This window comes from Pseudomonas sp. Y24-6 (genome assembly GCF_020295325.1).
In the GTDB taxonomy this organism is placed as follows: Bacteria; Pseudomonadota; Gammaproteobacteria; order Pseudomonadales; family Pseudomonadaceae; genus Aquipseudomonas; species Aquipseudomonas gregormendelii.
Genome location: NZ_JACBXG010000019.1, coordinates 1 through 108,379 on the forward strand (window position 1 = coordinate 1; position 108,379 = coordinate 108,379).

At 60.2% G+C, this 108,379-nt stretch carries 105 protein-coding genes and 2 pseudogenes; 53 read left to right on the plus strand and 54 right to left on the minus strand.

All coding sequences use genetic code 11. From position 1 onward, the window contains the following. Window positions 1–89: 89 nt before the first annotated feature. Window positions 90–1,289, minus strand: coding sequence for a glycosyltransferase family 4 protein (locus HYI44_RS26520; protein ID WP_225570928.1), 1,200 nt, complete (start codon window positions 1,287–1,289; stop codon window positions 90–92). Window positions 1,290–1,328: 39 nt separating this feature from the next. Then, window positions 1,329–2,081 (minus strand): sulfate transporter CysZ, encoded by a 753-nt coding sequence (cysZ, locus tag HYI44_RS26525; protein WP_122837532.1) that lies wholly within the window; start codon window positions 2,079–2,081, stop codon window positions 1,329–1,331. Between the two features lie 312 nt (window positions 2,082–2,393). Between cysZ and trxB the strand changes: the two genes are divergently transcribed. Beyond that, on the plus strand, window positions 2,394–3,356 hold the full coding sequence (trxB, locus tag HYI44_RS26530) for a thioredoxin-disulfide reductase (RefSeq protein ID WP_122837533.1): 963 nt from the start codon (window positions 2,394–2,396) through the stop codon (window positions 3,354–3,356). A 185-nt stretch (window positions 3,357–3,541) separates the two neighbouring features. Here trxB and HYI44_RS26540 read toward each other — a convergent pair whose 3' ends face one another. The 11 genes from HYI44_RS26540 to HYI44_RS26590 all read right to left on the minus strand — a co-directional run bounded on the left by HYI44_RS26540 (window position 3,542) and on the right by HYI44_RS26590 (window position 12,491). Continuing rightward, window positions 3,542–4,825 (minus strand): NAD(P)/FAD-dependent oxidoreductase, encoded by a 1,284-nt coding sequence (locus HYI44_RS26540; protein WP_225570929.1) that lies wholly within the window; start codon window positions 4,823–4,825, stop codon window positions 3,542–3,544. A gap of 161 nt (window positions 4,826–4,986) precedes the next feature. Next, entirely contained in the window at window positions 4,987–5,820 is an 834-nt protein-coding gene (locus tag HYI44_RS26545; RefSeq protein ID WP_225570930.1) for a transporter substrate-binding domain-containing protein, read from the minus strand. A gap of 45 nt (window positions 5,821–5,865) precedes the next feature. After that, window positions 5,866–6,657, minus strand: a complete 792-nt coding sequence (locus HYI44_RS26550; protein ID WP_274610155.1) for an amino acid ABC transporter ATP-binding protein — start codon at window positions 6,655–6,657, stop codon at window positions 5,866–5,868. 6 nt (window positions 6,658–6,663) lie between these two features. Continuing rightward, a complete protein-coding gene (locus HYI44_RS26555; protein WP_122837537.1) occupies window positions 6,664–7,638 on the minus strand; it encodes an amino acid ABC transporter permease in 975 nt (324 codons plus the stop codon). 227 nt (window positions 7,639–7,865) lie between these two features. Further along, entirely contained in the window at window positions 7,866–9,116 is a 1,251-nt protein-coding gene (locus HYI44_RS26560) for an aspartate aminotransferase family protein (protein ID WP_225570931.1), read from the minus strand. A 166-nt stretch (window positions 9,117–9,282) separates the two neighbouring features. Next, window positions 9,283–9,621: a HopJ type III effector protein gene (locus HYI44_RS26565; RefSeq protein ID WP_225570932.1), complete on the minus strand. Its 339-nt coding sequence runs from the start codon at window positions 9,619–9,621 to the stop codon at window positions 9,283–9,285. Further along, the gene (locus HYI44_RS26570; protein ID WP_007944633.1) at window positions 9,614–9,910 is read right to left on the minus strand and encodes a DUF1244 domain-containing protein; all 297 of its coding nucleotides are present in this window, start codon (window positions 9,908–9,910) and stop codon (window positions 9,614–9,616) included. The genes HYI44_RS26565 and HYI44_RS26570 overlap by 8 nt, the downstream gene beginning before the upstream one ends. Before the next feature lie 96 nt (window positions 9,911–10,006). After that, window positions 10,007–10,378, minus strand: coding sequence for a dihydroneopterin triphosphate 2'-epimerase (gene folX / locus HYI44_RS26575; protein WP_045061421.1), 372 nt, complete (start codon window positions 10,376–10,378; stop codon window positions 10,007–10,009). Window positions 10,379–10,380: 2 nt separating this feature from the next. Beyond that, a complete protein-coding gene (gene folE / locus HYI44_RS26580; protein WP_225570933.1) occupies window positions 10,381–10,956 on the minus strand; it encodes a GTP cyclohydrolase I FolE in 576 nt (191 codons plus the stop codon). A 22-nt stretch (window positions 10,957–10,978) separates the two neighbouring features. Further along, window positions 10,979–11,689, minus strand: coding sequence for a dihydromonapterin reductase (folM, locus tag HYI44_RS26585; protein WP_225570934.1), 711 nt, complete (start codon window positions 11,687–11,689; stop codon window positions 10,979–10,981). Window positions 11,690–11,921: 232 nt separating this feature from the next. Further along, window positions 11,922–12,491, minus strand: a complete 570-nt coding sequence (locus HYI44_RS26590) for an antibiotic biosynthesis monooxygenase (RefSeq protein WP_225570935.1) — start codon at window positions 12,489–12,491, stop codon at window positions 11,922–11,924. A 211-nt stretch (window positions 12,492–12,702) separates the two neighbouring features. On the opposite strand from HYI44_RS26590, the gene HYI44_RS26595 reads away from it, so the two are divergent. Further along, complete coding sequence (locus tag HYI44_RS26595; protein ID WP_225570936.1) at window positions 12,703–13,662, plus strand: MerR family transcriptional regulator; 960 nt, start codon at window positions 12,703–12,705, stop codon at window positions 13,660–13,662. 1 nt (window position 13,663) lies between these two features. Here the strand turns inward: HYI44_RS26595 and HYI44_RS26600 are convergent, their stop codons facing one another. Further along, window positions 13,664–14,269 (minus strand): hypothetical protein, encoded by a 606-nt coding sequence (locus HYI44_RS26600; RefSeq protein WP_122837544.1) that lies wholly within the window; start codon window positions 14,267–14,269, stop codon window positions 13,664–13,666. Between the two features lie 72 nt (window positions 14,270–14,341). Next, on the minus strand, window positions 14,342–14,800 hold the full coding sequence (locus tag HYI44_RS26605) for a PAS domain-containing protein (protein ID WP_122837545.1): 459 nt from the start codon (window positions 14,798–14,800) through the stop codon (window positions 14,342–14,344). A gap of 102 nt (window positions 14,801–14,902) precedes the next feature. Between HYI44_RS26605 and HYI44_RS26610 the strand changes: the two genes are divergently transcribed. The 4 genes from HYI44_RS26610 (at window position 14,903) to HYI44_RS26625 (ending at window position 18,232) form a co-directional block, all read left to right on the plus strand. Further along, on the plus strand, window positions 14,903–15,358 hold the full coding sequence (locus HYI44_RS26610; RefSeq protein ID WP_122837546.1) for a flavodoxin: 456 nt from the start codon (window positions 14,903–14,905) through the stop codon (window positions 15,356–15,358). Window positions 15,359–15,460: 102 nt separating this feature from the next. Further along, window positions 15,461–16,243, plus strand: coding sequence for a class II aldolase/adducin family protein (locus HYI44_RS26615; protein WP_122837547.1), 783 nt, complete (start codon window positions 15,461–15,463; stop codon window positions 16,241–16,243). Then, on the plus strand, window positions 16,243–17,145 hold the full coding sequence (locus HYI44_RS26620) for an alpha/beta fold hydrolase (protein ID WP_122837548.1): 903 nt from the start codon (window positions 16,243–16,245) through the stop codon (window positions 17,143–17,145). The genes HYI44_RS26615 and HYI44_RS26620 overlap by 1 nt, the downstream gene beginning before the upstream one ends. Before the next feature lie 175 nt (window positions 17,146–17,320). Next, window positions 17,321–18,232, plus strand: coding sequence for an SDR family oxidoreductase (locus HYI44_RS26625; RefSeq protein ID WP_225570937.1), 912 nt, complete (start codon window positions 17,321–17,323; stop codon window positions 18,230–18,232). Between the two features lie 168 nt (window positions 18,233–18,400). Here HYI44_RS26625 and HYI44_RS26630 read toward each other — a convergent pair whose 3' ends face one another. Further along, window positions 18,401–18,724: a hypothetical protein gene (locus tag HYI44_RS26630; RefSeq protein ID WP_225570938.1), complete on the minus strand. Its 324-nt coding sequence runs from the start codon at window positions 18,722–18,724 to the stop codon at window positions 18,401–18,403. A gap of 57 nt (window positions 18,725–18,781) precedes the next feature. Then, window positions 18,782–19,573, minus strand: coding sequence for an IclR family transcriptional regulator (locus HYI44_RS26635; RefSeq protein ID WP_225570939.1), 792 nt, complete (start codon window positions 19,571–19,573; stop codon window positions 18,782–18,784). 164 nt (window positions 19,574–19,737) lie between these two features. Here HYI44_RS26635 and hmgA point away from each other — a divergent pair, with 164 nt between their 5' ends. The 3 genes from hmgA to maiA are packed head-to-tail and all read left to right on the plus strand — an operon-like array spanning window position 19,738 to window position 23,004. Continuing rightward, entirely contained in the window at window positions 19,738–21,048 is a 1,311-nt protein-coding gene (gene hmgA, locus HYI44_RS26640; RefSeq protein ID WP_122837551.1) for a homogentisate 1,2-dioxygenase, read from the plus strand. A 3-nt stretch (window positions 21,049–21,051) separates the two neighbouring features. After that, on the plus strand, window positions 21,052–22,356 hold the full coding sequence (gene fahA, locus HYI44_RS26645) for a fumarylacetoacetase (RefSeq protein WP_122837552.1): 1,305 nt from the start codon (window positions 21,052–21,054) through the stop codon (window positions 22,354–22,356). Between the two features lie 12 nt (window positions 22,357–22,368). Then, on the plus strand, window positions 22,369–23,004 hold the full coding sequence (gene maiA / locus HYI44_RS26650) for a maleylacetoacetate isomerase (protein ID WP_122837553.1): 636 nt from the start codon (window positions 22,369–22,371) through the stop codon (window positions 23,002–23,004). A gap of 133 nt (window positions 23,005–23,137) precedes the next feature. On the opposite strand, the gene HYI44_RS26655 is transcribed toward maiA, so the two are convergent. Continuing rightward, complete coding sequence (locus HYI44_RS26655; RefSeq protein ID WP_122837554.1) at window positions 23,138–23,941, minus strand: SirB1 family protein; 804 nt, start codon at window positions 23,939–23,941, stop codon at window positions 23,138–23,140. A gap of 175 nt (window positions 23,942–24,116) precedes the next feature. Between HYI44_RS26655 and HYI44_RS26660 the strand changes: the two genes are divergently transcribed. Beyond that, window positions 24,117–25,136 carry a Glu/Leu/Phe/Val dehydrogenase family protein gene (locus HYI44_RS26660; RefSeq protein WP_045061405.1) on the plus strand — a complete coding sequence of 340 codons (1,020 nt, stop codon included), beginning with the start codon at window positions 24,117–24,119 and terminating at the stop codon, window positions 25,134–25,136. Between the two features lie 158 nt (window positions 25,137–25,294). On the opposite strand, the pseudogene HYI44_RS26665 reads toward HYI44_RS26660, so the two are convergent. Continuing rightward, window positions 25,295–25,549 (minus strand): annotated as a pseudogene (locus tag HYI44_RS26665) (YebG family protein); the annotation flags it as partial. A 274-nt stretch (window positions 25,550–25,823) separates the two neighbouring features. Between HYI44_RS26665 and HYI44_RS26670 the strand changes: the two are divergent. After that, a complete protein-coding gene (locus tag HYI44_RS26670; protein ID WP_045061403.1) occupies window positions 25,824–26,324 on the plus strand; it encodes a phosphate-starvation-inducible protein PsiE in 501 nt (166 codons plus the stop codon). On the opposite strand, the gene HYI44_RS26675 is transcribed toward HYI44_RS26670, so the two are convergent. The 3 genes from HYI44_RS26675 to HYI44_RS26685 form a co-directional block, all read right to left on the minus strand. Then, window positions 26,321–26,638, minus strand: coding sequence for a DUF3509 domain-containing protein (locus HYI44_RS26675; protein WP_045061402.1), 318 nt, complete (start codon window positions 26,636–26,638; stop codon window positions 26,321–26,323). The genes HYI44_RS26670 and HYI44_RS26675 overlap by 4 nt on opposite strands. Before the next feature lie 284 nt (window positions 26,639–26,922). Then, window positions 26,923–28,224: a serine/threonine transporter gene (locus HYI44_RS26680; RefSeq protein ID WP_225570940.1), complete on the minus strand. Its 1,302-nt coding sequence runs from the start codon at window positions 28,222–28,224 to the stop codon at window positions 26,923–26,925. Window positions 28,225–28,287: 63 nt separating this feature from the next. Further along, window positions 28,288–29,664 (minus strand): L-serine ammonia-lyase, encoded by a 1,377-nt coding sequence (locus HYI44_RS26685; protein ID WP_225570941.1) that lies wholly within the window; start codon window positions 29,662–29,664, stop codon window positions 28,288–28,290. A 135-nt stretch (window positions 29,665–29,799) separates the two neighbouring features. On the opposite strand from HYI44_RS26685, the gene HYI44_RS26690 reads away from it, so the two are divergent. The 8 genes from HYI44_RS26690 to HYI44_RS26725 all read left to right on the plus strand — a co-directional run bounded on the left by HYI44_RS26690 (window position 29,800) and on the right by HYI44_RS26725 (window position 37,954). After that, window positions 29,800–30,747, plus strand: coding sequence for a LysR substrate-binding domain-containing protein (locus HYI44_RS26690; RefSeq protein WP_045061400.1), 948 nt, complete (start codon window positions 29,800–29,802; stop codon window positions 30,745–30,747). Window positions 30,748–30,961: 214 nt separating this feature from the next. Continuing rightward, entirely contained in the window at window positions 30,962–31,369 is a 408-nt protein-coding gene (locus tag HYI44_RS26695) for an HPF/RaiA family ribosome-associated protein (protein ID WP_045061399.1), read from the plus strand. Window positions 31,370–31,591: 222 nt separating this feature from the next. After that, window positions 31,592–31,897, plus strand: coding sequence for a DUF3649 domain-containing protein (locus HYI44_RS26700; RefSeq protein WP_225570942.1), 306 nt, complete (start codon window positions 31,592–31,594; stop codon window positions 31,895–31,897). Beyond that, on the plus strand, window positions 31,894–33,474 hold the full coding sequence (locus HYI44_RS26705; protein WP_225570943.1) for a PepSY-associated TM helix domain-containing protein: 1,581 nt from the start codon (window positions 31,894–31,896) through the stop codon (window positions 33,472–33,474). The genes HYI44_RS26700 and HYI44_RS26705 overlap by 4 nt, the downstream gene beginning before the upstream one ends. Beyond that, a complete protein-coding gene (locus HYI44_RS26710) occupies window positions 33,475–33,801 on the plus strand; it encodes a DUF3325 domain-containing protein (protein WP_225570944.1) in 327 nt (108 codons plus the stop codon). Window positions 33,802–33,805: 4 nt separating this feature from the next. Then, the gene (locus HYI44_RS26715; protein ID WP_225570945.1) at window positions 33,806–34,372 is read left to right on the plus strand and encodes an RNA polymerase sigma factor; all 567 of its coding nucleotides are present in this window, start codon (window positions 33,806–33,808) and stop codon (window positions 34,370–34,372) included. Continuing rightward, window positions 34,369–35,358, plus strand: coding sequence for a FecR family protein (locus HYI44_RS26720; RefSeq protein ID WP_225570946.1), 990 nt, complete (start codon window positions 34,369–34,371; stop codon window positions 35,356–35,358). The genes HYI44_RS26715 and HYI44_RS26720 overlap by 4 nt, the downstream gene beginning before the upstream one ends. 166 nt (window positions 35,359–35,524) lie before the next feature. Continuing rightward, window positions 35,525–37,954 carry a TonB-dependent siderophore receptor gene (locus tag HYI44_RS26725; RefSeq protein WP_225570947.1) on the plus strand — a complete coding sequence of 810 codons (2,430 nt, stop codon included), beginning with the start codon at window positions 35,525–35,527 and terminating at the stop codon, window positions 37,952–37,954. A 34-nt stretch (window positions 37,955–37,988) separates the two neighbouring features. Here the strand turns inward: HYI44_RS26725 and HYI44_RS26730 are convergent, their stop codons facing one another. After that, window positions 37,989–38,864, minus strand: a complete 876-nt coding sequence (locus tag HYI44_RS26730; protein WP_122837564.1) for an AraC family transcriptional regulator — start codon at window positions 38,862–38,864, stop codon at window positions 37,989–37,991. 135 nt (window positions 38,865–38,999) lie between these two features. Between HYI44_RS26730 and HYI44_RS26735 the strand changes: the two genes are divergently transcribed. Beyond that, window positions 39,000–39,902, plus strand: coding sequence for a DMT family transporter (locus HYI44_RS26735; protein WP_122837565.1), 903 nt, complete (start codon window positions 39,000–39,002; stop codon window positions 39,900–39,902). Between the two features lie 73 nt (window positions 39,903–39,975). On the opposite strand, the gene HYI44_RS26740 is transcribed toward HYI44_RS26735, so the two are convergent. Together HYI44_RS26740 and HYI44_RS26745 are read right to left on the minus strand one after the other, a co-directional pair. After that, on the minus strand, window positions 39,976–40,950 hold the full coding sequence (locus tag HYI44_RS26740; protein ID WP_122837566.1) for a 2-hydroxyacid dehydrogenase: 975 nt from the start codon (window positions 40,948–40,950) through the stop codon (window positions 39,976–39,978). A gap of 76 nt (window positions 40,951–41,026) precedes the next feature. Continuing rightward, complete coding sequence (locus tag HYI44_RS26745) at window positions 41,027–41,995, minus strand: LysR family transcriptional regulator (protein ID WP_122837567.1); 969 nt, start codon at window positions 41,993–41,995, stop codon at window positions 41,027–41,029. A gap of 258 nt (window positions 41,996–42,253) precedes the next feature. Between HYI44_RS26745 and HYI44_RS26750 the strand changes: the two genes are divergently transcribed. From HYI44_RS26750 to HYI44_RS26765, 4 genes are all read left to right on the plus strand, one after another. Beyond that, window positions 42,254–43,765, plus strand: a complete 1,512-nt coding sequence (locus HYI44_RS26750; protein WP_122837569.1) for an efflux transporter outer membrane subunit — start codon at window positions 42,254–42,256, stop codon at window positions 43,763–43,765. 168 nt (window positions 43,766–43,933) lie between these two features. Continuing rightward, window positions 43,934–46,126 carry an FUSC family protein gene (locus HYI44_RS26755; RefSeq protein WP_225570948.1) on the plus strand — a complete coding sequence of 731 codons (2,193 nt, stop codon included), beginning with the start codon at window positions 43,934–43,936 and terminating at the stop codon, window positions 46,124–46,126. Next, on the plus strand, window positions 46,116–46,316 hold the full coding sequence (locus tag HYI44_RS26760) for a DUF1656 domain-containing protein (RefSeq protein WP_045061386.1): 201 nt from the start codon (window positions 46,116–46,118) through the stop codon (window positions 46,314–46,316). The genes HYI44_RS26755 and HYI44_RS26760 overlap by 11 nt, the downstream gene beginning before the upstream one ends. 24 nt (window positions 46,317–46,340) lie before the next feature. Then, window positions 46,341–47,198: an HlyD family secretion protein gene (locus HYI44_RS26765; RefSeq protein WP_045061385.1), complete on the plus strand. Its 858-nt coding sequence runs from the start codon at window positions 46,341–46,343 to the stop codon at window positions 47,196–47,198. Between the two features lie 58 nt (window positions 47,199–47,256). Here HYI44_RS26765 and HYI44_RS26770 read toward each other — a convergent pair whose 3' ends face one another. Together HYI44_RS26770 and HYI44_RS26775 are read right to left on the minus strand one after the other, a co-directional pair. Then, window positions 47,257–47,655, minus strand: a complete 399-nt coding sequence (locus tag HYI44_RS26770; RefSeq protein WP_122837571.1) for a DUF4440 domain-containing protein — start codon at window positions 47,653–47,655, stop codon at window positions 47,257–47,259. After that, entirely contained in the window at window positions 47,652–48,872 is a 1,221-nt protein-coding gene (locus HYI44_RS26775; protein WP_225570949.1) for an MFS transporter, read from the minus strand. The genes HYI44_RS26770 and HYI44_RS26775 overlap by 4 nt, the downstream gene beginning before the upstream one ends. A 110-nt stretch (window positions 48,873–48,982) precedes the next feature. Between HYI44_RS26775 and HYI44_RS26780 the strand changes: the two genes are divergently transcribed. Then, window positions 48,983–49,864 (plus strand): LysR family transcriptional regulator, encoded by an 882-nt coding sequence (locus HYI44_RS26780; RefSeq protein WP_225570950.1) that lies wholly within the window; start codon window positions 48,983–48,985, stop codon window positions 49,862–49,864. Between the two features lie 179 nt (window positions 49,865–50,043). Here HYI44_RS26780 and HYI44_RS26785 read toward each other — a convergent pair whose 3' ends face one another. The 15 genes from HYI44_RS26785 to yaaA form a co-directional block, all read right to left on the minus strand. Then, on the minus strand, window positions 50,044–50,868 hold the full coding sequence (locus HYI44_RS26785) for an SDR family oxidoreductase (protein ID WP_225570951.1): 825 nt from the start codon (window positions 50,866–50,868) through the stop codon (window positions 50,044–50,046). Between the two features lie 33 nt (window positions 50,869–50,901). Then, window positions 50,902–51,366, minus strand: coding sequence for a multidrug transporter (locus tag HYI44_RS26790; protein WP_045061383.1), 465 nt, complete (start codon window positions 51,364–51,366; stop codon window positions 50,902–50,904). A gap of 289 nt (window positions 51,367–51,655) precedes the next feature. After that, entirely contained in the window at window positions 51,656–53,107 is a 1,452-nt protein-coding gene (locus tag HYI44_RS26795) for a mannose-1-phosphate guanylyltransferase/mannose-6-phosphate isomerase (protein WP_045061382.1), read from the minus strand. A 145-nt stretch (window positions 53,108–53,252) separates the two neighbouring features. After that, window positions 53,253–53,909 (minus strand): alginate O-acetyltransferase AlgF, encoded by a 657-nt coding sequence (locus HYI44_RS26800; protein ID WP_045061381.1) that lies wholly within the window; start codon window positions 53,907–53,909, stop codon window positions 53,253–53,255. Between the two features lie 17 nt (window positions 53,910–53,926). After that, the gene (locus HYI44_RS26805; protein WP_122837575.1) at window positions 53,927–55,102 is read right to left on the minus strand and encodes an alginate O-acetyltransferase; all 1,176 of its coding nucleotides are present in this window, start codon (window positions 55,100–55,102) and stop codon (window positions 53,927–53,929) included. 11 nt (window positions 55,103–55,113) lie between these two features. Next, window positions 55,114–56,679, minus strand: coding sequence for an MBOAT family O-acyltransferase (locus tag HYI44_RS26810; protein WP_122837576.1), 1,566 nt, complete (start codon window positions 56,677–56,679; stop codon window positions 55,114–55,116). 211 nt (window positions 56,680–56,890) lie between these two features. Continuing rightward, window positions 56,891–58,021, minus strand: a complete 1,131-nt coding sequence (locus tag HYI44_RS26815) for a mannuronate-specific alginate lyase (protein WP_225570952.1) — start codon at window positions 58,019–58,021, stop codon at window positions 56,891–56,893. Window positions 58,022–58,032: 11 nt separating this feature from the next. Beyond that, window positions 58,033–59,481: an alginate O-acetyltransferase gene (locus tag HYI44_RS26820; protein WP_122837578.1), complete on the minus strand. Its 1,449-nt coding sequence runs from the start codon at window positions 59,479–59,481 to the stop codon at window positions 58,033–58,035. Window positions 59,482–59,491: 10 nt separating this feature from the next. Beyond that, window positions 59,492–61,066: a mannuronan 5-epimerase AlgG gene (gene algG / locus HYI44_RS26825; protein ID WP_225570953.1), complete on the minus strand. Its 1,575-nt coding sequence runs from the start codon at window positions 61,064–61,066 to the stop codon at window positions 59,492–59,494. A gap of 26 nt (window positions 61,067–61,092) precedes the next feature. Beyond that, window positions 61,093–62,580: an alginate export family protein gene (locus HYI44_RS26830; protein WP_122837580.1), complete on the minus strand. Its 1,488-nt coding sequence runs from the start codon at window positions 62,578–62,580 to the stop codon at window positions 61,093–61,095. Continuing rightward, window positions 62,577–64,082: an alginate biosynthesis TPR repeat lipoprotein AlgK gene (gene algK / locus HYI44_RS26835; protein WP_225570954.1), complete on the minus strand. Its 1,506-nt coding sequence runs from the start codon at window positions 64,080–64,082 to the stop codon at window positions 62,577–62,579. Before algK ends, HYI44_RS26830 begins: the two co-directional genes overlap by 4 nt. 15 nt (window positions 64,083–64,097) lie before the next feature. Next, a complete protein-coding gene (locus HYI44_RS26840; protein ID WP_225570955.1) occupies window positions 64,098–65,267 on the minus strand; it encodes an alginate biosynthesis protein Alg44 in 1,170 nt (389 codons plus the stop codon). A gap of 36 nt (window positions 65,268–65,303) precedes the next feature. Next, on the minus strand, window positions 65,304–66,785 hold the full coding sequence (gene alg8, locus HYI44_RS26845) for a mannuronan synthase (protein ID WP_412548515.1): 1,482 nt from the start codon (window positions 66,783–66,785) through the stop codon (window positions 65,304–65,306). A gap of 288 nt (window positions 66,786–67,073) precedes the next feature. Then, on the minus strand, window positions 67,074–68,390 hold the full coding sequence (locus HYI44_RS26850; RefSeq protein WP_225570956.1) for a nucleotide sugar dehydrogenase: 1,317 nt from the start codon (window positions 68,388–68,390) through the stop codon (window positions 67,074–67,076). Window positions 68,391–69,190: 800 nt separating this feature from the next. Beyond that, window positions 69,191–69,970, minus strand: coding sequence for a peroxide stress protein YaaA (gene yaaA / locus HYI44_RS26855; RefSeq protein ID WP_122837584.1), 780 nt, complete (start codon window positions 69,968–69,970; stop codon window positions 69,191–69,193). Between the two features lie 317 nt (window positions 69,971–70,287). On the opposite strand from yaaA, the gene HYI44_RS26860 reads away from it, so the two are divergent. From HYI44_RS26860 to HYI44_RS26920, 13 genes are all read left to right on the plus strand, one after another. After that, the gene (locus HYI44_RS26860; RefSeq protein ID WP_225570957.1) at window positions 70,288–71,412 is read left to right on the plus strand and encodes a polysaccharide deacetylase family protein; all 1,125 of its coding nucleotides are present in this window, start codon (window positions 70,288–70,290) and stop codon (window positions 71,410–71,412) included. Between the two features lie 337 nt (window positions 71,413–71,749). After that, a complete protein-coding gene (locus HYI44_RS26865; RefSeq protein WP_122837586.1) occupies window positions 71,750–73,144 on the plus strand; it encodes a PhoH family protein in 1,395 nt (464 codons plus the stop codon). Between the two features lie 271 nt (window positions 73,145–73,415). Then, complete coding sequence (gene moaC, locus HYI44_RS26870; RefSeq protein ID WP_045062721.1) at window positions 73,416–73,889, plus strand: cyclic pyranopterin monophosphate synthase MoaC; 474 nt, start codon at window positions 73,416–73,418, stop codon at window positions 73,887–73,889. Next, entirely contained in the window at window positions 73,886–74,128 is a 243-nt protein-coding gene (locus HYI44_RS26875) for a MoaD/ThiS family protein (protein WP_225570958.1), read from the plus strand. The genes moaC and HYI44_RS26875 overlap by 4 nt, the downstream gene beginning before the upstream one ends. A 3-nt stretch (window positions 74,129–74,131) precedes the next feature. After that, window positions 74,132–74,584, plus strand: a complete 453-nt coding sequence (gene moaE / locus HYI44_RS26880; protein ID WP_122837588.1) for a molybdopterin synthase catalytic subunit MoaE — start codon at window positions 74,132–74,134, stop codon at window positions 74,582–74,584. Window positions 74,585–74,879: 295 nt separating this feature from the next. Continuing rightward, complete coding sequence (locus tag HYI44_RS26885) at window positions 74,880–75,656, plus strand: ABC transporter substrate-binding protein (RefSeq protein WP_045062714.1); 777 nt, start codon at window positions 74,880–74,882, stop codon at window positions 75,654–75,656. Between the two features lie 547 nt (window positions 75,657–76,203). Further along, window positions 76,204–76,713 (plus strand): disulfide bond formation protein B, encoded by a 510-nt coding sequence (locus HYI44_RS26890; protein ID WP_122837589.1) that lies wholly within the window; start codon window positions 76,204–76,206, stop codon window positions 76,711–76,713. An 825-nt stretch (window positions 76,714–77,538) separates the two neighbouring features. After that, window positions 77,539–78,483 carry a ubiquinol oxidase subunit II gene (gene cyoA, locus HYI44_RS26895; RefSeq protein ID WP_122837590.1) on the plus strand — a complete coding sequence of 315 codons (945 nt, stop codon included), beginning with the start codon at window positions 77,539–77,541 and terminating at the stop codon, window positions 78,481–78,483. Window positions 78,484–78,486: 3 nt separating this feature from the next. After that, window positions 78,487–80,517, plus strand: coding sequence for a cytochrome o ubiquinol oxidase subunit I (cyoB, locus tag HYI44_RS26900; RefSeq protein WP_122837591.1), 2,031 nt, complete (start codon window positions 78,487–78,489; stop codon window positions 80,515–80,517). Between the two features lie 3 nt (window positions 80,518–80,520). Further along, window positions 80,521–81,147: a cytochrome o ubiquinol oxidase subunit III gene (locus HYI44_RS26905; protein WP_045062707.1), complete on the plus strand. Its 627-nt coding sequence runs from the start codon at window positions 80,521–80,523 to the stop codon at window positions 81,145–81,147. Beyond that, window positions 81,148–81,483 (plus strand): cytochrome o ubiquinol oxidase subunit IV, encoded by a 336-nt coding sequence (cyoD, locus tag HYI44_RS26910; protein WP_028623533.1) that lies wholly within the window; start codon window positions 81,148–81,150, stop codon window positions 81,481–81,483. It abuts the gene before it with no gap. 11 nt (window positions 81,484–81,494) lie between these two features. Then, complete coding sequence (cyoE, locus tag HYI44_RS26915; RefSeq protein WP_045062703.1) at window positions 81,495–82,382, plus strand: heme o synthase; 888 nt, start codon at window positions 81,495–81,497, stop codon at window positions 82,380–82,382. Window positions 82,383–82,937: 555 nt separating this feature from the next. Next, window positions 82,938–84,086 (plus strand): hypothetical protein, encoded by a 1,149-nt coding sequence (locus tag HYI44_RS26920; protein ID WP_225570959.1) that lies wholly within the window; start codon window positions 82,938–82,940, stop codon window positions 84,084–84,086. 32 nt (window positions 84,087–84,118) lie between these two features. Here the strand turns inward: HYI44_RS26920 and HYI44_RS26925 are convergent, their stop codons facing one another. Continuing rightward, window positions 84,119–85,537 (minus strand): PLP-dependent aminotransferase family protein, encoded by a 1,419-nt coding sequence (locus HYI44_RS26925; protein ID WP_225570960.1) that lies wholly within the window; start codon window positions 85,535–85,537, stop codon window positions 84,119–84,121. Window positions 85,538–85,686: 149 nt separating this feature from the next. Here HYI44_RS26925 and HYI44_RS26930 point away from each other — a divergent pair, with 149 nt between their 5' ends. From HYI44_RS26930 to HYI44_RS26975, 10 genes are all read left to right on the plus strand, one after another. Then, on the plus strand, window positions 85,687–86,787 hold the full coding sequence (locus HYI44_RS26930) for a hypothetical protein (RefSeq protein ID WP_122837593.1): 1,101 nt from the start codon (window positions 85,687–85,689) through the stop codon (window positions 86,785–86,787). A 42-nt stretch (window positions 86,788–86,829) separates the two neighbouring features. After that, complete coding sequence (locus tag HYI44_RS26935; RefSeq protein WP_225570961.1) at window positions 86,830–88,110, plus strand: biotin carboxylase; 1,281 nt, start codon at window positions 86,830–86,832, stop codon at window positions 88,108–88,110. A 27-nt stretch (window positions 88,111–88,137) separates the two neighbouring features. Beyond that, on the plus strand, window positions 88,138–88,632 hold the full coding sequence (locus tag HYI44_RS26940; protein ID WP_122837595.1) for a RidA family protein: 495 nt from the start codon (window positions 88,138–88,140) through the stop codon (window positions 88,630–88,632). A gap of 82 nt (window positions 88,633–88,714) precedes the next feature. Beyond that, a complete protein-coding gene (locus HYI44_RS26945; protein ID WP_225570962.1) occupies window positions 88,715–89,182 on the plus strand; it encodes a cupin domain-containing protein in 468 nt (155 codons plus the stop codon). A gap of 202 nt (window positions 89,183–89,384) precedes the next feature. Further along, window positions 89,385–90,029: a glutathione transferase gene (yfcF, locus tag HYI44_RS26950; protein WP_122837597.1), complete on the plus strand. Its 645-nt coding sequence runs from the start codon at window positions 89,385–89,387 to the stop codon at window positions 90,027–90,029. A gap of 29 nt (window positions 90,030–90,058) precedes the next feature. Next, entirely contained in the window at window positions 90,059–91,399 is a 1,341-nt protein-coding gene (locus HYI44_RS26955) for a KamA family radical SAM protein (protein ID WP_122837598.1), read from the plus strand. A gap of 24 nt (window positions 91,400–91,423) precedes the next feature. Further along, the gene (locus HYI44_RS26960; protein ID WP_225570963.1) at window positions 91,424–92,299 is read left to right on the plus strand and encodes a branched-chain amino acid aminotransferase; all 876 of its coding nucleotides are present in this window, start codon (window positions 91,424–91,426) and stop codon (window positions 92,297–92,299) included. Window positions 92,300–92,317: 18 nt separating this feature from the next. Beyond that, window positions 92,318–93,073, plus strand: a complete 756-nt coding sequence (locus tag HYI44_RS26965) for a TauD/TfdA family dioxygenase (RefSeq protein WP_225570964.1) — start codon at window positions 92,318–92,320, stop codon at window positions 93,071–93,073. A gap of 67 nt (window positions 93,074–93,140) precedes the next feature. Beyond that, window positions 93,141–94,100, plus strand: a complete 960-nt coding sequence (locus HYI44_RS26970) for a diiron oxygenase (protein ID WP_225570965.1) — start codon at window positions 93,141–93,143, stop codon at window positions 94,098–94,100. Between the two features lie 15 nt (window positions 94,101–94,115). After that, the gene (locus HYI44_RS26975) at window positions 94,116–94,916 is read left to right on the plus strand and encodes an N-acyl homoserine lactonase family protein (protein ID WP_225570966.1); all 801 of its coding nucleotides are present in this window, start codon (window positions 94,116–94,118) and stop codon (window positions 94,914–94,916) included. Between the two features lie 92 nt (window positions 94,917–95,008). Here the strand turns inward: HYI44_RS26975 and HYI44_RS26980 are convergent, their stop codons facing one another. The 5 genes from HYI44_RS26980 to HYI44_RS27000 form a co-directional block, all read right to left on the minus strand. Then, the gene (locus HYI44_RS26980) at window positions 95,009–96,430 is read right to left on the minus strand and encodes a PLP-dependent aminotransferase family protein (RefSeq protein ID WP_225570967.1); all 1,422 of its coding nucleotides are present in this window, start codon (window positions 96,428–96,430) and stop codon (window positions 95,009–95,011) included. 340 nt (window positions 96,431–96,770) lie between these two features. Further along, window positions 96,771–97,475, minus strand: coding sequence for a hypothetical protein (locus tag HYI44_RS26985; RefSeq protein ID WP_225570968.1), 705 nt, complete (start codon window positions 97,473–97,475; stop codon window positions 96,771–96,773). Between the two features lie 231 nt (window positions 97,476–97,706). After that, a complete protein-coding gene (locus HYI44_RS26990) occupies window positions 97,707–98,207 on the minus strand; it encodes a DUF6622 family protein (RefSeq protein WP_225570969.1) in 501 nt (166 codons plus the stop codon). Between the two features lie 161 nt (window positions 98,208–98,368). After that, window positions 98,369–99,883 (minus strand): sensor histidine kinase, encoded by a 1,515-nt coding sequence (locus tag HYI44_RS26995; protein ID WP_225570970.1) that lies wholly within the window; start codon window positions 99,881–99,883, stop codon window positions 98,369–98,371. Further along, window positions 99,880–100,596: a response regulator transcription factor gene (locus HYI44_RS27000; protein WP_122837607.1), complete on the minus strand. Its 717-nt coding sequence runs from the start codon at window positions 100,594–100,596 to the stop codon at window positions 99,880–99,882. The genes HYI44_RS26995 and HYI44_RS27000 overlap by 4 nt, the downstream gene beginning before the upstream one ends. Window positions 100,597–100,747: 151 nt before the next feature. Between HYI44_RS27000 and msrB the strand changes: the two genes are divergently transcribed. Both msrB and msrA read left to right on the plus strand, forming a co-directional pair. Next, on the plus strand, window positions 100,748–101,272 hold the full coding sequence (msrB, locus tag HYI44_RS27005; RefSeq protein ID WP_225570971.1) for a peptide-methionine (R)-S-oxide reductase MsrB: 525 nt from the start codon (window positions 100,748–100,750) through the stop codon (window positions 101,270–101,272). Window positions 101,273–101,296: 24 nt separating this feature from the next. Then, the gene (gene msrA, locus HYI44_RS27010; protein WP_225570972.1) at window positions 101,297–102,001 is read left to right on the plus strand and encodes a peptide-methionine (S)-S-oxide reductase MsrA; all 705 of its coding nucleotides are present in this window, start codon (window positions 101,297–101,299) and stop codon (window positions 101,999–102,001) included. Between the two features lie 2 nt (window positions 102,002–102,003). On the opposite strand, the gene HYI44_RS27015 is transcribed toward msrA, so the two are convergent. From HYI44_RS27015 to HYI44_RS27030, 4 genes are all read right to left on the minus strand, one after another. Further along, window positions 102,004–102,501, minus strand: a complete 498-nt coding sequence (locus tag HYI44_RS27015; RefSeq protein ID WP_225570973.1) for a GNAT family N-acetyltransferase — start codon at window positions 102,499–102,501, stop codon at window positions 102,004–102,006. Between the two features lie 161 nt (window positions 102,502–102,662). Then, on the minus strand, window positions 102,663–102,917 hold the full coding sequence (locus tag HYI44_RS27020) for a Txe/YoeB family addiction module toxin (protein ID WP_122837611.1): 255 nt from the start codon (window positions 102,915–102,917) through the stop codon (window positions 102,663–102,665). Beyond that, window positions 102,914–103,168 (minus strand): type II toxin-antitoxin system prevent-host-death family antitoxin, encoded by a 255-nt coding sequence (locus HYI44_RS27025; RefSeq protein WP_082069261.1) that lies wholly within the window; start codon window positions 103,166–103,168, stop codon window positions 102,914–102,916. Before HYI44_RS27025 ends, HYI44_RS27020 begins: the two co-directional genes overlap by 4 nt. A 274-nt stretch (window positions 103,169–103,442) precedes the next feature. Next, the gene (locus tag HYI44_RS27030; protein WP_225570974.1) at window positions 103,443–105,356 is read right to left on the minus strand and encodes an alkaline phosphatase D family protein; all 1,914 of its coding nucleotides are present in this window, start codon (window positions 105,354–105,356) and stop codon (window positions 103,443–103,445) included. 103 nt (window positions 105,357–105,459) lie between these two features. Here HYI44_RS27030 and HYI44_RS27035 point away from each other — a divergent pair. Together HYI44_RS27035 and HYI44_RS27040 are read left to right on the plus strand one after the other, a co-directional pair. Next, window positions 105,460–105,594, plus strand: a pseudogene (locus HYI44_RS27035) (two pore domain potassium channel family protein); the annotation flags it as partial. Window positions 105,595–105,647: 53 nt separating this feature from the next. Beyond that, complete coding sequence (locus HYI44_RS27040) at window positions 105,648–106,016, plus strand: PH domain-containing protein (protein ID WP_122837613.1); 369 nt, start codon at window positions 105,648–105,650, stop codon at window positions 106,014–106,016. A gap of 210 nt (window positions 106,017–106,226) precedes the next feature. Here the strand turns inward: HYI44_RS27040 and HYI44_RS27045 are convergent, their stop codons facing one another. Further along, the gene (locus HYI44_RS27045; RefSeq protein ID WP_225570975.1) at window positions 106,227–106,508 is read right to left on the minus strand and encodes a DUF3077 domain-containing protein; all 282 of its coding nucleotides are present in this window, start codon (window positions 106,506–106,508) and stop codon (window positions 106,227–106,229) included. Window positions 106,509–107,218: 710 nt separating this feature from the next. On the opposite strand from HYI44_RS27045, the gene HYI44_RS27050 reads away from it, so the two are divergent. Continuing rightward, window positions 107,219–107,722, plus strand: coding sequence for a hypothetical protein (locus HYI44_RS27050; protein WP_225570976.1), 504 nt, complete (start codon window positions 107,219–107,221; stop codon window positions 107,720–107,722). A gap of 241 nt (window positions 107,723–107,963) precedes the next feature. On the opposite strand, the gene HYI44_RS27055 is transcribed toward HYI44_RS27050, so the two are convergent. Beyond that, on the minus strand, window positions 107,964–108,293 hold the full coding sequence (locus tag HYI44_RS27055) for a hypothetical protein (RefSeq protein ID WP_225570977.1): 330 nt from the start codon (window positions 108,291–108,293) through the stop codon (window positions 107,964–107,966). Between the last annotated feature and the right edge of the window lie 86 nt (window positions 108,294–108,379).

Here is a 108,379-nt window from a genome sequence, read left to right on the forward strand (position 1 = left end):
CAAGCTGGCTTTAACAGGTTTTGAGTACACCGCAGACCCCTTGTGGGAGCCAGCCTGCTGGCGATGACTGACTCGATGTCACCCTGGGCTCAGGGTGAGGTTGGTGCATTTGGCACCACGTGCTCCCCCTCACAAGCCCCCCGCAACTGCCCCTCAAACTGCTCGATAATCGCCGGCCAGCCCTGGCGACTGGCATGCTGCCTGGCGTTCAGACGCACGCAGCGCAACGTCTCGCGCTCCTCCAGCAACCATGCCGCCGCATCGCAAAACGCATCTTCATCCCCAGGCATCGCCAGCACCCCGTTGTAGCCATGACGAATATGCTGGGCCGCCGCAGCTTGATCGTACGCCACCACGCCCAGGCCCGAAGCCAGCGCTTCCAGTACTACATTGCCGAAGGTCTCGGTCATGCTCGGAAACAGAAACACATCCCCAGATGCGTAGTGACTGGCCAGCACTTCCCCGCGCTGGGCACCGCAGAAGATCGCCTGTGGCAGTTCCTTCTCGAGCGCAGCCCGTTGCGGGCCGTCACCGATCACGATCAGTTTCAGATTCTTCTGTGGATAACTCGCCTTCAAGGTATCGAAACACCGCTTGAGCAGGCCCAGGTTCTTCTCCGGCGCCAGGCGACCGACATGGATCACCGCGATGTCGCGCTCGGCCAGGCCCCACTGTTCACGCAGCGTCGGCAAGCGCCGGGTCGGATGAAACAACTGGCTGTCGACCCCGCGGGACAGTAACGCCAACCGCTCGAAATGCCGACGCTCCAGCTCCATGCGCTGACTCACACTGGGCACCAGCGTCAGGCTCGAACGGTTGTGAAACCAGCGCAGGTAGTGAGTCAGCAGGCGGGTCAGCAGGCCAAAGCCATACTGGCTGGAGTACTGCTGGAAATTGGTGTGAAACCCGCTGACCACCGCAATGCCCAGGCGGCGTGCAGCGCGCAGCGCGGACAACCCCAGCGGTCCTTCCGTAGCGATGTAGAGCACATCCGGGCGATGGTGCTGCCAGCGCCGCAGCAACTTGTGCATCGACGACTGCCCCCACTGCAACCCTGGATAACCCGGTAGCGGCCAGCCTCGGCACAGCAGCAACTCATCGTCGCCCACCATTTGCCGGTCGCCATTCTGGCGTGGCCGCACCAGCTCCACGCGATGGCCGCGCGCGCGCAAACCGTCGCACAAGCGGCCAAGGGTGTTGGCCACGCCGTTGATTTCGGGAGGGAAGGTTTCGGTGATCAGGGTGATATGCAGAGCTGTCGTCATGACCCCAGTGTCGGCTGGGGCCATGTCGTCGGTGTGACGGAGAAATGATGGATTTGTGAACAGTCAGCGCTGGGTCACCAGGTTTTCCGCGCCACGTTCACGCACCCAGAACAACGTGGCGCCCGCGACGGCCGCCGGCATCATCAGGATATTGACCACCGGAATCAGCAGCATCAGGTAAACACTGCCGCCAAAACTCATGCTCTGCCAGCGCTTTTCGCGCAGCCAGGCAAGCATCTCGTTCCAGCCCAGCTTGTGGTTATCCGCCGGGTAGTCGATGTACTGGATCGCCATCATCCACACCCCGAACAGCAACCACAACGGCGCGGCGATGATGTTGACCACCGGGATGAACGACAGGATGAACAGCCCGAGCGCCCGGGGCAGGAAGTAGCCGAGCTTGCGCATTTCCCGGGCCAGGGTGCGCGGGATCATGGCGATCAGCTCACCCCAGCTGAAAGCGGGGAAGTCGTCGGTGCCGCGCACCACCACTTCGACTTTTTCCGCAAGGAAGCCGTTAAAGGGCGCAGCGATGATGTTGGCCAGCATGGTGAAGGTGAAAAACACCATCAACACCACCAGCACGACAAAAATCGGCCACAGGATATAACTGAGGAAACTCAGCCACTCGGGTAATGATGGCATCAGCGTATCAACCCACAGGCTGAACTGATGGCTGGCCAGGTAGATCAATCCGACGAACAGTATCAGGTTGATCATCAGCGGCAACAGCACGAACAGACGCAGGCCGGGGCTCAGGACCAGCTTGAGGCCTTCACGCAGGTATTGCGGGCCAGAGAGAACGGGGGCGGGCATAAGGGGCTCCGAGCTAGGGGAAACGCGCCGACCTTACCGGCTTTGCCCGGGAGGCGAAAGCGCCGTGGCAGCCACGACATCAGCTTTAACAAATTAGTCTATACAGTCGCGGTACCGGATAGAGACCACCTATGAGCTGGATTGTTATTGCGTATTTCCTTAATCTTCGCCCCCTCGATAAGCTGCACCCATTCTTTTTACAGGACTGTCGAGCCCAAGCCTTCCCCAAGTGCTTTCAACGGTCCTTTTTAATTCCCGCCGACAATCCGGCGTTCCGCGCCAGTTGTTTGGGCCGGTCAACAGGAGCAGGTCATGTCTGAAGTCCGTCATTCGCGAGTGATTATTCTTGGTTCCGGCCCTGCCGGTTACAGCGCAGCGGTCTATGCCGCCCGTGCCAACCTCAAGCCACTGCTGATCACCGGCATGCAGGCTGGCGGTCAGCTGACCACCACCACCGAAGTCGACAACTGGCCGGGCGATGTCCACGGCCTGACCGGCCCGGCGTTGATGGAACGTATGAAAGAACACGCCGAGCGCTTCGAGACCGAGATCGTCTTCGATCACATCAATGCCGTGGACTTTGCTTCCAAGCCTTACAGCCTGACTGGCGACAGTGGGACTTACACCTGCGACGCTCTGATCATCGCCACTGGCGCCAGCGCTCGTTACCTGGGCCTGCCGTCGGAAGAAGCGTTCATGGGCAAGGGCGTTTCGGCCTGCGCTACCTGCGACGGTTTCTTCTACCGCAACAAGCCAGTGGCGGTAGTGGGCGGTGGCAACACTGCGGTGGAAGAAGCGCTGTACCTGGCCAACATCGCCAGCACCGTGACCCTGGTCCACCGTCGCGAAACCTTCCGCGCCGAGAAGATCCTGATCGACAAGCTGAACGCTCGCGTTGCCGAAGGCAAGATCGTGCTGAAGCTGAACTCGACGCTCGACGAAGTGCTGGGCGACAACATGGGCGTGACCGGTGCGCGCCTGAAGAACAACGACGGCAGCTTCGACGAACTGAAAGTCGACGGCGTGTTCATCGCTATCGGCCATACGCCGAACACTTCGCTGTTCGAAGGCCAGTTGACCATGAAAGATGGTTACCTGGTGGTGCAGGGCGGCCGTGAAGGCAACGCTACAGCGACCAACCTCGAAGGTATCTTCGCGGCTGGCGACGTGGCCGACCACGTCTACCGCCAGGCCATCACCTCCGCCGGTGCCGGCTGCATGGCGGCACTGGATGCCGAGCGCTACCTGGACGACCTGCAGAACGCCAAGTTCTGAGAGCGTTGAAATGAAAAAACCGGCTTCGGCCGGTTTTTTTTGTTCTTGGATCCTGTCAACACCCAACTGTAGGAGCGAGCTTGCTCACGAAAAACCTCCATGCGACACGTTTATCCAGCAAGCCCACATCATCGTTGAGGTCCATCGCGAGCAAGCTTGCTCCTACAGTGAGATGCTTTACAGGCTCAACCCTTGATTCGTTCCTGCACGAAATCCATCACCTTCAACGACTGATAAATCGCATTCGCCGCGACCCGCCCAAAAAGCCCGCCGTTCCAGTCCAGCAAGTAGGGTTTGAACAGCTCATACCGCCGGCTTTCCCCGCACACCGCCTCAGCGATGACGCGGCCGCCGATCGAGCCGGTATTCAACCCGTGCCCGCCAAATGAAGTACAGGCCCAGACACCCGGTTCCAGCAACCCGAGGTTGGGCATCTTGTTGGTTGAATAGCCCATCAGCCCGGACCAGGCCAGTTCGATTTTCACCGGGGCCAGCTGTGGGTAGACCGAGACCATGTCTGCCTTGAGCATGGCGGCCAGGGCCTGTTCGTTCTGTTCATTACGGGTGGTGATGCGTCCGCCCCAGAGCAGGCGATCGCCTTCCACTACCCGATAATAATCCGAAGCCCGACGGTCATCGGAGAACGCTGCGCCGGAATCGAGCACCGATTTGATCGAATCGCCCAGGTGCTCTGTCAGTACCACGTAAGTGGCAATTGGCAGGTAGGCGCGACTGAGCTTCTGCAGTTCCGGGCCACCGTAGCCGCCCGCGCAGAACACCAGGTGCTGGCAGCGTACGCTGCCGCGAGCCGTGCGGATCAACTTGTCCGTACCTGCGTGATGCCAGGCCAGCATTTTCGAGTGTTCGTGAATCTTGCCGCCCGCCGCTTCAATCGCCAGTGCCAGGCCCAGGCAGTAATTGAGCGGGTGAAAATGCAGGGCGTTCGGGTCTTCTACGCCCTGGAAGTAACGTTGGGTGTGAGCCCGCTGGCGAATCTGTGCGGTGTCGAGGTAATTGAGCTCGTAGCCGAAGTCGCGGCGCATCGTCTCGATGTGAGACTTGACGCCAGCGCCGTCGTCGTAGCGCTTGACCCGAATCGTGCCGGCGGACGGCTCGCAACCGCCCAGCGCCAATTCGGCGATATTATGACGCACGATCTGTACGCCTTCGACTGACATCTGAAACAGTGCCCTGGCCTGATCCAGCCCGAGCTTTTTGCGAATGGCCCCCGAGCCTTCAGCCCAGCCTGGCGAGACCACCCCACCATTGCGTCCGGATGCGCCCCAGGCCACCTGGTGGGCTTCCAGTACGATCACCCTTTTGCCGCGTCGGGTCAGCTCCAGGGCCGCGGTGAGGCCGGCGATGCCGGCACCGATGATGCACACGTCACAGTTCTCATCGGTATTGAGTTCAGGCCTGGCCGCGCGGGGCAGCGAGGTTTGGGAGTACCAGGTGTTGGGGAAGGACATGGGTCGATCCTTGGAAATAGTTGACTGCACATGCACGCACACATTCAACCCTGTAGGAGCGAGCTTGCTCGCGAGAAACCATGGACACCGCGTTCATTCAGGCTGCCCGCGTTATCGTTGACGCCCATCGCGAGCGAGCTCGCTCCTACAAGGGAAACGGGTTACTTGACGGTCGAGTAATCGACGCCGTACCACTTGGTCGACAATTTCGTCAGCGTGCCGTCCTTGTGCATCTCGTCGATGATGGTGCCCAGCTTGGCCTTCAACTCCGGATCACCCTTGTCGGTAGCCACTGCCAGCGGCTCATAGAAAGCGACGACGTTGTCCACGGCGCGTAGCGGGTAGCCTTTTTTGACCGCCGCATCCAGGGTGCTGCGCTGGGTAAGGATGGCGTCCAGACGAGCGCCATCGCCCAGGCGCAGGTCGTCCAGCGGCCCGACGGAACCGGCGTAGGTCTTCATTTTTTCGGTCTTGACGTCGTACACCACGGGCGGCACATCGCTGGTTTCGATGGCCAATGCCTGGTTGAGGAAGTCCTCGGAAGTGGTGCCCCCTTCAACGCCGATCGTCTTGCCGTTCAAGGCTTTGTGGTCCGTGACCGTGGACTTGTCATGCACGGCAAACACGTAAGGCACGTAGTAATAAGTGCCCGGGAAGTCGAGGATGCGCGCGCGGCTTTTGGTTGCCGTCATCGAGCCCACGGACATGTCCCAGCGTCCGTTCCACTTGCCGGCGGTGATCACGTCCCAATCGGGCGTGATGAACTTGACCTCGACGCCCAGGCGCTTGGCGATTTCTTTCGAGACATCGATATCGAAGCCATCGATTTCATTCTTGTCGTTGATGAAGCCCTGTGGCGGCCAGGTGGCCGACGTGGCAACGGTCATCGTCTTGCTGCTCTGGATCTTGTCCAGCACCGCGCCGGCATGGGCGGCGCCGACAAACAACAGCGACATTGCGGCGGCGAGGGTGAGTACGCGTTTACTTCTGACCATGTCCATCTCCATGTCTCGTTATTGTTATGAAGGGCGAAGCGGTGTTCAGTGACCGATGATCTGCGATAGGAATTTCTGCGCACGTTCGGTCTGCGGGTTATTGAAAAATTCGGCCGGGGTGGCCTGTTCGATAACCTGCCCCTGATCCATGAACAGCACGCGGTCGGCGACCTTGCTGGCAAAGCCCATTTCATGGGTGACGCAGATCATGGTCATGCCGTCGGTGGCCAGTTCGCCCATCACGTCCAGTACTTCATGGACCATTTCCGGGTCCAGGGCCGAGGTCGGTTCATCGAACAGCATCACTTTGGGATTCATGCACAACGCCCTGGCAATCGCCACTCGCTGCTGCTGGCCGCCGGATAGTTGCGACGGGTATTTGTCGGCATGCTCGGCAATGCGCACCCGCTCCAGGTACACCTGCGCGCGCTTCTTCGCCTCCCCAGCCGACACGCCTTGCACCAGTTGCGGCGCCAGGGTCAGGTTGTCCATCACGCTGAGGTGCGGGAACAGGTTGAAGCTCTGGAACACCATGCCGATTTCACTGCGCACGGCGCTGACACTTTCTGCCTCGCTGGTGAGGAGGATGCCGTTGACCTTGATCTGGCCTTTCTGGAAATTTTCCAGATGGTTGATGCAGCGAATCATCGTCGACTTGCCCGAGCCCGAGGGCCCGCACACCACCAGGATTTCACCGGTGGCGACGTTCAGGTCGACATCGCGTAGCGCATGAAAATTGCCGTACCACTTGTTCAGGCCGGTGATGGAAATCATCGAGGGATTGGCTGGCGCAGCAGGGGCCAGGTCGAGACGTTCTGCGGTACTGGTGAGAGTCATCAGCCATCAACCTCTTGCCGTGGATCGGTTCACCCGTTTTTCGATTCGCGCCTGCACCCGCTCGAGAATGAACGACAGCGCCCAGTAGATCATCGCGGCGGTGATCAGCATTTCCAGGTGGCGGAAGTCCGCACGGCCCTGGGTCTTGGCCAGGTACATCAACTCCCACACGCCGATCACCGAAACCAGGGAGCTGTCCTTGAGCATGGCGATGAACTGGTTGCCGGTGGGCGGGATAATCACGCGCAGCGCCTGGGGCATGATCACCCGGCTCAAGGTCTTGAACGGGCTGATATTCAGCGCCCGGGAGGCTTCCCACTGACCCACCGGAATGCTCTGGATGCCGGCGCGGAAAATCTCGGTCATGTAAGCGCCGTAGCACAGCGACAAGGCGAGGATGCCCGCCGGGACTGCGTCGACCACATACCCCAGCTGCGGCAGGCCGAGGTAGATCAGGTAGATCTGGATCAGCAAAGGCACGCCGCGAAAGAACGAGGTGTAGAACGAAGCGAGGGCGTTGGCCAGACCGTTGTTCGACAGCTTGGCGACTGCGCCGATCAACGCCAGCACGAAGGCAATCACGATCGCCACCGCCGAAATGTACAGCGTGGTGGCGGCGCCCTGGACGACCAGGAAACCGACCTTGTCGAGGATGAAGCTGTAGGACAGGTCGAAGGTGTCGAAGAACGCGAGGAACAGGATCAGCAGTTCAATCCAGACCACCGTGGTCTGCACCTTGAACTTGAGGCGTCCGAGGATGTGGAAGTTCAGCGTCCCCAGCGCGGCGATGGCCAGGCCGATGGCGATGTTGCGGGTAGTCAGGCTGTCGGGGGCATTGCCCAGCAGTGGATGCAGAACGTTACCGAGGGCGCTGTTGCCCAGGTTCATCAGGTAGGCGCCGAGGAACAGTACAACGGCTACGCCGAGCAGGAATTGAGGATCGTTGGACTTCTTCTTATAAATTATATTGTCGTGATACATGCATGCCTCGGCGTTTAAATGGTGATGATCTCGCTGATAAAGTGGGGTTGGTCAGGATTTGAACTGTAGGAGCCGGTGTGCCGGTGATGACGATTTCAAGTACGCCATCGCCGGCAATCCGGCGCCTACAGTTCGAAATCAGGTGTCTTCGATGAGTATTGCGACGCAAATTCAGGGACTGCAAGCGACCATAATTCGCTACGTCAGTCCCTGAGCTCATTTTGCCATCAGGTCAGTTGTGCCAGGCAGGACTCGAGGATGTCCAGGCCTTCCTCCAGCACGGCGGCCTCGGTGGTCAACGGCGCCAGCAGCCTGATGATGTGGCGCGACTTGCCACTGGGCATCAGCAACAAGCCGGCATCCCGGGCCAGGGCCAGCAATTGGGTGAGCTGCGCGGCAGCCGGCGTGCCGTCAGGATGAGTCAGCTCGATGCCGCGCATGGCGCCGACACCGGTCAGGCGCCCGAGGAAGGGCGACAGCTGGCGGGTGTGCCAGGACTGATAGCGGCTGACGATGGCTTCTTCCTGCTGCGCACCCCAGCTGTGCAGTCGGGCGTCGGTCATTTCGTCAAGGGTCGCCAGCGCAGCCGCGCAGGCAATGGGGTTGCCGGAATAGGTGCCACCCAGCCCGCCCTTGGGCAGTACGTCCAGCAGCTCCTTGCGCCCGACCACCGCGCCCAGTGGCACTCCGCCGGCGATGCTTTTGCCCAGCAGAATCAGGTCCGGCTCGATGCCAAGGCGCGAAAAGCCGAAGCGCTGGCCGGTACGGCCAAAGCCCGACTGGATCTCGTCGGCGATCAGCACAATACCCTTGTCATCGCACAAACGTCGCAGCGCCTGGGCGAACGCCGGGTCCATCGCGAGAAAGCCCGCTTCGCCCTGCACCGGTTCGAAGATGAAACAGGCGACGTCAGCAATGTCGATTTCCACGCTGAACAGACGGTCCATGGCTTTGAGGGCTTCAGCGCAGGTCACGCCATTGTCGTGGCTCGGATAGGGCAAGTGGTAAACAGGCCCGGGCAGCAGGCCAACTTTTTGTTTGTAGGGCGCGACTTTACCGTTGAGGTTGAGGGTGGCCAGGGTACGGCCGTGAAACGCGCCGTCGAAAGCAATCACGGCGCTACGCCCGGTGGCGCCACGGACGATCTTCAAGGCGTTTTCTGCGGCTTCTGCGCCACTGTTGGTGAGCATTCCGCTGACCGGGTAGTCGACGGGGATGAAGGCGCTGAGGCGCTCCATCAAATCGATGTAGGGCTGGTGTGGGGCGGCGTTGAATGCGTAATGGGTCAGCCGTGCGGCCTGATCGCGAATGGCTTCGACGATGCGCGGGTGGCAATGACCGAGGTTGAGCACGCCGATACCACCGACGAAGTCGATGTAGCGCTTGCCCTCGGTGTCCCAGACCTCGGCATTTTTGCCATGGCTGAGGGTGACGGGATGAACCACGTTGATCGAACGGCTGATGCTTTCGCTGCTCATGGGTGACCGACTCTGAAGAAGGGATGCTTCTTTTTATCTAAGCCGTGAGCGGTGGTGGCGGGCAAACGAAATAAAGTCGCCGGGTCAATCTTAAAAGTCGGGATGTTTTTGAAGATCAAAAGATCGTCCGTTCGGACGATCTTTTGCTTTTGCTTTTGCTGTTAGGTCAACGACGAGTCAGCGGCTGCGCACTGAACTTCACACCCGCCAGCCCGTGGGTAATCAACGCCCGGATATTGCCATGATCGCTGCCCTCGGGCGTCGCCAGCACCGAACGGTAATGTTCACCGAACGCCAGCAGAGCCTCTTCATCGCTCAGGCCTTCCAGCAGCGCCAGGCCCAGGGTCTTGCACGAGCCTTCGTTCTGGCCGGCAGCGTTGTCCACGCCGCCGTTGCTGAAGGCCTGGGGTTGGTAGTCGTAGCCCGCTGCGATAAAGGCCAGGGTGTCGGCAAAAACGTGTTCGCCGCTCTGCAGGCTGGCGCGCAGGGTATTCAAGTCACTCATTGGGTTTTCCTTTGGCGAACGCCGCCTGTTGTTCGGCGCTGGCTTCTTGCTGGTATTGGGCTTTCCACTCGGCGTACGGCATGCCGTACACGACTTCGCGGGCGTCATCGAGGCTGACGTCGATCTGGCGTTCATCGGCGGCCGCTTTGTACCACTTGGACAGGCAGTTACGGCAGAACCCGGAGAGATTCATCAGGTCGATGTTCTGCACATCCTTGCGGCTATCGAGATGCGCCACCAGCCGGCGGAAAGCGGCGGCTTCGAGTTCGAGGCGTTGTTGATCGGTCATAGGGATCTCTGAGACAGCTGCAGGCGGCACGCTTCAAGCTGTAAAAAGTGGATGGCGTTGGCTCGCAGTTTACCGCTTCAAGTCTGCAACTTGCAGCTAGCGGCTGGCTGCAAGCGTTATTGATACCGACTCGGCGAAGCGCAGTGCGTGTGGCTTGTCCACTTCGACCTCGGCGTACAGCACCGATTCGTTGAGCATCACCAGATCGAGGATTTCCTGGGTCAGGCGTTCGAGCAGCGCGAAGCGATTACCCTCCACGTGAGCGATGATCGCCTTGGTGATGGTGCGGTAGTTCAGCGCGTGATCAATGTCGTTGTCGCGCACCGCTTCCTGGGCCGCGTACAGGATCGTCAGGTTGATCAGCACGTCCTGTTTGTTGAGGATCTCGTCCTCGTTGATTCCGATGAAGGTGCGCAGACACAGGTCCTTGACCCGGATGCGTGCCATTCCTGGCTGAAGTTGTGGCATTGCTACTTGCTCCGTCCAATCAATTGCAGGAACTCCTGGCGGGTATTGCTCGACTCGCGAAAGGCACCGAGCATCACCGAAGTGTTCATGGTCGAGTTCTGTTTCTCGACGCCGCGCATCATCATGCACATGTGCCGTGCTTCGATAACGACCGCGACGCCGGCGGCATCGGTCACCGCTTGCACCGCATCGGCGATTTGCCGGGTGAGGTTTTCCTGGATCTGCAGGCGGCGGGCGAACATGTCCACCAGCCGCGCGATCTTCGACAGGCCCAGCACCTTGCCAGTCGGAATATAAGCCACATGGGCCTTGCCGATGAAGGGCAGCAGGTGATGTTCGCACAACGAGTACAGCTCGATGTCGGCAACGATGATCATCTCGTCGGTATCCGAGGAAAACAGCGCGCCGTTGACGATGTCCTCGACACTCTGTTCATAGCCATGGCAGAGGTACTGCATGGCCTTGGCCGCCCGCGCCGGAGTATCGATGAGGCCTTCACGGTCGGGGTTTTCACCAATGCCGATGAGGATCTCGCGATAGCTCTGGGACAGGGCGTTGCGGGGTAGCGTTAGAGTCATGGAACATCCTCGCGGGGGCCGTCTATTTGACGTGCCGTCCGCCGTTGACGGTCAGGGTCGTGCCGGTGACATAAGGGTTGTCGAGCAGGTAGCGCAGGCTTTGATAAACCACTTCGCTACCGGGTTCAATCCCCAGCGCGGACTTGGCCAGGGCCTTGGCGCGGTACGCTGCGTCGTCTTCAGGGTTGAACAGTAGCAGGGCCGGCGCAATGCCGTTGACCTTGATGGCCGGCGCGTACCTCGCGGCGAAGGACAGCGTCAGGCTGTCGAGGCCGGCTTTGCTCGCACAATAGCCGATGTGGCGGCTGCTGCCCTTGCGCGTCACGTCGTCACTGATGTGCACGATGTCTGCCGGGCTCGAGCGTTCAAGCAGGTCGGCGCAATGCAGGTTGATCAGGTAGGGCGCCAGCATGTGTACATTGAACATGCGGGTGAAGGCAAGCGCGTCGGTGTCTGGGGTTTCAGCCAGCCATTCGGAGGCGTTATGCACGATGGCCCGCAGGCTGTCGGTGTGGGTTTTCAGTTCGGCGATGAAGGCGAGAATCCCGGCTTCGCTGGAGAAGTCGGCGAACACCGCCGTGGCGCCCAGATCGCGCAGGGCCTGCACACCGGGGCGTTCGCTGCGATAGCTGAAGATGACCGGCTGACCTTCCTCGAGCAATCGCTGCGCACAGTGCAGGCCGACTCGCTGGCCGGCACCGGTGATGAGGATTGGGGCTGCGCAAGAGGTCATGTCGGGCTCGCTTTGCGGTAAGAGCCAAACTATACCAGCGCCGGGGTGGATCTACCTCCGTCCTGTGGACTCAAGGATTGAGGATTGAGGGATTCAGTACTGCGAACTGAGCACTGTGGGAGCAAAGCTTGCTCGCGATGGTCGGCAGGTCGCGACAGCCACCCTGTTGCCCCGCGTCATCGTTGGCGACCATCGCGAGCGAGCTCGCTCCTACCTCGCAGTGGTGGTGGCTTCAATGATTCTGCGCAGACGCCTTCACCGCCACCCGCCGGGCAGCATTACCACTCAGCCATCCCGCCAGGACTCGCGTCGACAGCGGAATAAAGAAATAAACCATCAACGGCGTCAGGCACAGCGTACTGACCAGCACCCGGGGCAACAGGCTCAGCTCGCCCAGCAACGGTTCCAGCAAAAAGTTGAACAACAACGACACCGGGAAGAACGCCAGCCAGATAGCCACCGCCTGTTTCCAGCGCGGCGGACGTGCGCCTGCGGCGCCGAACCAGCCTTCAATGCCGCTGACCCGATGCTCCTTGGGGTGGGCAAACAGGTCGCTGCCACGCGCCAGCCAGGCTGTACGCGAGGCGGAGTGCTCCCAGGCGTGCATGGTTTGCTCGTCGGCGAAGCGGAAGATGATCTGGAATTCGTTATCGCCGGGCGGCGGAGCAAGCACGCCGGAGCCAAGATAACCCTTGAAGTCGGTGGCCAGCTGTTCGCCTTCGCGCAGCCAGTCCATCAGGTCCTGATAGCGCCCATCGGCGACTCGACGCGCAACCATCAGCGTGACGGGGGAAGTAGACATTGTGTATCTCCGTAAGACAAATGCGTCTCTCCGGGTAGGAGATTCGCCAGGCGCAGCACCGGGGTAATGGACTGCGCGTTGAATCAAGCAAGGATTATTCCTGATTCTGCATAATTCACCAGCGCCTTCGGTCATTCATGAATTTCTTGAGTGGTCGTGGGGCAGGGGAGTTAAGATAAGTACCGATTCATACACGGACGTGGGCCGCGAAATGCCTGTATTGACTGACATCGCTCCTTCTACGCTGCAAGCCCGTTCGCTGGAGCGCGAAGACCTGTTTCCCATTCGGGAGGTCTCGCGCCTGACCGGAATCAATCCGGTGACCCTCCGAGCCTGGGAGCGCCGTTATGGGCTGCTTCAGCCCACGCGCACCGAAAGCGGGCATCGGCTGTACTCCATGGCCGATATCGAAAAGGTCCGCAGTATCCTCGGCTGGATCGAGCGCGGTGTAGCGGTCAGCAAGGTCGGCAAGATCCTGGCCAAGGCCGAGCCCCTCCAGGCCCTGGCGAAAATCATCCCTGACGAACTGGTGCTCGCCGACTATACCCAGTGGCAGCAGCAAGTGCAGGCGGCGGTCGGTGGTTTTGATGAAGTGCTGCTGGAGCAGATCTACGGCCAGATCTTTTCGAGTTATCCACTGGCGGTGGTCTTTCAGGACATCCTCATGCCGCTATGGCAACAGTTGCTGCTGCGCCATGATGGGTTCGGGCAAACCAGCGAATGGCTATTTCTCGACGGTTTCCTGCGCTCCCGGGTGTTGCAGCGCCTGCAACTGATGCGCGTCATGCAACCGCGCCGGGTGATTGTCTGCGCCTTGGGCGACCAGGCCCGTGAGCTTGAGGTACTGGTGACGGCGCTGTATCTCGGCCATGTCGACTCGGCCATTCAGTTCCTGTCGATCGGCCAGCCTTTTGACGAACTCACCCTGGTCTGCGAGCGGGTCAAGCCGCAGGCACTGGTACTGGTGTCCAATCACGCGCCGGCTGCCGACTTTCCTCGACGTTTGAATCGTCTGGCCCTGAGCCTGGATTGTCAGTTATTCCTGGCCGGTGATGCGTCTGACCTGGCGCAAGAAAGCCTGGCCGAGTCGTCGATCGGTTGCCTGGGCAGTGAAGGCGTAGTGATGCGCCAGCGCCTGAAACAGTTTCTGGCGGGCAATCTCGATACGTAGATCAGAGGTGCAGGGCGGGGTGGGTCAGGCGATGTTGCTGAAGGATGAACTGGCGCAGCCGCTCGGTTTCGTCCTTGTCGCTCTGACTTAACTGATAAGCAAAAAAGCCGCTTTCGGTTTCTTTCTCGAATGTTCCGCGCAACGCGATCCGTTCATAGCCGGACGGGCTGAACCACAAGGCGAAGTGTTTCGGCGGTTTGGTCTTGTTGCGCACTTCCAGCAGTACACCTTTGAACGACACCTCATGCACCCACAGGGTACCTGGCTGGCCGTTGGCGTTTTCCAGTGCCACCGGTTCCTCGAGCACCAGGCGCCAAGGCCTGACCATCGGCCCGTCTTCATAGATGCTGGGCACGCCAAGGCGCAGGTGCAGCGCATGGAATTCGTCTTCGACCAGGTGCAACGGAAAAGTCATCTGCTGGTTTTCGAAATTGGCCTGGATGGTGACTTGCTCGTGCGCAGCCAGGCGCGTGAGCAGATCACGGATTTGCGAACCACCATTTACCAACAGGCTCGACGTCGCATCCCGCATGTTCAGTTGCGGGTTGTGTTGCATGGTCTGGATAAAATCCAGCTCATCCTGCGTCAGGAGCGCGTCGCGTTGCATGATCTACTCGAAAGAAATAGTTACAAAGTCATCGGTGATTGTAGTTAATGACAATTAATTCGCCTTTTTGTTTTAACCGTTCGTCGCTTTCAGCGCGGCAAGCTCGGCCTGGAGTTCAGCCAATTGAGCCTCAAGCTGGGCAACTCGCTGCTGCGCCTTGACCTGAGTGCTGACGTCTTTCTGCACGCCAACGAAGTACGTTATACCGTCGCTTGCGTTTTTTACCGTGGAAAGCGACAGCTCGTTCCAGAAGGGCGAGCCATCCTTGCGGTAATTGCGCAGCGTTTCCCGGCATGAGCCACCTTTGCTCAAGGTCTCGCGAATGACCGCCAATGCGTCCTGGTCACGGTCGCCGGACTGCAGGAAGCGGCAATCCTGGTACAGGACTTCCTCGCTGGAATAGCCCGTCATGCGTTCAAATGCCGGGTTTACATAAATCAGGATGCTGTCTCGATCGCCTTCTTTTTCGGCAATCACGATACCGTCGTTGGAGGCGTTGATGACCAGTTGCAGCAGCTGGGCGTTGATCATTGAGAATCCTTTCCTGTCTGATTGACCTTCGCATTCTAAAAGAAACCATTGGGGGCCTGCTGGTAATATCCTCCTTATTTACTCAGCATTAGGATCAGATTGATGAAAGTCGCCATTTTTTCCGGCTCGGTTTACGGTTCTGCCGAAGAAGTCGCTCGTCACGCGGCAGGCATTTTGAAGGAGGCCGGTTTCGACACCTGGCACAACCCTCGGGCAACGCTTGCAGACGTTCAGGATTTCGGCCCCGAAGCCTTGCTCGCAGTGACCTCGACCACCGGCATGGGCGAGCTGCCAGACAACCTGCAGCCACTGTATTTCGCCATTCGCGACCAGTTGCCTGCGGCCTGGCGCGGTCTGCCGGGTGCGGTCATCGGCCTTGGCGATGCGAGCTACGGCGATACTTTTTGCGGCGGCGGTGAGCTGATGCGTGAACTGTTCGGCGAGCTGGGCGTTCGAGAAGTACTGCCGATGCTACGCCTGGACGCCAGCGAGAGCGTGACCCCGGAAACCGATGCCGAGCCCTGGCTGGCAGAACTGGTGGAGGCGTTACGTAACTGACTCGCTCGGCCATCAAGCTGGCTGCCAATGCAACTACGCGAATCCCGGAGGCTGACTAGACTGCTGTCACGTGCAAAACAATAAGAACAGGAGTTCCTTGTCGTGAGCGTAGCCCCCGTCTCGTCACCGCCTGACGTCAAAGATCAGGTCAGCGCCGCCGAATGGCAGGCTCGCGTTGATCTGGCCGCCTGTTATCGGCTGGTCGCCCAGCATGGCTGGGATGACCTGATCTTCACGCACATTTCTGCCAAAGTGCCTGGTACTGAAGATTTTCTAATCAACCCTTACGGGCTGATGTTTCACGAGATCACTGCATCGAGCCTGGTCAAGGTCGATCAGGCCGGCAACAAGTTGATGGACAGCCCCTACGAGATCAATCCGGCGGGTTACACCATCCACAGCGCCGTGCATGAAGTGCGTCACGACGTGGTGTGCGTGCTGCACACCCATACGGCGGCCGGTGTCGCGGTGTCGGCGCAGAAGCAGGGCGTTTTGCCGATCAGCCAGCAGTCGCTGTTCGTCTTGTCCAGCCTGGGCTATCACGCTTACGAAGGTGTCGCGCTCAACCATGAGGAGAAAGCGCGACTGCAAGCCGACCTGGGCCAGAACAATTTCCTGGTGCTGCACAACCATGGGCTGCTGACCTGTGGCAGCAGCATCGCCGATACCTTCCTGATGATGTTCATTTTCCAGCGCGCCTGCGATATCCAGGTGCTGGCGCAAAACGGTGGTGCCGAGTTGATCGCCATCGAGCCGCAGATTCTGGCCGGGGCCAAGGCGATGATTGCGGGTGTGACCAAAAGTGCTCAAGGGATGGGTGGCGCACTGGCCTGGCCAGCGTTGCTGCGCAAACTCGATCAATTCGACCCGGGTTATAAACTCTGATGGCACTCGCCGAGATTCCGCTGTGCGTTTGGCGCAAACGCGGCCAGACTTTCATTTTCCGTGGCCAGCACATCCGTTACTGGACGGCGGGGCAGGGTGAGCCGTTGCTGCTCATCCATGGTTTCCCCACCGCCAGTTGGGACTGGCATTGCCTGTGGCAGCCACTGGCCCAGCGTTACCGGGTGATTGCCTGCGACATGCTCGGCTTCGGTGATTCTGCCAAGCCCGCCCAGCATGACTACAGCCTGCTGGAGCAAGCCGACTTGCAGCAAGCGCTGCTCGCGCACCTGCAAGTCGCAGACCCGGTGCATGTGCTTGCCCACGATTACGGTGACAGCGTTGCCCAGGAACTGTTGGCGCGGCACCACGAGACGCGCATCGAGCTGGCCAGCTGCGTATTTCTCAATGGCGGCCTGTTTCCTGAAACCCATCGTGCCTTGCTGGTACAGAAACTGCTGCTCAGCCCCTTGGGCTGGATGATCGGGCGGGCCTTTAACCGAGACGCGCTGGTGAAGAGCTTCCGGCATGTCTTCGGCCCTCACAGTGGCCCGAGCGAGAGCGAGATGGACGACTTCTGGAGTCTGGTGGAAAGCAACCGTGGCCCGCGCATCATGCACAAACTCATTGGCTACATTCCCGAGCGCCGCGCGCAGCGTGATCGCTGGGTCGCCGCCATGCAACGCAACGAAGTGCCCATGCGGGTGATCGATGGCGAGGCCGATCCCATTTCCGGGGGCCACATGGTCGAACGCTATCGCCAGCTGATACCCAACCCCGATACGGTCGTGCTGCCCGGTATTGGTCACTATCCACAAATCGAAGCGCCTGCGCAGGTGCTCAAGCACTACCTGGCGTTCCGCGACAATTGCGTGTTACTGCCGCGCAAGGTCGCCTGTTCGTAAATCTGCGGTAAATATCGCTGACTGCGTTTCTGCAGGAACTGCCGAAGGCTGCGAGCTTTAACGCATCATCCCCCTGCCTTATCGAGCACTATTCAGCCCCAGCCGTTTTCATTGTGACCCGCAGCCCCGTGCCTGACACTCGGGCCCATGTCCCTTTGGCCTGGAGTTGTCCCCCATGAGTGAGTCTGTGCGCTTCGAAGATAAAGTCGTGATCATTACCGGTGCCGGCGGCGGCCTCGGTCGCGCCCACGCGTTGCTGTTCGCCAGTCAGGGCGCGAAGGTTCTGGTTAACGACCTGGGAGGTTCGGCCCAGGGGGAGGGCGCCAACGCTTCGGCGGCTGATCGAGTGGTCGCGCAAATTCGCGAAGCGGGCGGCATCGCCGAAGCCAACCACGACTCCGTCACTGACGGCGACAAAATCGTCCAGCACGCCATGGACGCCTTCGGCCGGGTCGATGTAGTCGTCAATAACGCCGGGATCCTGCGCGACAAAACCTTCCACAAAATGGAAGACGCCGATTGGGACCTGGTCTACCGCGTCCACGTCGAGGGCGCCTACAAGGTGACCCGCGCGGCCTGGCCGCATATGCGCGAGCTAAACTACGGCCGGGTGATCTTCACTGCGTCGACTTCCGGCATTTACGGCAACTTCGGCCAGTCCAACTACGGCATGGCCAAACTCGGCCTCTACGGCCTGACCCGCACATTGGCCATTGAAGGTCGCAAGAACAATATTCTGGTCAACGCCATCGCCCCCACCGGCGGCACCCGCATGACCGAAGGCCTTATCCCGCCGCAAGTGTTCGAACAACTCAAGCCCGAGCTGGTCAGCCCGCTGGTGGTGTACCTCGCCAGTGAAAACTGCCAGGAAACTTCAGGGCTGTTCGAGGTAGGGGGTGGCTGGATGGGCAAAGTTCGCTGGGAACGCAGCCTGGGCGTCGGGTTTGATCCGCGGGCGGGATTCTCGCCGGAAGATGTGGCGGCGAATTGGCAGCAGATTTGTGATTTCGAGGGGGCCGCGCATCCCAAGGATAATATCGACGCGCTGAAGGAGATGATGGGGAATTTGCAGAAGTACTCGTTGTAAACGCAGGTTTTTTCTCTGTGGCCACACCTGGGGGAGCAAAGCGTTGCTCCCACAAAAACGCCCATAAAAAAGGCCGCTGCAAACGCAGCGGCCAAAGTAAGACGTTCGATTAAGGAGCTACAAATCAACGTCTGTGTACAGGGTGCAACGAACCGAAAAAACTTCGATTCATCTGAATCTGGTCAACGATGCCGTGGACAACAACACACCGCCATCGATCCGCGCCTCCAGCCTGTTCCCCTGAAAGCCCGCCCAGAATAAAGCCTTGTTCCCAAAGGAAAAATAGCGATTACCGACATGCACTGTTGCAGCATCGGCAACAGTGCATGCGCGGCGCATCCACGCCCCTGATACCGCCCCATCCACCTCGCGCATACCCCGCGCGAAGTCCTGGGCGCTCAGGCTGCCATCTTTTTTGGCGGATGACGCCCAGGCGTTCGTGCTGCTGCGCGATGCGGAGCGCTTGATGCAGCAACGGCAGATCGCCGACACCGTTTACCTTGGCGTGCGGTTTCAGGTCAGCAGTCAGTCTGTTGCCTCATCCTGAGGTCACTGGGCAGGGGCGGGCTCAAAGCCCATGCGCCAGCTGACGGCGCGGGTAGCGGCCAGCAATCGCTGCGCTGCGGGGCCGTCTTCATCGGCGTGGAACAACGACGCCGGGCCGACAATGGTCATTACCGCCACCACCTGGCCCACGGCGTTGAACACCGGCGCCGACAATGCATCCACGCCGGGCATCAATAACCCGTGCACGTGATGCAGGCCGCGGTCGCGGATGCGTTCACACAGCGTCGCGTAGGCCTGGTCGTCCGCCAGCGGGTGGGGCTTGCCTGCCTGTAGCTCTATCTCGCGCAGATCCACGGTTTCGCGCTTGGGCAAGTAGGCACCAAATACCAGGCCGGTGGACGAACTGAGCAGTGGCAGCACCGATCCCAGTTGAGTCACCACCGTGACGGCACGAATCGCGGGTTCAATGTGCACAACCGTCGCGCCCTGGTTGCCCCACACCGCCAGGAAACAGGTTTCGTTCAGTTCGTCGCGCAAGTCGGCCAGGGGCAGCGCGCCGACTTTCAGCACGTCCATACTGTTCAGGGCTGCCAGGCCCACGCGAAGGGCTTCACGGCCCAGGCCGTAATGGTTGGTCGCGGAGTTCTGTTCGGCAAAACCACTGGCGATCAACGCCTGCAGGTAGCGATGCACTTTGCTCGCCGGCATCTGCACATGTTCGGCCAGGCGTGACAGCGAAGTCGAAGGCGACAACTCGGCGAGCGCCTTGAGGATGTCGGTGCCGACCTCGGCCGAGCGGACTTTCTGCTTGTCGTTGCTACGCGGCGTTTCCATGAAGGCGATCTGATCCTGTTACGAATGGGCGTCTTTATAGCTTGACGGTAGAAACCAATCAAATTACGTTATGCGTAATCGAATTACGATAAAAATAACCCGGGCGTGCCGAGATTTCTGCAAAGCAGGACTGGCCACGGCCTGCTCCCTGTTCAGGAGGCTCCATGAACCTCGATTCAACCGCGTCCGCAGCCGGGCCTGCCTACCAGTCCGGTTTCGGTAACCAATTCAGCAGCGAAGCCCTGCCTGGCGCCTTGCCGATCGGGCAGAACTCTCCGCAGAAAGCCCCGTACGGGCTGTACACCGAACTGCTGTCTGGCACGGCCTTCACCATGGCCCGCGCCGAGTCGCGGCGCACGTGGATGTATCGCATCCAGCCCTCGGCCAATCATCCCGCGTTCGTCAAGCTTGAACGCCAACTGGCGGGCGGCCCGCTGGGTGAGGTGACCCCTAATCGCCTGCGCTGGAACCCGCTGGACATGCCGGATGAGCCGACCGACTTCGTCGACGGGCTGGTCAGCATGGTGGCCAACTCAGCGGCGGAAAAACCGTCCGGCATCAGCATCTACAGCTACCGTGCAAACCGCTCCATGGAGCGCGTGTTTTTCAATGCTGACGGTGAGTTGCTGCTGGTCCCCGAGAGGGGTCGCCTGCGCATCGCCACCGAGCTGGGGGTGCTGGAGCTGGAGCCGCTGGAGATCGCCGTGCTGCCCCGGGGCATGAAATTTCGCGTCGAATTGCTGGACCCGCAGGCCCGTGGCTACATTGCCGAAAACCATGGGGCGCCGCTGCGCCTTCCGGACCTCGGGCCTATTGGCAGCAACGGCCTGGCCAACCCTCGCGACTTCCTGGCGCCGGTCGCGCATTATGAAAACCTCCAGCAGCCGACCACGCTGGTGCAGAAATTCCTCGGCCAGCTGTGGGGCTGCGAGCTCGATCATTCGCCGCTTAACGTGGTCGCCTGGCACGGCAACAACGTGCCGTACAAATATGATCTGCGCCGGTTCAACACCATCGGCACCGTCAGTTTCGATCATCCGGACCCCTCCATCTTTACCGTCCTGACATCGCCCACCAGCACCCACGGCCTGGCCAATCTCGACTTCGTGATCTTTCCGCCACGCTGGATGGTGGCCGAGAACACCTTCCGTCCGCCCTGGTTCCACCGCAACCTGATGAATGAATTCATGGGGCTGATCAAGGGCGAGTACGACGCCAAGGCCGAAGGTTTCGTGCCGGGCGGTGCGTCCCTGCACAGCTGTATGAGCGCCCATGGGCCCGACGGCGAAACCTGCACCCGGGCAATCAACGCTGAACTGGCGCCGGCGAAAATCGATAACACCATGGCCTTCATGTTCGAAACCTGCCAGGTCCTGCGCCCGAGCCGGTTCGCCCTGGAGTGCCCGCAATTACAGAAAAACTACGACACTTGCTGGGCCACGCTGCCCGCCACTTTCGACCCGACCCGGAGATAACCCATGACTCAGACTTCCACTACTCGCAGCTGGGTTGCTTCGGCCAACGGCCATGTCGATTTTCCGTTGCAGAACTTGCCACTGGGCGTGTTCAGCATCGACGGCGGGGCACCGCGCAGTGGCGTGGCCATCGGCGATCACATCTTCGATCTGGAAGCGGCGCTGGATGCCGGCCTGTTCGAAGGCGATGCCAAAGCGGCGGCCGAGGCCACCTGCGGCGGGCAACTGAATACTTTTTTCCAGGCCGGTACGCCAGCGCGCAAGGCGTTGCGTGAGCGGCTGCTGCAGTTGCTGGCAGAAGGCAGCACCCTGCACGGCAAAATCGAAGCCCAGGGCGCCAGGTTGCTGCCGCTGGCGGCAAACTGCGTGATGCACCTGCCGGCGAAAATCAGCGATTACACCGACTTCTACGTGGGCATCGAGCATGCGCAAAACGTCGGCAAACTGTTCCGCCCGGACAACCCGCTGCTGCCGAACTACAAGTACGTGCCAATCGGCTACCACGGTCGCGCCTCGACCATTCGCCCCTCCGGTACCGACGTTCGCCGCCCCAAAGGCCAGACCCTGCCGGCCGGCCAGGCCGAGCCGGTGTTCGGTCCGTGCGCACGGCTGGACTACGAGTTGGAACTGGGCATCTGGATCGGCCAGGGCAACGAAATGGGCGACTCGATCGCCATCGCTGACGCCGCCGATCACATCGCCGGTTTCTGCCTGCTCAACGATTGGTCGGCGCGGGACATCCAGGCGTGGGAGTACCAGCCACTGGGGCCATTCCTGTCGAAAAGTTTCATCACCAGCATCTCGCCCTGGGTGGTGACGGCTGAAGCACTGGAGCCGTTCCGCCGTGCCCAGCCCGCACGTCCCCAAGGCGATCCGCAACCGCTGCAGTATCTGTACGACCCGCGTGACCAGGCCGCCGGGGCTTTCGACATTGAACTGGAAGTCCTGCTGCTCACCGAAACAATGCGCGAGCAGAATCTGCCGGCCCATCGCCTGACCCTGAGCAACACCCGGCACATGTACTGGACCGTGGCGCAGATGGTGGCGCATCACAGTGTCAACGGCTGTCAGTTGCAGGCGGGCGACCTGTTCGGTTCGGGCACTTTGTCCGGCCCGAAGAACGGTCAGTTCGGCAGCCTGCTGGAAATCACCGAAGGCGGGAAAAAGCCGATTGAACTGGCGAGTGGTGAGGTGCGTAAATTCCTCGAGGACGGTGACGAGATCATCCTGCGCGCCCGTTGCAGCCGGGACGGGTTTGCCTCCATCGGATTTGGCGAGTGCCGCGGCAAAGTGCTGCCGGCGCGTTAAGAGGATCGGCCGATGGAACTCTTTACCTATTACCGTTCGACATCGTCCTTCCGGGTGCGGATTGCCCTGGCACTCAAGGGCCTGGACTATCAGGCGCTGCCGGTCAATCTGATCGCGCCGGCGGGGGGCGAGCACCGCCAGGCGCCGTATCTGGGCATCAACCCGCAAGGCCGCGTGCCGGCCTTGCGCACGGATGAAGGCGATCTGTTGATCCAGTCGCCCGCGATCATTGAGTACCTCGAGGAACGTTATCCACAGGTGCCGCTGTTGGCCACCGATCTGGTCGCTCGCGCCCATGAGCGCGGAGTCGCGGCGCTGATCGGCTGCGATGTGCACCCGCTGCATAATGTCAGCGTGCTCAATAGGCTTCGGCAGTTGGGTCACGATGAACAGCAGGTAGTCGAGTGGATCGGGCACTGGATCAGTCAGGGGCTTGGGGCCGTGGAACAGTTGATTGGTGACCAGGGGTACTGTTTCGGATCGCAACCTGGGGTGGCGGATGTTTATCTGATACCGCAGCTGTATGCGGCTGAGCGCTTCAACATCTCCCCGCAGGCCTGGCCGCGGATTCGTCGAGTGGCGGCGCTGGCAGCGGCTCACCCGGCATTCATCAAGGCACACCCGGCCAATCAGCCGGACACTCCCTGACTGCACACGCCAATATAAACATCCGGCAACCTGTGGGAGCACAGCTTGCTCGCGATGGCGTTGTGTCATTCAACATCAATGTCTACTGACACACCGCCCTCGCGAGCAAGCTTTACTTCCACAGGATTGGGTATCAGTGGACGATGGTGTTTGGCGGCAAGTGCCCCAGCCGTTCGGTCAGGCGAATCCGCTGGATCGGATCTTCGCTGAGCATCAATGCATGCTCCAGGTCGAAGCGTTCGGCATTGGGACAGTCCAGTCTTTGATACAGGCTCGCCCGGGCCAGGTAGTCGGCGGCGCTGGCGTTGCCCAGTTCCAGTACCCGCTCGGCATCGATCAGGGCACCGATATAATCATCGTGAGCCAGATGCAGTTGGCGCAGGTTGCGGGACAGACGTTGCAGCATCTGCAGCGGTTCGGCGGTGACCAGATGCTCGGCGCTCAGCTTCATGTTCGGACCGTATTGGCGATGCAGCAACTCCCGGCAATCATTCGGGTACAGACGCCGCCCGCCGCAAGGATCAAGCAGGTGGTCGGCGCCCGGAACCCGCAGTAGAAAATGCCCCGGGAAATTGACCCCGACCATCGGTATTTCCAGGCGCCGGGCCAGCTCAAGCGCGATCAAGCCCAGCGCCAGGGGTTGTCCGCGTCGGCGTGTCAGCACCTTGTCCAGCAATGCCGCCTGCGGACGCAGCGGCGTAAAGTCGTCCTGGGCAAACCCCAGGTCATTCATGCGGCGCAGCAACGGTTGCGCCAACTCGCTCACAGGCAACATGGGCAAACCATGGCTAACCCGCTGCTGCAGATCCCTGAACCCAGCCAGTAGGGATTCGACGTTCAGCTCCTGGTCATGCTCGACACAGATCCACAGCGCCGCCTCGAACAGCGCGGGCGGTGATCGTTGCAGGCACTCAAAGAAGCATTGGCGGGGCGTCATCAAAATCTCCCGGGACATGCCTCGTTTTAGCCCCGTCTCCCTCATTCGTCCAGTGCCCCGAAAGGTTATGTCCGAATCCCTTAACCCGAGCGCTGCTTATTCCGGCGTGCTTCAGCAAAATTCAGGCGCGAGCCTATACTGGCGACTACAAGAAGTGATTTTCGGGAGCCTTACGATGTTCGCTCTCATGCAAAGCAATCGCCTTGAATCGCTGCATCTGAGCGTCGACCCGGTCACCGGGTTGAAGGCGGTCATTGCCATTCATGACAGCCGTCTGGGCCCGGCCCTTGGCGGATGTCGATACCTTGCCTATCCTGACGACGAATCCGCCGTCGAGGACGCTGTGCGCCTGGCCCGGGGCATGAGCTACAAAGCGGCGCTTGCCGGCCTGGCCCAAGGTGGCGGAGTTGCCGTGATCATCCGGCCGATGCACGTGGAAAGCCGCGCCGCGCTGTTTGAAGCGTTCGGTCGTTGCGTCGACCAACTCGACGGGCGCTACATCACCGCTATCGACAGCGGCACTTCGGTAGCCGACATGGACTGCATCGCCCAACAGACCCAGCATGTCACCAGCACCACCTCGGCCGGTGATCCTGCCCCACATGCCGCAATGGGGGTGTTTGCCGGTATTCGCAGCACGGCAATGGCACGCCTGGGCAGCGATAACCTTGAAGGCCTGCGCGTGGCAATCCAGGGGTTGGGCAATGTGGGTTACGCGTTGGCGGAACAGCTGCATGCGGCCGGCGCTGAACTGCTGGTGAGCGACATTGACCACGGCAAGGTCCAGCTTGCGATGGAGCAACTGGGCGCTCATCCAATCGCCAACGATGCATTGCTCAGCACGCCCTGCGATATCCTCGCGCCATGCGGCCTGGGCGGAGTCCTTAACAGCAACAGCGTGTCGCAATTGCGCTGCTCGGCGGTGGCGGGCTCGGCGAACAATCAGTTGACCCATGTCGAAGTCGCCGACTTGCTTGAGCGGCGGGGGATTTTGTACGCCCCCGATTATGTGATCAATGCCGGCGGGTTGATCTATGTCTCGCTCAAGCACCGTGGTGAAGAGCTGACCACCATTACCGCGCACCTGTCGAAAATCAGCTCCCGTCTCACCGAGGTGTTCGCCCATGCCCAGGCGGAAAAGCGTTCCCCTGCGCGGGTGGCAGATGAGCTGGCGGAGCGGGTGTTGTATCGCTGATGCCCAGGCACGAAAAAGGCCCTGAGTCGCTGGACTCAGGGCCTGTTCAATTCGGGCGCTGATTACTTTGGTGCTTTTGCCGCCTTTGCAGGTTTGGCGGGGGCAGCGGGTTCAACCGCTTCAGGTTCTTGCGCCACTTCAGCGGGGGCAACCACTTCGGCAGGCGCGCTCAACAGTTCGGACAAGGCGTCTGGTTGACTCTTGAAAGCCTTGGCGAACACGTCGCGGTTTTTCGCCATGTAGATCCCGGCTTCTTCCACTTGCTGTTCGGTCAGGGACGGAACGGCTTTTTGCAACACTTCAGCCAGCAATTCGGCGAGTTCGAGCATTTTGTCATGACGGTCAGCTTCGGCTTTATCCATGAACAAGCGCTCCAGATCTCGGCTGCTGCGGTATACCACTTCGACGGCCATTCACCACCTCACATGCCTTCACATTAAGTTGTCGTATTCGACCACTGTATCTATATACAGCTAAAAGGATAAGCGAATCCTGCCGCTTTGGGTAGTGGCATTTCACTGTAGCCGTATTTTGACTGGGGAGTGGCGGGTTGTTGGTGTCCCCAAAGTGCCTCCCATCACCCGGCCGCCATCTCACCTTCCAACCCCTGGCCTTTTTTCTGCATGCCAAACAACCGTCACGTCAAAACCGCATCATCCGGTCAAACCGACCTAAGGAAGAACCACCGTGAAAATCAACTGGGCCGAGAAACTGCGGCAGAACGTGCACCAACTGGCCGAATCCCTGGGTAACCTGTTCGTCGAAAGCTTCCACTACCTGGCACTGTTCGCCATCGGAGCAGTAACCGCCTGGGCGGCGGTGATGGAATTTTTGGGAATGCTGGACAAGGGACACATCAAGATCGATGACATCCTGCTGCTGTTCATCTACCTGGAATTGGGCGCCATGGTCGGAATCTACTTCAAGACCAACCACATGCCGGTACGCTTCCTGATCTACGTGGCCATCACCGCACTGACTCGCCTGCTTATTTCCAACGTGTCGCATCACAACCCACCGGATATCGGCATCATCTACCTGTGCGGCGGCATCCTGCTGCTGGCGTTCGCGATTCTGGTGGTGCGGTATGCCTCCTCGCAATTCCCTTCGGTGAAGATCGAGCACCCGCAGCGCAAGGTCGGCGCGGGTTCCAGCGAACATCCCGAAGTGGAAAAGGGCGAGCTTTAAAGCCCGATCGCCGGACGCGGCAAGCCCTTGGCTGGCGGCGGTGGCAGCGTCCGGTTGTCGCCGTCGGTCATCGCTTCGAGAATGGCCACGGCACTGTGGCCCTGCTCGATGGCGATGCCGAACTGAATGCTTTGCACCAGGCGCTTGAGCCGCTTGGGATCATTGCGCTGTTCGGCACTGATCATCCGTTTGGCCACCACGCGACCGCTGTTGGACAACGTCAGCATGATGCTGCCGTCGAGTCCCTGAATGCTCAGGTTGATCTGGTAATCCGGCGCGAAGGCATCGGTAATGAGCTGAAAAGGATTGTCCATGATGCGTCACCGCCTGATTGAACGTGCAGTTGTTGACCGACCATGATCGGGTTGGTTCGCATGACCGGACCATCGGCTGGCCGCTCGCGATCTCTCCCGGGGAACGTAGCAAGCGGCATGCCGGAAAGATTGTCGAACAAAAGCACAACCCTGCAGGACCGAGCTTGCTCGCGAAAAACCCGAGAACGGCGCGGGCTGCAAGCTTTCCCCCCGCGTTGACGATCATCCTTGATCGCCGCCCGGAGCTAGCGCACACCTGCAGCGCCTGGCGATTTCCGCCCGTTTCAGGGCAGGAATGAAAAGATGATCGCAGACAGTGCAATCAAGCCGATCAACACCACGAACACATTCGAAGCCTGGCCTGAGTACTGGCGTAATGCCGGTACGCGGCGGATGGCGTACATTGGCATCAGGAACAGCAGGCACGCGATGATGGGGCCGCCGAGTGTCTCGATCATGCCCAGGATGCTCGGATTGAACGTCGCCACTGCCCAGCAGCTGAGGATCATGAACACCGCCGTCGCGCGGTTCAGCCAGCTGGCGGACATGACCTTGCCACGGCCGCGCAGGCTCTTGACGATCAGGCCCTGGAAACCTTCGCTGGCGCCGATGTAATGGCCAAGGAAGGATTTGGTGATCGCCACCAAGGCAATCAAGGGCGCCGCGTAAGCGATCACTGGTGTCTGGAAGTGATTGGCCAGGTAAGACAGGATCGAGATGTTCTGTGCCTTCGCCGCCGCCAGGTCAGCCGGGGACAGCGCCAGCACGCAGCTGAAGCAAAAGAACATCACTGTCACGACCATCATTGCGTGAGCAATGGCGAGAATGCCGCTGCTCTTGGCTTCGGCCTGTTCGCCGTAGCGCTGTTTCTGATCCACCGCGAAAGCCGAGATGATCGGCGAATGGTTGAACGAGAACACCATTACCGGGATTGCCAGCCACAGGGTCTTGAAGAACAGCGGCATCGGCATGCCTTCACTGGCGGTGGCGAAGAACGCGCCGTTCCAGTTCGGAATCAGGCTGATACCGAGCAGCAGCAATGCGGCGACGAAAGGGTAGACCAGCACGCTCATGCATTTGACGATCACGCCCTGGCCGCAGCGAACGATGGCCATCAGGCCAAGGATCAACCCCAGCGACAGGATGGCGCGCGGCGGCGGGGAGATGTGCAGCTGGTGTTCCATGAAGCTGCTCAGGGTGTTGGTCAGCGCGACGCTGTACACCAGCAGAATCGGGAAAATCGCGAAGAAGTACAGCAAGGTGATCAGCTTGCCGGCCCCAATGCCGAAGTGTTCTTCCACCACTTCGGTGATGTCACCAGAGCGACCGGACAGCACGAAGCGGGTCAGGCCACGGTGTGCGAAGAAGGTCATCGGGAACGCCAGCACTGCAAGGATCAGCAGGGGCCAGAAACCACCGACTCCGGCGTTGATCGGCAGGAACAGGGTGCCAGCGCCGATCGCCGTGCCGTAGAGGCCGAGCATCCAGGTGGTGTCGTGTTTGCTCCAGCCTTTGCTGACGGTCGCGGTGTCGCGTGTTACTTCTACAGCAGGATTTTCGGCAGCAGGTGTACGTACATCGGTCATCGTATTGGCCTCGTTATTGTTCTTGCTCGGGCTCACGTGGTACGGGCGGTCAGGGAATGCTCCTCAGCACTCCACCCAGCTCACGGCCAGGCCGCCCCGTGAAGTCTCTTTGTATTTGTCGTGCATGTCGGCGCCGGTATCGCGCATGGTGCGGATGACCCGGTCGAGGGAAATGAAGTGCTTGCCATCACCGCGCAGCGCCATTTGCGTGGCATTGATCGCCTTCACGGCGGCGATCGCGTTGCGTTCGATGCAGGGCACCTGAACCAGTCCGCCCACCGGGTCGCAGGTGAGGCCAAGGTTGTGTTCCAGACCGATTTCGGCCGCGTTCTCCAGTTGCTCCGGCGTCGCGCCCAGCACGTCCGCCAAGCCGGCAGCCGCCATGGCGCAGGCGGATCCGACCTCTCCCTGACAGCCGACTTCGGCACCCGAGATGGACGCATTTTTCTTGCACAGAATGCCTACCGCCGCCGCACCGAGGAAAAAGGCGACCACGTCGTCATCGGACGCATCCGGATTGAATTTCATGTAGTAGTGCAGCACCGCCGGGATGATCCCCGCCGCGCCATTGGTCGGCGCCGTGACCATGCGCCCGCCGGCAGCGTTCTCTTCGTTGACGGCGAGGGCGAACAGGTTGACCCACTCCATGGCGGACAGCGTGGAGGTGATGACATTGGGCTTGCCGATTTCCAGCAGGGCACGGTGCAATTTCGCCGCCCGACGTGGCACGTTCAGGCCGCCCGGCAGGATGCCCTCGTGACGCAGGCCCTGCTCGACGCATTCGCGCATCACCGACCAGATATGCAGCAGGCCCTGGCGAATCTCGGTTTCGCTGCGCCAGGCCAGTTCGTTGGCCATCATCAGCTCGGAAACCCGCAGGCCGTTCTGGTTACACAGCTTGAGCAATTCGGCGGCGCTGGAGAAATCGTAAGGCAATACGACGTCGCTGGACGGTGCGATGCCCGACTCGGCCTCGGCCGCCTCGATGATGAAACCGCCGCCTATTGAGTAATACGTCTGCTCGGCCAGTTCGCCGGTTTCGCCGAAGGCGGTCAGGGACATCGCGTTGGGGTGGTAAGGCAGGCTCTCGTCGAGCAGCAGCAGGTCGGTTTGCCAGTCGAACGCTATGGTGGTTTTCCCGGCCAGCTTCAGCTCGCGGGTTTTCAACAGTGTGTTGATCCGGTCTTCGATGCAGGTCGGGTCGATGCTGTCTGGCCACTCGCCCATCAGCCCCATCACGCACGCGCGGTCGGTGGCATGGCCGACGCCGGTGGCCGACAGGGAGCCATAGAGGCGAATTTGCACACGACGAACGGCGTCGAGCAGATTCTGCTCCTGCAGGCTCTGGGCGAAGGTTGCCGCAGCGCGCATGGGACCGACGGTGTGGGAACTGGACGGGCCGATGCCGACTTTGAAGAGATCAAATACACTGATAGCCATGCTAAAGCCTATACAAGCAATGGAAGAAAAATCGCTGCCATTTTTGTAGGACAAGCGCAATGTCGGCGATACTGCCCACCTCGGTCCTACAAGACCAACGAAATTTCCTACTCAAGCCTTTAGCAGGACTAAACGATGAGTCGTCAATTGCATGCCCAGACTTACGTCTGGTTGCACGTTTTTTCCTGTGCCGCGCGGCACCTGTCGTTTACCCGATGTGCTGAAGAGCTGCATATCACGCCGGGTGCAGTCAGCCAGCAGATTCGGCAACTGGAAGAGCGCCTCGGATTCCGGCTGTTTCATCGACGTGCCCGGGGCGTTGAATTGAGCGCAGAAGGCCAGCGATTGGCCATTACCGTGAACGAAGCGTACGGCAGCATCGATGCGGAATTGCGACGACTGGACGCCGGAATGATCAGTGGCATCCTGCGGGTGCGCTCGATTCCATCGTTCCTCAGCAAATGGCTGACGCCTCGGCTGCCGCGTTTGCAGCAGCGCTTTCCGGATATTCAGCTGCGGCTGGTGGCCGAGGACAGCAGCGTGCCGTTGCACGAAGGCGACTTCGACCTGGCGATCGACCTTAACGACGGCAGCTACCCAGGGTTGTTATCCACAACTCTGCTGGACGAGCAGATTTTCCCGGTCTGTGCCCCGGGCCTGTTGCGCGGCCGCCCGCCGCTGCACGGCCCGGCGGACCTGCTGCACTTTCCGTTGCTGCACGACATCACCGCCTGGCGCGGCAGCTATGAATACGCGGAATGGGAGTTTTACCTCAACGCCATCGGCTTTGAAGGCGCAGACGTGCGGCGCGGGCATACCTTCAACCGCAACCACCTGACCATCGAAGCGGCGATTGCCGGCATGGGCGTGGCGATCGCGCGGCGTACCTTGCTCAATGACGAACTGGAACGCGGCACCTTGATCGTGCCGTTTGGCCTGGCGGTGCCCAACCATAAACGCTACGTGCTGCTGTATGCGCCTGGGGCGCTGAGTCACCCGGGCGTGCGGGCGGTACATGACTGGCTGGTGGAAGAGGCGGGGGTCTTTCGAAGCCTGCACCCGCTGGGCGAGCGGCAGATGTGAGCGGCCTGGGGGGCTGGACCCTGGCTACCCAACTCCCGACCTTAACAGTGCTTTTGGCGGTTGTCCGGCTTTTTTTGCGAATAGATATTTATCTTTTTTTAGGGGTTGAAATGTTCTTCCGCCAGCCTGATTGTGTAAGTAAGAGGTCACGGTGATGACGCCCAAGGGCTAGCCTGAAGGCCTCTCGCGAGCTAGCTGAAATAAGGGATGAACTATGCAAATCCAAGTCAACAGTGATAACCATATTCAAAGCAGCATCCGACTGGAGGAGTGGGTACGTACTACCATTGAGAGCACGCTCGAACGTTATGAAGAGGACCTGACCCGTGTCGAGGTTCATCTGCGGGACGAGAACGGCGACAAGCCCGGTCCCCACGATATGCGCTGCCAGCTGGAAGCGCGGCCAAAAGGCCATCAACCGATTTCCGTAACCCACAAAGCCGACACCCTGGAGCAAGCCATCGATGGTGCGGCGGAAAAACTCGAACATGCGCTTGAGCACCTGTTCGGCAAACTGCGGGGCAAACCACGCGCCGCGATCGTGCCGTTCGAAAGGGTTCAGGCTGATGCACTGCTCGAAGACGAGTTTCTCGAGAACGAACAGGCTGCGCAAAACGGCTGACGCCTGATGTGATCTTTTCCAGCCAACGACAAACGGGCCTGCATATGCAGGCCCGTTTTTATTTGGGTGGGGCGCGAACCCTTTTGAGAGCGAGCTTGCTGCGGGCGGCGGTCTGACTCAAGTCTCGTCGAACTCTTTTGCGTATGAGAATATTTATCATTATTATTGGCGCCTGCTTAGCCGCGTGATGATCGCGCAGCTCCACTGTTTCAAGGCCGAAACATGAAAGTCAAAACCAGAGCGCTCCCCGTTTCTTATCGACTGGCGGTCACCTCGCGGGTGCTTGCCGCCGTGGTGGGTGGCTATGTGGTCGCCGCATTGGCCAGTGTCAGCGTGACCCTTTGGCTGCCGATGCCGCGCGCCGAAGCGGTGGTGACCGGGATGATGATCTCGTTTCTGGTGTACCTGTGCGCCGTGCTGTGGTGCTTTGCCTGCCGCAGTGCGTGGCAGGCCTGGTACGGCTTGATTGTTCCAGCCCTGGTGCTGGCGGCAGTTTCCGGTGTGGCTGACTGGATGGGGCAGGCATGAAGGAGGGTTTTCGTCAGGCCATGGCCTGGGTCCATACGTGGACCGGGTTGGTCTTCGGCTGGCTGCTGTTCGCGATTTTCCTGACCGGCACACTCGCTTACTTCAACGACGAGATCAGTCACTGGATGCAGCCGGAGATTCCGGCGCGGTCGGTCTCCTCGGAACACAGCCTCGATCTTGCCCAGCACTACCTGCAGGAGCACGCACCGGGAGCTTCGCGCTGGCTGATCGACCTGCCGAGCGCTCGTCAACCGGCACTGACGGTGCGCTGGCAACAGTCGCCCGCCAAGCGCGGTGAGCGTGGCCAGTTCAGTGAAAAAAGCCTCGACCCCCAAACCGGTACTGAAGTGCAGGAGCGGGAGACCCGTGGCGGCGACTTCTTCTATCGCTTCCATTTCCAGCTGCAGATGCCCCATCCGTGGGGCCGCTGGTTGTCGACGATCGCGGCCATGGTGATGTTCATCGGTTTGATCACCGGGATCATCACCCACAAGAAAATCTTCAAGGACTTCTTCACCTTCCGCCCGCGCAAGGGCCAGCGTTCGTGGCTGGATGGCCACAACGCCGTGGGTGTGCTGGTGCTGCCTTTTCACCTGATGATCAGCTATAGCAGCCTGGTGATTTTCATGGCGATGGTCATGCCGGCGAGCATCCTCGCTTCCTACAAAGGCGATGTGCGGGCGTTCTACGATGAGGTCTTCCCTGCCTCCAGCACGCCGGAACTCGCCGGTACCCCGGGTCAGTTGGCGCCGATGGCGCCGCTGCTGGAGCGGGCGCGGGAGCAGTGGGCCGGGGGGCGTGTGGCGCGCTTGACGGTGAATAATCCGGCAGATGCCAATGCCTCGGTCGTGCTGGTGCGCGACGGTGCCGATCGGGTAGTGCACGATGCGAGCAGTGCCGTGACCTTCAATGGCGTCACCGGCCAACTGCTCAGTGCCACGCCCGAGCAACCGGCAGCGATGGCTGTCGCCGGCAGTTTCTACGGCTTGCATATGGGCCGTTTTGCCGGCCCGGTGTTGCGTTGGCTGTACTTTATCTGCGGCCTGGCGAGCACGGCGGTGATAGGCACCGGGCTAGTGATCTGGCTGGGCAAGCGCCAACTCAAGCATGCAAAGAGTGGCGTGATGCCGTTCGAGTTACGGCTGGTGGAAGTCCTGAACATTGCCAGCATGGCCGGGCTGACGGTCGCGGTGGCGGCGTTCTTCTGGGCCAACCGCCTGCTGCCGGTGCACATGACTGGCCGAGCGGACTGGGAGATCAACAGCTTCTTTATCCTGTGGGGCCTGAGTGTGATTCATGCCGGGATCCGCCCTGGGCGCAGCGCCTGGGTTGAGCAACTGATCCTGGCTGCGCTGCTGTTCTGCGGCATTCCATTGCTCAATGCGCTGACCACCTCGCATCACCTGGTAGCGGCCCTGACCCAAGGTGATTGGGCGATGGCCGGATTTGACCTGGCTTGCCTGGGTAGCGGCCTGTTCCTGGCCTGGGCCGCATGGAAAATGCGCCGCAGCGGCCGGGTTGCAACCACCACCCGCCAACGTGCACCGGCCGTCAGCCTAGAGCGAGAGGTGAACTGAATGCTGCTGGCCCTGTTGCTCTGCTACAGCGGTTTTACCGTGTTGTGTCTGTCGATGGACCGGCATCACGCCGAACTGCTCGGTCACAAGACCACAGCGGGTCGCCGCAAGCTCCTGAAGCTGGCCGGTTGGTCGCTGCTGGCTGTTTCGCCATGGACTCTGGTGAGTCGGATCGGTTGGGGCCTGGGCCTGGTCGAATGGTTTGCGGTACTGATGCTCAGTGCCTTGTTGCTGGTGCTGTTGTTGCCCTATCGCCCGCGCCTGGTGCTGGCGCTCGCAGGCCTGAGTCTGCTCGCCAGCCCTGTTGCCGTGCTCGCGCAGTCATGACTCGATGATCGGCCTCCCGCCCGAATCCAGTGAAGACGAACAACAAGGCGGGGGACGCGCGCATTTCCTGCAAGTGTTCCTGTCCCAGCGCTCGCAAATGGAGGCATTGGTCAGCCGGCGGGTGGGCTGTCGGGCGACGGCCGCCGATCTGGTGCAGGACTTGTTCCTGCGTTTCTGGCGGCGGCCATTGGTGCAGGTCGAGGAACTGAGTACCTACCTGCTGCGTTGTGCCGGCAACATTGCCATCGACCATTTGCGCAGCGAAGGCGCACGGGTGCGCAGCAACGAGGGGTGGTTGCCGGACCAGCCGGACAGCCATGGCAGCGAGCCCGAGGCGGCGCTGGAAGCCGGCAATGATCTGCGCCACGTCGAGGCGGCGTTGCGCGCATTGCCCGAGCGCACGCGGCAGATTTTTCTGCTCAATCGCCTCCATGGGCGCAAATATGCGCAGATCGCCAAGGCCATGGGCCTGTCCCAGAGTGCCGTGGAAAAACATATGATGCGCGCACTCGAAGCCTGCAAGGCAAGCTTGCGGGACACCGAATTGCGCACGCCAGGGAAAGCACCGTGAACCACGCTGAACGTATCATTCCCACGCCGGCTCAGGAGCAGGCCGCGTATGCCTGGCTGAGCCTGCTGCATGACCATCCCAGCAGCGGCGACCAAGTGACCTTCAGTCACTGGCTGCAAGCCGATCCCGCCCACGCTGAGGCCTATGCCCAGGCCCAGGTGGTGTGGGAACTGAGCGAAGCTCCGGCGCGCACCCTGGCCGCCGAAGATGCGCTTGCCTTGCAGGGTTACCTCGATGCGATGAATCGTTCCGGCCAGTACCCTGTGCGGCGCTGGGCCGGTGGATTGGCAGTGGCGGCTTGTCTGTTGTTGATGGTCGGCATGAGCGTCGGTTGGCAGCCGATGCGCTGGCTGGATGACCTGGGGGCGGACTATGTGTCGGCTCCGGGGGAGATCCGCACGGTGACGCTGGCTGATCAGTCCCAGGTGACGCTCGATGCGGACAGCGCCATCGCTGTGGATTTCACTGGCGGTGAACGGCACGTGCATTTGCGTCGCGGCGCCGGTTTTTTCAGTGTCGTTCATACCGGCGAGCCTTTTGTCGTCGACGCCGAACAAGGTCAGGCGCGGGTATTGGGCACGCAGTTCGAGGTACGCCTGCAACCTGTTGGCGCTCAGGTGACGGTGCTGTCGGGGCGCGTCGGTGTCACGGCGCACAGGCAGGCTGCGCAGCAGATTGTCGGCGCGGGCCAGCAGGTGACTTACGGCGCCGGCTCTGCGGAGCAACTCCAGAGTGTGGACAGTGAAGCGCAACTGGCCTGGCGCCAGGGCTGGCTCAATTACTACAGGGCGCCGCTGGCGGATGTGGTGAATGACCTTGGACGCTATTACCCGGGGCGGATCCTGTTGCTGAACGATGAACTGGCGGCACGCCGGGTCAGCGGCAGTTTCCCGAGCAAGGATCCCCGGGCGGTGTTGAGTTCATTGCAGGGGGTGTTGGGGTTTGAGCAGACCGAGGTGTTCGGGCATCTGATTATTTTGCGGTAGAGCAAGATCAAAAGATCGTCCGAACGCGGCCCGAGCCTTCGGACGATCTTTTGATCTTCTACAAATATTTCAAAAATCAAGGTGAGGTAAAACCCCGCGCCATCCGTGTAGTGACTGAAACTGCGAGTCATTCGCATCCGTTGCGGTTCTACACAGGTCATGAGCAATGAAGTCCAGGGCAAAATTGGTTTCGGTCAAACATTGGTTGGGTGCATCTGCACTGGGCTTGACGGCGTCGGCCTTGCTGCCGTCGGGCGTTGCCCTGGGCGCTGACGCCGGGGCAACCCAGCAACATTCCCAGTTCACTTTCGCCCTGCCCGCCAAACCGTTGCCCCAGGCCCTGGCCGACTTCAGCCGGATCACCGGCCTGAGCGTGGTCTACACCGACGAAGCGCCCTACGGTATCAGCGCCCCGGCGGTCAGCGGGCAGATGAGTGCCGAGCAGGCATTGCAGCGTTTGCTGGGCGGCTCGGGCTTCACCTTCCGCCGAACGGATGCTCATACCCTCGCGCTGGAGCCGCTGCCCACCCAGGGCGCTGTGAACCTCGGCGCGACGACCATTACCTCGGTGCTGGATCAATCCACCAGCTATCAGCCGCCGCCCACCAGTTCGGTGATGCGCTCGCAGGCGTTGCTCCAGGAAATCCCGCAGACCGTCAACGTGATCCCGGCCCAGGTCATCCGCGATCAGGCACCGCGCAATCTGGATGATGCACTCGCCAACGTCAGCGGCATCACCCAAGGCAACACGCTGGGCAGCACCCAGGACTCGGTGATGACCCGCGGTTTCGGTGATAACCGCAATGGCTCGATCATGCGCGATGGCATGCCGGTGATACAGGGCAGGGGCCTTAACGCCACGGTGGACCGGGTCGAAGTGCTCAAGGGCCCGGCTTCGCTGCTGTACGGGATTCAAGACCCCGGCGGTGTCGTCAACATGGTCAGCAAAAAGCCCGAGCTTGAGCAATACAACGCCTTGAACCTGCGCGGCTCGACCTACGGCAACGGCAAGAACGGCAGCGGCGGCGGCCTTGACAGCACCGGTGCCCTGGGTGATTCCGGGTTCGCGTACCGCATGGTGCTGGACCACGATGACGAGGATTACTGGCGCAATTACGGAGTGCAGCGCGAGACCCTGGTAGCGCCGTCGCTGGCCTGGTTCGGTGACAACACGAAGTTGTTGTTCGCCTATGAACACCGGGAATTTCTCACCCCGTTCGACCGCGGCACGGTGATCGATCCCCGGGACAATCATCCGCTGGACATCTCCCGCGGGCGTCGCCTGGACGAGCCGTTCAACGACATGGAAGGCCGTTCGGACCTCTATCATTTCGAGGCCGATCACCAGCTCAATGACAACTGGAGCGCGCACTTGGGCTACAGCTGGAACCGCGAAACCTACGACGCCAGCCAGGTCCGCGTCACGGCTATCGATACCACTAACGGCACGCTGACCCGCAGCATGGACGGCACGCACAACGCGATCAGCACCGATCGCTTCGCCACGGCCAGCGTGGAGGGCCGCGTCGATGTCGCGGGCATGCAGCATGACCTGGTGTTCGGGATCGATGACGAGTACCGCAAGATCTACCGTGCCGACCTGATCCGCCAGAAAAGTCTCAGCACCTTCAGCTACATTAATCCGGTGTACGGCCGCGAAGTGGAAGGCACCACAGTCAGCCCGGCGGACAGCGCACAGACCGACCTGCTGCGCAGCGATTCGATGTTCCTGCAGGACTCGATTCACTTGAACGAGCAGTGGATTCTGGTCGGTGGCGCGCGATTCCAGGCGTACGACCAGTACGCCGGCAAAGGCGTGCCGTTCCAGGCCAACACCGACAGCAACGGCCAGAAATGGGTGCCCCGCGCCGGCCTGGTGTATCGCTACACCGATGCCCTGTCGTTTTATGGCAGCTATACCGAATCGTTCAAGCCCAACTCGACCATTGCGCCGCTGAGCGGCAGCAGCACGGTGCTCGATGGCAGCATCGCCCCCGAGGAGGCCAAGTCATGGGAGGTCGGCGCCAAGCTGGACCTGCCAGGGCGTGTCACCGGTAACATCGCGTTGTTCGACATCAAGAAGCGCAATGTTCTGGTCGCCAATTCCGAAGGGCCGGTGACCCTCTACAGCGCCGCTGGCGAAGTACGATCCCGTGGCCTGGAAATGGATCTGAGCGGCCAGCTCAGTGACCGCTGGAGCATGATTGGCAGCTACGCGTATACCGACGCCGAGGTCACTGAAGATCCGACCTACAAGGGCAAGAAACTGCAGAATGTGGCGAAGAACAGCGGCTCGCTGTCGGCGGTGTATGACTTCGGCAATATAGTCGGAGGTGACCAGTTGCGGGTGGGCGCCGGCGCACGCTACGTCGGCGAGAGGGCGGGCAACGCCGTAAATGATTTTGACCTGCCCAGCTACACGGTGGCGGATGCGTTTGCCACCTATGACACCAAGGTCGAGGGGCAGACGGTCAAGTTTCAGCTCAACGTGAAGAACCTGTTTGATCGCACGTACTACACCTCGGCGGCGAGCCGGTTCTTCGTGTCGATGGGGGATTCGCGACAGGTGATGCTATCGAGTACGTTGGAGTTCTGACGAAGGCGGCAGCACAGGCGCCAACCCCCCAAGCCTAGCGTAAAAAAGCCTGCCGATACTCCCCAGGCGTCCCACCCAACGCCTGGCGAAACCGGTTGGTGAAATGGCTGGCACTGGAAAACCCGCACGCCAGTGCAATCTCCCCCAGGGGCTGTGCGCTTGTGCGCAACAGGTCCTGCGCCCGACGCAAGCGCCGCGCCAGCACATACTGGTGCGGCGGCAAGCCAAAGCTCTGGCGAAACATCCGCGCAAAGTGATACTCCGACAACGCGCACAATCCGGCCAGTTGCCCCAGGCTGATGGGCTCGGCCAGCTGACTGTCGATGAATTCGACCAGTTGCCGCCGCTGATGCGCCGCCAGTCCGCCCTTGAGCCGCAATCCTTCGCGCTTGCCCACCTGGCCAAGCAATACGTGACTGAGCATCTCGTGGGCCAGGCTGCTGGTGAGCAGGCGTTCGCCAGGCTCATCCCAGTTGAGCGCGATCAATTGGCGAAAGCGCCGGGCCTGGATCGGGTCGTCGAGAAAGGTGTGCTCACGCAGGAGCAACTCGCGAGGTTCGCGGTCGAGCAGGGTGACGCAACCGAGGGCAAACTGCTCAGGGCTGAAATACACATGGGCCAGGCGGATATCGCCATTGATCACCCAGGCCGAGGGATGTTCGGCGGGCAGGATGCACAGCTTGTCCGGGCCGCCCATGATGCCGGGCTGATCACGGCGAAAGGTGCCGGTACCGCCGCCGATGTAGCAGGACAAAGTGTGGTGGCTGGGCGCCTCGTAATCCTGAGCGTCGTGATGATTGTTCCACAGGGCTGCCGCCATGCCGTCACCGAGTTCGGCGCTGTGCTCAAGGCGAGCATGGGCCGAACGGTTAAGAGCTTGAAAGACTTGCAGGGATTCCAGTGCGGGCATTATCGATTCTCCAACGCCTTGCATCCTACTCCGTAGCGCGTGACCTGCCAGCCCGTGGCGGACAAAAGCGCAAGTTTATGCAAGTGCGCCGAAACCCGACGCAGGACACTGAGCTCCTATTCAGGAGTTTTGATCATGAACCTTTCGTTGTATTTGCTGACCGTGCTGATCTGGGGCACCACCTGGATTGCCTTGAAATGGCAGTTGGGCGTGGTCGCTATCCCGGTGTCGATCGTCTATCGCTTCGGCCTCGCCGCGCTGGTGCTGTTCGTGATGTTGCTGCTCACCCGACGCCTGCAGGTGATGAATCGCCGCGGCCATCTGATTTGCCTGGCGCAGGGCCTGTGCCTGTTCTGCGTCAACTTCATGTGTTTCCTCACCGCCAGCCAGTGGATCCCCAGCGGTCTGGTGGCGGTGGTGTTTTCCACGGCCACCTTGTGGAACGCCTTGAATGCCCGGGTGTTCTTCGGTCAGAAAATCGCTCGTAATGTCTTGATGGGGGGCGCTTTGGGCCTGATGGGGCTCGGTTTACTGTTCTGGCCAGAGCTTGCGGGCCACACCGCCTCCCCGCAAACCCTGCTGGGCCTGGGGTTGGCGCTATGCGGCACGCTGTGTTTTTCCGCCGGCAACATGTTGTCGAGCCTGCAGCAGAAAGCTGGCCTCAAGCCGCTGACGACCAATGCCTGGGGCATGGCTTATGGCGCAGCAATGTTGTCGGCCTGGTGTCTGGTCAGGGGCATCCCCTTCGACATGGAGTGGAATGGCCGTTACATCGGCTCATTGCTCTATCTGGTGATTCCAGGTTCGGTGATTGGCTTCACCGCCTACCTGACATTGGTCGGCCGCATGGGGCCGGAACGAGCCGCTTACTGCACCGTATTGTTCCCGGTGGTTGCGCTTAATGTGTCGGCATTTGCCGAAGGTTATCAGTGGACCGCTCCGGCACTCGTCGGGCTGGTTTTGGTCATGCTGGGCAACGTGCTGGTGTTTCGTAAGCCTCGCGCGACGTCCAGACCCATGGCCGGCAAATTGGCATAAGGAGCAGGGCCTTCACGAGTCTTTCACTGCTGTCAGATACCTGGCACGCCGGTGAAGGCGTGCCAGGTCACCATCAGCCTTTCCAGGTCTGCGGATTGACCAGGTCTTGTGGGCGTTCGCCCTGCAGGGCGCTGCGCAGGTTGATAATGGCGCGATTGGCCATCGCTTCACGGGTTTCATGGGTGGCCGAGCCGATATGCGGCAGGGTGACGGCGTTCTTCAACTGGAACAACGGCGACTCGCTCAGCGGCTCTTTCTCGTAGACGTCCAGGCCCGCGCCACGAATGCGGTTGTTCTGCAGCGCTTCAATCAGTGCGGGTTCATCCACCACGGGCCCGCGCGAAATGTTCACCAGGATTGCGCCTGGCTTCATCAGTCCCAGTTCACGATGGCTGATCAGGTGTTTGGTCTTCTCGCTGAGCGGCACCACCAGGCAGACGAAATCGGCTTCGGCCAGCACCTGGTCGAGGCTGCGAAATTGCGCGCCAAGTTCCTGTTCCAGGTCGCTCTTGCGGCTGTTGCCGCTGTAGATGATTGGCATGTTGAAGCCCAGGCGGCCGCGTCGCGCGATCGCTGCGCCGATATTGCCCATGCCGACGATGCCCAGGGTCTTGCCATGCACATCGCTGCCGAACAGCGCCGCGCCGACGCTGGCCTGCCATTGCCCGGCCTTGGTCCAGGCATCCAGTTCAGCCACCCGGCGGGCGCTGCTCATGATCAGGGCAAACGCCAGGTCCGCCGTGCTCTCGGTCAGGACGTCAGGGGTATTGGTGAGCATGATGCCGCGCTCGTTGAAATACGCCACATCGTAGTTGTCGTAGCCCACCGAGACGCTGGACACCACCTGCAGCTTGGCTGCGGTCTCCAGCTGCGCACGCCCGAGCTTGCGTCCGACACCAATCAAGCCATGGGCGTGGGGCAAGGCCTCATTGAATTGGGCGTTGATATCGCCGTTTTTCGGGTTGGGCACGATGACGTCGAAATCCTGCTTCAGGTCTTCGATCATCTGCGGTGTGATGCGGCTGAACGCGAGTACGGTCTTTTTCATGGGTGGAGGGCTCGTCGGGCGGTGAGAATGCCAAGCACGCTAACATTCTTTTCCGGTGCCGGGCGAGCCTGGCCAGTCAATTAGCCAGCCGGACACCGGCCAGGCTGCCGCTCAATTCATAAGCCGCCAGTTCCGCCTGATGCGCCGCCAGTATTTCCGGTAACGACCCACGCAGGTACTCGACCCAGGTCTTGATTTTCGCGTCCAGATATTGCCGCGAAGGATAGATCGCATACAGGTTCAGTTCCTGTGAGCGGTAATTGGGCATGACCCGCACCAGCGTGCCGTTGCGCAGACCTTCAATGGCCGCGTAAACCGGCAGGACGCCCACGCCCATGCCGCTGGTGATTGCCGTTTTCATGGCGTCCGCTGAATTCACCAGGAACGGCGAGGTATTGATGGTGACCATTTCCTGGCCCTCCGGACCATCGAACGTCCATTTCTCAAGCGGTATCACCGGGCTCACCAGGCGCAGGCAGGCGTGGTTCAGCAGGTCGCTGGGTTTATGCGCACAGCCATTGGCTTTCACATAGGCCGGCGAGGCGCAGACGATGCTGTAGGTGATGCCCAGGCGCTGCGAGACGAAGCCGGAGTCTGGCAATTCGCTGGCCAGCACGATGGACACGTCGTAGCCCTCGTCGAGCAGGTCTGGCACGCGGTTGGCCAGGGTCAGGTCGAAGGTCACGTCGGGGTGGGTTTTGCGGTAGCGGGCGATGGCGTCGATCACGAAGTGCTGACCGATACCGGTCATGGTGTGCACCTTGAGCTGGCCGGCAGGGCGGGCGTGCGCGTCGCTGGCTTCGGCCTCGGCTTCTTCGACGTAGGCCAGGATCTGTTCGCAGCGCAGCAGGTAGCGCTTACCGGCCTCGGTGAGCGCGATGCGGCGGGTGGTGCGGTTGAGCAGTCGGGTTTGCAGGTGGGCCTCCAGGTTGGAGACCGCGCGCGAGACGTTGGCCGTCGTGGTGTCGAGTTGCACGGCGGCGGCGGTGAAGCTGCCAGCCTCGGCCACGTAACTGAAGGCGCGCATGTTTTGCAAAGTGTCCATGGGGTGCTCTCTGGGCGAATGACAAATTGTGACACAACGTTTCAGAGTCCGAGACCCCGACCAAGGGATTATCGCGTTAACGGTAACAAAGATTCACAAGAATCCCAGCTTATCGCCAACAAAACCCGCCCCTAGAATTGCGCCCACCTTGGCAGGAGCTGCCGCAGCTGCGTTCTTTCGATCTTGAGAATCAGGATCAAACGATCGCACCCTGCGGCAGCTCCTACGGGGATCTCCCTTATTGCAGGAATATCCGCAGTGCCCCGTCGCATCAGCAGAGCGCTTCAGACGTTCAGTGTTTTCGCCCTTTCCCTGGTCATCAGCGGCTGCATCGGCACCGCAGGCATCGCCCCGCAGGGCGAGGCACTGGAGGCCAATGCCCTGGCCACCGACGAAGCTATCCAACACGCTGCAAAGGACGCCAACTGGCCAGTCGCTCAATGGTGGCAGGCCTACCGCGACCCTCAGTTGAATCACTGGATCGACCTGGCCCTGCAGGGCAGCCCGACCCTGGCCATCGCAGCCGCACGGGTACGCCAGGCCAGGGCCATGGCGGGTATCGCCGAATCCGCCGAGTCACTGCAGATCAACGCCGAGTCGACCCTCAAGCGCCACAACTGGCCTTCCGATCAGTTCTACGGGCCGGGCGAACTGGCCGATACCACGACCTGGGACAATAACGCCGCGCTGGGCTTGAGCTACGCCCTCGACCTCTGGGGCCGCGAGCGCAATGCCAGCGAGCGCGCCGTGGACCTGGCGCACATGAGCGCCGCCGAAGCCCGGCAGGCCCAGCTCGAATTGCAGAACAACATCGTGCGCGCTTATATCGAACTGTCGCTGCATTACGCCCAGCGCGACATCGTGGCCGCGACGCTGCAGCAGCAACAGCAGATTCTTGAACTGGCGCAAAAGCGCCTGGACGCCGGCATCGGTACGCACTTTGAAGTCAGCCAGGCCGAAACCCCGCTGCCCGAAACCCACCGCCAACTCGACGCGCTGGACGAGGAGATCGCCCTCAGCCGCAATCAGCTGGCGGCGTTGGCAGGTTTTGGGCCCGGTAACGGGGCACAGTTGCAGCGCCCCACCTTGTCCTTGGGCGCGGCGTTGAAGCTGCCATCGGTGCTGCCGGCGCAGTTGCTCGGACAACGTCCAGACGTGGTTGCCAGTCGCTGGCAAGTGGCGGCGCAGGCGCGGGGCATTGATGTCGCCCATGCGGGTTTCTATCCGAACGTCGATCTGGTCGGCAGTCTCGGCTACATGGCCACTGGCGGCGGGGCGCTTGAGTTCCTGACTGGCAAGAAACTCAACTACAGCGTTGGTCCGGCGATCTCGTTGCCGATCTTCGACGGTGGTCGGTTGCGGGCGCAGTTGGGTGAAGCATCGGCCGGCTATGACATCGCCGTGGCCCGCTACAACCAGACCCTGGTCAACGCCCTGAAGAACATCTCGGACCAGTTGATCCGTCGCGAGTCCATGGACAAGCAGCAGACGTTCGCCGCCGAGTCCGTGGCCGCCGCGCAGAAGACCTACGACATCGCCATGATCGCCTACCAGCGCGGGCTCACCGATTACCTCAATGTGCTCAACGCCCAGACGTTGCTGTTCAAACAGCAGCAAGTGCAGCAGCAGGTCCAGGCCGCGCGCCTGAGTGCCCACGCAGAGCTGGTGACAGCACTGGGTGGCGGGTTAGGGGCGGGCGCGGATGTGCCGCAAGACAGCCAGACCCAGGCGCCGAAAACCCCGGCCCTGCTCAGGAGCCTCTCCCATTGATCACCAGACCTGCGGCAGACCCTGTGGGAGTGAGCCTGCTCGCGATGAGGGCATATCAGGCAATGAGTGTGTTGCCTGACACCACCCCATCGCGAGCAGGCTCGCTCCCACAGGTTCCAAGTCGCCTGCAGGGCTTGTGCCCGGCAAAATTTCATTGAGCAGGACACCATGACACCCTTGCCCGCACCGCTGCGCTGGCTGTACTCCCTCGAATGGCGCCGGGGCTTTTTTGACTGGGCGCGCAGCGATGGCGTGACCTGGGTCTACATCTTTAAAGTGCTGTTCGCCGCCTTCCTGACCCTGTGGCTGGCGATGCGCCTGGAACTGCCGCAGCCGCGCACGGCGATGATTACCGTGTTCATCGTCATGCAGCCGCAAAGTGGTCAGGTGTTCGCCAAGAGCTTCTACCGCTTCCTCGGTACGCTGACGGGTTCGGCGGTGATGGTCGCGCTGATTGCCCTGTTCGCGCAGAACACCGAACTGTTCCTGGGTTCGCTGGCGATCTGGGTCGGCATCTGTTCGGCGGGGGCGGCGCGTTACCGCAATTTTCGCGCGTACGGGTTTGTGCTGGCCGGCTACACCGCCGCGATGGTCGGCCTGCCGGCGCTGGCCCATCCGGACGGCGCCTTCATGGCGGCCGTCTGGCGGGTGCTGGAAATCTCCCTGGGGATTCTCTGCGCCACCCTGGTCAGCGCCGCGATCTTGCCGCAAACCGCCAGTGCGGCAATGCGCAATGCCCTGTATCAACGCTTTGGCGTGTTTGCCCTGTTCGTCACCGATGGCTTGCGCGGCCGCAGCCAGCGGGACGCGTTTGAAGCCAGCAACGTGCGGTTTATTGCTGAAGCGGTCGGCCTGGAAGGCCTGCGCAGTGTCACCGTATTCGAGGACCCGCACATGCGCCGGCGCAATGGTCGCCTCAATCGCCTGAACAGCGAGTTCATGGGCATCACCACCCGATTTAATGCCCTGCATCAGTTGCTGGAACGGCTGCGCAGCAGTGGTACCCATCACGTGGTGGCAGCCATCACCCCGGGCCTGCAGGACCTGGCCGAAGTGCTCGACACCTTCAGCGGTCGCGCCCTGACCTGCCCCGATGCCGCACGCCTGGCGTTGGCTTTGGCGACCTACAAGGAGCATCTGCCAGCCCGGGTGCGCAGCTTGCGGGCAACATTCCAGGAGAGTGAACCGAGCGATGCCGAGCAGCTGGATTTTCATACTGCGTATGAGCTGCTGTATCGCTTCGTCGACGACCTGCACGGGTACGCCCAGACACACGCCTCGCTGGCCGAGCATCGTCATGCGCGGGAGCAGTGGGACGAGCCGTTCACCCCGCAGACCAACTGGCTGGCGGCGGCCGCATCAGGCATTCGCGCGGCGTTTGTGCTGGTGGTGCTGGGCAGTTACTGGGTGGCTACGGCCTGGCCGAGCGGGGCGACCATGACCCTGATTGCCGCCGCGACCATCGGCCTGTCCGCCGCCACTGCGAACCCCAAGCGCATGGCGTTTCAAATGGCCTGCGGGACCCTCCTCGGCGCGCTGATCGGTTTCATCGAGATGTTTTTCATCTTCCCCTGGATCGACGGTTTCCCGTTGCTGTGCGTGATGCTCGCGCCAGTAATCGTGCTGGGTTCGTTCCTGTCGTCGCGGCCGCAATATGCCGGCGTGGGCCTGGGCCTGCTGATCTTCTTCAGCACCGGATCTGTCCCCGATAACCTCACGGTCTACAACCCCTACGCCTTCATCAACGACTACATCGCCATGGTGTTGGGCATGCTGGTGTGCGCGGCCGCCGGGGCGATCATTTTGCCGCCCAACAGCCGCTGGCTGTGGCGCCGGCTGGAGCAGGACCTGCGCGGCCAGGTGGTGTTCGCCATCAGCGGCAAGCTCAAGGGCCTGGCCTCGGGTTTCGAAAGCCGCACCCGTGACCTGCTGCACCAGGCCTACGGACTCGCGGCGGGTCAGCCGCAGGTGCAACGGGACTTGTTGCGCTGGATGTTCGTGGTGCTGGAAGTCGGCCACGCGATCATCGAGTTGCGCAAGGAGCAGGCGATCCTGCCGGTGCATCCGGCCTATGCCGGATCCCAGCCATGGCGCCAGGCGATTCGCGTGATGGGTCGCTCCCTGGTGCGCCTGTTCCTGCAGCCGAGCCAGAGCAATCTGGAGCGTGGCCTGATCGCCGTCGACCACGCCATCAGTCGCGTACAGGCCACCGACGAACCTTTCGCGCCACACTTTGATACCTCGGCGCTACGTCGGGTCAAGAGCTACCTGCACTTCATCCGGACCTCGCTGCTGGACCCGCAATCGCCATTGGCCGCGTATGCCGCTACCCGGCCTCAAGGACTTGATCATGCCTCGTGAAATTGCCTTCCACGGCGTGTACATGCCGACCATGACGCTGATGTTCTTCCTCGCCGTCGCGTTGGCCTGGGCCCTGGACCGGTTCCTGTCCGGGTTCGACCTCTACCGTTTTTTCTGGCACCCGGCGTTGCTGCGCCTGAGCCTGTTTACCTGTCTGTTTGGCGCCTTGGCGCTGACTGTCTACCACTGACTCTCTGCCTTAGAGAATGCCTTGATGAAAAAGCTTTTCAGCCTGCTCGCCACGTTGCTGGTGCTGGCGCTTGCAATATGGATCGGCCGGACCCTGTGGGTGCATTACATGGACACACCCTGGACGCGAGATGGCCGGGTGCGCGCGGACATCATCAACGTTGCCGCCGATGTCACCGGGGAGGTGGTGGATGTGCCAGTGCGCGATAACCAGTTGGTTCGCAAAGGCGATCTGTTGATGCAGATCGATCCCGAGCACTACCGCATCGCGGTCAAACAGGCCCAGGCGCTGGTGGCCTCACGCAAGTCGACCTGGGAAATGCGCAAGGTCAACGCCCATCGTCGCGCCGACATGGACGCGCTGGTGATCTCCAAAGAGAACCGCGACGACGCCAGCAACATCGCCGACTCGGCCCTGGCTGATTACCAGCACGCCCAGGCGCAACTGGAAGCAGCGCAACTGAATCTCAAGCGCACCGAAGTACGTGCTGCGGTCGACGGTTATGTCACCAATCTCAACGTGCATCGTGGCGACTATGCGCGCATCGGCGAAGCAAAAATGGCCGTGGTGGATATGAACTCGTTCTGGGTCTACGGCTTCTTCGAAGAAACCAAGCTGCCCCACGTAAGGGTGGGCGACAAGGCGGACATGCAGTTGATGAGCGGCGAAGTGCTCAAGGGGCATGTCGAGAGTATTTCCCGCGGCATCTACGATCGGGACAACCCGCAGAGCCGCGAGCTGATCGCCGATGTGAACCCGACCTTCAACTGGGTACGTCTGGCCCAGCGGGTGCCGGTACGGATTCACATCGACGAGGTACCGGAGGGGGTGCTGTTGGCGGCGGGGATTACCTGTACGGTGATCGTCAACAACGGACTCTGAAACGCTACGTATTGCCGGTAGAAACCCGATCATTATGGGCGCTCGGTCGTTTATGAAATCAGGCCGGGCAAAAGGTCTCATGCAAATGCCGCCAAACCACCTGCCCTGATTCCAGCTTTTCAAACACCACAGTCGAACGCCGATCCGTCTGCAGCCCTGTCGCATCGGTCTGCAGCTCGCGATAGCTCAGGGTCGCCCCGCGCTCGTGCAGGTCAATCCCGTGCATCTCGCCAAGCTCAATGCGCAGCCCGAGTCGGGCCCCGCCGGCCTTGCGGAACAATTCGCCCAACTGCTCGAAATCCAGGACCCTGCCAGCCGGCGTGATCATCGAAAACTGCGGCGAAAAACGCATCAGCAGGTTTTCCACTACGGCAGGGGGCTGAGGGTCGGCAAACCATTGTTCAATCTGGCGATGAGCTTCAATGACTTCATCAAAATACTCGCGGTAATCATTCATGCAGTTGTTTCCTTGAGGGTAGAGGGACGAACCAGCGCTTGCACCTGCGCGGCATTAAATCTCAGCACGGCAATCAGGGGCAGCAATGTCAGGACGGCGGCAACCAGGAAACAGTGCTCAAAAGCCCGAAGTGAATCTGCACCCAGGGCACCCAGCAACGCGCTCAACACCGCCGTGCCGAGGCAAAAGCTCAGCTGACGATTGATGTTCCACAAAGCGCTGGCATGGTTCATACGCTGTGGATGCACTTCGAGAAATGCCAGGGTCTGCGCGCTGCTGCTGCAAAAACTGCCGCCCAGGCCCATCAGGGCGTAGGCGGCGATCGGCAGCCAGACTTGCGATTGATCAATCAACACCAGCGACGCGATGCCCAGGCTTTGCATGAGCATGCCGGCGATCAGCAACGGCCTTGGGCCAAAGCGATTGAACCCGCGTTTGCCCAGGACTATCGCCACCGCCGAGCCCAAGGCCCAGGGCAACATCAGGGCGCCGATTCGTGTGGTGGCGAAGCCAAGCAGGTGCAGGTACAGCACCGCGATCAGGCTGGTGCCGATGAATACCCCGGGCACGAACAGGTACACCCCCATGGCCAGTCGCAGCGACGGGCTCTTGAGCAACTGCAAATCCAGCAGGGGGCCGCGCTGCTGTTTGCCGTCGGGTACGCCATCTGCCTGTAGCCACAGCGCCGCCAGCAGCAGGGTCAACAGCGTCAGCGGCAGGTTGAGAAGGAACACCCAGCGCCAGGACAACGTCTCGACGATCCACCCGCCCGCTGCCGGGGACAGCGCCGGCACCAACAGGGCTACGGACAATACCCAGGCGGTCAGGCGACTGCGTAAAGGCACGGGGCAGTGCCGGAAGGCCATGGCCTGGCCGACAGGAATCAGCAAGCCACCGCCCAGGCCCTGGAGCAGGCGCCAGCCGATCAGTGCTTCTATCGAATTCGCCCCGGCCACCAGTGACGAGGCGAGGCCGAACAGCGCCAGCGAACCGAGAATCAGCCGTCGCTCGCCGACCTTTGCGGCGAGCCACACACTCAACGGAATAATCAGTGTCAGGCCCAGCATGTAGGCGTTGCTGATCCACGCCAGTTCGCTGACAGACGCCTGCAGCTCCCGGGCGATGTCGGGGTAGGCGATACTGGCGCTGAACATGTTCAGCAGGTCGAGTGCAAAGCCCAACAAATACACCAATGCAACTTTCGAGCGATAAGCCATGGCGACTTCCCTGTAGTGAGACGTGCAGGGTAAGGCGGCTAAAGCCCTAGGGAAACGCGGTTTTGACTGCTAGTTTGTCAAAATTATTTTGACAAGGAGCGCTGACAAGCATGGTTAGCCTGGACCGTTTTGACACCTTCAAGGCGGTGGTCGAAGCCGGATCACTGACCGCCGCAGCGAATCTGCTGGGGCAGACCCGTGCAGTGGTCAGCTTCAATCTCAAGCGTCTGGAGGCCGAGCTTGGGGTCACGCTGCTGACCCGAAGCACACGCAAGCTCGCCCTGACTGACGCCGGCGAGCGTTTTTACCAACGCTGTGTGCGCACCCTGTATGAGGCGCGCATGGCGGTCGAAGATGCGCGCTCCGAGCACACGCAACTGCGCGGCACCTTGCGCCTTACCACCACGGTGGAGTTTGCACTGGCGCAAGTGGTGCCAGCGTTGAAGGTGTTTCGCGCGCAGCATCCACAGTTGAACGTGCACCTGTCGACGTCCTCGACCCACGCCGACCTGATCTCCGAGCGCTTCGACCTGGCGATCCGGCTGGGGCGCATGCACGACTCCAATCTGCGCGCGGTGCAGTTGTCCACCTTCGAGATTTTTGCGGTGGCTTCACCGGCCCTGATCGACGCCTTCGACCCGGCATCGACCCTGGCCGCGCTGGCGCAGTGGCCGGCGCTGGGGCATGGGCGGGTAGGGGAGCTGGCGGTGAAGGACCCTGAGGGAGTCGAGCACCTGTATCAGCCAGCGCCGGGGAAGACGACGATCGTCGCCGACAACTCGATCACCCTGCGGGCGTTGGCGATGAGCGGGCAGGGCGTGGCGATTTTGCCGCAGTGGCTGGTTGAGGAGGATTTGCAGGCGGGGCGGTTGGTGCGCTTGCTGGCGGATCATGCCTTCAGCCAGCAGGGGGTGTATGCGCTGTATCCGGATACGCGGCATCTGCCGCTGAAGGTGCGGGCGTTTATTGATTTCATGAAGGAGTGGCGGTGAGGTCGGGGATCGTGAAGGGTGCCGAACGGTAGGAGCTGCCGAAGGCTGCGATCTTTTGCTCTTCGGCGACTGTTGTGCCGCCAAAAGGCAAGATCAAAAGATCGCAGCCTTCGGCAGCTCCTACGGTGCGAGGCAGGTCGATTCGGTATCAGGTACGGTGCAAGATAGTCGACTCGGTGTTAGAGCTGCCCGCGCAACCCGAACCGCTTCATCAACCCCGACTCCAGCAACCCCTTGGGCAACAACCCCGCCAGCAACGGCAACGCCCGGCTGCCATTGCCCAACCGCAGCAGTCGCGGTGGTCTGTCTTGTTGCACAGCCTTGAGCAGCCCCGCCGCAAATTCAGTGGCCGGGGTCGGGTTGTCTTGCGAGGCCTTGGCCCGCGCACGAATGCCTTCACGCAGCGGCCACCACGGTGATTGCTCGGTGATCAATTGTTCGGCTTCATGGCCGGCATTCTTCGCGAAGCTGGACTCGATGGCACCCGGCTGAACTTCCATGACGCGGATACCAAACGGCGCCAGTTCCATGCGCAGCGCATCGCTCAAGGCATGTACCGCGGCCTTCGACGCACAGTAGGCGCCGGCGAATGGTGTCACCAGCACCCCGGATACGCTGCCGATATTCACCACCAGGCCTTTGGTGTGACGCAGCACCGGGAACATTGCACGGGTGACACCGACAATCGCGAACACATTGGTTTCGAACTGGCGCTGCATCGCCGCCACACCGCCATCGAGCACCGGCCCCATGGCGCCATACCCGGCATTGTTGATCAGCACATCGAGGCCGCCGCGCTCCTGGTTGATCCGCGTACTCAATACCTCCAGCGCCGCAGCGTCGTTGACGTCCAGCTGCACGGCGGTAAAGCCGGCAGCGCTCAACGCGGCCACGTCTTCGGGTTTGCGGGCACTGGCCCAGACTTCATAACCGGCCGCCTTGAAGGCGTCGGCCAGGGCACGGCCAATGCCGCTGGAACAACCGGTAATCAACGCAATCGGCATGGCGCAGTCCTTGTGCAGGAGAAAGTGGAGAGGTCAGTCGGAGAAACTGCCTTGCAAACGCTCGGCGCGAAACTCCAGGGTTTCCGGGCGATAACCTGGACGCAACGGCGGCATGGGCAAACAGTCTTCCCAGTTGCCACCGGCCTGCAATTCGCCAGGGCCACGGTAGCGCGGTGCGGTGTATTGATTGTCGGCGAGGTTGACCGTGTCGCCCGGCGCATAGGCGCCGACGCGCCAGCGCAGTTCGGTCAGCGGTACGTCGTTGGCGTTGTTCATGGTCAGGTGCAAAGGCCGGTCTGCGGGGCAGCTCTGTGGTGCATAGCTGATACGTAGCTCCAGGCGTTCCAGTTGCTTGAGCTCGCGATGGTCCATCCAGATGACCCAGGTGGCCACGAGGCCCAGCCCAACGGCAGCCGCCAGGGACACCGGCAAGGCTTTGGCGGGGTAGCGCAGGAGCAGGACCAGCCAGGTAATGACCAGCAGGACGCCGATAAACATGACGCGAAACCTCGGGGAGAGAGGAGGTCATCCTACCTAAGCGCCGGTGAGGTGGCGATGGGCTTGATTAGTGTGGTGAATCAAATAGCCTCTTCGCGGGCAAGCCCGCTCCCACAGTGATCGGAGTTGGACACAAAGTTAAGGGTCAAACCAAAACCCTGTGGGAGCGGGCTTGTCCGCGAAGAGGCCGGCCGAGGCACCCATAATGCCCAAAAAAAGCCCCCGACCAACCCGCTGCGGATGGGGATTCGCAGCGGTCTGGGCGGGGGCTTCCTGTTTTGCTGAACGCTTACTGCGCGATGGTTTTCACCGACACGCCACGCTCGATCGGGGTGGAGCGACCGTAGATATCTTCAAACCGCTCGATATCATCTTCGCCCAGGTAGCTGCCCGATTGCACTTCGATGATCTCGAGTGGAATCTTGCCCGGGTTGCGCAGGCGGTGAACCGAAGCGATCGGAATGTAGGTCGACTGGTTCTCGCACAGCAGGAACACGTTGTCGTCGCAGGTCACTTCCGCGGTGCCGCTGACCACGATCCAGTGTTCGGCGCGGTGGTGGTGCATCTGCAGCGACAGGCAGGCGCCCGGCTTGACCGAGATGTGCTTGACCTGGAAGCGTCCGCCCATGTCGACCGAGTCGTAGGAACCCCACGGACGATAGACCTCGCAGTGGTTCTGGGTTTCGCTGCGACCCTGCTCGTTGAGGGTGTTGACCATCTGTTTCACGCCCTGGACCGAGTCCTTGTGCGCGATCATCATGGCGTCCTTGGTCTCGACCACCACGATGTTTTCCAGGCCGATCACCGACACCAGTTTGCCGTTGCCGTGGATCATGCAGTTCTTGCTGTCCTGGATCACCACGTCGCCTTTGGTGACGTTGCCGTTGGCGTCCTTCTCGTTGACTTCCCACAGCGACGACCAGCAGCCGACGTCGCTCCAGCCGGCCGTGAGTGGCACGACGCAGGCGCGTTGGGTTTTTTCCATCACCGAGTAGTCGATGGAATTGTCCGGGCAGCAGGCGAAGGTGGCTTCGTCAAAGGTGATGGTGTCGGCGTCCTGTTCGCTGCGCTCAAGGGTCAGCAGGCAGGTGTCGTAGATGTCCGGATCGTGCTTCTTCAGCTCTTCGAGGAAACGGCTGGCGCGGAACAGGAACATGCCGCTGTTCCAGAAATAACCGCCGGACTGGACGAACTCGGTGGCGCGCTTCACGTCCGGTTTCTCGACGAATTGCGAGACGCGGCTGACGCCTTCTGGCAGCAGCGAATCATTGGTCGACTTGATGTAGCCGTAGCCGGTTTCCGGTTTGGTGGCCGGCACGCCGAACAGCACCATTTCGCCGTTTTCCGCAGCAACTGTCGCCAGGGCCAGGGCTCGCTGCAGGGCTTTCTGGTCTTCGAGCACGTGGTCGGCCGGCAGCACCAGCATCAACTCATCGCGACCTTCGTTGATCAGCATCATCGCGGTCAAGGCTACCGCAGGCGCGGTATTGCGACCGAATGGCTCCATGAGGATGCGCTGGGTCTCCAGCTTGCGGGCACTGAGCTGTTCGTTGACGATGAAGCGGTGGTCCTTGTTGCAGACCACGATCGGGGTGTCCATGCCATCGAACACCAGGCGTTCCAGGGTTTGCTGGAACAGCGTGTGCTCGCCGGTCAGGGCCAGGAACTGCTTGGGGAATTGCTTACGCGAAAGCGGCCAAAGACGTGAGCCGCTACCACCTGACAAGATCACCGGAATCATGTTGTTACTCCTTGAAAATCGTTTGGTTAGAGCTACGAACGCTGTGTCGTTTCACTCTTGTTTTTGTTCCGTGTCAGAAGGTCGACGCTGACCCTGTAGGGCCCGTTTCAAGGCCCCGGTGGGTGTCAGCCTTCCGAAAAAATGATTAGCGCGTCGAAACCGGGCGTTTTACCCAGACTGGCGACAGGCTGCTGCCTTTGCCGGTGACGTACAGCACGGCGGCTTCACCGCGTTCCAGGGCAACCGGTTTCACGTCGCCGACTTTGGTGGCGCCGTCATACAGGGCCAGGCTGACTTTGACCGGGTTGATTTCACGCTCGCCACGGCCCTTGGCCGCCACGGACGGCACAACTTCGGTCTTGCCGTCGGCCGTTTTCAGGGTCAGGGCCTTGTCGCTCAGGTTCTGCACGCGCACCAGGGATTTCTGCTTGTTCTTGAACGGCGGTTCTTCGATCAGTTGCGGGGCGCCGCTGGCGTTGTTGACCAGGGTGTAATAGTGGTCACCGGCCAGTTTCACCGGCAGCGACTGGCTGCCGACCTTGGCGCTGTAGTCGCCACCCGGCATGAAGCTGAAGTCAGTGCTGGACAGCGGCGCGACTTCGGCCAGGTTGGTGCTGCCGACGGTGGCGCTGACTTCAGCATTACCCGCGTTGTAGACACGCACGAAGCTCGAGCCTTTCGGTGCGGTGGGGCCGTAGAGCGCGGAGTCGCCACCGGCGAATGCGTTCATCGACAGGACGCTGAAGGTCGCGGCCAGTGCAAAGGTCTTGGCGAGACGACGAGGAGTTGTAGTGAAAGTCATGGTAGTACCTCTCTCTTTCAGTTTTGCGCCCGGTCGGGCGTCTCGGATTTAGTGGTTGCGGCTACGTTTTGTTGGCGGGCGCCGGCTTGTTTAAGCTCTGCGACCCACTGCGGGTCGGCGTCACCGATTTCGTTGTTCACAGGCAGATAACGTTCAGGAAACTCCCAGATCAGCACCTGTGGCGGGCTGTTCTTGAAAGCGTCGCTTTTGAGGTAGGTGAGCATCGGCAGAATCGGGCCATGGCCGTCTTCGGCGTAATTGACCACGTCGCTGTTGAGCGCCTGTTTCAGCGCGCCGACGAAGTTCCAGTTCGGGTTGGCGCTGTAGCTGGTGCCAATCAGCGCCACGGGAACTTCGGTGTTGGCGAACAGGGCGTCATCACCGGCAGGCTGTTCGCCAGTGGCGACCGTGTTGCGCTTCTGCAACGGCTCTTGTGCCGGCATCAGGTTTTCGAACAGCGGGTCCAGCGGCAGGAACAGGCGCAGGTCGCCCTTGTGGGTGACTTTCTCCCCAGGCTGGGTAACGAAGTGTTGCGGTTCGCCGCTGAGCGGGAACTTGGCGGTAATGGTTTTGGCCAGGGTTTCGGCAGCCACTTGCGCGCCTTCCGGCGTCCAGTGAGTGTCGGTGCGCAGGAACACTTGCTCACCCTTGAGCTTGGCCTGGTTGAACGGGCCGAGCAGGTCCGGGGCGAGGATCTTGTTGGCTGCCACGCGGGCATGGAAGTCCTGGTACAGGTTGCCGTGAATGCTCGAAGGCTTCACGTCACCCAGGTGCTCCGGATACAGGCGCGCCTTGGCCGGCACGATCGCCATCACCAGTTTCACGCCTTTGTCTTTCAAGGTCTGGCGCACGCCTTCGACCAGCGCGTAGTTGCCTTGCAGGTTCAACTCTTCGTTGACGATCGGGTTGAACTCTTCATCGCTGTACAGCCATTGGTCGCGACCGAGCACCACGCCCGGACGACCTTCGTTGAACAGTTTGAAGTCCAGCGCAGCCCACAGGTTGGTGCCCAGGCGCTTGATCGGGAACTCTTCGTCGTAGTGCGTCTCGACCGCTTTGGCCCAGCGCCCGTTGAGTACCGTGGTTTCGGCATTGGTGCTGAAGCCCAGGAAGCTGCGCGTGGACCACAGCCCCAGGACCACCAGGATCACCATGAACAGGGCGATGTAGAACAGACGTAATGAGCGGGTCATGGTCGGATCCCTCAGAACTGGAAGTAAAGGAACGGCGAGAAGCTTTGCGCCGACAGTTTGAAGATCGAGGCGATGAACAGCAGCAGTACCAGGGTGCGCATCACATAGCGCGACCAGTCAGCACTCCAGTAGGCCGGTTGCACGGTGGCTTCAACGCCAACGGTGTAGCCCGGTTCGTGGATGCTGGCCGGGTTGTCGCCCGGTACGGCCTTGATCATTCCAGGGGTGGCAGTCGCCGGGCCTTCGGTCGTAGCGTCCACCGCAGGTTTGGACTTTTCAGGCGGCAGGTTGCTGTAGAAATCACGAATGCCGAAGAACGCCAGGGTGGCGTAGGCCACGAACAGGGTCGCCACTTGCAGGCCGGTGAGGCTGGCCTGGTTGAGTTCCGACAGCGACCACTCGCCGAAGCTGAACATCGCGCCGTACATGCGACCGGCGACGTGCAGGTTTTCCGAGCGGAAGATGACCCAGCCCATGACCACCAGCAGGAACGTCAGGGCCCAGCGGATCGGGTTGATGCTGCGTGGCGAGGTATTCAGGCCCAGGGCCTTTTCGATCGCCAGCCACATGCCGTGCCATGCACCCCAGATGATGTAGGTGATGTTCGCACCGTGCCACAGGCCACCGAGCAGCATGGTCAGGAACAGGTTGCGATAGGTCGTCAGCGTGCCTTTGCGGTTGCCGCCCAGAGTGATGTACAGGTAGTCACGCAGCCAGGTGGACAGGCTGATGTGCCAGCGCCGCCAGAACTCGGTGATCGACTGGCTGATGTACGGCTGCTTGAAGTTTTCCATGAAGCGGAAACCCATCATCAAGCCCAGGCCGATGGCCATGTCGCTGTAGCCGGAGAAGTCGAAATACAGTTGCGCGGTGTAGGCCAGGGCGCCGAGCCAGGCGTCGCCGGTGGTCGGGTTCTGCAAGGCAAAGCAGTGGTCGGCGACCACCGCCAGGGTATCGGCGATGAAGACTTTCTTGATGAAACCCTGCATGAACCGCGTGCAGCCCTCGGAAAACTTGTCGAGGGTGTGGGTGCGGTTGTTGAACTGATCGGCGAGGTCGCGAAAACGCAGGACCGGGCCGGCAATCAGGTGCGGGAAGATCGCCACGAAAGCGGCAAAGTCGATCAGGTTGCGTGTCGCCGGGGTATCACCGCGATAGACGTCGATGATGTAGCTGATGGACTCGAAAATGTAGAACGAGATACCGATCGGCAGCAGCACGTGGGTCAGGATGAAGGGCGACAGGCCGACCGAGGTCATCATCGCGTTGATGCTGTCGACGCCAAAGTTGGCGTACTTGAAGTAGCCCAGAATGCACAGGTCGACGGCCACGCCTAGCAGCAGCCAGCGCTGTGCCGGTTTGGTACGCACGCCGGCGGCGCCGACTTTGAGGCCGATCCAGTAGTTCCACAGCGTGACGGCTGCGAACAGTGCAAGGAAGTCCACGCGCCACCAGGCATAGAACACGTAACTGGCGAGCAGCAGCAGCAGGTTGCGATAGCGTATTCCGCTCAGATAGTACATGCCGAGAAAGATCGGCAAGAACAGAAACAGGAACACATTGGATGAAAATACCATCCCGATCTCTCCGTGTTTAACCAACATTCAAGGGCCAACGGCCCCCCCAAACCCCCCACAGAAATCTGGAGGGCAACACACAAAACTGAAACCTGACGCTGACCCTGTGGGAGCGGGCTTGCCCGCGATAGCGTTGGGTCAGTCGACATCAATGTTGAATGTCAGACCGCCATCGCGGGCAAGCCCGCTCCCACAGGGTTTAATAATGTTCCTAAGAACCTTTGCCTTTTTCGCTGGCCGGGTCATAGACCCTGGTCAGGTCACCCCCCAGCCGGAACGTCTTGAACGGCTGCATCTCGTGCTTCTTCTCAAGCACATCAGGGGAGCAGGTGTAGAGCGTGCAGAACGGTTCCAGCCAGGCAAACTTCGAGTCGACCTTGAGGTCGGTCATGTCCTGTTCCTTGCCGTTCTTCTTCTCAAATGCCTCAGGGTCTTCAACCCCGGCGAGCACTCGATCACCCAGGCGTTTGAGCGCGCCGTTGTTTTCCTGACGCACGTCCACACCGTTGACCAGCGCAAAACTGGCGATCATCGACAGCGGCGGCAGGGCGTAGTTGTGATAGGCGAGGGCGCGTTGCTGACGCTTCATTTCGTTAGGGAGGAAGCCATCGGCATCGACCTGATTGGCACCGACCTTGTATTCCTTCACCGCCCAGTCGAACAGGTCGCGGCGGTTGGTGGCGATGGAAGTTGCCATCACCGACCAGGCGGACCAGTAGGAGTGGTTGTTGGTTTTTTCCAGCGGCAGGTTGTCCCAGTCGCTCACCACCTGATCAGCCATCTTGCTGAACCAGGCCTCGATCAACTGCGATTCCTGCTGATGGTTCGCCAGCGGATGCGAGTCGGAGAATTTCAGGTGGATGTACGAAGACGCCATGCTGCCCAGCGCCCATTTGCGCATGGACTTGCCGGTGTGGTTGAAGTCCTTGGACATCAATGCATCGGCCTTGGCCCACGCGGTCAACCAGTTGAGCGTGCATTCGAGCTGTTCCGGGCGACCGTCGCGCATGAATTGCATCACGCGCTTGCTGGTACCGCGCTCGATCTTGGTGATATCCGCAGTAGTGTCGCGGAAGGCCTTTTCCGATGCTTTGTTCAGGGTCGAACGGGCCTTGTCGGAGCCTTCGTACTTGCTGCGAAATTGCAGCGAGCCGGTGTAAGGCGTTGGCATGGCATCACAGCCATCCTTGAAGTCGCCGGTCTTCACTTTCTCGATCGGCGCGAAGTAACCCTGGGGTGGCCGCAGTGGGGCGGCGGCCTGGGTGGCGCCGGCGAACATCGCCAGCGTCAGCACAGAAGGTGCGAGCAACTTCTTCAGCGTTCGCGATTGCATGCATGTCATAAGAGGTAACCTCATTGCCCGGCTTGAGCGGTACGCTGCCCAGCGCCAGGGAACACGTTGCGTTTGCAGATTTTCGCTTCGACTTTCTGCGGCGCGGCACCTGCTTCAGGGCCCTGGACTTCGACGGCCAGCAAATTCTGCGAGGCCCAGTCTTCGTCCGTGCGCAACTCGAAGGCGAAACGCCCGTCGGTGTCGGATGTTTCCGGTTTGTCGATCTTGATGTCCTCGTGGCGACCGTTCATGTACCAGAGGGTGGCTTGCAGGGTTTTCACCGATGGATCGGCGAACCGGATGTCAACCTGGTGACTGCTGTTTTGCAGGTTCAGGTTCTTGCTGTTGACCATCAATTCGTTCTTGCCCGGCTTCAATGTGGTGCTGCCGGTCATCTGTGCTTCCTTGCCTTCGCAACCGTTGTCCAGCAGCGCCATCATCTGGCGGTAGATGGTTTCCTGGTCGAGGCGATAGAGCGGCGAGAATTCCCAGATCAGGATCTTCGGTGGCTTGGTCTGGAATTCTTCGCTGCCCAGGTACTGCAGCATCGAACCTTCCAGGCCACCGCCAGGGAACGCTACGTTGAGGATGTCAGCGCCGATGGCCTCCTGGAGGAAACCAGCGAAGTTGTAGTTCTTGCCACTGTGACTGGTACCGACCAGGGTGATCTCCGGATTGCCGGAGTCGCTGAACAGATCGCCATCGGCCGCTTCGCCTTTGGGTTCCGTGGTGAATTGATCCATGTACTGGATGGCGTAACTGGTGCCGCAGAGTTGACCGGCCATATTGTGTAATGTTCCGGTCTTGCCCATGCGACCCGACTTATGGGTCTCGAATTCACGCTTGGGAATGTCGGCAAAGGCAGGAATCTGCTTGACCTTCTCGGCCACGATTTTTGCCGTGCGCTGGGCGCCATACGGGGTCCAGTGCTGGTCGCCGCGGAAGTAGAAATCGTGGGCGGGCAGGGTGTCGGGCAGCGATTCGTTGGTCAGCGGCGACAGGTCGGGCACTACGTAGCCCATCTGCGCGAAACGCCCGAGCATGGTCTTGTAGTTCTTCAGCGCCTTGTCGAAATCGAACTGGGCTTTATCCTGCGGATTGAGTTTGTTGCGGTTCACCAGGCCACGGGTAGGCTGGTACACGACCACCAGCTCGACGCCTTTGCTCTTGAACGCATCGTGCAGTTGCTGCATGCGCTTGTAGCCGGCTGGCGTGGTGTCGAACTCGGTGCGCAAGTCTTCCTGCGTACGGAACAGCCAGTCGCCCTGGGCCTGCACCAGCGTGGTGAAGTTCTGCTGGTAACGCGTGGTGTAGTTCTTCGCGTCATGGGCTTCGGGGCACAGGTTGCAGCAAGGTTCAGCGGCGAATTCCGGGGCCTTGAGCTCGTCGGCGCGCACGCCGTTGCTGGCAGCGAGAATCCCCAGGGTCAGGCCCGACAGGCTGAGTAATTTGATCAAGTGTGGGTGCATAAAATTATCCTCAGTCCTGCAGTTCGGTCTGGCGTTCGACAGGGTCGATCAGCACGGCTTTCTGCTGGCGTACCAGCAGGTCGAGAATTTCATCCTGGCGCTCGCCAAGAATCCCGTTGAAGCTGATGCCGCTGGATTTGGTCGGGGCGAGCATCGATACCCGATACAGCTCGACGCTCAAGGGCGAGTCGATGGACAGCGGGCCGCTGCCGTTGCCGGCCAGTTCGCCGCCAACGATGATCAGTGAGACCTGGGCGTCGAACGGGTCGAGCTTGATGTCGCGATCGGTATCGCTCAGGTCCTTGATGTGGCCGTATACGCCGGTGAGGCCGTTGGCCATGGCCAGGTTTTCGTAGAGGCGGATGTTCACGCTGTTACGAATCCGGATGCCGTGGCGACGGTTGCTGATCACCTTGTTGCCATACAGCAGGTTGTCGGCACTCTCGTAGAGGGTGATGCCGTCGGTGTGGTTCTTGTAGATCTCGTTGTAGGCGACCAGGTTGTTGACGCTGTTTCGGTCAATCACCAGGCCCGACAGCTTGTTGTCGTAGCTGCGGTTGTTGAAGATGAAGCTGTCGTTGACCTCACGGGAAATGATGATCCCGTGCTTCTTCTTGGTGCCGTAAACGGTGTTGTCGGCGATGATCAGGCCGTGGGAGCGGTCATGCGGGTCAATGCCATAGACGATGTTGTCCTTGTAGGTATTGCCCTTGACCACGAAGCCTTCGGTTTCGTAGCAGTAGAAGCCGTACCACATGTCCGAGAACTCGGAGTCGACGATCCAGCCGGTCGGTTCAGGGCGCTTGAGCATCTTGGCCATGTTCGGCGTGTATTGGGAAATACTCACGCCGTAGGACTTGCTGTTGGCGTAGCCGAAACTGGCGAGCTTGCTGTTGGCGATGTAGGTTTCGGTGCCGCCCCAGGACAACAGGAACGGACGAAATTCCTTGGGCGACTTGAAAGTCGCCGGGCCATTTTCCTTTTCGCGCCAGCCGGTGATTTTGGTATCACGCACGAACAGTTGGCCGTCGTTGACCAGGAACGAGCCGGCCTCCTGGGACAGGCGCAGTTCCTGGGTCTGCTGGTCGATTTCGAGGATGCCTTTTTCACCGACCACGATCGGCAACTTCGCCAGGTAAACACCCGGCGAGGTTTCGCTGAAGTACTGCTTGGGCAGTTTCTTCGCCAGGTCCTTGAGGTTCATGTAGCCGTCGTCGATGAAGATCGCCTGGGGGATGCCGTGCTGGCGCACTACCCATTCAGCCATCTTGTTATCGCCGCCGATGAAGTCCTTCAGGGCGTTTTCCTGCATCATCCGGCGCACGCTGACTTTGCCGGCCTTGGTGCGAACGATCTTGGCGGCAATGGCTTCGGCGGTGTAGCCGGAGGTGTCCGGCAGCTCGGGTTTTGCCAGCTCCAGCGGCGCAGTCGGCGCACTGGTAACGGTGTAGGTCTTGGCCTGTTGCAGTTCCTTGCCCATGGTCACCGGCTTGCTCGCCGGTTCCACGTTGGCGAAGGCGGCCGCGCTTGCCAGCAGCATCGCGCCGGCCAGCAAGGTGATTGAACCTCGCTTCGGATTGTTCATGTCGGGCACTCCCTTCGCAGTTGGCATCAGAAGCGCCAGATCACGTCGATGAACGCACGGTGCATGTACGAGTCGACGTCCTTGCCATACGCATCACCCGGCTTGAACACGCCGCCACGAAAACGCACGAGGGCCGAAGGCTCGTCGATGGACTGGCTCAGGGACGCTGGCAGCAAGCCTTGCTTGAAGTACTTGGTGACCACCAGGTCCATCTCTTGTCCGAGGTCCTTGTTGCCGTCTTCCAGTGGCAGGGAAGTACTGGAGAGCACCGCACCGGTGACGTCGTCGGTGTCGTTCTGTACGGCATTGATGCCGTTGCTGCCGACCGGCTTGTTGCCGTCGACGCGCCAGAACTTGTGGTAGATCAGGCTGGCGTCGTATTCGTCGTTGAGCATCCACGAACCGAACAAGGTGGCGGTCTGCATGTTGTTCATTTCGCCGCGGAACGCTTCGCCGAAACGGTGCACGCGCGAACGGGTGCCGGTGTAGTTCGAGCGGTTGCTTTCCAGGCCGTTCTGTTCGTAATCGGCGCTGGCGCGGGCGTAGGCGGCACCGACTTGCCATTGCTGATCGAGGCGCAGGCGCACGCCGATGTCGGTGGCCCAGCCGTTGAGGTCTTCACCACGCTTGGCTTCGGCGGGGCGTGTGCCGTCGGCATTCAGCGCGTTGACCGTGTCGGTGTCGCCGCTCATGCCGGTGATGCTGCCCCAGTAATTGAGGGTATTGGTGTTGCGGTAGTTGTAGGCGTCGCTGTCGGCGGTGAGGCCCAGCCAGCTGATGTCGCCGTTTTGCTTCTTGTCCAGCGAATCGCCCGCTACACCCGGTTCCGGGTAGTCGAGCTTGCCGTCGTCGTGGGTGTGGTGACCGCGAACGCCGACCCAGTTGCCCGGTGTCCACTGATAGGCCGCGTCGGCATAGGCATGCAGGCGATCCTTGTCCTTGGGCGCGAGTTCCTTGAGGTCGGTGCGGTATTCGCTGAAGCGTTCGGCAACGCCGACGTTGGCGCGCAACAAGGTGGTATCGAAGGTCCAGTTCAGCGCTTCGATGTTGGTGTCGCGCCATTGACCGTCATCGTTGCGCAGGCGCTGGCGCCCCAGCTTCAACTGCTCGCCCGGGTAAGGCGTGAGGCCGCTGTAGCCGACCCAGAACTCGCGCATGGCCAGGTAGTTCTTCTTGGTCTTGCGATCACTGTTGTCGGTGGTCTGGGAGCCGTCGCTGTCGGACTGCTGCAGGGTGTCGGTTTCGATGATGTCGGTGGACGTCACCGCCTGACCCATGGCGTAGGCGCTCCACGCGCCGCTTTCGCCGTAGATCCAGGGGCGCAGGTCCAGGCCCACACCGCTGACGTCGCCGCCGCTGGCGGTACCCAGGTCACGGTCGTCCTCGGACTGGCCGGTGATTTTCACGTCCAGGCCGTAGTTCTGGGTTTCAGTCAGTGCCGCCAGGGTCGGGCACGACCACAGCAAGGCGAACGTCAGGCCAATGCCGGCCTGCACAAAGGGATTCAACTTCATAGGGATTCCTCGCCGTCTTCTTCTTGCAGGGCGTGCAGTTGCAGCGTGTTCTGGCTCAAGGCACCACGAACGGCCTGTTCCTGTTTCAACAGGCGTTGGGCCTCGGCGAGCTGGGCAGGCGGCAGTTGGGCTTCGAGTGTTTGCGCAAGCTCGGTGGCTTGAGGGGTGTCTTGGACCTTGGCCAGCTGGCTGAAGACATAGGCATTGAGCGGGTTAGGCTTGGTGCCCTTGCCTTGGGAGAACAGCTGGGCGATGGCGAAGTCGGCGCTGTTCTGGCCATTGCGCGCAGCGGTCAGCAGGTGGTCCAGGGCCTTTTGCGAATAGACTTTGCCCAGGTAGCCACGGCGATAAATCTGGCCGAGGTAGTAATCGGCGGCGACTTCGCGGCCGACGGCTTTCTGGAAGTGTTCTTCGGCTGCCTTGGCGTCGGCCGGCACCATCTTGCCTTCGTAGTAGAGCTTGCCCAGCAACAGTTCGGCGCGCGGCTGATCGGCGGCGCGGCCGTTGTCCAGGTACTTCATCATCGTGTCGACGTCGCCCAGTTCCGGGAAGTCGTAGAGCAGCTGCGCCAGGCTGACCCAGGAAGCGGGGTAGCCGGGGGCGATGCCTTCGAGCAGCGACTGGGCGGTTTTCTCGTCGGTGGTCCCAAGGGTTGCATCGCCGAGGACGCGGGCGACGCTGTCGACTCGCTGGGCGGAAACGGTGCCGCGGGCATGGGCGGCTTGCATCTGCTTGATCAGCTCGGCCTGTTGCTCGGGCTTGGCCTGTTTCTGATAGACCGTGGCCAGCTCGACGTAGCAGATGTCGGTGGTATTGAGCGCGGCTTTGCAGATGGTCTCGACTTCGTCCAGGTGCTGGTCGTAAGTGCCTTGGGTGCGATACAGCAGCACCTGGGCCAGACCGGCTTCAGGCTTGCCTTCGGCGCGCCATTGGCTGATCTGCTGTTGCGCGTTGACGTCCGGGAAGCTGTGGGGGTATTGCAGGTACAGCATGGCCAGTGGAATCAGGGTATTGCCCTGGCCATTGGCCGAGGCTTTCTTCAACAGGCCTTCGGCTTCATGCTGTTCGGCTTCGGTGGAACCGGGCTTGGCCACCAGCAGGCGGCCCAGGCGCGCCTGGGCCCGCGGCGAGACATCAACGGCCGCGCGATAAGTCGCCTCGGCCTGCCGGATCTGCGCCGGGTCACGGCTGTCGACCTGGATATCGGCGAGGCCTACCTGGGCTTCGCTGTAGCCGAGGTCGGCCAGTTGCTTGTAATTCTGCTGGGCCAGGGCGGTGTCGCCGCGCTTGAGGGCTTCGTTGGCCAGGCGCTGGTCGGGCAGGCCGGCGCAGCCGGCGAGGCTGACTGCCAATGCCAGTGAGCACACCAGATGACCCCTGTGGGAGCTGGCTTGCCAGCGATTCAGGCCGCTCGGTGTTTCAGGAATACCAGGGTGATCCAATCGCTGGCAAGCCAGCTCCCACAGGGATTTCGGTGTTCTCAGAAGACTGATGATCGTCACGGGCATGTCCTCCGGTTACAGACCAGCAGCCATGGCTTTGTCGATCAGCCAGTTCAGGTTGGGGCCACGGTCGCTGTTCACTTCAACCGGGCGACCGGCGAACTTGCTGTCCAGCGGCTCGTCCGGCTGGATCAGGACCCGGATGTCGGAGGACAGGTCGGCGCTTTTCAGGCTGGAGCTGCTGACGATCTTGCCGGTGCGAGTCTTGTCTTCGCCGGCGATCTGGAAGCTGACCTGGGTACCCGGGCGCACGTCGCTGAACTGGCGATACGAAAAGCGCGCTTCGACGTTGGCTTCGCTGTTGCGCGGCACCAGCTGGAAGATCACGTCGCCCTTGCTGGCGTACTGACCGTCGGCAACCAGTTGCTGCGACACGGTGCAGTCGCACGGCGAGGTCAGGGTGCCGGTCATTTGCTTGCCGAACAGCTCTTCAACCTTGGCCGGCTGCAGCTGGTCTTCTTCCAGATGGCCCTTGAGCACATCGAGCATGCTGGTGCTGAAAGTCGCCAGCGGGGCACCTTTGGCGGCGATGCCGTCGGCCTTGACCAGGCTCTGAACGGTGCCGTCGCGGGGCATGGTGATGTTCATGCCCGGCACGCTGACCAGACCCGCCTGGGCGTGGCTGACGAAGTACATGCCGTACACCGACTTGAAGATGAAACCGAACGCCGTGAGGCCGACGAGGAAAATCGCCAGGCTGAACGTCACCGCACGCAAACGCCCGAACGGGGTCATGCCGTGGCCGCCGTCCTTCATTTTGCGCGCCTTGGTGAAGTTGTCGCGCTGCAGGGTCGCCAGTACTTCACCCATGCTGACGATGTCGCCGGACAGGTGCGAAGTGATCAGGTGACGCAGAGTCGAGATGTCCTGCGGTTCCAGGTTCTGGAACTGGCAACCGGCGCGACCGGTCTGGCGATCGAACGAGCGCACTTGCAGTTCCACGTCCATGGCCAGGCCGAGGTTGTCGATCACGAATTGCAGGCGAGCCTTGTGCACGTCGCCGATCTTCAGCGGCAGCTGGCCGGCGTTGAAGGCCAGGCCGCCGGCGGAAAGGTCGATGACCCGGGCTTCGACCGGGGTCCGGTCGGGACCGAAGAAACGCAGCTTGGCCGGGATTTTCACGCGGGCGTGTTGGCGCTGGGCTTCAGATTCGTGCACTACGTTGGCGTTGACGGCGGTATTCATATAGGCGATTTCCTGGTTAATTCAATAAGGGGGCGGTCAGACCATCATCAGCAGCACGGCGACAAAAATGCTGCCGGCGGAGAAGGTCATGGTCCGAGACGACCAGGTGTTGAACCAACGTTGAAAGCTGGCGAGATCACGGGTCAGTTTGGTGTCCTGGCGGGTCCAGGATTGTTGGTCGAGGCGGAAGAACACGTAGATCTTCACCAGCGCGCCGACGATCTGGTTGTAATAGAGGATCGCCGGGTAGGCCGGACCGATCTTGTGACCCGAGCACGACAGCAGCAGGGTCAGGATCAGGCGGGTGATGCCGATCCACAGCAGGTAGACCAGGATGAACGCGGTGCCGTACTTGAAGCTGGCGATGATGGCCACGGTCAGGCCCAGCAGCGAGGTCCACATCGATACGCGTTGATCAAACAGCACCACCGAAGTGAACAGGCCGAGGCGCTTGACCCCCAGGCCCAGGGCGCGAGCGTTCTGGCGCAAGTTGTTGCCGTACCAGCGGAACATCAGTTTGCGGCTGGCCTTGATGAAGCTCTTTTCCGGCGGGTGTTCCACGGTGTGGATCGCCGCGTCCGGCACGTAAAACGTGTCGTAGCCCAGGCGCATCAGGCTGAACCAGCTCGACTTGTCGTCACCGGTGAGGAACTTGAAGCGGCCCAGGCGCCAGTGTTGCAGCGAGTCGCTTTCCACGTCGGCGATGAAGTCCGGGTCGGTCACCACGGTGGCGCGGAATACGGACATCCGGCCGGTCATGGTCAGGACGCGCTTGGACAGGGCCATCGAGCACATGTTGATGTGGCGCTGGGCGAAGCGCAGTTTGTGCCACTCGCTCATGATGTAGCCGCCGCGCACTTCGCAGAACTCGTTGGTGGTCAGGCCGCCGACGTTGCCAAACAGCTGGAACCACGGCACGGTCTTGAGCACCACGCCCTCGGCGAGGACGGTGTCGCCATCGACCACGGCGACAACCGCACGGTCGTCCGGCATGTGCCGGGAGATCGCACGGAAACCGTAGGCCAGGCCATCACGTTTGCCGGTACCGGGAATGCGCACGAAGTCGAGCTTGACCCGCTCGGGCGGGTTCATCCGCAACCAGAGGCTTTTGACCAGCAGCTCATCGGACATTTCCACGATGGAGCAGACCACGGTGGTCGGCAGGCCGCAGTCGATGGCCTCGCGAATCACCGAGCTGTAGACCTGGGCGGTGGTCAGCGCGTCGATTCGGAAACTGGTGACCATCAGGAAGACGTGGGACGGGTCCGCCGCCTTGCCCAGCTTGCGCACTTTGCGGCGCAGGTGCGGGTAGACCACGTACAGAAACAGCATGCCGCGCAGGAAGTGCGTGGCACCCATCGAGTAGCGCCAGATACCGACGATACCGATCAGGAAGATGAAGTCCTTCGACTCGGAGTCGAACGTGGACACAGGCAGCGCCATGGCGATGCCCATCAAAATAGTGAGGTAAAACAGCCAGCCGGCGGCCTGAAGTAGGCCGTGCTTTAGCCTGTGCATAATCTGCATCCGTCTCGATCTCGGGCGAGCCTGTGGGGTGGCCCGATGGGGTTAAGGCAGGCTTACAAAAAACTTGCAAGGTTACGGGTGACACCGATCTTTTCGGGTTCACTCGAAACCCGGGTGAACCTGTGTAGGCGCTGGCGAAGGCTGCGATCTTTGATCTTGATCTTTCAGGGTTCGCTCAGAACTCAAGTGACCCTGAAAAGATCGCAGCCTCGTTTCACTCGTCAGCTCCTACCGCGGGTTCGCACAGTTGTTGCGCGGCGCCGAAGAGATGCCTTGCGGTTACCAGCAGATGCCTTCGGTGCGATCTTTGACGCTGGTGGCCTGGGACATGAAGCCAACCAGGTCGACCACTTGCTTGCCGTGCGGAGCGTTCTGCGCCAGGGCGCGGAATTTCTCGTCACGGTTGCCGAGGATGATCACGTCGGAGTTGTTGATCACATCGTCGAAGTCGGAGTTGAGCAGGGACGAGACGTGAGGGATCTTCGACTCGATGTAGTCCTTGTTCGCACCGTGGACACGGGCGTACTCGACGTTGCTGTCGTAGATGCTCAGGTCGTAACCCTTGCCGATCAGCATTTCAGCCAGGTCGACCAGCGGGCTTTCGCGCAGGTCGTCGGTGCCGGCTTTGAAGCTCAGGCCCAGCAGGGCGACTTTGCGTTTGTCGTGGCTGGAAACGATGTCGAAGGCGTTCTGTACCTGCGACACGTTGCTGCGCATCAGCGAGTTCAGCAGCGGCGCTTCCACGTCCAGGGAACCGGCGCGGAAGGTCAGGGCGCGCACGTCCTTGGGCAGGCAGGAACCGCCGAAGGCGAAGCCAGGGCGCATGTAGTACTGGGACAGGTTCAGTGTCTTGTCCTGGCAGACCACTTCCATCACTTCACGACCATCGACACCGACGGCCTTGGCAATGTTGCCGATCTCGTTGGAGAAGGTCACCTTGGTGGCGTGCCAGACGTTGCAGGTGTACTTGATCATCTCGGCAACGGCGATGTCCTTGCGGATGATCGGCGCGTCGAGCTCTTCGTACAGCGATTGCAGGACGTCGCCCGAGGCTTTGTCGAATTCGCCGATGACCGTCATTGGCGGCAGGTCGTAGTCGGCGATCGCGGTGCTTTCACGCAGGAACTCAGGGTTCACTGCAACGCCGAAGTCGACGCCGGCTTTCTTGCCGGAGCAGTCCTCGAGGATCGGGATGACAACGTTCGCGACAGTGCCCGGCAGTACGGTGCTGCGAACCACGATGGTGTGGCGGGTGGTCTTGTCACGCAGGACAAAACCGATCTCGCGGCACACAGCCTCGATGTAGTTCAGTTCCAGGTCGCCGTTTTTCTTGCTCGGCGTGCCGACGCAGATCATCGACAGGTCGGTGTCGCGAATCGCTTCGGCGAAGTTGGTCGTGCCGCGCAGTTTGCCGGTATCGATGCCCTTGCGCAGTAGTTCGCCCAGACCCGGTTCAACGATCGGCGATTTGCCGGCGTTGATCATATCGATCTTGTCTTTGGCAACATCGACGCCAACCACGTCGTGGCCCCGTGCAGACAGGCAACCGGCACAGACAGCGCCCACGTAACCCAAACCAAATATGCTGATGCGCATCGCAAATTACCTCAGTGTTTTATCAAGCCATTACATGGCCGGAGTTAATGGTGTTCAGCGGTCAAAGTGCACTCGGAAGTACGGCATACAAGCGCCGCAGTGCCGCGTACAGGCATATAAGTTCCGAGTGTCTAAATAAGTGCACTCAAGGTGTGCGTAACTAGGCTTTATTGTTATGGCTTGCCCTGTCATGCAGCGGATCCTCGGTTCAGAGGACCTTCGTGCAAAGGTCTTGCGCGCTCGATGCCAGGCGAAAGGCCCGTAGATCAAGCGGTTGGGTGCTCAGGTGAGCACGTTTATAGGGGCGCAGCCTTGGCCTGTCAGGGGATAGCAGTGTGGCTTATCTCCAGTCCTTTCAGTGTTGCCCAAATGAGCGATTAGTTAGCGCTAGTTCATGTGACAACTTCGCTGCATGAATCCCTTATCTGCGTAAGTTATCTCGTACAACCTCACGGATAATCGTTACCGGTGGTATGAGCGACGCATTTGGACATAGTTCCTGTCCACCCATCGCGAAATCTGAAATTTCTTGAAATATTGAGAAAGATGGCACTGCTCTCATATTGATAGCACTTGCCGTCTCGCCCTTTATATATAGGCGTATAATTGCCGGGGATAGTTTTGTGCCACTACAGAGAAAAATTTTCGGTGCCACTACTGAAAAAAAACGTCGACGTCGAGTGAAACAAAAGTTACGGGAGGGTGCGCTGTATTTTTGACGCCAGAATGTCGTCGATTCGAAGGGGGATTGTCAGACGATCAAACGTCGGCGCACGGAGATCGTGCGCCGAGCCGGTGCATCACTCGGGAGCGTGATCGCGAAGGAATACCAGGTTGTCCGGTTTAGACTGCTCGGCACTGAACCGATAGCCCTGGACGTCGAACTGCTTGAGCGCCTGCGGATCGTTGATGCGTTCTTCAATGACGAAGCGGCTCATCATTCCGCGGGCTTTTTTCGCGTAAAAACTGATGATCTTGTACTGGCCGTTTTTCAGGTCCTTGAACTCGGTATTGATGATGCGTGCGTTCAAGGCGCTGCGTTTGACGGCCGAAAAATACTCGTTGGAGGCCAGGTTCAGCAGCACATCATCGCCCTGGTCGGCCAAGGCTTCGTTCAACCATTCGCTGATGCGCGTGCCCCAGAAGGCATACAGGTCCTTGCCACGGGCGTTGGCCAGTTTGGTGCCCATCTCCAGCCGGTACGGTTGCATCAGGTCCAGGGGGCGGAGCAGGCCGTATAGGCCCGAGAGCATGCGCAAGTGTTCCTGGGCGTAATCGAAATCGGCTTCGCTGAAGGTTTGCGCGTTCAGCCCGGTGTAGACATCACCCTTGAAGGCCAGCAAGGCCTGTTTGGCGTTTTCCGGGGTGAATGCAGGCGTCCAGCTGCCAAAACGCGCGGCATTGAGGCCGCCGATCTTGTCGGAGACGTGCATCAGCTCACTGATCTGCGCGGGCGTGAGGTCGCGCAATTGCTGGATCAGTTCCTGGGAATGGTCGAGGTACTGCGGCTGGGTGAAGCGCTGGGTGGCCGGCGGTGTTTCGTAGTCGAGGGTCTTGGCGGGGGAAATCACCATCAGCATGAAGTCTTCTCCTTTAATCGTGGGGGCGATTCTAGGGGGTTGTCTGCGTTGACTCCAGCTATGGGTGTGATAGGTGATCGGTGGTGTCATGGAAAAAGATCGCAGCCTCGTTTCACTTGGCAGCTCCTATGGATCGGGTTCACCGGCACTGGGGTGCGGCATCCGGGGCAAGATCGCAGCCTCGTTTCACTTGGCAGCTCCTATGGATCGGGTTCACCGGGGGATTGGGTGTGCTCCTGTAGGAGCTGCCGAAGGCTGCGATCTTTTGATCTTCCCGATATATAGTGCCGCGCGGGTTTTGTTATGGAGACATCCCATTGCGTATCGTATTTCTGGCCCTCGCCTGCCTCTTAAGCCTCGGCGCCACAGCGGCACCCGGCGAGGTGGCGACGCTCGAGCGTAGCACCTGGCCCGAACAGCTCGGCAACCCGACCCTGTTCGACGTCGCGTCGCGCGCCGAGATCCTCATGTTCGCGCGGGTGCTGCTGGCCAGTGAGTCCATGGACGATGCCAGCCTGACCCAACGCCTGGGCCTGCGCACGATCAATTCGGACGCCGTCCATCAGCTGCGCGAGCGCCTGTGGCAGCGCCTGCTGACCAACTACAACTTCGCCCAGCAAAGCTGCGATCAGGACGCCTCGTTCTGCTTTCTGGTAGAGGACATGGCGACGCTGCGCGAACAGGCCGCCAAGTTTCAGGTCAGCGATGACAGCTACTACATCAAATGGGCCGAACCGAGTCGCCTGTTCCACGCTCAGTACCTCGACGAACTGTTGCGCAAGGCTGCGCTGTTCCCGCAAACCACCAGCGAAGTCGATCGTTTTGGCGACTATGAGCGCAACGGCGAAAGCATGCACGACCGGTTGTTTCTGCTGACCTTCGACAGCGCCGCCAATGCTGTCCCGGACAATACCGCCTGGGTGACCGAGTACCTGCGCAAGGCGAACATCAGCGGCACGTTCTTCGTGCTGGGCAAGGACATTCAGGCGCGACTCGCCGAGCGTTCAGTGTCCAGCCTGCAAGCGACTTACTCGCAACAGTGCATCGGCGTGCAGGGTTGGGAATTTCGCTCCCACAGCCACTGGCAGGACTGGCAGGACTCGGTAAGGCGCAGCGCCGACCTGGTCAAAAGCAAGCTGCCGGAAAACTACGTGCCGCTGTTTCGCCCGCCGGACGGCCAGCGTCGCGCGGACGCGGCGGCCTTCTTCAAGGCGCAGGGCCTGCAGGTGGCGCTGTGGGACATCGACGCCCAGGACGGCGCGGGCAAGCTCAAGGCCAATCAGGCCGCACAACGGGTGCTGACGCTGATGCTGCTGTGGCGCCACGGGGTGATCAATTTCAATGTGAAACAGGATGCAGTGAAAACCGCGCTGCCCTGGCTGATCACGCAAACGGCGGCCAGCGGGATCGGTTGGGACGACTGTCAGGACGGTTTTCGCTGAACAGGACAAAAGCCCGTAAACATTGGGCGAGGGGCGAAATCTTGAGAGATTTCGATGCAGGCGGACTTCCGACTTTAACGGCACATTGCCTGCACGCCAAGGGCTTTTCGTCACTCTGAAAAATAAACTTCAAAAAAGCGTCAAAGTACTTTTTCCTGTCACCTGTTTTGGAGTATTACGAAGACAGACCGCCGAAACCTGCAACACAGGTGGCGTCTCCCAAGACCCAATTGTGTGTGCAGTTCACTTGATCCCTCGCAGGTGAATTCGGTGGCTACTTCGAGGCGCAGCACTGTCATGGTATTGCGTCGATTGGCTCCCACAAAGGTGACCGAGTATGGATGATCACGGACGTAGTTCTTCCTCCAACCAGCCTATCCTTTATGTACTCGATACCAACGTATTGATTCACGATCCAAACGCACTGCTCAACTTCGAAGAACACCACGTCGCCATCCCAATGACCGTGCTTGAGGAGCTGGACAAGCTCAAGAGCGGGCATCACAGCGTGGCCGCGGAATGTCGCCAGGCGATTCGCCTGATCGACAAGACACTGGGTGAAGCCAGCCCTGAAGACGTCGAACTGGGAGTACCGATCCAGCGGGGCAAAAGTGGGCCTAAGGGTCTGCTGTCAATTCTGATGAGCAAGCGGGCTGAGCCAAACATCATCCTGCCTGAACACCTGAACGACAACATCATCATCAACCAGCTGATCGACCTGCATGCGCGCGAGCCCAATCTGCCGGTGGTGCTGGTCACCAAAGACATCAACATGCGCCTCAAGGCGCGAGCCTGCGGGATCGCATCCGAGGACTACAGCACTGACCAACTGGTCGACGATGTTTCGCTGCTGCCCAACGGTTACCACAACATGACCGGCTCCTTCTGGGATCTGGTGAAAAATGTCGAAACCCGCCAGGACCATGGCCGCACGTGGCATCAGGTGCGGATGATCGACAACCTGCCTGCGGTCCACATCAACGAGTTCATCATCGACGAGCAGGGCTTTGTAGGCTGGATCAAGGAGATCGACGAAGACAAGCTGCTGATTCTCGACCTGCATCAGGAACCCCTGTTGCATCAGGAAGCCTGGGGACTGAAACCGCGCGACATCTACCAGAGCCTGGCCCTGTATGCCTTGCTCGATCCGGACATCCACCTGGTCAACCTGTCCGGCGCCGCTGGTTCCGGCAAGACCATTCTGGCGTTGGCCGCTGCGATCGAGCAGACCATGGTCAGTAAACGCTATCGCCGCATCATCGCCACCCGCAGTGTGCAGGGCCTGGACCAGGAGATCGGTTTCCTGCCTGGCACCGAAGCGGAAAAAATGGAACCGTGGCTCGGCGCAATCACCGACAACCTCGAAGCCTTGCACATGGATGACGAAAACACCCATGGCAGCGTCGACTACATCCTCAGCAAAGTGCCGTTGCAGTTCAAATCCCTCAACTACATCCGGGGTCGCAGCTTCCAGCAGAGCCTGATTCTGATTGACGAATGCCAGAACCTCACGCCGCATCAGATGAAGACCATCATCACCCGTGCCGGCGCCGGTTCCAAAGTGGTGTGCCTGGGCAACCTGGCACAGATCGACACCCCTTACCTTTCCGCGACCAGCTCCGGGCTGACGTACCTGACCGAACGCTTCAAAGACTTCCCCAATGGCGTGCATATCACCCTGCAAGGGGTGCCCCGTTCGATTCTGGCTGAATACGCAGAGACGCATTTGTAACCCCTCACCCAAACCGGGCGGCCCCAAGCCGCCCGTTTTTTTGCCCATATTTCGCGCCTGCCGCCCCGTAGGAGCTGCCGAAGGCTGCGATCTTTTGATCTTGGTAGGAGCTGCCGAAGGCTGCGATCTTTTGATCTTGATTTTCAGTTTGAAGATCAAAAGATCGCAGCCTGCGGCAGCTCCTACGGTGTTTGGCGGCAGCCTTGCAATCTTGCGTGCGAAAAATTGACTCGCAGGTTTACAATCGCCACTCCTGATCAGGAGTAACCCCGTGCTGACTCATCTCGATTCCCAAGGTCGCGCCAACATGGTCGACGTCACTGAAAAAGCCGTGACCTTCCGTGAAGCGACCGCCCAGGCGCTGGTGCGCATGCTGCCCGAAACCCTGCAGATGATCGTCAGCGGCGGTCACCCCAAGGGTGATGTGTTTGCCGTGGCACGCATTGCCGGTATTCAGGCAGCGAAGAAAACCAGCGATCTGATTCCGCTGTGCCATCCGCTGATGCTCACCGGCGTCAAGGTGGAGCTCAGTGCAGAAGGCGACGACGCCGTGCGCATCGTCGCGCGCTGCAAGTTGTCCGGGCAGACCGGTGTCGAGATGGAGGCCCTGACGGCAGCCAGCGTCGCGGCACTGACGATCTATGACATGTGCAAGGCGGTTGACCGTGGCATGACCATCGAAAGCGTTCGGCTGCTGGAAAAAGTCGGCGGCAAGAGCGGGCATTTCCAGGCGGAGCCGACATGAACATCACCGTGAAGTTTTTTGCCCGTTATCGTGAGGCGATGGGGGGCGATTCTCTGCAGGTCTCAGGGGATTTCGCCACTGTCGATGACGTGCGTGAATGTGTCGCCCGGCGCGACGGCGCCGTTGTGCTGACAGAGCAGAACCTGATGTGCGCCCGCAACGAAGACCTCTGCCAGCTCGATGAGCCGGTGGTCGATGGCGATGAAGTGGCGTTCTTTCCGACCGTGACCGGAGGCTGAGCCATGGCCATTCGCGTGCAGTGCGCGGCGTTCGATCCGGGTGCTGAAGTCAATGAAATGCAGGCTGCCAACGTGGGCGTGGGCGCAGTGGTGAGCTTTGTCGGCTACGTGCGCGACTTCAATGACGGGCTCGACGTGTCCGGGATGTTTCTTGAACACTACCCGGGCATGACCGAAAAGGCCTTGGGCAAGATTGCCCTGGAGGCTGAACAGCGCTGGCCGCTGCTCAAGCTGGAAGTGCTGCACCGTATCGGCGCGCTGGAACCGGGGGAGCCGATCGTCTTCGTCGGGGCCGCCAGTGCGCATCGCCAGGCGGCGTTCGACGCCTGCGCCTTTGTCATGGACTACCTCAAGACCCGTGCACCGTTCTGGAAGAAGGAAAACACCAGCGACGGGCCGCGGTGGGTGGAAGGGCGGGACAGTGATCATGCGGCGGCGGATCGCTGGAAGCGATAGATCCTCGTCGTCCTCAGATACGCCTTCGCGGGCAAGCCCGCTCCCACAGGTCTTGTGTTGTTCCCATAATGTGTGAGCCACATCCGTCCATGTGGGAGCAGGCTTGCCCGCCAAGAGGCCATCAGCTTCACCATTGAATTCAGCTTGGTACTCCTCCCGACCACTGGCCAATCCCCCAATTGACGATCAGTACACAAAAGTCCAGTATGGAATTATAAGTACAAAAAAGGCCGTCCCCAGTTCCAGCTTTTTCTTCTGTCTTGCCAAACCAACAACAACCCGCGAGAGAACGAATATGAAGCAATTCCCCCTCATCACCGGTCTGGCCCTGAGCCTGTTGGCGTGCAGCTCTGTGTTCGCCGCCGAGAAAACCCTGCGCATCGGCATTGAAGCCGCCTACCCGCCGTTTGCCTCCAAGACCGACAAGGGCGAGATCGTCGGTTTCGACTACGACATCGGCAATGCCCTCTGCGCGCAGATGAAGGCCAAGTGCGTGTGGGTCGAAGGTGAGTTCGATGGCCTGATTCCTTCGCTGAAAGTGAAGAAAATCGACATGGCCCTGTCGTCGATGACCATCAACGAAGATCGCAAGAAGTCGGTGGATTTCACCCACAAGTACTACTTCACCTCATCGCGGCTGGTGATGAAGGATGGCGCAGTCGTGGATGATCAGTACGCCAGCCTCAAAGGCAAGAACGTCGGCGTGCAGCGCGCCACTACCACTGACCGTTACGCCACCGAGGTGTTTGAACCCAAGGGCGTCAACGTCAAGCGTTACAGCAACAACGAAGAGATCTACATGGACCTGGCAGCCGGTCGCCTCGATGCGATCTTTGCCGACACCATCCCGCTCAGTGACTTCCTCTCGATGCCTCGCGGCAAGGGTTATGCGTTCGTCGGGCCTGAACTCAAGGACCCGAAATACGTAGGCGAGGGCGCCGGGATTGCCGTGCGCAAGGGCAACACCGAACTGGTCAGCGAGCTCAACAGCGCCATCGACGGCATTCGCGCCAATGGCGAATACCTGAAGATTTCCGAGAAGTACTTCAAGTCGGACATTTACGGCGACTGAGCAAAAGCATCGCCAGCAGGCTGGCTCCCACAGTTTTGAATGCATTCCAGAGCGGGACAGCAGTCCGAGGCTCCCACAGAGCGTATTTCGCTGTGGGAGCCAGCAGGTTGGCTCTCACAGTTCTGAATGCATCCCAGAGCGGAACAGCGGTCCGAGGCTCCCACAGTTGAGCGCATTTCGCTGTGGGAGCCAGCAGGTTGGCTCTCACAGTTCTGAATGCATCCCAGAGCGGGACAGCGGTCCGAGGCTCTCACAGTTGAGCGCATTTTGATGTGGGAGCCAGCAGGTTGGCTCTCACAGTTCTGAATGCATCCCAGAGCGGGACAGCAGTCCGAGGCTCTCACAGTTGAGCGCATTTCAATGTGGGAGCCAGCCTGCTGGCGATTCGGTCGCAAGCACATGCACATCTGTGTCAGTAGCCCACGTTAATCCCTTCTTAACCGCCCTGTCGTTTATTCCCCGACATCTATTCCATGCGCCCCGGGGCTCTCCAAGCCAGGGGCCAGCGTGTAGACTTCCGGTCAATCGAATTCAGAAGGGAAACGCAATGAGCGAGGAAACGATGCGGTTGGGCCGTGAGCGGCGCTACCTGGTATTGCTGGGCATCATCTGCCTGGCGCTGATCGGCGGCGCGCTGTACATGCAAATCGTCCTGGGCGAGGCGCCTTGCCCGCTGTGCATCCTGCAACGTTACGCATTGCTGCTGGTCGCGGTGTTTGCCTTCATTGGCGCGGCAATGAGCACCCGGCGCAGTATTACCATCCTTGAAACCCTGGTAGTGATCTGCGCGCTGGCCGGTGTGGCAGTGGCCGGGCATCACGTCTACACCCAGTTCTACCCGGCGGTCAGCTGCGGTATCGACGTACTGCAGCCGATTGTCGACGGGCTGCCGCTGGCGAAGGTCTTCCCGCTGGGGTTCCAGGTCGACGGCTTCTGTTCCACCCCGTATCCACCGATCCTCGGGCTGTCCCTGGCCCAGTGGGCGCTGGTGGCTTTCGTGCTGATCGTGGTACTGGTGCCGTTGCTGACGGTGCGTAACCGCAGGGCGCTGCGCTAACCCGCTGCTGTTCCCAGGATTACCGAGACGCCCCGGCCTTCGTTGAGCAGGCCGGGGCATTTTTTTGTGGGTAAAAAGCCTGTTTCGGCCCTGAAGTAAAAAGAGCGTGATGTGCGACAGTCGAGGGTGCGACAGGTGTGCGACATGTTGTCACAGCGCAAGTGTCGCAGGGCGTTTCAAAGTGGCTGATTGGCGCAGTTCTGCGCGACGAAATTGGCCCTGGTTTCAGGTGCGCGCCGTACAACCGAAAAACCTCGAACAGGCAGTTTTAACAGGCCCTGGCGATTTGCCGGAGCCCTTGTCATATAGGGGCTACGGCGGGGTAGGCCGAGGCTGAAAAGCCTTAGACACTGTCTAAACTGCGCCCGGTAGACCTACTATTTTTGGTGTTTTTGTTGAGAATTATTTTCGATACCATGGCGCACTTTTGCGAAAACCGTGAATGATTGTTGCCGGAACGGATAAAAATTATTTCGGGATAAGACATGGTTTATAAAACGTTACATATCTACAATCGCCACCACTGAATTCCCGGCACTGCTCACCCCAGAGCAGAACAGGGCGTCGAGAAGCTCCAGAGCTTCGTGCGACTCCCCAGGTGTCGGTGCCTTCCAATTATCCGCACCAAATGGAATTGGTCTGTAACAAGGCCTTTGACCACGAATTCGAATAAGAACTCACCGCTGGCCCAGGATTTGTCGAATAGCGTCTGACGCGCGACGGGCAGCCCTTATTCAATCCAAGAAAAATGCCAACCCTTGGCAGGGTGAAGTGTTGGCGATCAAAACCCAACTGCATTGCGCAAGCTGCTTTAGAGGTCGTGAGATGAGTAAAAACAGGTACCCCAGACTACTAGGCTTATTGCCGCTGATCGGCACGTTGTTGCTGTCAGGCTGCAACATGACCTTGCTCAATCCAACGGGCCAGGTGGGCCTGGAGCAGCGAAACCTGATCATCACCGCAACGTTGCTGATGCTGTTGGTCGTGGTCCCGGTCATCGTCATGACCTTCCTGTTCGCCTGGAAATACCGCGCGACCAACACTGACGCCGTGTACACGCCCAAGTGGTCGCACTCCACCAAGATCGAAATCGCGGTGTGGGCTGTTCCAGTCCTGATCATCATTGCCCTGGGTTACGTCACCTACGTGTCGACCCACGAACTTGACCCGTACCGTCCGCTGGAATCCGACGTCAAGCCGATCACTATCGAAGTGGTCGCACTGGACTGGAAGTGGGTATTCATCTACCCGGAGCAGGGCATCGCAACGGTTAACAAGATCGTGTTCCCGACCAATACCCCGGTCAATTTCAAGGTCACGTCGGACTCGGTGATGAACTCGTTCTTCATTCCGGGCCTGGGCGGCCAGATCTACGCGATGGCCGGCATGCAGACCAAGCTGCACCTGATTGCCAACCGCGACGCTGAAATGGAAGGCATCTCTGCCAACTACAGCGGCGCAGGTTTCACCGGCATGAAATTCAAAGCGATCTCGACTTCTCAGGAAAATTTTGACGCCTGGGTAAGTGAAGTCAAAAAGGCACCTAAACAGCTGGAAAAAGCTGAATACGCAGCCCTTTCCAAGCCAAGCCAGAACAACCCAGTCGAGCTCTACTCTTCGGTCACGCCGAACCTGTTCCAGATCATCGTCGACAAGTACGAAGGCATGAAACCAGGTCCGAAAGTGAACCACGAGAAGAAAGAGAAGGAAGTGGCCGCAACGCAAGGAATGGACATGAACGCGCATTCAGCTGCCGGGGCAGAGGAGTAAACGATGTTTGGTAAATTAAGTTGGGAAGCGGTCCCGTTCCACGAACCGATCGTGATGATTACCATCGCCATGATCGCACTCGGTGGCCTGGCGCTGTTCGCTGCAATCACCTACTTCAAGAAGTGGACCTACTTGTGGACCGAGTGGTTGACCTCGGTTGACCACAAGAAGATCGGCGTGATGTACATCATCGTCGCCATGGTCATGCTGCTGCGCGGCTTTGCCGACGCCATCATGATGCGTACCCAGCTGGCCATGGCCACCGAGGGTTCGCCTGGCTACCTGCCGCCTGAACACTATGACCAGATCTTCACCGCCCACGGTGTGATCATGATCATCTTCATGGCGATGCCATTCTTCACCGGCCTGATGAACCTTGCAGTGCCGCTGCAGATCGGCGCGCGTGACGTTGCCTACCCGTTCCTGAACTCCTTGAGCTTCTGGCTGCTGGTATCGGGCGTCGTACTGATCAACCTGTCCCTGGGCGTCGGCGAATTCGCCAAGACCGGCTGGGTTGCCTATCCACCGCTGTCGGGCTTGCAATACAGTCCTGGCGTAGGGATGGACTACTACATCTGGGCGCTACAGCTATCCGGGTTAGGTACGACGCTAACGGGGGTCAACTTCCTGGCCACCGTGCTGAAAATGCGTACCCCTGGCATGAAACTGATGGACATGCCGATCTTCACCTGGACCTGCACCTGGGCCAACGTCCTGATCGTGGCTTCGTTCCCGATCCTGACCGCTACCCTGGCACTGCTGACGCTTGACCGCTACATGGATTTCCACATTTTCACCAATGAACTTGGTGGCAATCCGATGATGTACGTCAACCTGTTCTGGGCCTGGGGTCACCCCGAGGTTTACATCCTGATTCTGCCGGCGTTCGGGATCTTCTCCGAAGTCATTTCGACCTTCACCGGCAAGCGTCTGTTCGGCCACCACTCGATGGTCTACGCCTCTGGCGCGATCTCGATCCTGGGCTTCATGGTCTGGCTGCACCACTTCTTCACCATGGGTTCGGGTGCGAGCGTCAACGCCTTCTTCGGGCTGGCGACCATGCTGATTTCGATCCCGACGGGGGTGAAGCTATTCAACTGGCTGTTCACCATCTACCAGGGTCGTCTGCGTTTCACCAGCCAGGTTCTGTGGACCCTGGGCTTCATGGTGACCTTCGCCATTGGCGGCATGACCGGCGTACTGCTGGCCATTCCAGGTGCTGACTTCGTCCTGCACAACAGCCTGTTCGTGATCGCTCACTTCCACAACGTGATCATCGGCGGCGCGGTATTCGGCTACATCGCAGGCTTCGCGTTCTACTTCCCGAAAGCATTCGGCTTCAAGCTGCACGAAGGTTGGGGCAAGGCTGCATTCTGGTTCTGGATCACCGGCTTCTTCGTTGCCTTCATGCCGCTCTACGTACTGGGCTTCATGGGCATGACCCGTCGCCTGAACGCCACCACCAACCCTGAGTGGGTGCCGTACCTGTACGTCGCCATGTTCGGTGCGGTGATGATCGCTGTCGGCATTGCCTGCCAGCTGATCCAGCTGTACGTCAGTGTGCGTGACCGCAACAAGCCGGAAAACATGTGCGAACACGGTGACCCGTGGAATGCCCATACCCTGGAATGGTCGACCTCGTCGCCACCTCCGTTCTACAACTTCGCCGTGCTGCCGAAAGCGCAAACCATCGACCCGTTCACCGAAGCCAAGGAAAACGGCACCGCGTACCAGGCTCCGGCCAAGTACGAGCCGATCCACATGCCAAACAACACCGCTACCGGTGTGGTCATGGGTGCTCTGCTGACCGTGTTCGGTTTCGCGATGATCTGGCACATCTGGTGGCTGGCAATCGTGGGTCTGGTTGGCACCGTGGTGTATTTCACTATCCATGCCGCCCGTGACGATCAGGGCTACATGGTGCCGGTGGATGTCATCGAGCGCATCGAAGCCGAGCAGCACAAACGTCTGGTAGCGGCCGGGAAAATCCCAGCCAACGCCACCCGTGTTGAAACCTCGTTGGAACAGGCTTAAACCATGTCGAACTTAGTGACCAATGCTGGACACACCCATGTCGATGGACATGGGCACGATGACCATCACCACGACTCGGGCGAGATGACCGTATTCGGTTTCTGGCTCTACCTGATGACCGACTGCATCCTGTTTGCGTCGATCTTCGCGGTGTACGCGGTACTGGTTAACAACGTAGCCGGTGGCCCGTCGGGCGCCGACATTTTCGAGCTGCCGTACGTACTGGGCGAAACCGCCCTGCTGCTGTTCAGCTCGATCACCTACGGCTTCGCCATGCTGGCGTTGTTCAAGGGCAAGAAGACTCAGGTCCTGGGCTGGCTGGCCATGACCTTCCTGCTGGGCGCCGGCTTTATCGCCATGGAGATCAACGAGTTCCACCTGCTGATCTCCGAAGGCTACGGCCCTAGCCGTTCCGGTTTCCTGTCCGGGTTCTTCACCCTGGTCGGCACCCACGGTCTGCACGTGACCAGCGGTCTGATCTGGATGGCGATCATGATGTACCAGGTGCAGAAAAACGGCCTGACGGCGACCAACAAGACTCGTCTGAGCTGCCTGAGCCTGTTCTGGCACTTCCTGGACGTGGTGTGGATCTGCGTATTCACCGTTGTTTATCTGATGGGGACTATGTAAATGGCTAACGCTCATTCCCACGATAGCCACGACGCCGGCCACGGCAGCGTCAAGTCCTACGCTATCGGTTTCATTCTGTCGGTGATCCTGACCGTCATTCCATTCGGCCTGGTGATGTACCCGACTCTGCCGAAAGCCATGACCCTGTGGATCGTACTGATCTTCGCAGTCGTCCAGGTGCTGGTGCACCTGGTGTACTTCCTCCATCTGGACCGCTCGGCCGCCCAGCGTAACAACGTCATTGCGTTTGTTTTCGCCGCGATCGTTATTGTCCTGCTGGTTGGCCTGTCGCTGTGGATCATGTTCAGCATCCACACCAACATGATGGCGCACTGAGGTAAATCCGGATGTCCTTGAAGCACTTTATCCAAATCACCAAACCGGGGATCATTTTCGGTAACGTGCTTTCAGTGGCAGGCGGATTTTTCCTGGCCTCCAAAGGGCATGTCGATCTGGCCATCTTCCTGGCCGCCATGATCGGCACGTCCCTTGTCGTCGCTTCCGGTTGCGTGTTCAACAACTGCATTGACCGCGACATTGACGTGAAGATGGAGCGCACCAAGAACCGGGTGCTGGTGCAGGGCTTGATCTCCCTGAAACTGGCCCTGATCTACGCGACCGTCCTGGGTGTCGCCGGCGTTGCCTTGTTGTACAAGGTGGCCAACCCGCTCGCGGCGCTGTTCGCGGTGATCGGCTTTGTCATCTACGTCGGTTTCTACAGCCTGTACCTCAAGCGCAAGTCGGTTCACGGCACGCTGGTGGGCAGTCTGTCGGGGGCGATGCCGCCGGTGATCGGCTACGTGGCCGTCAGCAACAGCTTCGACATGGCAGCGCTGACGCTGCTGGTGATGTTCAGCCTGTGGCAGATGCCGCATTCCTACGCCATCGCGATCTTCCGCTTCAACGATTACCTGGCCGCATCGATTCCGGTGTTGCCAGTGAAGCGCGGCATCAAAGTGGCCAAGAAGCACATCCTGCTCTACATCCTGGCCTTCCTCGTGGCGACCTTGATGCTGACCTTCAGCGGCTACGCCGGCATGAGCTACCTCGCCGTCGCCGCGGCCATGGGCATGTACTGGTTGTACATGGCCTGGACCGGCTACAAGGCAGTGGATGACACGGTCTGGGCACGCAAGCTGTTCGTGTTCTCGATCTTCACCATTACCGCGTTGAGCGTGATGATGTCCCTGGACTTCAAAGTGCCGAGCGAGTTGTTGCTGACGTACGCGCCTTAAGCGTCGACTGCCGTAAAGAAAAACCCCGCCTTCGAGAGAAGCGCGGGGTTTTTTATGGGCGACAGTTCACGCGCTGCCACCAATGTTTACAACGCCGAACCCCTGTAGGAGCTGCCGTAGGCTGCGATCCTTTGATTTTGATCTTTGGCAGGAACAGACATTGCTGAAGATCAAAAGATCGCAGCCTGCGGCAGCTCCTACAGAGACCTTATGCTCGACGCTGATATTTTTGAGGATGAGCCTGTGGGTACTGCGTTAAACACTCTTAGCGATCCGCTGGCAGGGGAGCACGACGGTTTGATGACCTGTACCGGTATTTGATGCGTGTTACGAGAACTCAAAAAAGGTGCACGGTGGTGGCAGACGTTGACCGGCTATGGTGTTTTTCGCTCATGGCGCATGTTGATGAGTACGTAGGAAGTCTCTGAAGGAGTGTTCTGAAAATCTGCAAAGCAGTGTTCGCATGGTTGTGAGCGCTCAACTTCTGTCGTTAGATTTCCTTGTCGGGTGGTTTTTAAGAGCCCTGAAGTCAACTGTCGTTAGAGGGCTGTTAGCGTGAATGCATCAAAAAAATACCTGACCGATGCGGCGGTCCACCAGGCTCTGTTACTGGTCGATCTCACCGAAAAAAGCGCTCCCGAGCATGCCGTCCGACTATTGCTCAATAAAATCCTTCAACGACTGGCTGCAAGCGGCTGGCCCCAGGCTCAACTGCAGACAGGCCCACGCGTTGTGTCTGCCGAGGAAAACTACGGGTTGCTCGGCTATGACCCCGCTGAAATCACATTGGGCAGCGAACATACCCGTTGGGTCGATGAGCACTCTCTGTTGCGTACGCAAACCACCAGTCAGATTCCTTCTGCGCTGCAGCGTGCGGCTCGTAGTCGGCAGCCGGGGGAGACGATATTGCTGGCCGCGCCCGGTATCACCTTTCGCCGAGACAGTCGTGACCGCTGGCATTGCGCGGAGCCGCATCAGATGGATATCTGGGTCCTCGGTGATCCGCAGCTGTCGACGCACGAGCATTTGCTGCGCCTGGTCGGCGATATTCTGCAGGCCGCCGTGCCTGACAAAGCATGGGTCTACAGCGACAGCCCGCATCACTACACCGAAGGTGGAATCGAAGTGAATGTGATAAATGACGGCGCTCCCGTCGAGGTCCTGGAGTGCGGTCGTATTGCGCAATCGTTGTTGGAACGGTTGCAGATAGATCCATCGCGCCATGGTGGGTTGGCGCTCGGGATGGGGCTGGATCGCCTGACGATGCTGCACAAGGGCATTCCGGATATTCGCTTGCTGCGGGATCAGAATGAACGGGTGCAGGCGCAGATGCATGATTTGAATCCATGGCGTGCGGTTTCGCGTTTGCCGTCGATTGCTCGTGATATTTCGCTGGCGGTCACACCGGGGTTGAGCGAAGAAGTGTTGACCGAAAAAATGTTACTCGCGGCCGGTGACTGCGCCGAATGGATTGAGGAAATGCAGGTCAAGGGACGTTGGGGATTCGCTGACTTGCCTGTGCAGGCCATCGAGCGCCTCGGGCTGTTGCCGGGGCAGGAGAATGTACTGCTCCGGGTGGTGCTTCGAGATTGTTCGCGATCGATCACGACGGCTGAGGCAAATGCCTTGTACGCGGATATCCAGTGCGCGTTGCACGAGGGCGCACCCGGGGCGGGGTACAGGATGGACGTTTCGAAGGTTTGACGCCGAGTAGGCAAACCGAGGGCGGTGGTCGGCTATTTTTGTGGTTTATCCAGCAACCGGAAAAAGCGCTCGCGCACCTGGCTGCTGTCGCTGTGGGCGACGTTGAAGCGCAGGTGCTGGCCGGCGTCCGGGGCTTTGCTGAGCAGGGTGCCGGGGGCCAGGACCAAATCGATTTCCAGGCCTTTCCTGGCCAGGGTCTCGGCATGGTACCCATCAGGTAATCGGGTCCAGATGAACAACCCCTCATGGGGCAACGATGACACCGAGCAACCGGCTTCTTCCAGCCAGCGGGTCACCCGGTTGCTCGAGTCGTAGAGCCGGTCCACGGTGCGGCGGGTGTGTTTGGCGTAGCTGCCGTCGCTGAGCATGTTGCAGACGATCTGCTCGGCCAGCTCCGAGGTCATGCCGCCGGCGGCCATCTTGAGCCCGATCATGCGTGCGGCCAGTGGCGGCGCAAGCACCGCGTAGCTGACGCGACTGTTGGCGGTCAGGGTCTTGGAGAAGCCGGACACATAGCTGACGTTGTCCAGCCCGCCTGCCGCCAGGCGCGGGGTACCTCGTTGTTGCAGGTCGCAATACAAATCGTCTTCGACAATGTGGAAGCCGTAGCGGTGACTCAACTCCAGCAAGCGATAGACCTGCGCCGGCGAGAACGAGTGTCCGGTGGGGTTATGCAGACTGTTGTTGGTCATGTAGAGCACAGGCCGATGGGCAATGACTGTTCGCTCGAACGCTTCCAGGTCCATGCCCTCGACACCCCGGTGGACGGTGACGACCTTGGCACCGTGCAAGGCCAGGTTGGTGTGCATGGTGAAGTAGCACGGGTCGTCGAGCAGCACGGTGTCGCCGGGTTTGATCAGCAGGCGCATCAGCATATCGATGGCCTGCACGGTATTGGCGGTGGTGACGATCTGCTCCACCGGCACCTCGATGCCGATGGGTGTCAGCTTGACTCGCAAGGCTTCGCGCAACGGCGGATAACCGGCGGCCACGCCGTATTCACCCATGCGCAGGGAGGCGTCGCGCAGGGTCCCGCGCACGGCTTTGAGCAACTCATCGGCCGGTAGCCATGAGGAAGGCAGAAAACCTGCGCCGGGACGTAGTGCGCCGTTGTCCTGCAGCACAGCGCGGCGGACCACGCTGAGCGTGTCCTGAGGCAGCAGGTCGGGGCCGGCATCCAGTTTGGGCATGGCGCTGGAGCGGTGTACGAAATGCCCCGAGCCCTGGCGGGAAACCACCAGGCCCTTGGCACGCAGCCGATCCAGGGCGTCGACCACCGTGGACTTGCCCACATTCATCAGGTCCGAAAGCTCGCGAATGGGCGGCAGGCGGGAGCCGTGGGGCAGGCCGCCCTGGTTGATCGCCACCGACAGCTGATCGACGATCTGCTGCACCAGCGGTACGCCGGGCTGGAATTCGATGGCCGCGATGACTGCGCGTTGAACCTGCATTTTACTGGTCTCTCCGGCAGTAAAGTTCGTTCGATTCTATACGAACTTGCTCTGATCAAGACAAGTGTCTCTCTCTACCATCACCTTACAGTCTTTCCTGATTGTCGGCGTTTTTTGCTCGCACAATCATTTGGTTCCAGAGGTGTTGCATGAGTATCGAGACAACGGCCGCCATCGCCAAACCGGTGATCAACATCCGTCTGTTCACGATCCGGATCATTACCGCCGTGTCGTTGTTTGCCGTGCTGGGCAAGGCCAACGTCTGGCTCGACACCGCCACCAACAGCATCCTTGCCCTGGGTTATCGGGCGTTGTTATTGCTGCTGCCGTTGACGTTGCTGGTGCTGGGCCGTCGTTCCCTGAGCGTCACCCTGCTGTGCGCCGCCCTGGGGTTGGTGCTGCTGGCCGTCACCAGCAACCAGGGCATGGTGATGTTCGCTGCGGCGCTGTTTGCCTATGGCATCGCGATTGCCGGTTACCTGATCAAAAGCGAAGCGGCCCAGACCAAGGAGGGCGCAGCCTACAACCGGGTGGCGATGAACATGGGCAGCCTGCTGGCCGGGCTGATCCTGCTGTCGCCACTGCTGACCCCGCCCCTGTTTTTCCTCGGTGCCGCCAGCTTTGTCCTGCTGTGCGTGCCCATCGCCATGGGCGCGACCTTCACCACCCAGTCAGCGGCAGCCAGTCCGGTGACACAGGACGGCAGTGGCTGGCGCAACAAACTGCCGTGGGCGATCGCCGGCATCATCATGGGCATCAAGCTGTTTGGTGTGTTCTCGATTCTTCCGCAAGCGATCCTGCTCGAAACCGGTGAGTTGCCAGCGTGGTACGGCCTGATGCTGATCCTCAACAGCGCGGTCGTGGTGTTCGCCCAGGTGCCGGTGATGAAACTCATCGAGCGCACGGGTCGCTTCAAGGTACTCGCGGTGATCGGAATCATCGTCGCAGGCTTTGTGGTGCTCTCATCTCCCGCGGCCTTTCATGTGGAAACTGTGATCGGCGCGTTGATCTGGGTGGCCTTGCTGTCCATCGCCGAGTGCGCCTTCAGCTACCTCGATTACTTCTCGGTCAAGCAGAACAACATGTTCGTCAAGGAAGTGTCCCTGGGCGTCGGCGCCGGGCTAACGGTGCTGATCATGCGGGTGGTGCCGGCGCCCTACAACGCCTTGTTGCTGGCCGCCATCGGCGCGGGCGGGATTCTGGCGTGGTACTGGCTCAACCGCACATCCAACGCGGCGCTGCACGACTGAGCCATTGCGGTTGCTTTTTTTGCTTCACAGTCAGGAGGTTTCATGAAGACGACGTCATGCGTAGTAGTGGTCGGGTACAACGGCAACCGGGTTCACGATATCCAGAAGCTGCGCGACCTCTGCAAGACGCTCTACAACGCAAGGCTGATCCTGGTGGTCGAGCGCATTGCCCCTGATGACGACCAGGTGGCGGACCACGTCTGCAGCGCTTCACTGGCGCCCGAGGATGTAACCGATTCCCTGGAACTGGTGGTGGGCTGCCTGGCGGTCGATCGCTGGAAACTGATCGGCGTGCTGCCGTTTTCCGACCGCGGGGTGTTGCTCGGCGCGGCCCTGGCCAGTCATTTCGGACTCCCGGGTATCACGCCCAACGAAGCACGGGCGGGGCTGGACAAGCAGATTTTCCGCAAGCTCGAAGCCACCTCCAGCAAGGCTCCCGAAGATTACCGGCCAGTATTTTCAACCCGTGTCGAGAGCCTGGCAGAACTGCGCCAGCGGGTCGTCGAACTGGGTGGCAGGGCGTTCATCAAGCCCGCCTGTGAAGGTGCCAGTCGCGGCTGCCGGGTGATCCATCACCCGTCCGAATGCGACGAGGCATGGCAGGCACTCAAGCCTTATCGCAGTGGCGGCATCGTGCTTGAAGAATTGGTTCGCGATGCTCGGGAATACAGCTGGGACTATGTGGCCGGCAGCACCTGGATCACCGAGAAAACCACGACCGAAGGCGCCTTCCGGGCCGAGATCCAGCAGGTGGTGCCTGCGCCGTTGCAGGGTGATGCCCAGGCCCGCCTGGCAGCGGCGGGGCGGCACATGTCGGGGCTGGTCTCCTTGGACAACGGTGCCTACCACAACGAAATCTTCCTGCGCGCTGACCAGCTCACTTCGGCGGTGGAAACCAACATGCGCCCTGGCGGCATGCACATCTGGGACCTGGCGCGCATTGCCTTTGTCGACTTCGACCCATGGGAGCGCTGGGTAAGGTGGGCCGTGGAGGGCCAGTGCGAGCGACAGGATCCGGTCGCGCGGGGTTACTGCGGCATTCGCCTGCTCAGGGCGCCGGGCGGTGGCCTGTTGCGTGACCTGCCAGACATTGACGCCGTGGCGCGGATGCTCGGCATCGAGTTGGTGGCGGCCGTGTATGAGCGGCGCATCGGCGACTCGGTGTCGGCGCTGGTCAAGGACAACACTTCATTTATCGGCCACATCGTCCTGTTCAACAAGGACTACGAGCAGCTCACCAGTGACTTGTTGCGCCTGGCCGAGGCGGTTGAAGTGCGCATGGAAGTCGCCTGCCTGGCGCCGCCCGCCAGAGCGATGGGCTGAACACGATTTGATTGAGAGGTAATACCCATGTTTGAACAGACAACCTGTGATGAGCGCTTCCTCACCCTCGCCAAGGAGTTGGGTTACGACATCTACGGTGAAAACACCGCCGGCGGCCACTACGCGCCGTTGGTACGGCACCATGATGAGCTGTATATCAGCGGCATGGTGCCGCGCATGAATGGCAAGATCCAATACCCCGGACGGGTTGGCCTGGAGCTCAGCCTCAGTGATGCCCAGGCAGCCGCCAGCATCAGTGCCATGCGCGGGCTGGCGTTGATAGTGGATGCCATCGGTTCGCTGGATAAAATCAAGTCGCTGGTGCGGGTCACTGTGTACGTGAAATCCACCGCGGACTTTGTCGACCTCAGTGAAGTGGCCAATGGCGCATCGGACGTCTTCAGTCATGTGCTGGGGGATGCGGGTAAACATACAAGAACCACAGTTGGGGTTTATCAGTTGCCAAAGAACGCGGCGGTGGAAGTGGACATGATCGCAGCCTTGCGGCCTTCTGCGTTATAAGCTCGGCGTGTTGGGTTTACAGTGTCGATGGCTTCACCTACTGTTCGGTGAATTGACGTCGACATCAAGTTGGAAGGCGCGAATGGATAATGTTCAAGGTGCTTTTTTTTCATATGACGAGTTTCGCCAGAGTTTGCATCAGCCGCCCCAGAGTGCGCGGGTATGGACGAGCGATAAACTTGCCACAATGCGCGAAAGTCTTGCGGCCAGCGAAGTCGACATCGTCGCATTGGCCCACGACAACAGCCTTGAAGGCTGCAAGTTGACACCGGGTGTGGCGGTGTCCATGCAATGGTTGAAACCCGGCGCTGTGTTGAATGGCCACGCCCATGGCTGGTGGCATCTGTTTGTCATACAGGCCGGCAGCGGCCTGCTGACCATGGGCGAGGGTGACGAGGTGCGAGCCAGCACCGGCGACGTCCTGCTGGTGCCCGCCTGGACCCGACATGGCTTCGTCAACACCAGCGCCACCGAGTCGATGGCCATGCTCAACATGAGCAACATGCCGCAATTGGCGTTGCTTTCCAGTATGGCCAACGCAGTGAGCTGAGCCTCGACAACCCCCATATTCTGTTTGCTGTCCTTACGGGAGTCCGCATTAGCCGACTCCCTTTTTTTGTTTTTGGATTGCCCGTCGCGCGTCTCTGTATCCGTATAAACAGATAATTTCTGTATCTGTTCAGTGCATGAGCAACTATCTAGCATCGACTCCAGTGCAACGGATTAATAGTCTTGATGCAAGGGAGTGGTCCATGGAAAGTGCAAAGATAAAGTTGTACGTAGGGGCGGATTTTGTCAGTGCTTTTGCCATGTCGGCATTTGTGGCGCTGAAAGAAAAACAACTTCCGTTTGAATGTGTAACCCTTGATTTGAAAAGTAGAGAGAACTATCAGGCGAGTTATCGAGACCTGTCGATGACTTGCAAGATACCTACCCTGGTCCATGAAGACTTCGCGCTTTCAGAGTCTTCGGCCATTGCCGAGTACCTGGACGAAATAGCGCCCGAGGGCCGAAAACTGTTCCCTGCAGACACCCGGCTGCGCGCCCGGGCCCGTCAGCTTCAGGCCTGGTTACGCAGCGACCTGCTGATCATTCGCCGGGAGCGTCCGGCGGATCTCATCTACTTCGGAACAAAAGACACGCCCCTGTCCGAGGAGGCCCTGGTGGCCGTGGACCGATTGTTCTTCGTGGCCGATCGCCTGCTCAAAGGCGGCGCCGATCACCTGTTCGGTGACTGGAGCATCGCTGATACCGACCTGGCAATCATGCTCAACCGCCTGCTTGCCAATGGCGATCATGTGCCGGCGCGACTTGCCGCCTATGTTCGCCGGCAGTGGGACCGCGACAGTGTGCGGGCGTGGATGGACATCGAGCGCACAGCGCCGGCTGCCCAGTAACTCGCCAGGAATTCATCGGGAGCGCTGCCATGCAGGGAATGTCGGAGCTGCACAGATACAAGCCCTATAACGCCCGGACCATCCGCGAGACGCCGTACTGGCACAGGCTCACGCCAGCGTTACAGGAAGCCATGGACGTGGTCGCGCGGGTGATGCCGTTTCGCACCAACGAATACGTGCTGGAAACATTGATCGACTGGGACAACATTCCCGACGATCCGATTTTCCGCATGACTTTCCCCCACCCGGACATGCTGTTGCCGAAGGAGTATGCGTCGCTCAAGCAACTGATCGAGCAGGACGACGCTGCGGCCATCAAGCGCCGAATCGAAGCAATCTGGCTGCGCATGAACCCCCATCCGGCCGGCCAACTGACCCATAACAGCGCAAGCCTGGACGGTAAAGTCCTGCCGGGCATTCAGCACAAGTACCGGGAAACCGTGCTGTTCTTCCCTGGCGCCGGCCAGACCTGTCACGCGTACTGCACCTTCTGTTTTCGCTGGGCGCAGTTTATCGGTGAAGAAGAACTCAAGTTCAACGCCCGTGAGTCCCAGGAACTGGTGAGTTACCTGCGGGTGCACACCGAAGTCACTGACGTGCTGATCACCGGCGGTGACCCGATGATCATGAACACTCGCTCGCTGGCCGGTTACATCGAGCCGCTGCTGGAGTTGCCGCACCTGCGCAGTATCCGCATCGGTACCAAGTCGGTGGCTTACTGGCCGCAGCGGTTCGTCAGCGACAAGGATGCCCCCGAGCTGCTGGCACTGTTCCGGCGAATCGTCGCGGCAGGCAAGCACTTGTCAGTGATGGGGCACTACAACCACCCGGTCGAGCTGCGCCAGGACATCGCCCGCCAGGCCGTCGAACGCATTCGCTCCACCGGCGCCGTGTTGCGCATGCAGGCGCCGGTGATCCGCCATATCAACGAAAACCCCGCCGATTGGGCCGAGCTCTGGACCGAAGGCGTGCGACTTGGCGCGGTGCCCTATTACATGTTCGTCGAGCGCGACACCGGCCCTCGTCATTACTTTGCAATGCCGCTGGCCCGGGCCTTCGAGATTTTCCAGGCGGCCTATCGCAGCGTGTCCGGGCTCGCCCGCACGGTGCGCGGCCCCTCGATGAGCACCTTCTACGGCAAGGTTCTGATCAACGGGATTGAAACCGTGGCCGGAGAAAAAGTCTTCGTGTTGCAGTTTCTCCAGGCCCGGGATCCGCAATGGGTGCTGCGCACCTTTCATGCGCAATTCGATCCCCACGCCAGCTGGTTCGATGACCTGCGCCCAGCTTTTGGCGAGCGGCGATTCTTCTTTCAGGACGAGCCGCTGGCTGCACCCGAATTGATACCGGTCCTGCTGGAAACGGCATAGGACGATTCATCAGGAGACATGGACATGAGTGGCATCCCGTTTGATCAGCGCGAAGGGGTTATCTGGCTCGACGGCGAGTTCGTCGAATGGTCCCAGGCGCGCTTGCATGTGTTGACCCATGGTTTGCATTACGCGAGCACCGTGTACGAAGGCGAGCGTGTGTACAACGGCAGAATCTTCAAGCTGCGCGAACACAGCGAGCGGTTGTATCGCTCGGCACAATTGATGGATTTCGTGATTCCCTATGAGCTGGCCGAACTGGAATCGGCCAGCCATGAACTGCTGCAGCGCAATCACGTGGTCGACGGATACGTGCGGCCGGTGGCATGGCGTGGCAGCGAAATGATCTCGACTTCGGCCCGCTTCAATCGCGTGCACCTGGCGATCGCCTGCTGGCAATGGCCGAGTTACTTCGACCCGGCAGGGCACATGGGCGGCATTCGCCTGAAGACCGCCGACTGGCGCCGGCCGCCCCCCAGCAGTAGCCCGTTCGAAGCCAAGGCTTCGGGGCATTACCAGATCGCCACCCTGAGCAAGCACGATGCAGAAAACAACGGCTTTCACGATGCGCTGATGCTCGACTGGCGCGGCCATGTCGCCGAGGCCACCAGCGCCAACGTGTTCTTCGTCAAGGACCGGACGCTGCACACGCCGCTGCCCGACTGCTTCCTCAACGGCATCACCCGCCAGACCGTAATCGAATTGGCCGGGGCACTGGATTACCAGGTGGTCGAGCGCACGATTCTTCCTACTGAGCTCAGCGACTTCGAGGAGTGTTTTCTGACGGGCACCGCTGCCGAAATCACCCCCGTGCGCAGCATTGACGAGCAGCGCTATCGCCCGGGCAACGCCTGTCGCGAATTCATTGCCGCCTACACCGCCACCGTCAACGCCGGATAAACCGCCAGGAATCTCACCATGTCCGATCAAGGGATTGCATTCAAAACTGATGTTTCACTGGGCCACCGCCACGAAGAATTGGCAGCACGGGGCTGGACAGTACTGACCGCCGACGAATTTGCCGATGACGTGGTCGGCACCCTGCAGCAGTTCGGTCCGATCATTCCGCAGTTCAACGGCCAGACAGCGTTCGCGATTACGCGCAAGCCGGGCTACGAAGACCTGCCGTACTCCCAGAGCATGAACGGTATCGGCCCGCACACCGAGGCACCGGTCTATGCTCCGCCGCCACGTTACCTGGCGTTGCATTGTCATCAACAGGCGACCTGCGGCGGCGGCCACACGGGCCTGGTCGACGGCTACCGGTTCCTGGCATTGCTGGAACGCACCGAGCCGCAGTTGCACCAGTGGCTCGTCGAGACGCCCGTGGAGTTCGTGGCCACGGCCAAGCCCGGGGAAGCCGCGCAACGGCGGGTTCAGGAATACATCCTGACGCCGACGCCAGACGGCGACATCTTCCGTTTCAGCTACAACCAGTTTCACTACGGCGACGTCAATCCCTCCAAAGAAGATCTGCAGCAGTCGCTGGTGGCCAACAGCACCTCGCCGCTGGCGCGGTTCGCGGTGCTGGGGGAAGCGTATTTCCTGGAGCACAACACCCCGGTGTTGATCCCGAACGGCTGCCTGCTGATTTGGGACAACTGGCGGATGATCCACGCCCGCAGTCGTTACACTGACCCGGCGCGCAACCTGACCCGCTACTGGCTGGCCTGATTTTTCCGGTGCCGTTCATTTTATTTGCGTACCCCTGGGTGGGTACGCGTCCTACAGGTAATGCGTTATGCAAACAGCCATCGAGATCGCCAAAGTCGATCATCAATTGATCGTGCGGCTCAACCAGGCATGGACCAAACGAGCCACGGTGTGTGCGCCGGACAAGTGGCAGGCCGGCGAAGCCTTCGACCCTGCGCGTCCGGATTACCCGGAGTGCATGGTGCCGTTTTTTCATCACCCGAAATTCCAGGCCCTGAGCGAGGAGCTCAAGAGCAGCGTGCTGACTTGGGGCTGGATCGGCTACAACCTGCGCACGGTCACGGCCGAAGAACATGTGGTAAACCCCGCATTGAGCGTCATCGCCAATCAATACCTGGGGCAGCATGACTGGCATTTTCGCGAGGCGATGCAGCAGACGCTGATCGACGAGCACTACCACACCCTGATGCACCTGCGCGCGATCGAGCGCACCCGGGTCGACCGCGCGCTGGACCAGACGCTGGACTTGCCGCCGTCGGTGACTTATCTGCGGCTGCTGGCCCTGCGCGAAGCATTGCCCGAACAGTGGCAGCGGGACCTGGCCTCGATCACTTTTGCAGTGGTGGCCGAAATCAGCGTCAATGCCTACCTGGATCTATTGGCGGACGACCAGAGCATCCAGCCGCAAAACCGTCGCGTGGCCGAGCTGCACAATCGTGACGAGTATGCCCACAGCAAGGTCCTGGCCGAGGTGGCCAAGGTCATGTACGGGAACATGCAGCCGCCGCAGCGGGAATTTTTCGCCCGTACGTTGTCCGTGGCCCTGAGTGCGTTTGTCGCCCAGGACTACTCGATGTGGGAAGCGATCCTGACTCAACTGGGGGTTGAGGACGCGGCGCTGATCATCGCCGACACCCGTGAGAGCAACCGTAATGCGACCATCATGCGCGACTACAGCGGGCTCCTGCGTCTGGCCGAGGACCTGGGTATCACCGGGCAAATCGATTTCGACTTCCGGCCGACGCTCAAGACCGCATCGGTGGCCTGAATCAGGAGTTGCGCCATGTCCGTTCCCGAGTACGAAGTGTTCGCCATCCGTGTCGGTGCCAATGCCCAGCGCACGGCACGGGAGAATTTTCTGTACGACGCCTGTTGTGGTGATCCTGACGCGCCGATGCCGCTGGATTATTACTTCTGGGTGATTCGCCATGAGCAACGCGTGATCGTGGTGGATACCTGTTTCCAGCCGGCCACCGCAGATCGGCGCAACCGTCAGATGTATCGCCTGCCGGAAGAGTCACTACGCCAGCTGGGGGTTGATCCGGCGCAGGTCGACAACCTGGTCCTGACTCATCTGCACTGGGACCATGCCGGAAACCTGGGTTTGTTTCCCAAGGCCACCGTGCACCTGCAGGAGGCGGAACTGCGCTTCTGCACAGGGCCGAAAATGGCCCATCGCACGGTGAACAAAACCTACGAAGTCGACGACGTGATGTCGGCGCTGCCGCCGCTGTTCGAGGGGCGCATGCGTTTGCACACTGGCACCGTCGAGGTCGCCGCCGGCGTGACCCTGCATCCAGTGGGCGGGCACACGCCGGGCAGCCAGGTGGTGCGGGTCAATACCCGGCGCGGTTGGATTGTGCTGGCTTCGGACGCTGCGCATTTGTGGGTGAACATTCGCCAGCGCAGTCCGTTTCCGATTATCGATGACCTGGCGCAAACGCTGGAAGCCTTCAACGAGATCGAGCGCCTGGCGGACGGCGAGGAGCACGTCATCCCTGGCCACGACCCCCTGATCGCCGAGCGTTTTGCGCATTGGAATGATGACCCGCACATCATCTGCCTGCACGAAAACCCCAGCTGAAAAACGCATTGGGGCCTGCACCTGAACCCGACCTGCAACACAGCCCTCGTACGGGTTACGTATACACCCCAGGTATCTCCATCAAACCGGCTTCACCTCTGGTTTTTCAGGAGTAGTCCCAGGGTCGCCACCGCCTCCTCGATCCTCGGCGTGAACGGCGCGCCACACGCGATTCTCAGGCAGTGCCCAAACCCCGGCCCATTGGAAAAGATATCCCCAGGCAAAATCTGAATACCCACCTTCAACCCCTCATGAAACAAACGCATCGAGGCATACCCAGGCGGCAATTCCACCCATAACAGGGTGCCGCCCTGCGGCTCGGTCACGCGGGTGTCTTGGGGAAAATGCCGCAGGATCGCGGTGTGCATCTGCTGGCGCTGCTGGGTCAGGGTGTTCCTCAGTCGGCGCAGGTAACGTTCGTAGGACGGCGTCTTCATGAACGCACTCACCGCCAATTGCGACAGCGCCTCACACCCCCTCGACTGGCTGTGCTTGAGCATCTCCACCCGGTCGTGCCAGCGCCCGGCACTGATCCAGCCCAGGCGCATCCCCGGCGCGAGGGTCTTGTTCAGCGAGGCGCAGTAGATCAGGTTGTCGCTGCGGTCCCAGTGTTTCAGCGTGGACAACGGTTGCTCGGTGTCCACCAGGTCGCCGTAGGTGTCGTCCTCGATCAGCACCGTGGCGTGCTCGGCGCACAGTTGCACCAGTCGGGCCTTGTGCGAGTCGGGCATGATGCTGCCCAGGGGGTTTTGCAGATTGGGTATCACGATCACGGCGCAGATCCGTTCAGCACCTCGTAGTAATTGTTCCAGGGCAAACAGATTGATCCCGCAGTGCGCCGTTGCCGGCACCTCGCGCACCCGCAGATTAAGGCTTTCGAGAATCTGCAGCAGGCCGTGGAAGGTTGGCGACTCGACGGCAACCGTATCACCGGGCTGGGTGACGGCGCGCAGGGCCAGGTTAAGCGCCTCGGTGGCGCCGTTGGTGATCACGATCTGCTCGGCGCTCAGGTGGGTTTTGCTGGTCAGGGCGCGGCGAGCGAGGATGTTGCGCAGGGCGAGGTTGCCGCTGGTGGGCGCGGTGGTGCCCAGCAGCTGTTGATTCTGACGCAACGCCTTGACCATGTGGTCCTGCAGGGTCTTCAGCGGGTAGAGCTGCGGCGCGCAATAAGGGTTGGCGAAATTGACCTTGATCGTCGCTCGCTGGCTCGCCTTGAGTACCGACGACACCTGTTGGTGAATGCCGACGTATGCATCGGCAGCCAGCGGCGGCGGTGGCAGGGGGTGGGGCAGGGGTTCCGGCTGGCGAATATAGTTGCCCGAGCGCGGACGCGCCTCCAGCACCCCCTGGCCCTCCAGCTCCCGGCACACCTGCACCGCAGTCGACAGGCTGACCGCGTGCTTCTCCATCATCAGGCGGATCGACGGAAAGCGTTCGCCGGTTTTCAAGGTGCCGCTGCGGATCGCGTCGAGGTAGTGATTGGCTAACTGACGGTACAGGGGAAGTGTGTTCATGCAGGCCTCAGCAGTTGCACCACTGAGGTCGGGGCTGAACAGTGAGTAGACGCTCCCCGCAGGCGGACCCATGGTGCTCGAGGGTTAAGGGAAGTGTTAGTGCTGATTCGATACTGGAACAGTAGTCGCGGACTTGCCTGAATCGCAGGCAATAAAAAGCCCCGCACAGGGGCGGGGCTTGGGAGAAACACGAGCTGGCGAAAAAGCCTGCAGCTTGCTCGCGCTTGAGTGGGCAGCACTCAAAAAAGAAGCCGTGCTGCCACTATTACGCGGCCGCTACGCAATCCAGGGGGCGCGAGCTCCCGCGCCACGGGGAGGGCGCTGCGCTGCGGGAGGTGTGTTACTGGGCAGCGATGCTGAAGCCATCGAACGCTGTCTGTTGCTGCAGCGCAGTGATGATGTTCTTGCGGTTGACCGCCTGTTCAGTCCCGGCGTTGTCGAGGAAGGTTTCGCTTTCCAGCTCCGCTTCATCGCCTTCACCGACGAACGCAAAACCGAGGAACTCCAGCGCTTGGCGATCAACGTTCAGGCGCGAACGCGGCGTGCGCAGCGGCAAGGTGACGCTCACGCCGTCCTTGCTGATGGTGAACACTTCGACTTCTTTCTTAGCCCGCACGGTCTTGCCCTTGCTGCTACCCGGATTGCTGATGGCCTGATGAGTCTGGTTCAGCACTTTCAGCGCCAGGCCGTAGACGATTTCCTGGAACGCAGGGTCGTCCTTGAAGCTGGACAGAATGCGGCTGATCGGGAACTTGCTGCTGAGGTCTTCCAGTGCCGCGATATCAGCGGCCTCGGCGTCCTTGAGCTGCTTGAGTTCGCCCATCAGTTCGTAGGCCTTGTCATCGTCAAAGCTGTCGTGAGCCTGGCGGATCGCGGCACGCAGTTCGCGGATCTGGTCGCTTTCACGGGTCGACTGGAACGAGTCCAGGACCATCTCGGCGATAGTCTTGGCCTGTGGCAGGTGTTGTGAAAGATTGATGGAGTTTTCGTATTCCGCTTTGGACGACAAGGTGACTACGGATTCAGCGGTATTGGAATCGGACATTGAAATTTCACTACTTCTTTTAACTTGGGATGAGGCGAGAAAGCCCGGGGCCTTTTCAGGCCGCCTAATCTATTGGACCGGCGTCGTGTTGTCACGGACGAACAGGCCAGCGGCCAAAACATCCACCTCGGTACCCTGTAGGAGCGAGCTTGCTCGCGATGGACGTGAACGAAAAAGCGGGGAGCCTGACGCCCCGCAGCGCTCTCGGGTTTTTCGCGAGCAAGCTCGCTCCTACACGTGTGCCGCCTTGAGGCCGCGAAACACCTGATAAAACCTGATCGAACGCCCGCAGAACAGACCGCTGGCAATCCCGGACGCGCAGGCCTTGAGCAACATGAATGGCAGCGTGTTGGATTGTTGCGGGTGAACCTCGGCCTCATAGCCGAAGTAGTAATTGACCGCAAACAACAGCAGATAGAGTACCAAGGTCTTGCTGGTACCGGGCAGGATCAGCCCGGCTCCCGAGGCATCCAGCCTGACGTCCTGGCTGGAAAAAATCAGCAGGGCAGCGGCGCTGCCCACCAGTACGGCGACCAGCCAGAAGCCCAGCGATAACACCGGATGCAGCACCAGATTGAGCGAATACAGGGACCAGGCGAGCAGGATCGGCGGCGTGATCAGCAGCGAGATTTTGCTTTCCCGGGTGGGGGAGAGGGCCTTGATCCCGAAATAGCAAAGCAGTACGAAGAGCGCGTAGACCCACGGCGGGGTATTTTGCAGGGCGTTGAGCATCTTGACGTGTCCGTGTCGAAAAGCGAGCGTGGATATTAGCCCTGTCGGGTTCTGTGCATTGGCCTATTTTCACGCGGGGCGGTGAACTATCCGAACGTGTCTTGCCCGCCTGAGAGCCCTGTGGGAGCAAGGCTTGCCCGCGATGCAGGCACCGCGTTCCGTCAGACCTTTCCCGGCGTATTCAGATTCATCGACCGCACCGCCAATTGCGTGGCAACTTCCTCATCCACTGGCAACGAAAACACCAACGTCGCCCCTTGGCCCGGCACATCCAGCAAACGAATCTCGCGGCCATGCAACTGCAGAATCCGCTGCACAATTCGCAACCCCAATCCGCCATCCCGCCGCGCGCCGCCAATGTTGAACGGCCGCAGAAACAACCCCTCACGCAACTGCGCAGCAATCCCCGGGCCGCTGTCACTGACCGTGATCTCGACGAACCCGCCCTGCGGGACCAGGCTGATGCTGATGATTCCACCCACCGGCGTATGGCGCAGGGCGTTATCGAACAGGTTGGTCAGCACCCGCTCGATCAGCCCCAGGTCGGCAAACACCCCGGACACCGTTGGCGCAAAGTTGGCCTTGAGTTGCACCTGGCGCGCTTCGGCGGTCAGTTCGAACTTCTGGAAAATGTCCTGCACCAGGTCGGTCAGGGAAAACCGCTCCAGCACGGGCTGCACAAATCCATGCTCCAGCCGCACCAGCTCCAGCAGCGACTGTGCCAGCCCGCCAACCTTGCGGCTCTGATCCAGGGCGATGCCCAGGTAACGGCGGCGGTCGGCCACCGACAAGGTCGCGTCCTTGAGCGACAAGGTTTCCAGATAACCATGCAACGACGCCAGGGGCGTGCGCAGGTCGTGGGAGATGTTCGCCACCAGCTCGCGCCGCTCCTGGTCCTGGCGAGTCAACGAGCGCCATTGCTCGCTCAGGCGCGCCTGCATCTGGCGGAAGGCGGCGTCGAGTACGGCGATTTCGTCATGGCTGGCGGCTTTTTCCACTGGTGCCGGGGGTGTTTGCGGCATGCCATCGATATCGAACTGGCTGACGTTCGCGGTCAGGCGCCTCAAGGGCCGGGTGATCAGCGAGAAGGCCGCGAGACCGGCGATCAGGCATAGCAACGCCACCAGCCCGATTGACCACAGGGCTGTGTTCAGCGCCGCGCTGGTGGCGCCTTGTTCGGCTAAGCGGTCATGTTCCTCGCCGAGCAGCACCACATAGAGGTAGCCAACCGGCTTGCCATCGACCTTCAACGGCGCGGCACTGAACACCTTGCGTGCATCGGCGCTGCGCGGGTCGTCGCCCAGTATCGGCAGGGCATCGCCAGCGAGCAGGCGCTGGATGGGCGCCAGGCCCACCTGCTCGCGGCGAATCCGCCCCTCCGGTGCAGCGCTGCCGACGACCCGACCTGCAGGGTCCAGCAGGTACACCTCGACGCTGGGGTTCACCAGCATCAACTGGCTGAACAGGTTGCGCACCGCATCGGGCATCAGGCCCTGGCTGTTCATCAGCACCGTGTCATTGGCAATGTGTTGCGCCAGATTCCTCGACAACCCCTGTACCACTTCCTGCTCATGCATCTGGTTGGCGCGCACCTGCATCCACGCCGACGTGCCGCAGCACACCAGCAGGAGCACGGCGAACACCAGTGACAGGCGTTGTGTCAGGGTCAGCTTCATGGCTGGTCCTCTTGCGCCGCGAACTTGTAGCCACGCCCCCACACCGTGAGGATGCGCACGGGCTGCGCCGGGTCGGCCTCGATCTTGGCCCGCAGGCGATTGATGTGAGTGTTCACCGTGTGCTCGTAACCCTCGTGGCTGTAGCCCCACACCGCATTGAGCAAGTCCATGCGCGAGAACACCTTGCCGGGTTGGCGGGCGAAGAAGTACAGCAAGTCGAACTCCCTGGGCGTGAGGTCCAGGCGCCGGCCATCGAGGGCGACGTCGCGGGTGATCGGGTCAATGGAAAGGCCATCAAGGCTCAGGCTGCCGGCGTCCATTTTCAGGTTGCGCGCCATCGCATCCACTCGCCGCAACAGCGCCTTGACCCGCGCCACCAGTTCGAGCATGGAAAAGGGCTTGGCCAGGTAATCGTCGGCACCCAGCTCCAGGCCCAGGATCCGGTGCATTTCACTGGAGCGGGCGCTGGTGATGATGATCGGCGTGTAGCGCGCCATCGCACGGGCGCGGCGGCAGATTTCCAGCCCGTCGACCCCGGGTAGCATCAGGTCGAGGATCAGCGCATCCCAGCCTCCCTGCTGCAGCATGCGCATGCCTTCGTTCCCGTCCGCGCAGTGCACCACCTCGAACTGTTCATCACGAAGATGCAGGCAGATGAGGTCGGCAATATGCAGGTCGTCCTCGACCACCAGGACGCGTTTGGTCTGTTCCATCAAGCTTAATCCTTCAGCGCAGTGCGGGTAGTGTGCGGGTTTTTCGCCCGTCGAGTTATCACGATTTATTTAACTCTCCGTGAGGATTTGGCGATCACACTCAGCCTAGGCTGTGTTCCATGAAAGGCCCCCTGGATTTTTGGAGACGAGCATGTTTTCACGACGGCAGTTTCTCGTAGCGAGCGGCGGGCTGGGGGTTGCAGCCCTGGCGGTCGGTGTATTGCCCAAATTTGCCGGTCGCTGCTCATTCATTGGCGATTTCATTGACGATGCCAATGCCGCAGAGGTCTTCGAAGTGACGCACAGCGACAGTGAATGGCGTGCCCTGCTGAGCGACGAGCAATACGAAATACTTCGCGAAGAGGGCACTGAGCGCGCCTACAGCAGTGCGCTGAACGATGAGCACCGGGACGGTACGTTCGCCTGTGCCGGTTGTGACCTGGCGCTGTTTTCCTCGGCCACCAAATTCGACAGCCGCACCGGCTGGCCGAGCTTCTGGGCGCCGCTGGACAACGCGGTGGGCATTCGCCAGGACCGTTCATTCGGCATGGTGCGCGAGGAGGTGCACTGCCGACGATGTGGCGGTCACCTGGGGCATGTCTTCGATGACGGGCCCCAACCCACTGGCCAGCGTTACTGCATGAACGGCCTGGCGATGAAATTCACGCCGGCTTGATCTTTCGTTTCGGGAGCAAGACCCATGAAATTATCCTTCACCTGGCGTCGCACACTGCTGGGCCTGGCCGCTGCTGGCGTTATCGGTCAATGCTCGGCCTTCTCACTGGGCACCGGGGACGCAGTGGTCATTCCACCTCCGGCACTCGACCCAACCACCCAGGCCCGCAGTGAAACCGCAGTATTTGCCGGCGGCTGTTTCTGGGGCGTGCAGGGTGTGTTCCAGCACGTCAAGGGCGTGAAAAAAGCCGAGTCGGGATACGCCGGCGGTAGCGCCGATACCGCTCGCTACGAGCGAGTGAGCGACGGCAACACCGGGCACGCGGAAGCTGTCGAAGTCACGTTCGACCCGACTCAGGTCAGCTACGGCACCCTGCTGCAAATCTACTTCTCGGTGGCCCACAACCCCACCGAACTCAATCGCCAGGGGCCGGACAGCGGCACTCAGTATCGATCGGCGATTTTTATCCGCAGCGGCGAGCAGCAAAAGGTCGCCCAGGCGTACATCGCCCAGCTCGACGCCGCGCATTCGTTCAGCAAACCGATCGTGACCAAGCTGGAAAGTTACAACGGTTTCTACCCGGCTGAGGATGAACATCAGGACTTCCTGACGGAACATCCCACCTATCCCTACATCGTCATCAACGACTTGCCGAAAGTGGCGCAGTTGAAACAGCTGTTTGCGGATCGATACCAGGAGAAACCGGTGCTGATCAAGGGCGGGTCGTAACCTTAGGCCTGCACATCGGTCAGGCGCTTGCCCATTTCGAACGCGCGCATTTCAAACCCCAGTTCTTCATAGAGGCGCTGCGCCGGCGCGTTGAAGCCCCACACGGTCAAACGCAAATCCGCCGCGCCCTGATCGAGCGCCCAGGCTTGGGCCTGCGCCATCAATGCGCGGCCAACGCCCTGGCCTCTGGCCGCCTGGTCAACACAGACCGAACCGATGCGCCCGACTCGCTGCGGTTGCATCAGCGAGCCCTTCGATTCGGTGGCTTGCACGGTGATGAAACCTATCACCGTCGCAGCCTGTTCGGCGAGGAACACCGCGTGATTTTCGCCCTCCAGGCTTGGTCGCCAGAAGTCACTGTCGCGGGCGAAATCCCCGGTAGAGGGTGCGTAGATGTCCGGCCGGTGCTGGTGGTGCAGGCTGTTGAGTTGCTGGCCCAATCTGCAAATGGCCAGCAAATCCTGGGAAGTGGCTCGGCGGTAAAGGGTAGGGGAAGTCATTGGCTGTCCTTGGCGTGTTGATGAAGCGAGATGCTCGACGCAGACACTAAACATCGTCGCTCTCCCTGTCGATCAGGTCACCGCGCAGACTAGTGCATGCCGGGCTTGACTGGCTACTGCTTGTCCCATCGCTGCATGGCGCATTGCCTACCTAGCCAAAATCAGTAGTGATACCGGCACATCACGACCCGAAGCTCTCCGTCCTCAACTGAATATACGAGGCGATGTTCTGCCGTGATTCGCCGTGACCAAAAGCCGCTCAAATTGTGTTTGAGCGGCTCAGGCTTCCCAAGTCCGGTGAAAGGCTCGCGCTGAATTGATTTGATCAGCAGGTTGATTCGCTTGAGGCCTGCCTTGTCATTGTGTTGGAACCACAGACAGTCGTCCCAACCTTCAGGAGTGAACTCGATATTCATTCTTCAATGAGTTGCCTGGCTTTGGTTTTTCCTGCGCGCAAATTGCCGATCGATTTGATCAGGCGCTCGGCATTGGCTGGAGAGCGTAGTAAATATGCCGTCTCCTCCAAAGCGTTGTATTCCGCCAGGGACATCATCACCACCGGCTCACCTTTTTGACGAGTCACCAGCAGTGGGGCACGGTCTTCGTTCACTCGATCCATTGTTTCGGCCAAGTGCGCTCGAGCTGTCGTGTAGTTGATGGTTTGCATGTTGTAGTCCTCGCCTGAAGCAAAGAACGTACAGAAATGAGTACAGGATGGCGAGATAATACCTCTGAGTGGTCGCTACGCAATCGGTGCATTTGCGTATGAGCTGAGTATCACCCGATAGCCGCCGAGACGTTTCTGCTAGTGATGTAGGCCTTTTCCGATAAATGCGCCATCCTGCATTCCGCCAGGATAAGGTCGGTTTCTGACTGGGACGCTCTTACATATTCCTTTGTAGGCGTGAGCCTGCTCGCAGTACAGACGACCCGGGCCCCCGTCAGTCCTCTTGCGGCGCCACCATCCGCGTCTTCGGCAGGCCGTTTGAATTGTGTTGATAAATCGCCTGGGGCTGACCCTGTTCGTTAAAGAACACCTGCCCGATCCCCGCCGAATTCCACAGCCGTTCACCCGCTTCAGCATGCTCCGGCACATGCGGCACAATGCGCATCAGCCGGCGCTTGGTCAGCCAGTTCAGCGGCGAGCGCGGTGAGTAGAGCCAGCGGTTGAGCCGGTCGAACCACTCCAGCAGCCTCGGCGGAAACTCGTTCTTGATGCCACTGCTGGTGACCTGCCAGATGCGCGGCCCACCCTTGCGGTGTCGGATAAATACCTCGTAGACGAAGGAATAATGCACATCCCCCGACAGGACCACGTAATTACCCGGCGTGCGCGAGTGTCGGAAAATATTCAGGATCACCTGCGCCGCGCCACGATGGGCCATCCAGTTTTCCGCATCCACCAGCAGCGGAAAACCGCACCAGCTGAACACTTTCTGCACCGTCTCGATCAGCTTCACACCAAAGATCGGCGCCGGCGAGACGATGATCGCCGAGGGGTGATCCAGCAGTTCCTGCTGCAACTCGCTGAGCGCTTCCCAGTCGAGCAAGCCCGAAGGCTGCTTCAGCGTCATCTCGCTGCGCCAGCGCCGGGTGCGGGTATCAATCACCACCAGCGCCGGGCTGGTGGGCAGCACGTAATGCCACTGCTGAAACTTCAGCAGGTCATCGATCAGGTCGTCCTGCACCGGGCTGTCCAGGTAACGGTCCTGCCCGGTGGCGCTGAACTGTGCCGTTTTCCTCAGCAGATCCTTGAACGCGTCCGGGTTATTGCCCCAACCCTGACACAGCATGTAGGCAATCAACGCATTGCCGATGATCCGCTTGGAGAACGGATGCCCGTAGGCCGTTTCCTCCCACTGCGCGGAGAGGTTCCAGTCATCGGTAATATCGTGGTCATCGAAAATCATCAGGCTCGGCAAATGCGCCAGCGCCCGGGCCACACGCCCCAAGCCAGCTTTGAAACCATCGATGCGCGTCTGCTCCAGCGCATACCGCTCACGGCGCTCTGCAGTCAGCACCGGCGGCTGTGGCGCAATCAGCGTCCAGGCCGTCGGCGACCACACCAGCAGGTACATCGCCATCACCTCGGCAAACGTCACCAAATGATTGTCGGCGCTGCTGCTGGTGAAAATCGGCTTGCGAGCCCCACCGAAAAATCGCTCACGCAACGTCTCGTTGCTCTCAAGCGCCGGTAACAAATCCGCTCGGTGGTAATAACTGGCCGGGTGCTCATAAAGCCTGGCGCTGTCGCTGACCACCGCGCCTTCGAGGTGTTCCTCGAACAGCCCCAACCGCTCGATCAGCGCATGAATCGCCCGCAGCGTCGGCCCGGCGACGTCGTCGGCATACACCTGGTCGCCCGTCATCATCAACAGCGCGGGACGTTGCTGCGGCTCGTGTTCGGTCGCCAGCAACTGATCGACACAGAGCAAACCGTCGGCAGCAGGATGATGCGGCTTGCGGCAGGAACCGTGCAGCAACTGATCGACCCGCGAGCGCAACACAAAATTCGGTCGCAGCGCGCCGCCATACAACAGATGCGGCGCCCAGTCGGCAATGCCGGCGCCGTCAATCAACACGTCATATTCGATCAGCGTGTCGCAGGGCAGGGCGCTGTCGAGGGGCACATCGATCAAATGCACGAAAGCATGGCTGCCCACCGCAATCACCGTGCACTGCGTGGCATCGAGGCGGATGTCGGCGACACCCTGCACACGCAGGGTCAGCTCCAGCTCCCGCGACCCCACCAGCCACAGCACCAGCCGCGTGGGCTCCAGGCGCCGCAACAGCGGGCCGGCGAGAACCGGTGGCAGGGAGTGAAGATCGGCGGTTGGTGGCAGCGGTACGGACATCCGGTCAAGGCTCTTGGTGCGCAGAGGCGGGCGATGATAACGCAGGTGGCGGCGGACAGCGAAAGCATCGCGGCATCGCCGCGGACACTTGTTGCGGTGCCGCGTGCCCAAACTCGGCGTATCGCGGATCCTGGCGATCCTGCCCGGGTTCAATGGCGTGTTGATGACCGCGATATTTGCGGCGGTCAGCGTTCGGGCGATTGAAGTGGCGGTGAAGGCCACGGCGGGGGAGGAGTAGGTAAGCCTGCGGCAACATGCTTAGATAGGCATTTAAACCATAGGGAATGGCACATGATCGACTTCAACAACAAAGGCTTCTTCAAGCTCAAGCAAAACGACGAATACGCCGAACGGGTTACCGCACTGCTATTGGAGGGGGAGCAGGTCATCGACGCCTACAAATCCATGCGCGACGGCGTGGTGTTTACCAACAAACGCATCATCGCAGTCAACGTCCAGGGGCTGACGGGCAGCAAGAAAGACTTCACCTCATTGCCGTACAAGAACATCGTGGCGTACTCGGTGGAAACGTCGGGAACCTTCGATCTGGACTCCGAACTGGAGATCTACTTTTCGTCGCTGGGCAGAGTGAAATTCGAATTCACTGGCCGCACCTCGATGGTGGAAATCTCCAAGTTGATTTCCCAGCACCTGCTCTGAAGCGGGTGCCCCCCGAAAAGCCGGGGCCTGGCACCATTCGCGCCCGACCCCGAACCAGCGGGAGCCCCACTGCACACCTCTAGCCCCCAGCAGACAACCAAAAATCCAGACCCCAAACACCATCCCTGTGGGAGCGGGCTTGCCCGCGATAGCGCCAGATCATCCACGACAAACCCAAATGACCCAGCACCATGGCAAGCCACCCTCAGTCTAACCCCCAGAATTCCCCCGCTCCCGCATCAAAACCTTCACCGAATCATCAACCAGCGCCTTACCCATAGCCACCAGATAATACGCAGCCCAAGCATGCCGCCCATTGTCCTTCGCATAAGCCGCATCCTCAGTCAGCGACTTGGCAAGGCTAAGAAAATCAGAAGCCATCGATAACGCATCAGCAATGGGCACGCCACCAATGACGTGAAACATCGCTTGATTACCGAGGTAGATCGCGGGGGTGAAGCCGATGGTTTTGAGTTCTGGATTGTCGGTCATTTGCCACCTCCGGAGAGGGAGATGCAGTGGCCGAGGGTGGATGGTGGGGCGTTACGCAACTGGGAACAGCGTAGAGGGGAAAGCCAAATTTTGTACGGATTGATGCTGCGCATGATGAAGCTCCAAGGTTGGAAAACCGAAAATCCAGTAAACCGGCACGCCCGAAGACGTCCCACGCACAGCCGCCATAGATCACGACTGCGAGAGTAAAAACTCCTGCAAANAGCGTAGAGGGGAAAGCCAAATTTTGTACGGATTGATGCTGCGCATGATGAAGCTCCAAGGTTGGAAAACCGAAAATCCAGTAAACCGGCACGCCCGAAGACGTCCCACGCACAGCCGCCATAGATCACGACTGCGAGAGTAAAAACTCCTGCAAACGTGAGTAAGGCACTGATGCGCTTCCAGATTTGATCGGGTTTCCAAGCCCGGTCGCTGAGTTGGCAGCGACGGCGGAAGGGTATCGCGCAGGCCCTTTTCCTGCAACCTTTGAAAACATCCTGTTTGAGGCACAATCACTGGAAACTAGCCAGCTTAGTAGCAGTAAAGATGTAAATTGTTTAAGAGCTTTCCGATATCTGTTTCGGCATTTTTAATGCAGGCAGTACTTAAAAAGTGCGTTGCGCATTTTTGTACTCAGTATGAGCGAAATTTGGCAGAGATTTTTTATTTTGAGGCTATGATAATAAGTTAAATGATCAGGGGGTTTTATGGACGTTAGCATATCTAATATTGCTAGGTTGTTTAGCAGTAAGCATGTCGGGCAATCAAAAATTAGCAAGCTAGAGGGAGGATTAATACAAGGAAAAAATAATGTAGATAAGTTAGAGTGTGCCATCAAGTCTAACTACCACCAAATGTTTGGCTTGTCGCAGGTAGATGCATTGAAGTTTTTAGAAAAAACAGAGTTGCAGCTAGATAAAACACGTGCTAGAGCAGCAAGTTTCCGAGATACTGTTAATAATGAATATCACAAAAAATCCGTGCAGAAAGATAGATCGCTGAAAAATGTTTTGACGAGAGCGGAAGGGCTAGGCGCGAAATTACAGACTTGTAAAGTGGAAATTGAGAAGGCAATAAATTCAAGAGAAAAATATTCAGTTGAAAGCCGTATGCCGGCTTCCAGCGATGCACAGCAAGCGCGGGCAGATAAAAACAAGCAGTGTGCGGATCAGCGTAAATTGGATGTCAAATATAATAATTCACAACGTTAAAAATGTAAGTTTTTAGGGGGGTAGGTCCTTTGTTAGACGATTCTGCAGAGGGTGATGGAAGACCAAATCTTTCCATGGGTTGGTACGCTAAGTGCGTCGTTTAAAATCGAGCATTCAGTATCCTCGATTAATTGCATTGTCTCGACTAAACCTTGTACACGTAATTCAGTTGCATCTCGATCCGCGTGCGCGACGCCGTGGCAAGCTTGGGCTTTGTAATTTTCGGTTGATTTTTTGGCGCTCAATAAATGTCCTTCAGGTAGTTCTGCAGCAAGAGCAGCGGCGCTTCCAGTTGGTGCAAAGTCTGCGCGCCATAAAAATCAACCGACAGCCTCTGCAGTTCGCGCCCCAAGGGTTTATCCACGCCCCCCAAGGCATCCAGTGCCAACGCCAGGCATTGGTTGACCCTCAACTGGATTACAGCGACATCCGCCTGGCGCACCAGTAAACCAAAAACCTCGCGCTCGTAATCGCTCATGATCGGATCATCGCGCAGAATCGGGCTCGAGTCCTCCGACTCATGCGCGAGCTTCAGGCAAAACAGGGCTACGGTTTCCAGGAGCAATTCCATGAGGGGAATCCTTGAATTCTTTACCGGGTGTGGGAGCGGGGCAAGAAAGAGCAAGATCAAAAGATCGCAGCCTTCGGCAGCTCCTA

What these genes read in the sequence shown, in the direction of transcription:
- HYI44_RS26520 (WP_225570928.1), bottom strand. Translation starts at nt 1,289, where the DNA reads ATGGCCCCAGCCGACACTGGGGTCATGACGACAGCTCTGCATATCACC.
- cysZ (WP_122837532.1), bottom strand. Translation starts at nt 2,081, where the DNA reads ATGCCCGCCCCCGTTCTCTCTGGCCCGCAATACCTGCGTGAAGGCCTC.
- trxB (WP_122837533.1), top strand. Translation starts at nt 2,394, where the DNA reads ATGTCTGAAGTCCGTCATTCGCGAGTGATTATTCTTGGTTCCGGCCCT.
- HYI44_RS26540 (WP_225570929.1), bottom strand. Translation starts at nt 4,825, where the DNA reads ATGTCCTTCCCCAACACCTGGTACTCCCAAACCTCGCTGCCCCGCGCG.
- HYI44_RS26545 (WP_225570930.1), bottom strand. Translation starts at nt 5,820, where the DNA reads ATGGTCAGAAGTAAACGCGTACTCACCCTCGCCGCCGCAATGTCGCTG.
- HYI44_RS26550 (WP_274610155.1), bottom strand. Translation starts at nt 6,657, where the DNA reads ATGACTCTCACCAGTACCGCAGAACGTCTCGACCTGGCCCCTGCTGCG.
- HYI44_RS26555 (WP_122837537.1), bottom strand. Translation starts at nt 7,638, where the DNA reads ATGTATCACGACAATATAATTTATAAGAAGAAGTCCAACGATCCTCAA.
- HYI44_RS26560 (WP_225570931.1), bottom strand. Translation starts at nt 9,116, where the DNA reads ATGAGCAGCGAAAGCATCAGCCGTTCGATCAACGTGGTTCATCCCGTC.
- HYI44_RS26565 (WP_225570932.1), bottom strand. Translation starts at nt 9,621, where the DNA reads ATGAGTGACTTGAATACCCTGCGCGCCAGCCTGCAGAGCGGCGAACAC.
- HYI44_RS26570 (WP_007944633.1), bottom strand. Translation starts at nt 9,910, where the DNA reads ATGACCGATCAACAACGCCTCGAACTCGAAGCCGCCGCTTTCCGCCGG.
- folX (WP_045061421.1), bottom strand. Translation starts at nt 10,378, where the DNA reads ATGCCACAACTTCAGCCAGGAATGGCACGCATCCGGGTCAAGGACCTG.
- folE (WP_225570933.1), bottom strand. Translation starts at nt 10,956, where the DNA reads ATGACTCTAACGCTACCCCGCAACGCCCTGTCCCAGAGCTATCGCGAG.
- folM (WP_225570934.1), bottom strand. Translation starts at nt 11,689, where the DNA reads ATGACCTCTTGCGCAGCCCCAATCCTCATCACCGGTGCCGGCCAGCGA.
- HYI44_RS26590 (WP_225570935.1), bottom strand. Translation starts at nt 12,491, where the DNA reads ATGTCTACTTCCCCCGTCACGCTGATGGTTGCGCGTCGAGTCGCCGAT.
- HYI44_RS26595 (WP_225570936.1), top strand. Translation starts at nt 12,703, where the DNA reads ATGCCTGTATTGACTGACATCGCTCCTTCTACGCTGCAAGCCCGTTCG.
- HYI44_RS26600 (WP_122837544.1), bottom strand. Translation starts at nt 14,269, where the DNA reads ATGCAACGCGACGCGCTCCTGACGCAGGATGAGCTGGATTTTATCCAG.
- HYI44_RS26605 (WP_122837545.1), bottom strand. Translation starts at nt 14,800, where the DNA reads ATGATCAACGCCCAGCTGCTGCAACTGGTCATCAACGCCTCCAACGAC.
- HYI44_RS26610 (WP_122837546.1), top strand. Translation starts at nt 14,903, where the DNA reads ATGAAAGTCGCCATTTTTTCCGGCTCGGTTTACGGTTCTGCCGAAGAA.
- HYI44_RS26620 (WP_122837548.1), top strand. Translation starts at nt 16,243, where the DNA reads ATGGCACTCGCCGAGATTCCGCTGTGCGTTTGGCGCAAACGCGGCCAG.
- HYI44_RS26625 (WP_225570937.1), top strand. Translation starts at nt 17,321, where the DNA reads ATGAGTGAGTCTGTGCGCTTCGAAGATAAAGTCGTGATCATTACCGGT.
- HYI44_RS26635 (WP_225570939.1), bottom strand. Translation starts at nt 19,573, where the DNA reads ATGGAAACGCCGCGTAGCAACGACAAGCAGAAAGTCCGCTCGGCCGAG.
- hmgA (WP_122837551.1), top strand. Translation starts at nt 19,738, where the DNA reads ATGAACCTCGATTCAACCGCGTCCGCAGCCGGGCCTGCCTACCAGTCC.
- fahA (WP_122837552.1), top strand. Translation starts at nt 21,052, where the DNA reads ATGACTCAGACTTCCACTACTCGCAGCTGGGTTGCTTCGGCCAACGGC.
- maiA (WP_122837553.1), top strand. Translation starts at nt 22,369, where the DNA reads ATGGAACTCTTTACCTATTACCGTTCGACATCGTCCTTCCGGGTGCGG.
- HYI44_RS26655 (WP_122837554.1), bottom strand. Translation starts at nt 23,941, where the DNA reads ATGACGCCCCGCCAATGCTTCTTTGAGTGCCTGCAACGATCACCGCCC.
- HYI44_RS26660 (WP_045061405.1), top strand. Translation starts at nt 24,117, where the DNA reads ATGTTCGCTCTCATGCAAAGCAATCGCCTTGAATCGCTGCATCTGAGC.
- HYI44_RS26675 (WP_045061402.1), bottom strand. Translation starts at nt 26,638, where the DNA reads ATGGACAATCCTTTTCAGCTCATTACCGATGCCTTCGCGCCGGATTAC.
- HYI44_RS26680 (WP_225570940.1), bottom strand. Translation starts at nt 28,224, where the DNA reads ATGACCGATGTACGTACACCTGCTGCCGAAAATCCTGCTGTAGAAGTA.
- HYI44_RS26685 (WP_225570941.1), bottom strand. Translation starts at nt 29,664, where the DNA reads ATGGCTATCAGTGTATTTGATCTCTTCAAAGTCGGCATCGGCCCGTCC.
- HYI44_RS26690 (WP_045061400.1), top strand. Translation starts at nt 29,800, where the DNA reads ATGAGTCGTCAATTGCATGCCCAGACTTACGTCTGGTTGCACGTTTTT.
- HYI44_RS26695 (WP_045061399.1), top strand. Translation starts at nt 30,962, where the DNA reads ATGCAAATCCAAGTCAACAGTGATAACCATATTCAAAGCAGCATCCGA.
- HYI44_RS26700 (WP_225570942.1), top strand. Translation starts at nt 31,592, where the DNA reads ATGAAAGTCAAAACCAGAGCGCTCCCCGTTTCTTATCGACTGGCGGTC.
- HYI44_RS26705 (WP_225570943.1), top strand. Translation starts at nt 31,894, where the DNA reads ATGAAGGAGGGTTTTCGTCAGGCCATGGCCTGGGTCCATACGTGGACC.
- HYI44_RS26710 (WP_225570944.1), top strand. Translation starts at nt 33,475, where the DNA reads ATGCTGCTGGCCCTGTTGCTCTGCTACAGCGGTTTTACCGTGTTGTGT.
- HYI44_RS26715 (WP_225570945.1), top strand. Translation starts at nt 33,806, where the DNA reads ATGATCGGCCTCCCGCCCGAATCCAGTGAAGACGAACAACAAGGCGGG.
- HYI44_RS26725 (WP_225570947.1), top strand. Translation starts at nt 35,525, where the DNA reads ATGAAGTCCAGGGCAAAATTGGTTTCGGTCAAACATTGGTTGGGTGCA.
- HYI44_RS26730 (WP_122837564.1), bottom strand. Translation starts at nt 38,864, where the DNA reads ATGCCCGCACTGGAATCCCTGCAAGTCTTTCAAGCTCTTAACCGTTCG.
- HYI44_RS26735 (WP_122837565.1), top strand. Translation starts at nt 39,000, where the DNA reads ATGAACCTTTCGTTGTATTTGCTGACCGTGCTGATCTGGGGCACCACC.
- HYI44_RS26740 (WP_122837566.1), bottom strand. Translation starts at nt 40,950, where the DNA reads ATGAAAAAGACCGTACTCGCGTTCAGCCGCATCACACCGCAGATGATC.
- HYI44_RS26745 (WP_122837567.1), bottom strand. Translation starts at nt 41,995, where the DNA reads ATGGACACTTTGCAAAACATGCGCGCCTTCAGTTACGTGGCCGAGGCT.
- HYI44_RS26755 (WP_225570948.1), top strand. Translation starts at nt 43,934, where the DNA reads ATGACACCCTTGCCCGCACCGCTGCGCTGGCTGTACTCCCTCGAATGG.
- HYI44_RS26760 (WP_045061386.1), top strand. Translation starts at nt 46,116, where the DNA reads ATGCCTCGTGAAATTGCCTTCCACGGCGTGTACATGCCGACCATGACG.
- HYI44_RS26765 (WP_045061385.1), top strand. Translation starts at nt 46,341, where the DNA reads ATGAAAAAGCTTTTCAGCCTGCTCGCCACGTTGCTGGTGCTGGCGCTT.
- HYI44_RS26770 (WP_122837571.1), bottom strand. Translation starts at nt 47,655, where the DNA reads ATGAATGATTACCGCGAGTATTTTGATGAAGTCATTGAAGCTCATCGC.
- HYI44_RS26775 (WP_225570949.1), bottom strand. Translation starts at nt 48,872, where the DNA reads ATGGCTTATCGCTCGAAAGTTGCATTGGTGTATTTGTTGGGCTTTGCA.
- HYI44_RS26780 (WP_225570950.1), top strand. Translation starts at nt 48,983, where the DNA reads ATGGTTAGCCTGGACCGTTTTGACACCTTCAAGGCGGTGGTCGAAGCC.
- HYI44_RS26785 (WP_225570951.1), bottom strand. Translation starts at nt 50,868, where the DNA reads ATGCCGATTGCGTTGATTACCGGTTGTTCCAGCGGCATTGGCCGTGCC.
- HYI44_RS26790 (WP_045061383.1), bottom strand. Translation starts at nt 51,366, where the DNA reads ATGTTTATCGGCGTCCTGCTGGTCATTACCTGGCTGGTCCTGCTCCTG.
- HYI44_RS26795 (WP_045061382.1), bottom strand. Translation starts at nt 53,107, where the DNA reads ATGATTCCGGTGATCTTGTCAGGTGGTAGCGGCTCACGTCTTTGGCCG.
- HYI44_RS26800 (WP_045061381.1), bottom strand. Translation starts at nt 53,909, where the DNA reads ATGACTTTCACTACAACTCCTCGTCGTCTCGCCAAGACCTTTGCACTG.
- HYI44_RS26805 (WP_122837575.1), bottom strand. Translation starts at nt 55,102, where the DNA reads ATGACCCGCTCATTACGTCTGTTCTACATCGCCCTGTTCATGGTGATC.
- HYI44_RS26810 (WP_122837576.1), bottom strand. Translation starts at nt 56,679, where the DNA reads ATGGTATTTTCATCCAATGTGTTCCTGTTTCTGTTCTTGCCGATCTTT.
- HYI44_RS26815 (WP_225570952.1), bottom strand. Translation starts at nt 58,021, where the DNA reads ATGACATGCATGCAATCGCGAACGCTGAAGAAGTTGCTCGCACCTTCT.
- HYI44_RS26820 (WP_122837578.1), bottom strand. Translation starts at nt 59,481, where the DNA reads ATGCACCCACACTTGATCAAATTACTCAGCCTGTCGGGCCTGACCCTG.
- algG (WP_225570953.1), bottom strand. Translation starts at nt 61,066, where the DNA reads ATGAACAATCCGAAGCGAGGTTCAATCACCTTGCTGGCCGGCGCGATG.
- HYI44_RS26830 (WP_122837580.1), bottom strand. Translation starts at nt 62,580, where the DNA reads ATGAAGTTGAATCCCTTTGTGCAGGCCGGCATTGGCCTGACGTTCGCC.
- HYI44_RS26840 (WP_225570955.1), bottom strand. Translation starts at nt 65,267, where the DNA reads ATGAATACCGCCGTCAACGCCAACGTAGTGCACGAATCTGAAGCCCAG.
- alg8 (WP_412548515.1), bottom strand. Translation starts at nt 66,785, where the DNA reads ATGCACAGGCTAAAGCACGGCCTACTTCAGGCCGCCGGCTGGCTGTTT.
- HYI44_RS26850 (WP_225570956.1), bottom strand. Translation starts at nt 68,390, where the DNA reads ATGCGCATCAGCATATTTGGTTTGGGTTACGTGGGCGCTGTCTGTGCC.
- yaaA (WP_122837584.1), bottom strand. Translation starts at nt 69,970, where the DNA reads ATGCTGATGGTGATTTCCCCCGCCAAGACCCTCGACTACGAAACACCG.
- HYI44_RS26865 (WP_122837586.1), top strand. Translation starts at nt 71,750, where the DNA reads ATGGATGATCACGGACGTAGTTCTTCCTCCAACCAGCCTATCCTTTAT.
- HYI44_RS26875 (WP_225570958.1), top strand. Translation starts at nt 73,886, where the DNA reads ATGAACATCACCGTGAAGTTTTTTGCCCGTTATCGTGAGGCGATGGGG.
- moaE (WP_122837588.1), top strand. Translation starts at nt 74,132, where the DNA reads ATGGCCATTCGCGTGCAGTGCGCGGCGTTCGATCCGGGTGCTGAAGTC.
- HYI44_RS26885 (WP_045062714.1), top strand. Translation starts at nt 74,880, where the DNA reads ATGAAGCAATTCCCCCTCATCACCGGTCTGGCCCTGAGCCTGTTGGCG.
- HYI44_RS26890 (WP_122837589.1), top strand. Translation starts at nt 76,204, where the DNA reads ATGAGCGAGGAAACGATGCGGTTGGGCCGTGAGCGGCGCTACCTGGTA.
- cyoA (WP_122837590.1), top strand. Translation starts at nt 77,539, where the DNA reads ATGAGTAAAAACAGGTACCCCAGACTACTAGGCTTATTGCCGCTGATC.
- cyoB (WP_122837591.1), top strand. Translation starts at nt 78,487, where the DNA reads ATGTTTGGTAAATTAAGTTGGGAAGCGGTCCCGTTCCACGAACCGATC.
- HYI44_RS26905 (WP_045062707.1), top strand. Translation starts at nt 80,521, where the DNA reads ATGTCGAACTTAGTGACCAATGCTGGACACACCCATGTCGATGGACAT.
- cyoD (WP_028623533.1), top strand. Translation starts at nt 81,148, where the DNA reads ATGGCTAACGCTCATTCCCACGATAGCCACGACGCCGGCCACGGCAGC.
- cyoE (WP_045062703.1), top strand. Translation starts at nt 81,495, where the DNA reads ATGTCCTTGAAGCACTTTATCCAAATCACCAAACCGGGGATCATTTTC.
- HYI44_RS26925 (WP_225570960.1), bottom strand. Translation starts at nt 85,537, where the DNA reads ATGCAGGTTCAACGCGCAGTCATCGCGGCCATCGAATTCCAGCCCGGC.
- HYI44_RS26930 (WP_122837593.1), top strand. Translation starts at nt 85,687, where the DNA reads ATGAGTATCGAGACAACGGCCGCCATCGCCAAACCGGTGATCAACATC.
- HYI44_RS26935 (WP_225570961.1), top strand. Translation starts at nt 86,830, where the DNA reads ATGAAGACGACGTCATGCGTAGTAGTGGTCGGGTACAACGGCAACCGG.
- HYI44_RS26940 (WP_122837595.1), top strand. Translation starts at nt 88,138, where the DNA reads ATGTTTGAACAGACAACCTGTGATGAGCGCTTCCTCACCCTCGCCAAG.
- HYI44_RS26945 (WP_225570962.1), top strand. Translation starts at nt 88,715, where the DNA reads ATGGATAATGTTCAAGGTGCTTTTTTTTCATATGACGAGTTTCGCCAG.
- yfcF (WP_122837597.1), top strand. Translation starts at nt 89,385, where the DNA reads ATGGAAAGTGCAAAGATAAAGTTGTACGTAGGGGCGGATTTTGTCAGT.
- HYI44_RS26955 (WP_122837598.1), top strand. Translation starts at nt 90,059, where the DNA reads ATGCAGGGAATGTCGGAGCTGCACAGATACAAGCCCTATAACGCCCGG.
- HYI44_RS26960 (WP_225570963.1), top strand. Translation starts at nt 91,424, where the DNA reads ATGAGTGGCATCCCGTTTGATCAGCGCGAAGGGGTTATCTGGCTCGAC.
- HYI44_RS26965 (WP_225570964.1), top strand. Translation starts at nt 92,318, where the DNA reads ATGTCCGATCAAGGGATTGCATTCAAAACTGATGTTTCACTGGGCCAC.
- HYI44_RS26970 (WP_225570965.1), top strand. Translation starts at nt 93,141, where the DNA reads ATGCAAACAGCCATCGAGATCGCCAAAGTCGATCATCAATTGATCGTG.
- HYI44_RS26975 (WP_225570966.1), top strand. Translation starts at nt 94,116, where the DNA reads ATGTCCGTTCCCGAGTACGAAGTGTTCGCCATCCGTGTCGGTGCCAAT.
- HYI44_RS26980 (WP_225570967.1), bottom strand. Translation starts at nt 96,430, where the DNA reads ATGAACACACTTCCCCTGTACCGTCAGTTAGCCAATCACTACCTCGAC.
- HYI44_RS26985 (WP_225570968.1), bottom strand. Translation starts at nt 97,475, where the DNA reads ATGTCCGATTCCAATACCGCTGAATCCGTAGTCACCTTGTCGTCCAAA.
- HYI44_RS26990 (WP_225570969.1), bottom strand. Translation starts at nt 98,207, where the DNA reads ATGCTCAACGCCCTGCAAAATACCCCGCCGTGGGTCTACGCGCTCTTC.
- HYI44_RS26995 (WP_225570970.1), bottom strand. Translation starts at nt 99,883, where the DNA reads ATGAAGCTGACCCTGACACAACGCCTGTCACTGGTGTTCGCCGTGCTC.
- HYI44_RS27000 (WP_122837607.1), bottom strand. Translation starts at nt 100,596, where the DNA reads ATGGAACAGACCAAACGCGTCCTGGTGGTCGAGGACGACCTGCATATT.
- msrB (WP_225570971.1), top strand. Translation starts at nt 100,748, where the DNA reads ATGTTTTCACGACGGCAGTTTCTCGTAGCGAGCGGCGGGCTGGGGGTT.
- msrA (WP_225570972.1), top strand. Translation starts at nt 101,297, where the DNA reads ATGAAATTATCCTTCACCTGGCGTCGCACACTGCTGGGCCTGGCCGCT.
- HYI44_RS27015 (WP_225570973.1), bottom strand. Translation starts at nt 102,501, where the DNA reads ATGACTTCCCCTACCCTTTACCGCCGAGCCACTTCCCAGGATTTGCTG.
- HYI44_RS27020 (WP_122837611.1), bottom strand. Translation starts at nt 102,917, where the DNA reads ATGAATATCGAGTTCACTCCTGAAGGTTGGGACGACTGTCTGTGGTTC.
- HYI44_RS27025 (WP_082069261.1), bottom strand. Translation starts at nt 103,168, where the DNA reads ATGCAAACCATCAACTACACGACAGCTCGAGCGCACTTGGCCGAAACA.
- HYI44_RS27030 (WP_225570974.1), bottom strand. Translation starts at nt 105,356, where the DNA reads ATGTCCGTACCGCTGCCACCAACCGCCGATCTTCACTCCCTGCCACCG.
- HYI44_RS27040 (WP_122837613.1), top strand. Translation starts at nt 105,648, where the DNA reads ATGATCGACTTCAACAACAAAGGCTTCTTCAAGCTCAAGCAAAACGAC.
- HYI44_RS27045 (WP_225570975.1), bottom strand. Translation starts at nt 106,508, where the DNA reads ATGACCGACAATCCAGAACTCAAAACCATCGGCTTCACCCCCGCGATC.
- HYI44_RS27050 (WP_225570976.1), top strand. Translation starts at nt 107,219, where the DNA reads ATGGACGTTAGCATATCTAATATTGCTAGGTTGTTTAGCAGTAAGCAT.
- HYI44_RS27055 (WP_225570977.1), bottom strand. Translation starts at nt 108,293, where the DNA reads ATGGAATTGCTCCTGGAAACCGTAGCCCTGTTTTGCCTGAAGCTCGCG.